The sequence below is a fragment of the Curtobacterium poinsettiae genome (assembly GCF_025677645.1).
In the GTDB taxonomy this organism is placed as follows: Bacteria; Actinomycetota; Actinomycetes; order Actinomycetales; family Microbacteriaceae; genus Curtobacterium; species Curtobacterium poinsettiae_A.
On sequence record NZ_CP106879.1, the window covers coordinates 1,709,021 to 1,822,475 of the forward strand.

Here is a 113,455-nt window from a genome sequence, read left to right on the forward strand (position 1 = left end):
GCGGCGGCCATGACGTCGGCGTCGCCGCTCCGGCCGCCCAGGGGTCGCACGAAGAAGTCGATGACGCCGACGACGATCGCGCCGATCATCGAGAACATCGCCCACCCGACGAACAGCCCGGCGGTGCCGCGGCCGTCGGCGGGCGCGAGCAGGACGCTCGCGGCGTAGAAACCGACCGTCAGCACGAGGAACACGACGACGACGGTGATGAGGACGCGGTGCCAGGTGATGCGCGGGTTCATCCGATCAGGATACGCGTCAGCGGTCGGCGTGCTTGCCGTGCTGCGCCGCCGCCGGTCGCGGTTCCTTCCGGTTCGCGGGGCGCTGCACGGCGATGCGGCCGGTCGGTGTCGCGTCCGGCTCGAGGCCGTCGCGCCCGCCGGTGAAGACGTCCCCGCCGGTGCGGTCGTCCTCCCAGTCGTCGTCCCGCAGCACGCTCAGGGTGCCGGTCTCGGTGGAGGTCAGGCCGTGGCGCTCGAGCTCGGCGTCGCGCTGCCGGCCGAGGAACTCGCGGTTGGCGGTGTTGGCGTCCTGGAACATCGTGGTCCGGCCGGTGACGATCGCTCGGATCCGTCGGCGCTCCCACCACTTCTTGCCGAAGTACATCAGCACCAGGCCTGCCGTGGCGTAGCACGCCATCGTGATCAGGCCGCGGGCCGGGCCGGGGCCGACGCCGTAGACCTGGTGCTTGATCATGTCGACCATGCTCGAGCCGACGACGACGTTGTTCAGCCAGGCGAAGGGCTCGGGCATGAACCACTTCGGGTAGGCACCGCCGGACGACGGCATGGACAGGAAGACGAAGCAGATCATCGCGGGTGCGGCGATGAACCGGCCGACGAAGTAGCTCAGGCCGTTCACCGCCAGGCCGATCGCCACGATCCAGCCCCAGGCGATGAGCACGAGCTGGATCCAGTGCCCGTGGATGGCGCCGAGCACCGGTCCGGCGAGGGTGTTCGTGATGAGCGAGATGACGAGGCCGCCGACCACGATGACCGTCATCCGGGTGCGGTGCCGGAGCGGGCCGCCCATGATGCCGATGAACATTGCGACCATGTAGCCGCCGATGCACCACGCGAGCATGACGTACATCGCCACGGTGCCGTACTCGTCCCAGGCAGGCAGGGGTGCGAGCTCGGTGACCTTCGGGGTCGCGACGCCCAGGCCGGTCAGCACCGCGGTGAGGGTGGCCGGGACGAGGCTCGCGACCTGGAACTGGTGCGCGCTCGCCGTGAAGAACTCGTTCGCAGCGGGGTCGTACGCGACCGCCATCGAGCCACCCACCACGTCGCGCTTCGCCTGCGCGAGCGAGTCGTACGTGTGGAACACGAACTCGCCGGGCAACGCCCGCTGCACCGCCTGCACGAACGTCGGATCGCTGCCGACCAGGGCGATCGGGACGTCGTGCGGGTGCGGGGCGTGGAACGCGAAGACGTAGCACAGGCAGAACCCGACGATGAAGAACAGCGGCATCCAGAGCTGCAGGCCGATCAGCTGCAGCGACGGGTGCAGGGTCGAGTACCACCGGCGGTAGGCGCCGTGCTGCTGGGGCGCCGGCACCGGCGCCTGTCGCCGGGGTGCCGAACGCGTGTGCCCGGCGACCTTGCCGCCACGGCGCGGCTTGGTCCCACGTGCCGAGGGACGGGTCCCGCGCGGCTTCGGCGGCGTCGGTCGGGAACCACCGGGGCGCTCCGGTCCGTCGTCGTTCCTGGGGACGTCGTTCCGCGGCGTGCTCACTCGGCGCTCTGCTCCTGCTCTCGATCGGAGCGCCAGGATACGCCCGGGGTGCTCAGGAGCGACTGCGCGACGCCTGCGCCGAGTCCATCGCGAGTTCTTCGGCGTCGAGGGTCACGAGCACGCGGCGCATGACCTCCTCGTCGAGGTTCCCCTTCTCCCGCTCCTCGAGCACGATCTCGCGGCGGCGGTCGAGGAGTTCGCGCCGGATGTCCTGGATCTGCGAGCCACGCAGGCGCAGTGCGACGTTTCGCCCCTCGTCCTCTTCTTCCTCGGCGTCCTGACGGAACGTCTCGGCCTGACGCTCGAGTCGCGCCTTCAGCCGGTTGACCACCGAGTCGACGGCTTCCGAGCCGTACTGCTTCGCCCAAGCCGGACGCCGCTTCTCGAGCAGCTCGATCGCGGCTTCCGTGGTGCGCTGGTTGAGCCGCATCTCGCTGCGCACGTCCTCCTCGCCCTCGGCCGGGTCCTGCACCTTGAGCGCGCGGATGACGAACGGCAGGGTGAGTCCCTGCAGCAGCAGGGTGCCGACGGTGACGAAGAAGGCGATGATGAAGATCGTGTCCTGCGCCGGGATGTGCGTCGGGTTCGCGACGACCGACACGGCTGCGGCCAGGGTCACCACGCCGCGCATGCCCGTCCACGAGATGACGGTGAGCTCCCGCCAGTTGAGCTTCGGCTCAGCGGAGCCGCGTATCCACCGGAGCGAGGGATGCCCGCGGGACAGCTTGATCCGCAGGGGCCGGAGCCACTTCCCGTTGAACCGGTTGCGCGCGTAGGACTCGAAGACGAACAGCGGTCGGACCAGGATCACCACCGCGAGCACGACGGCCGCGGCGGTGAGCGTCTGCCCGAGGCTCCGCTCGCTCTCGACCAGGTCCTGCACGACGGTGTTGAGCTGCAGGCCGATGAGCGCGAACACGAAGCCCTCGAGGATGACGTCGATGCTCGTCCAGAGCGGGCGCTCCTGCAGGCGGGTGGCGTACCCCTCCTTCGGCGAGTTGTAGCCGATGTACAGGCCGGCCGTGACGACCGCGATGACCCCGGAGCCGGACAGGTCCTCGGCGACGATGTAGGCGACGAAGGGCAGCAGGATGCTCATGATCGTCTCGACCACGGGATCGTTGATGCGCATGCGGATCCAGTGCACGACGACGCCGAGCACGATGCCGACGGCCAGGCCGACGCCGATCGCCAGGCCGAAGATGCCGAGGTCCTGCCAGATCGTCAGCGACGTGCCCGCGATGATGAGCGTGAACACCCGCACCAGGGTCAGCGAGGCCGCGTCGTTGATCAGGCTCTCGCCGGACAGCACGGTCATGACGCGGCGGGGGAGTCCGAGCTTCCGGCCGATCGCGGCGGCGGACACCGCGTCCGGCGGGGCGACGATCGCGCCGAGCAGGATCGCCGCCGGCAGCGTCATGTCCGGGATGAGCAGGTACGCCACTCCGCCGACGACCAGGGCGGTGACGATCACCAGGAAGATGCCGAGCCGTCGGATCTGCTTGATCGAGCCGCGGAAGCTCTGCCACGACACGTCGAGGGCCGCCGAGTAGAGCAGCGGCGGCAGGATCACCGTGAGGATGACCTCGGAGTCGATCTCCATCGGCGGCAGCCCGGGCAGGAACGAGGCGGCGAGGGCGACCGCCGTGACGAGCAGTGGAGCGGGGAGTCCCTTGGCCCGGGCGAACCCCGTCACCGCGAGCGATCCGATCAGCAGGATGAGGAGCTCGGCGGTGTCCATGGGTGCATTCTCCCATCGGCATGGTTCCGAAGCTGAACGAGTGTGAAGCTGCGGTGAACAACAGGTTGCCGATCAGGTTTGCTCGAAGGGCCGACGCCTGGGACACTTGCCCGCGGTGGACATCACACTCATAGTCGTCCTGGTCATCGCGTTGGCCCTCTTCTTCGACTTCACAAACGGTTTTCACGACACCGCCAACGCGATGGCGACCCCGATCGCGACCGGCGCCATGAAGCCCAAGGTGGCGGTCACCGTCGCTGCGGTGCTCAACCTGGTCGGTGCGTTCCTCAGCACCGCCGTGGCGACGTCGATCTCGCACGGGTTGATCAACGAGGGGCCCGGTGGCGTCGCCATCAGCCCCGAGATGATCTTCGCGGGCCTGATCGGGGCAGTCGTCTGGAACATGATCACGTGGCTCCGCGGGCTGCCGTCGTCGTCGTCGCACGCGTTGTTCGGCGGGCTGATCGGTGCCGCGATCGTCGGCGCCGGGTTCCAGTCGGTCAACTACGTCGCACTGCTGACGGTGGTGATCATCCCGGCGTTCGCCTCGCCCGTGATCGCCGCGCTCGTGTCGTTCCTGTCGACGCGCATCGCGTACCGGATCACGAAGCGTCCGGTGTTCCCGAACGAGCGCGGCGGGTTCCGCATCGGGCAGGTCTTCACCAGCTCGATGGTGTCCCTGGCACACGGCACCAACGATGCGCAGAAGACGATGGGTGTCATCACGCTGACCCTCATCGCCTCGGGCGCGCAGTCGTCGGACCAGGGCGTGCAGTTCTGGGTCGTCGTCGCGTGTGCCCTCGCGATCGCCCTCGGTACCTACACGGGCGGTTGGCGGATCATCCGCACGCTCGGCTCGGGCATCACCGAGATCCGTGCGACGCAGGGCTTCGCCGCCGAGGCCTCGACCGCCGCGACGATCCTCGCCTCCAGCCACCTCGGCTTCGCGCTGTCGACCACGCAGGTGTCCTCGGGCTCCATCATCGGTGCCGGTCTGGGCCGCCGCGGCTCGAAGATCCAGTGGTCGACCGCCGGCAAGATCGTGATCGCCTGGTTCATCACCCTGCCCGCGGCCGCCGCGGTCGGTGCGGTCGCCTCGGGCATCGCCCGCCTCGGCGTGGTCGGGCTCGTGCTCGACGCCGTGATCGGTGCCGTCGTGATCCTCGGCCTGTACCTGTGGTCGCTCCGCAAGCCGCACGAGCAGGCCTCCGCGATCGAGGTCGACGTCGCCGCGAACGCGGTCCTGACCCGCAAGGAGCTGCGTGACATGCAGCGCAAGAAGCGTGCCGACGCGGTCGCCCAGCGTCGCGCCGAACTGAGCCGCGAGCGCACGCTCCGTCGCATGGCGGCCCGCAAGGGAGGCCGTCGCTGATGGGCATCGACTGGTTCGCGTTCCTCACCGTGGCGCTCGTCGCCGTGGTCTCGTCGTGCTTCGTCGTCGCCGTGTACTCGGTCGGCCTCCGTCTCTGGAGCGCCGCCGACACCCGCGAGGGCAAGTTCACCGTGAAGGACGACGGCACGATCGGCCCGGCCACCGCCGGTTTCCCGAACCCGGCCGGAGTCTCGGCGGCCGCACGTGCGCTCCGTGCGGCGGCCATCGCGTGCTTCGTCGTGTGCGGCGCCGTCGTGCTCTACGGCGTCTACCTCATCGTCCCGCAGTTCCACTGACGGGCATGTTCACCGAATGAGCAGCAGACGCCGGGTCGCCCCTCGCGACCCGGCGTCTTCTGCTCACGAAGTGCCTTCGCCGGGTGCGCCGCGTGCGCTGCGCGAGCGGGCGAAATGCCCGCGTCTCCGCGCGCGGGAACCACGCCGTTTCGCCCGCTCGCGTTCCGGGCGTGCCCGCGGGGCGGACGGGAGGCCCGTGGCGGCCTGGCGCCGCGCCTCCGGGCCGTCGTGGGCGAGCGGGCGGAATGCCGGCGTGCGTTGCTGGGACGACCGCGCCATTCCGCCCGCTCGCGCGGGCGGCGCATTCGGTGAGCAGAAGATGTCGGGTCGCGGTGCGGGACCCGACATCTTCTGCTCACGAAGCGACGGGAGGCCCGTGGCGGCCTGGCGCCGCGCCTCCGGGCCGTCGCGGGCGAGCGGGCGGAATGCCGGCGTGCGTTGCTGGGACGACCGCGCCATTTCGCCCGCTCGCGCGGGCGGCGCGCTTGGTGAGCAGAAGATGTCGCGTCGCGGTCTGGGACCCGACATCTTCTGCTCACGAAGCGACGGGAGGCCCGTGGCGGCCTGGCGCCGCGCCTCCGGGCCGTCGCGGGCGAGCGGGCGGAATGCCAGCGTGCGTCGCGGAGGCCGCCGTGGCATTTCGCCCGCTCGCGCAGGGACGCCGCCGGTCACACAAGCCCGGCGCGTTCCCGGACCGGCCGGACGGACGGGACTAGCCTCGACGAGTGACCGGCAACGAGGAGGCACCTGTGACGACGACGACGCGGACCGAGAGCGACTCGCTGGGATCACGCGAGGTCCCGAACGACGCGTACTGGGGCATCAACACGTTGCGGGCGCTCGAGAACTTCCCGATCACCTCCGTGCCGATCGCCGTGTACCCGGACCTCATCGAGGCGCTCGTCACGGTGAAGCAGGCTGCGGCGCGGGCGAACCGGGCGATCGGCGTCCTCGACGAGGAGCGCGCCGACGCGATCGATCGTGCGGCGCAGGAAGTCCGCGACGGGGCGCTCCGCGAGCAGTTCGTCGTCGATGTCGTGCAGGGCGGCGCGGGGACGAGCACGAACATGAACACGAACGAGGTGCTCGCGAACCGGGCCCTGGAACTCCTCGGGCGGGAGCGGGGCGACTACGGGTACCTGCACCCGATCGACCACGTGAACCGCAGCCAGTCGACGAACGACACGTACCCGACGAGCATCAAGATCGCGATGATCTTCGGGGTCCGACGACTCATCGAGCAGCTCGAGGAGCTCTCCGCGGCGTTCGCCGAGCGGGGCCGAGCCTTCGCCGACGTGCTGAAGGTGGGCCGGACGCAGCTGCAGGACGCCGTGCCGATGACCCTCGGGCAGGAGTTCACCGGGTTCTCGCACACGATCCAGGAGGATGCAGACCTGCTCCGCAAGGTGATGCCGCTGCTCGCCGAGATGAACCTCGGCGCGACGGCGATCGGCACCGGGATCACCGCGGACCCGCTCTACCGCGACGAGGTCCGCCGGCAGCTGCAGGAGGCGAGCGGCATCGACGTCGTCACCGCCCCCGACCTCATCGAGGCGACGAGCGACGCCGGTGCGTTCATGACCCTGTCCGGCACGGTGAAGCGCAGCGCCGCGAAGCTCTCGAAGATCTGCAACGACCTGCGGCTGCTGTCGTCCGGTCCGCAGGCGGGTCTCGGTGAGATCACCCTGCCCGCTCGCCAGGCCGGCTCGTCGATCATGCCGGGCAAGGTCAACCCGGTGATCCCCGAGGTCGTGAACCAGATCGCCTACGCGGTCGCCGGAGCGGACACCACCGTGACGATGGCGGCGGAGAGCGGGCAGCTGCAGCTCAACGCCTTCGAGCCGATCATCGCCCACTCGATCCTGCAGTCGCTGCAGTGGATGTCCCGTGGCTGCGCGACCCTGCGTGAGCACTGCGTCGTCGGCATCGAGGCGAACGAGGCGAAGCTCGCCGCCCAGGTCGACACGAACGTCGGCGTCGTCACCGCGCTCACGCCGTACATCGGGTACGCGGCCGCGGCGTCGATCGCGCACACGGCGCTGACCACCTCGACGCCGATCTCGACGCTCGTGGTGGCTGCGGGGCTGATGGAGGAGGACCAGGTCATGCGGGTGCTCAGCCCGGCCCGGCTGTCGGGCATCGAGCTGGCGACGGGTGCGATCCCGGTCATCACCGAGGAGATGCTGGACGCCGAGGCACGAAAGCGCTGACGCCGGGCAAGCGCGCGCACGCCCGGACGCGGCACGGTCGCACGACCCGCACCCGCGCACACACCGTCAGGGCAGCGGCCGCTCGCCCACCCGCACCTGCTGCGCCATCGCCCGCAGGTGCTCCTCGCCCGGGGTCGACTCGGCGTCCTCGTCCTCGGCCACCCGCGCGGCCTCGGTCCGGACGTGCTGCGCGGCCGCGATGTCCTGGTCTCGCCACCGCGCGAGCGTGAAGTTCCGCGTGACGTCCCGCAGCGGCAGCCGGATCGACTCGTCCGCCTCGATGCCGGCGAGCAGCTGCCGCATCCGGATCACCTCGGAGTCGAGCTCTCCGCCGACCACGAGCACGAAGTTCGAGATGTACAGGTACACGAGCAGCAGGATCGCGCCACCGAGCCACCCGTAGGCGCGGTTCCCGCCGCCGAGGGTCTCCACGTAGAGCGCGAACCCCACCGTGGCGATGGCCCAGGTCACGATCGCGAACGCGGCACCGGCCGACACCCACCGCAGCTGCGGGGTCTTCACGTTCGGCGTCGCGTAGTAGAGCACCGCCACCATGACGACGAGGTCGGCCGCGAGCACCGGCCACTTCACGACGTTCCACACGTCGTCGATCCACGGCGCCCACCCGAGCTGTCGGATGACGGCCTCGGAGATCGTCGGCGTGCCGAGCAGGATGACGATGGCGACGGCGCCGCCGACCATGACGAGCAGCGTGACGAGGAGCATCATGCTGCGGAACTTCCAGATCCGTCGGCCCTCCTCGACCTCGTAGGCGGTGTTCATCGCCCGTCCGAAGGCCGTCGCGTAGCCGGACAGCGACCAGAGCGTCAGCGCGACACCGATCGTGAACCCGAGCCACGGGTTGTCCAGGGTCAGCAGCTGCCGGAGCGGCCCCTCGAGGTGCTCGGCGGTCTCCGGCCGGACGATGAACCCGAGGACCTCCACGATGTCGGTCAGGCTGTCCCCCTTGCGGTCGACGATGGACAGCGCCGACACGACCGCCAGCGCGGTCGGGAACACCGTCAGCAGCGCGAAGAACGTCAGCGACGCGGCCGCGTCGACGACGCGGTGCCGGATGACCGAGTGGTAGGTGCGCCGGACGACGGCGCGGACTCCCGTCCGCTGGAGGTCGCGCGATGCGCTGTCCGGCATGTCCCGTACGGTACCCGACACGTGACGGCCTGGAGGCCCGTGGCCGGCCCGCCCCGCGCCTCCCGTCCGCCCCTTGGTCGCGTCGCGATCCCCTGCAAGACACCGGTGTTCACGCTCCGCACCGCGGAACGCGGGTGTTCCACGCGCGAACACCGGTGTCTTGCGGGCACGCTCGCGCCGCCGCCGTCAGTCGGCGTGGGGGTGCAGGGCGTCGTAGCGGCGGAAGGACGGGACCATCCGGAGGAGCAGCGCGACGAGGCCGATGATGAGCACGCCGCCGATGACCGGCGGGTACGCGATGCCGGCCGCGACGACCAGGCCGGCGTACAGGTCACCGAGCCGCGGGCCGCCCGTGACCACGACGATGAAGATGCCCTGCAGCCGACCGCGCATGCCGTCCGGCGACGCCGCCTGCAGGATCGTGTTCCGGAACACCGAACTGACGTTGTCCGCACCGCCGGCCATCGCCAGGAACAGCGCCGCGAGCCCGAGTGCCGGCAGGATCTCGACCCCGAACGCCTCGCCTGAGCGGCCGCCGAGCACGTGCGCCAGCGCAATGACCACGCCGAACGCCGCGATCGCGCCGCCGTACGCCGTGATGGCCCAGCCGACGGCCTCACCCTGGCGTCGGACGTGCCCGAGCGGCCCGGAGAACACGCTCGACAGCAGCGCCCCGATCGCGTACGCGGCGGTCAGGGTGCCGACGGTGATCGACCCACCGCCGATGACGAGCGCGCCGATCGCGGGGAACAGCACGCGCGGCTGCCCGAAGGTCATCGCGATGATGTCGAGCACGAACGTCATCGTGATGTTGCGCGACCGCCGCAGGAACTTCGCACCCTCGATGAGCGAGCCGAGCCCGGGCCGCAGCGCGTCGTGGTCGGCGGCCATCCGCGGCAGTGTGAACACCCCGAGGAACGCGAACGTGAACAGCACGACGTCGATCGTGTAGGTCGGCGCGAACCCGACGCTCGCGATGAGCACGCCGGCGATCGCCGGACCGACGGTGACCTGGAACCCGGACGCGATCCCGCCCAGGGCGCTCGCCGCGGGCAGCAGGTCGGTGCCGACGAGTCGCGGGACGATGGCCGAGCGGGAAGCGTTGCTGACGGTGGCGGCCACGGCGTTCACCGTCGCGAGCACGTACAGCAGTGCGACGCTGTGCAGGTCGAGCCAGGCGTGCGTGGCGATCAGAGCCACGGCGACCCACGCGACGATCGACGAGACGAGCGCGACGAGGCGTCGGTCGAAGGCGTCCGCGAGCATCCCGCCGTACAGGCCGGCGACGATCATCGGCACGAGCGCGATGACACCGACCAGGGCCACGGCGAAGGTCGAGCGGGTGATCTCGTAGACCTCGAGACCGACGGCGACGGTGGTCATCTGGGTGCCGATGCCGGCGATCGCGGTGCCGGCCCAGAGTCGGGCGAAGGCGGGGGAGCGGCGGAGCGGGGTGAGGTCGGCGAGCAGGCGGCGGCGCGGCGGTGCGGGAGTCGATGGTGTCACGGTGGAACCATTCTGCGGGCTGGACGCTCGTTGCGCGTGCCCGGTGCGCGCTCTGGTTGACTGATCGGCATGACTGACCTGAACAGCAAGCCCGAGTTCGACGCCCCCGAGGGCCCCGCCCCCACCGAGCTCGTCGTCACCGACATCGTCGAGGGTTCCGGCGATGAAGCGTCCGCCGGCTCGACCGTCAAGGTCCACTACGCCGGCGTCGAGTACGAGACCGGCGAGGAGTTCGACAGCTCCTGGAACCGCGGCGAGCCCATCGACTTCCCGCTCGCGGCCCTGGTGCGCGGCTGGCAGGAGGGCATCCCCGGCATGAAGGTCGGCGGTCGTCGCAAGCTCGTCGTCCCGCCGGAGCTCGCCTACGGCCCCGCCGGTGGTGGCCACTTCCTGTCGGGCAAGACCCTCATCTTCGTGATCGACCTGCTCGGGGTCCGCTGATGCAGGTCGGTGCCCCGACGATCGAGCTGAACGACGGCCACCGCTTCCCGGAGCTCGGCCTCGGCACCTACGGCCTGAACGGCGACGAGGGCGCTGCGGCGGTCGGCACCGCGATCGCGAGCGGCTACCGGCTGCTCGACACGGCGCTGAACTACGGCAACGAGGACGCCGTCGGCAAGGCCGTCCGCGAGTCCGAGGTGGCGCGCGAGGACCTCGTCGTCACGTCGAAGCTGCCCGGCCGGCACCACGGCTACGACGAGGCGCACCGCTCGATCGACGAGACCCTCGGCAACCTGGGGCTCGACCACGTCGACCTGTACCTGATCCACTGGCCGAACCCGTCGGTGGACAAGTTCGTCGACACCTGGAAGGCGTTCGTCGACCTCCGCGACAGCGGCAAGGTCCGCTCGATCGGCGTCTCGAACTTCACACCGGAACACCTGCGCCGCATCGTCGACGCCACCGGGGTCGCCCCGGCCGTCAACCAGGTGGAGCTGCACCCGTACTTCCCCCAGGCGGAACTGCGGAAGGTGCACCAGGAGCTCGGCATCGTGACCGAGAGCTGGAGCCCGCTCGCGAAGCGGTCGGAACTGCTCACCGAGCGGCCGATCGCCGACGCCGCCGCGGCACACGGTGTGGCCCCCGGCCAGGTCGTGCTGCGCTGGCACGTCCAGCTCGGTGCCGTGCCGGTGCCGAAGTCGGGCGACGCCGCCCGCCAGAAGGAGAACCTCGACGTCTTCGGCTTCGAGCTGACCGACGACGAGGTGCAGGCGATCTCCGCGCTCGAGCGCGGCCGCCTGTGGGACGGCGACCCGGACACGCACGAAGAGATGTGACCCGGACGCGACCCTTCGGGGACAGCGGGGCTCCCGGTGGGCAGTACACTGGTTCCCCCTCTTCCCGAAGGGTTGCGTGTGTCCGAACCGACCGAGATCGACCGTGAACGCGGCTACGTCGACGGCCTCTTCCGTCGTCTCGACGAGCTGACCGCCGAGGCCGAACAGCGCCTCGCCGAGACCCGCCGACAGGCGGTCGGCGGGAACCACCAGAGCCGCAGCGAGCGCGACGCGTACGCGCGGCTCTACGAGGACACCGTCGCGACGCTCGAACGGGTGGGGGACCGTCTGGTCTTCGGCCGGCTCGAGGTCGCCGAGCCCGACGACGCCGACGACACCTTCCGGTACATCGGCCGCGTGGGGCTGCGCGACGCCGAGCACCGCCCGCTGCTGCTCGACTGGCGCGTCCCCGGTGCCAGTGCCTTCTACCAGGCCACCGCGGCGCACCCGATGGGCATGCGGTCCCGCCGGCACCTGTCCCTGCAGGGTCGTCGGGTGGTCGGTGTCGAGGACGAGGTCTTCGACGCCTCACTCTACGACGACGAGCGCACCCACCTGCAGGGCGAGGGGGCGCTGCTCGCCGCGGTCACCGCCGAACGCACCGGCCGGATGACCGACATCGTCGCGACGATCCAGGGCGAGCAGGACCGCATCATCCGCTCCCCGCTCGAGGGCGTGCTCATCGTGCAGGGCGGCCCCGGCACCGGCAAGACCGCCGTGGCGCTGCACCGGGCCGCCTACCTGCTCTACTCGTACCGCGAGCGCCTGCGCGGATCCGGCGTGCTCATGGTCGGCCCGTCCCCGGCGTTCCTGACGTACATCGAGCAGGTGCTCCCGTCGCTCGGCGAGACCGGTGTCGTGATGGCGTCGCTCGGGTCGCTCTACCCGACCGTGCACGCGACGACCCACGACACCCGCAACGTCGCCGCCGTGAAGGGTGCCGCGCAGATGGCCGCACTCCTTCGGCGGGCCGTGCGCTCGCGCCAGGTCGTGCCGACCGAGTCGGTCACGCTCGACGTCGAGGGCGAGCGGCTCGTCGTCCCGCCGCAGCTCGTCGCCGACGCCATGAAGCGTGCGCAGGACCGCGGCAAGCCGCACAACGTCGCCCGCGTCACGTTCAACAAGATCGCCCTCGACGCGATGACCCGACTGCTCGCCGAGCAGCTGCGGGAGCGCGGCACCGCGGTGGACGAGGCCGACGAGAAGGTCCTGCGCGAGGACATCCGGAGCTCGTACGACGCCCGCGTGCTGCTCAACACCGCGTGGTTGCCGCTGCCGCCCGAGAAGTTCCTCGAGGACCTGTACGCCCGGCCGAACTGGCTCGCCTCGCTCACCCCCGACTGGACCGCCGAGCGCCGCGCACTGCTGCAGCGTGCGCGCGGTACGGCCTGGACCGTCGAGGACGTCCCCCTGCTCGACGAGGCCGCCGAACTGCTCGGCCCGTTCGACCCGACCGGCGGTGCCGCCAAGCGCGCGGCGAAGGCCAGCCGGAACCGCGACATCGAGAACGCCCGACAGGCCATCGAGAACATGGGTGTCGAGGGCATCGTCAGCGCCGAGCAGGTCGCCGGCTCGTTCGCCGAGGGCGGCGACCCCCGCTCCACGGCCGAGCGTGCCGCCGACGACCGCGAGTGGACCTACGGACACATCGTCGTCGACGAGGCGCAGGAGCTCTCGCCGATGCAGTGGCGCGTGCTCGCCCGCCGCAACCCGCTGCGCTCGTTCACGATCGTCGGCGACATGGCGCAGGGTTCCTCGCCGGGTGCCGCACGCACCTGGGACGACGTCATCGGGGCGCTCGCGCGTCGTCGACGCGGCCGTGCCCCGCAGGTGCCGCTCGACCACCGCATCGAGCAGCTCACGGTCAACTACCGCACCCCGCGATCCATCGTCGAGGCGGCCGGGGCCTTCGCCGACAGCGCGGGCCTCACGGTCACCCGCAACGAGGCAGTGCGCGACGGCGACCCCGTCGAGCGCGTCCGCGTCGCCCGGGCCGACCTGCTCGACACCGTCGTGGCGGTCGCCGACGCCGAGCGTGCGCGGATCGGGTCCGGCACCATCGGCGTCATCGTCCCCGAGGCCCAGGTCGACACGATCCGGCAGCGGCTCGCCCGCACCGAAGCCGACGTCCGGGGCCTCGCCTCGCCGAACGCCGGCTCGCTCACGGTGCTGACGGGTGCGGACGCCAAGGGCCTGGAGTTCGACGGTGTGCTGCTCGTCGACCCGGACGGCGTCGGCGCCGACGCCGCCCGTGCCGCCGCCGCGGTGTACGTGGCGATGACGCGTCCGACCCGTCGTCTGACGGTCGTCGACGTCGACTGACGGTCGCGTCCCCGCGCACTTCGTGAGCAGGAACGGACGGGTCCGTCGGTCCCACGCGACCGTTCCTGCGCACGGCGGTGGGCGGTGGCGTCACCGCGGGGCGGACGGGAGGCCCGGTGCGCGCCCGCCACGGGCCTCCCGGCTCAGGTCGGGTCGCCCTCGGACCGCACCCGCGCGACCAGGTCCGCCCACGGCCCATCGAGGCGGCGACCCGGGATCGTCACGGTGGTGCGTTCGACGGTGATCGTCCAGCTGAAGTCGTCGGGGACGGGCGCTGCCGTCGGCGCCGGGGTGCGCTGCAGCGCGTCGAGGACGTCGGACCACGCCGTGGGGTCGCTGCTCGTGTCGGTGTCGACCCGCCAGCGCCGTGTGGTGCCGGCGAAGCCCCCGGAGCGGCGGACCTCGATGCGCATGCCCTCGACGCTACGCCCGGGTGGCGCGATCAGTCGAGCACGCCCACCCGCTGCCAGGCCTGACGGACCGCGGTCTGCTCGGCGGATCCGTCCCCGAATCGTCGCCCGGCCGCGTCGACGGTGACGGTCGCGAAGCCCGCGAAGTCGATCGAGGCGGTCACCTCGGGCGACGTCAGGGCGTCCCACCACACGGCGCCGGCGCCCAGCCACGCGGGGCCGCCGATGGCCGTGGCGGCCAGGAAGAAGGCGTGGTTCGGGATGCCGGAGTTCGTGTGGACCCCGCCGGCGTCGTCGGTGGTGACGACGAAGCCGGCCATGGTCGCCGGCTGCGGGTCCTTCCCGAGCACCGGGTCGTCGTACGCGGTGCCGGGAGCCCGCATCGACCGCAGCGCGTCGCCCTGCACGGCGTCGGTGAACAGCCCCTCGCCGATGAGCCAGCTCGCCTGCTCCGCCGTCTGACCGGCGGCGTACTGGGCGACCAGGGAGCCGAAGACGTCGCTGATCGACTCGTTGAGGGCGCCCGACTGGCCCTGGTAGGTCAGGTCGGCGGTGTACTGCGTGACGCCGTGCGCGAGCTCGTGGCCGATGACGTCGAGCGCGACGGTGAAGCGGCGGAAGACCTCGTCGTCACCGTCGCCGAACACCATCCGGCTGCCGTCCCAGTAGGCGTTGTCGTACTCCTGGCCGTAGTGCACGGTCGCGTCGAGGGGGAGGCCGGCGCCGTCGATCGACACCCGGTCGAACACCTGGAGCCAGAAGGCGTGCGTGGCGCCGAGGCCCGCGTAGGCCTCGTCGACCGCGGCGTCGCCGGAGTCGGCGTCGCCCTCGCGACGGACGACGGTGCCGGGCAGCGTCGTGGTGCCGTGCGCGTCGGTGATCGTCCGCTGCGGGGAGCGGTCCACGGCACCGCTGACGCCGCGCGGTGCGACCAGGTGCTCGTGCTTCGGCGCCTGCACGGCGTCGAGCGAGGCCAGCGCGGTGCGTGCCGCGGAGGCCGCCCGAGGGAACGCCTGGGCATCGGCGACGGCGCGGAGCAGGTAGGGCGGGACGACGGAGCGGATGCGGTCGGTCGCGGTCATGCGGACATGCAACCACCGGGCACCGACACGGCCCCGCGTGGGCTGTCGGCCGGCGGTCGTCAGTCGCGCTTGCGGTGCTCGACGAGGGCCAGCGCGTACGACTCCCACCACTGGCCGGCCGCGGGGCCGCCGTTGCAGGTGCCGTCGCTGAGCCCGGGTGTCTTCACCCAGAGCAGCGCGTCGAGCCGGGTGGTGCCGCCGGTGACGTGCGGCTCCTGGCCGAGGCCGGCGCCCTCGGGGTTGCACCAGGTTCCCCGCCACCCCTGCCCGTTGCGGGAGACGTCGATGACGAAGTGCGGGTCGCCGCCGATCGCGTCGGCGAGCTCGTCGGCGTACGCGCGCTCCTGGTCGACGCGGTAGAAGTTCGAGACGTTCGTGAAGAACCCCTGCACCTCGTCGACGCCGGCCTGCCGCAGCCAGTCCGCCATGGTGGCGGTCGGCACACGGTTCTCGTTGCCGCCGTCCAGGTACACGGTGAGCCCGTGGCCGGTCAGCGCGTCGACGGCCTTCCGCAGCAGGGGCAGGCGTTCGTCGCGCAGCCGCTCGCAGTTCTGGATCTGGGCGATCGAGTCGGGTTCGACGAGCACGACGGCGTGCGAACCGGCCATCGCTCGGACGGCGGAACGGACCCACGGCAGGTAGGCGTCGTCCTCGGTGCCGCCCTTCGAGTAGCTGCCGCAGTCGCGGTCCGGGATGTTGTAGAGGACGAACACGGGGGTGGCGCCGCGTTCTTCGGCCGTGCCGACCACCGACCGGATCGTCGAGCGGGTCTCGGCCCGCGAGGTGTTCGTCAGCCAGGTCGCGATCGGCTGGTCCGCGATCACGGCGATCTGCTCGGCGGTCCGGGTGTCACCGTCGGCTCGGGCCTGGCGCTCGCGGATGCCGGCCTGGTTCACCGCGGTCGGCTGGCGCGCGAGCCCGCCCGGGAACGCCTCGGCCACGGACTTCCGCTCGGCGACGGGACGCCCGCTCGGGGTGCCCTCGCCGTCCGGCCGGCCGCCGTTCCACGGGCCGACGACGACGAGCGTCGTGACGACCGCGGCGACGACGACGGCCCCAGCGGCGATCCACCCCCACTGCCGCAGGCCGCTCGCGCGGGGACGGCGTCCGGTGCTGGGTGCCTCGTGCTCCGGCATGCTGCGGTGCTCCTGATCTGCCCGTGCGGTGTCGGGGGGGTGCGGACGCCGAGCGCGCCCGGACCCATGCTGACAGGTGCGGGGGAGTCCTGACCAGGGCCGGTCCGTGATCACCCAGGCGTCGTGCCGGTGGCTGACAGGAGCGCTCCAGCGACCGCGCAGGACCGTGCAGCACACTGTGCGGATGTTCCGTCGACTCCTCCTCCTCGCCCTGACCGCGGGCTACGCCTGGGTGATCTGGCGGATGACGCTGACCCCGCAGGTCTTCACCTCGGCCCAGAACTCGCTCGTGCTGCACGCGATCGCCTGGGTGCAGCAGCTGCCGCACGGAGCCTGGTTCACGTACGAGCGCACCGAGTTCCTCGCGAACATCGCGATGTTCGTGCCCGTGGGGATGCTCGCTGCGCTGTGGCTGCCCCGGCGCTGGTGGATCCTCGGCGCGCTCGTCGCGGTCGCGCTGTCCACTGGCATCGAGTTCGCGCAGGCCACCTACCTGCCGTACCGGGTCGCGGACCCGCGCGACGTGCTGTCGAACGGCCTCGGTGGACTGCTCGGTGCGACGCTGGTCGGACTCGTCCGCAGTTTGCTGCCGGAGCGTCGCCGCCGACGCCGTCTGCACCCCAGGACCGCCTAGGACTCTGGTAGTCTTGTGCGGTTGCCGTCGAACGGCCGCGGACAAAGAGCGCTCGTGCATCAGGCACGGGCACCGCGCAACGGACAGGAAGGGGATCACCATGGCACTTGACGCACAGGTCAAGCAGGAGATCATCGAAGAGTACGCGACCCACCCGGGCGACACCGGATCCCCCGAGGTCCAGGTCGCCGTTCTGACGCGTCGTATCAACGACCTGAACGAGCACCTCAAGGAGCACAAGCACGACCACCACTCGCGTCGTGGCCTGCTCCTCATGGTCGGTCAGCGTCGCCGTCTCCTCGGCTACCTCTCCGACGTCGACATCGCCCGCTACCGCACGCTCATCGAGCGCCTCGGCCTGCGTCGCTAGTCGACCGACACACGCTTGACCGAACGCCCCGGACCTCCTCGTGAGGACCGGGGCGTTCTTCGTTCCAGGTGCGGGCCGTGGGGACGGGAATGGTTGCGAGCAGAACCGGGTTGGATGCTATGTTCATGCAAACGCATCGAAAGTCGGGAAGCATCATGACCACCATCGCCGTCGTCTCCGCCGGGCTCTCCGAGCCCAGCTCCACCCGCCTGCTCGCCGACCGTCTGGGGGAGGCCGCCGTGGCGTCGCTCGTCGCCGAGGGCACCCCGGCACACGTCGTGCACGTCGAGCTCCGGCCGCTCGCGCACGAGATCACCGACGCGATGCTCACCGGTTTCGCTGCCCCGGCGCTCTCCGCAGCGATGGCCGCCGTGGTCGAGGCAGACGCCGTCGTGTTCGTCACGCCGATCTTCACCGCCGGCGTCAGCGGACTGGCCAAGTCGTTCCTGGACGTGCTCGACAAGGACTCGATGGCCGACATGCCCGTCCTGCTCGGTGCCACCGGCGGGACCTCGCGGCACTCCCTCGCGATCGACCACGCCGTACGGCCGGTCTTCGCGTACCTGCGCGCAGCGATCGTGCCCACCGGGGTCTTCGCCGCGACCGACGACTGGGGGACCGACGGTGACGCGGCCGCCCTGGACGGTCGCATCCGCCGGGCCGGAGCCGACCTGGCCTGGGCGATCCGGGCCTCCAGGCGGGCGCCGCGGGAAGCCGACGCGCTCCCCGCGACCCCGGACTTCGCGAGCCTGCTCGGCGACCTCGGCCACTGACCCGGGGGCTCGTCGCCGCCGCCGTCGCCGGGGGCGCGTGCTCTTAGGCGGACCACAGGGTTCGTACGGTCGGTGCGCGGCGGGTGCGCGGCTCGCTCATCGGTGCCCTCGGGAACCTCGTCATGACGACGAGGAGGACCGATGGACACCAGAGGCAGCGGCAGGCGATCCGCACGGATCACGAGTGCACTCGTCAGCACGGGCGGGCTCGTGGTGGCGATGGTCACCGGTGCGGGGCTCTGGCTCGGGCACGAGCAGGCGAGCACGAGCAGTGACACGAGTACGAGCAGCTCCAGCAGCAGTGAGTCCAGCAGCAGCGCCGACACGAGCACGAACACCGACTCGTCGAGCCAGCCGACCGACCCCGCGACCGATTCGACGACCGACTCCGGAACGACCGACTCCGGTACGACGGACTCGGACACGACCGACTCGGACACCGGCGTCTCGCAGGGCACCACCGGCGGGACCTCCGACACCACGACGACGGGGTCGTGACCGTGCGCGCCACCACCGAGTGGGACCTCTGGACCACGACCGCCCGGGTCGTCCTCGACCACCGGGACCGTCGGCACCTCGCCGCCGCGGAGTCCTGCGTCCGGCGGGTCACCTCCGCCGTCGACGCCGCGTGCAGCCGATTCCGCGACGACTCCGAACTCACCGCACGCGCCGACGATCTGGTGCGTGGCACCGAGGTGTCGCCGCTCCTCGCCGCACTCGTGCACCAGGCGCTCGACGCAGCGCGGCTCTCCGACGGCGACGTCGATCCGACCCTCGGGCGCCGGATGGTGTCCCTCGGGTACGACGCTGCCTTCGCCGACGCCCGGCCGGTCCAGTCGCCCGAGGCCCTGTCGCGTGCACTCGACGACCGTCCGGCGTGGCAGCGCATCCTGCTGTCGGGCACGTTCCTGCGCATCCCCGAGGGCGTCACGCTCGACCTCGGTGCCACGGCGAAGGCCGCTGCCGCCGACATGGCTGCGGCGAGCATCACCGCGCGGCTCGGCATCGGTGCGCTGGTGTCGCTCGGCGGCGACGTCGCGACCGCCGGCCCGGATCCGTCCGGCGGCTGGCAGGTGCGGGTGCAGGACCTCGAGGGTGACCCGGTCGACCACGTCCGGATCGCCTCGGGGTGGTCCGTCGCGACCTCGAGCACGCAGAAGCGCCGCTGGGAGCAGGAGGGCACCACCCGGCACCACATCCTCGACCCACGGTGGGGTCTGCCCGCCGAGCCGGTCTGGCGCACGGTGACCGTCGTCGCCCCGTCGTGCACCACCGCCAACACGATGACGACCGCCGCCGTCGTGCGCGGTCGCACCGCCGCCGAGTGGCTCCGGCGGAGCGGACGCGCCGCCCGGCTCGTCGCCGCCGACGGCACGGTCGTGCGGCTCGGCGGCTGGCCCGACGACCAGGGCACGGACGACCAGCACGCCGACGAGCAGCCCGACGAGCGGCCCGACGACGACCGATCGGCGGTCGCCTGATGGACACCGCGCTCTGGGTGGTCGGCCGGGGCACCGGCGTCACCGCCGTCCTGCTCCTCACCCTCACCGTGCTCCTCGGCATCGTCACCAGGGGTGGACGACCGCTGCCCGGACTGCCCCGGTTCGCCGTGCAGCTCGTGCACCGGGACGTCGCCCTCGCCGCCACCGTGTTCGTCGCGGTGCACGTGGGGTCGCTGCTGCTCGACACCGAGGCCGAGCTCCGCCCGCTCGACACGGTCGTGCCGTTCGTCGGCGCGTACCGGTGGTTCTGGCTGGGGCTCGGCACCCTGGCCGTCGACCTGCTCGTCGTGCTCGTCGTCACCGCACTGCTCCGTCGTGCGATCGGCCCGCGGGTCTTCCGCGCCGTGCACCGGGCGGCCTACGCCATGTGGCCGATCGCCCTGGCCCACGCGGTCGGCACGGGGACCGACGGCACCTCCGTGTGGTTCCTCGTGCTCGCCGGCGGCTGCACCGCGGCCGTCGTCGCCGCCGTCGTCTGGCGCTGCACCGCCCGTGTCACCGAGTTCCGTTCCGCGAAGCTGGAGGTCGTCCGATGACCCTGACCCACCCCCGCACCGTCGTCCCGCCCACGGGCACCCGACGGCTCCTGGCCGCACCCGGTCCGGCGCGCATCGACCACGAGGACGCCTTCGGCCCGATGCCGCAACTCGGCCCGTGGGTGGTCGACGAACTCGGACGCGCCGGCGTCGACGGTCGCGGCGGAGCCGGTTTCCCGCTCGCCCGGAAGCTCGCCGCAGTGACCGCCCGCGGCCGCCGTCGGGGCCGGGGTGCGCCCCTCGTGGTCGCGAACGGCGCCGAGGGGGAACCCGCCAGCCGCAAGGACGCCGTCCTGCTCGAGCGCGCACCGCACCTGGTGCTCGACGGCATCGTCGTCGCGGCCGCCGCGATCGGGGCGTCCGAGGCCGTCCTCGCCACCAGCGACCGACTCGCCGGTCCTGTCCGTCGGGCCTTGGCGGAACGCGCCGACCGCGGCGCCGGCCCGGTCCCGATCAGCGTGCGGGTCCTGCCCCACGCGTCCTTCGTCTCCGGGGAGGCCAGCGCCCTCGCGTCGGCCGTCGCCGGTGGGCGGGGTCTGCCCGAGGACCGCGTGGTGCGGCTCGCCGAACGGGGGCCGAGCGGGCGACCGACCCTGGTGTCGAACGTCGAGACCCTGGCCCAGGCGGCACTCGTCGTGCGCTTCGGTGCGGCGTGGGCGCGGGGCGTCGGCAGCACGAGTGCACCAGGCACCCGGCTCGTCACGGTGAGCGACGTGACGGACCCGACCACCGCGGTGGTGCTGGAGACCGCCGGGGGTGCGCCGCTCGGGGAACTGCTGCGGGCCTCCCGGCTGCCGGTGACCGATCCGGCGCACGCACGCGCCGTGCTGGTCGGCGGATGGGGCGGGACGTGGCTGCCCGCCGCGGCCCTGGACGCGTCGTTCGACCCCGAGGGGCTGGCTCGGTGGGGTGCGGTGCCCGGGGTCGGCGTGCTCGCCGTGCTCGATGACCGGACCTGCCCGATCGCGGTGACGGCACGGCTGGCGACGGCGCTCGCCGGAGCGTCGGCCGGACGGTGCGGACCGTGCGTGAACGGGCTGCCGCGGATCGCCGACGTCGTCGGGGACCTGGCGTCGGGACGAGCCGGCGTCGGGAGCGTCGCCTCCGGGCGAGCAGCCGGGGACCTGGCGGGCGAGGTGCGTCGGGTCGCCGCGCTGGTCGACGGTCGAGGGGCGTGTCACCACCCGGACGGGGTGGCGCGGATGGTGCGGAGCGCACTCGACGTGTTCCACGACGACGTGCAGGCGCACCTCGGCGGCGGGTGCCTGCTGCAGCGCGGGGGTGCGCGGTGAGCGGGGGTGCGGCCGCGGGCGACGTCTCGCTGCACGTCGACTGGACGCGCTGTCGGGGCCGGGGACTCTGCACCGAACTGTTCGCCGAACGGCTCGAGCGCGACGAGTGGGGCTACCCGATCGCCCGGGCCGGCGGTCCCGGTGCCCGCGCCGGCAGCCCGGGCGACCCCGGTGCCTCCGGCGCCGGCACCCGCGACGTCCCGGTCCGTCCGCACGAGCGGGCCGCTGCGGCCGACGCCGTCGCGATGTGCCCCCTGCAGGCGCTCAGACTGGTGGAGCGGTGAGCGGCCGGAGACCGGCGCCCGGCCGGCCCGGCGCTCAGTACCAGTGGGGGTTGACGCTCATCTCGTGGCCCCACGCCGCGCAGGGTGAGCCGTAGGCGCTCTTGATGTACGCGAGCCCCCAGTCGATCTGCGTGTTCGCGTTGGTGCGCCAGTCGGCTCCGGCGACCGCCATCTTCTCGGCCGGCAGCGACTGCGGGATGCCGTAGGCGCCGCTCGAGGCGTTCAGGGCGTTCGCCCGCCACCCGGACTCCTGCGTCCAGAGCGACACCAGGCACGAGAACTGGTCGGAGCCCCACCCGTACGACCCGAGCGCGCTCCGTGCGTAGGCCTGTGCGGCTGCGGGGTCCACGGCGACGCCCCCGGTGCTCGGGTAGGACGAGCCGGTGCCGCCGCTCGTGGCACCGCCGCTGGAGGCGCTGCTGCCGGCGTTCGCCGCGGCTGCGTTCGCCGCCGCCTCGGCCGCCGCCGCTGCGGCCCGCTTGCGCTGCTGCTCCGCCTTCTGCGCGGCGACCCGCTGGCCGAGCTCGTACCCGGCCTCCTGCTTCGCGGTGCTGTCCTTGAGCGACGCGAGCTGTGCGTACAGCTCGTCGCTGTGCTGCTCCGTCGACTCGACGGCGGCGTCCGCCGCCTGTTCCGCCGACTTCGCCGCGGCCGAGCGTTCCTCGGCCGCCTGCGCGCGCGTCGCGCGCTCCGTCTCGGCCCGCTCGGCCTGCTCGTGCAGCGACGACGCCGTGCCGGCCGCGACGGACGCCTCGTCCATGACGCCGGACCAGGTCTCCGACAGCTGGTCGAGGGCGCCGAGCTGGTACAGCAGCTGGTCCGGGTCCTTCGCGGTCGCGATCCGGGTCGTCATCTGGTTCGTGCTGCCGTCGCGGTACAGGTTCGCGGCCAGTTGGCCGGCCCGCTGCTGGGCCCGGTCCGCCGTCTCGCTCGCGTGCTGCGCCTGGGCCTGGAGGCTCGTGGCGGCCTGGGTGGCCGACGCCAACTCCGCCTCGGCGGCGTCCGCCTTCGACGAGGCCACCAGGGCGGCCTGCGACTTCGCGGCCGCTTCGTCCTGCGCCGACTGCAGTGCCGCCTGCACCTTCTGCACCTCGGCGCGCTTCGCGGTCTCGTTGCCCTTGGCGCGTTGGACGTCCTGCCACGTGGGGTACTCGGTGGCGTTCGCGGGGGCAGCGGTCAGGGCCGGGGCGACGAGCGCGCCGACGACCACGGCGGCCGCGACGAGCACGCCCCGCGAGGGGGTGAGGCGCATGCCGGCAGGCTACCGATGTTCACCAGGAGTCCTGCGAGCCGCGCCGCTGACAGCCTGTGGACTGGTAAAGTCCATCGTGTCCGAGGACTCATTCCCCGGACGTCACACACAACACTGCGCAGGCCGGGCACGGAGCTGGTCATCGGTGGTGGCTCGCGGGCCGGAACGGTTTCCCGAGTGCTTCTACTGCTGGCCAGACATGCGTCCGGAACGATCGGCGCGCACGCACCATCGAGTGCCGTCGCCACGGCCTGCCGAACACACATCAAGGAGGCGCCCTTTTGGAGGGTCCCGAGATCAAGTTCGCCGAAGCCGTCATCGACAACGGCAAGTACGGCAAGCGCACCGTCCGGTTCGAGACCGGTCGGCTCGCGCAGCAGGCCCAGGGCGCGGTCGCCGCGTACCTGGACGAGGAAACGATGCTCCTCTCGGCCACCAGCGCCGGCAAGCACCCGCGTGAAGGATTCGACTTCTTCCCGCTGACCGTCGACGTCGAGGAGCGTTCCTACGCCGCCGGCAAGATCCCCGGTTCGTTCTTCCGTCGCGAAGGCCGCCCGTCGACCGAGGCCATCCTCGTCTGCCGTCTGATCGACCGGCCGCTGCGTCCGTCCTTCGTCGACGGCCTCCGCAACGAGGTGCAGATCGTCATCACCGTCCTGAGCATCGCTCCGGACGAGTTCTACGACGCGCTGGCGATCAACGCCGCGTCCGCGTCGACGCAGATCTCCGGTCTGCCGTTCTCCGGCCCGATCGCCGGTGTGCGCCTCGCGCTCATCCCGGGGTCCAACGGCACCGACCAGTGGGTCGCGTTCCCGAAGGCCTCGCAGCTCGCCGATGCCGTGTTCGACCTGACCGTCGCCGGTCGTGTCGTCACCGACGAAGCGGGCAACGAGGACGTCGCGATCATGATGGTCGAGGCGGAAGCCACCGAGCACGCCTGGGACCTCATCCAGGGCGGCGCCACCAAGCCCGACGAGGCCATCGTCGCCCAGGGTCTCGAGGCGGCGAAGCCGTTCCTCAAGGTCCTCGTCGAGGCGCAGGCCAAGATGGCGGCGCAGTCGGCCAAGGAGATCCAGGACTACCCGGTCTTCCCGCCGTACGCGCCCGAGGTCTACGACGCCGTCGAGGCCATCGCGCTCGACGAGCTCAAGGACGTCTACCAGATCGCCGGCAAGCTCGAGCGTCAGGACAAGGACGACGCCCTGAAGGCTCGCGTGAAGGAGGCCATCGCGGCCAAGGTCGAGGCCGGCGAGCTGCCGGAGAGCGCCAACGGCCAGGTCAGCGGTGCGTACAAGTCGGTCACGAAGAAGGTCGTCCGCGGTCGCATCCTGACCGAGCAGGTCCGCATGGACGGCCGCGGCCTCGCCGACATCCGTCCGCTCGACGCCGAGGTCGCCGTGATCCCGCGCGTCCACGGTTCGGCGATCTTCCAGCGCGGCGAGACGCAGATCCTCGGCGTCACCACGCTGAACATGCTCAAGATGGAGCAGCAGATCGACTCGCTGTCGCCCGTCACGAAGAAGCGCTACCTGCACCACTACAACTTCCCGCCCTACTCGACCGGTGAGACCGGCCGCGTGGGTTCGCCGAAGCGTCGCGAGATCGGGCACGGCTTCCTCGCCGAGCGCGCCCTCGTTCCGGTGCTGCCGTCGCGCGACGAGTTCCCCTACGCGATCCGTCAGGTCTCCGAGGCCCTCGGCTCGAACGGCTCCACGTCGATGGGTTCCGTCTGCGCCTCGACCCTCTCGCTGCTCAACGCCGGTGTGCCCCTCAAGGCCCCGGTCGCGGGCATCGCGATGGGCCTCGTCTCCGACACCGTCGACGGCCAGACCCGCTACGCGGCGCTGACCGACATCCTCGGTGCCGAGGACGCCCTCGGCGACATGGACTTCAAGGTCGCCGGCACCTCGGACTTCGTCACGGCCATCCAGCTGGACACGAAGCTCGACGGCATCCCCTCGTCCGTCCTCGACGCCGCGCTCAAGCAGGCCAAGGAGGCCCGCTCGGCCATCCTCGGTGTACTGAACGAGGCCATCGACGCCCCCGACGAGATGGCGGACACCGCTCCTCGCGTCATCTCGGTGCAGATCCCCGTCGACAAGATCGGCGAGCTGATCGGCCCGAAGGGCAAGACGATCAACGGCATCCAGGACACCACCGGTGCCGACATCTCGATCGAGGACAACGGCACCGTCTACATCGGCGCCGTCGACGGTCCGTCGGCCGAGGCCGCTCGTGCCCAGGTCAACGCGATCGCGAACCCGACCAACCCGGAGATCGGGGACCAGTTCCTCGGCACCGTCGTGAAGATCGCCACCTTCGGCGCCTTCGTGTCGTTGCTCCCGGGCCGCGACGGTCTGCTCCACGTCTCCGAGGTCCGCAAGCTCGCCGGTGGCAAGCGTGTGGAGAACGTCGAAGACGTGCTCGGCGTCGGTCAGAAGGTCCTCGTCGAGGTCACCAAGGTGGACGACCGCGGCAAGCTGTCGCTCGCGCCGGTCGTGACCGACGAGACCGAGGGTGACTCCACCTCGGCCGAGACGGTCCGCGCCCACGCCGAGGACCCGGCCGAGGGCTGATCCTCTCCGCGTCCTGACGCACGAACGGCCGCCGTCCCTTCCGGGGCGGCGGCCGTTCGGCGTTGCGGGGGCGTGCGTGGGTGCCTCGTGCCGGTCAGGCCGCGGGGGTCTCCTGCGTGCCCATGAGCTGCGCGCGCCCGAGCAGGTGCCCGCGGAGCATGAAGCCCACGACCGCGGGGGTCGCGTCGGCGGGGACCTCGAGCACGGGGACGTCGAGGGCGCTCAGCGTGAAGAAGTAGCGGTGCACACCGTGGCCCGCGGGCGGAGCGGCTCCGAGGAACGTGTCCGTCCCGAACTCGTTGCGGCGGCGGAGCGCCTCGGCGGGCAGCAGGGCATCGTCGGTGCCGGCGCCTGCGGGGAGCGAGGTCGTCGAGCCCGGAATGTCGGTCAGGCTCCAGTGCCAGAAGCCGGAACCGGTCGGGGCATCGGGGTCGTAGACGGTCAGGACGAAGCTCTTCGTGCCCTCGGGTGCGTCCGACCACTCGAGTGCGGGGGAGCGGTCCTCGCCGCCGACGTCGGAGCCGCGTGCCGAGGTGGGCAGCTCGCCTCCGTCGGTGAAGTCGGGGCTCGTCAGGGTGAAGGACGGGACGTCGGGCAGGTTCCAGTTGGGGTCGTTGGCCATGCCCCAAGCCAACACCCGCCGGCTCGGGCCGCGCTCGGTGCGCGCTCGGGGCTGTGGGGGTTCGCACACGACGGTCTGGAGGCACGGTACGGGCCCGCCACGGGCCTCCCGTCCGCCTGCGGTCGCCTCGACCGCCCCGCGGAAGCGACAGATCCGCGTCGCGAGGGCGCGTCGGTGCCGCGACGGCGACAGGATGCCGCGAACTGTTCGCGGTGATCTGTCGCTCCCGCGAGGGTGACAGCCGAACGCGACAGCAACAGCGACAGCGACGAGGCGGCGTCAGCCCGCGAGCACCCGGTCGACCACGCGGTTGAGCGCAGCCGTGGCGGCGATCGCGTCACCGGCGTACGCGCCGGCCATCGCACCGTCGCGCGCGAGCATGAGCTCGTCGGCACCGTCGCCGGGAAGGGGGTGTCCGGCCTCCTGCAGCAGGGTCGCGAGTCGCTCGGTGTACCAGTCGCGGTGCACGGCGACGACCTGGCGGACCGGGTCGCGCGGGTCGTGGTACTCGGCGGCGGCGTGCAGGAACGCGCAGCCGCGGAAGGCGGGGTCGTTGACGTCGTCGGCCAGTGCGGCGACCCACGCACGGACGGCCCGCTCGGGGGAGCCGGCGTCGGCGATGAGATGCTCCATCCGCTCCTGCGCACGCTCGTGCTGGGTGCGGATGTAGGCCAGGATCAGGTTGTCCTTCGACCCGTAGTGCTTGTAGAACGTCGCCTTCGTGACGCTCGCCTCGGAGATGAGACGGTCGACGCCGACGCTTTGGATGCCCTCTTCGTAGAAGAGTCGCGTGGCGGTCTCGAGGACACGGACCTTCGCGCCGCCGGAGCGGGGAGTCGGGGGGACGCTCGACCCGTCCGGCGACGCGAGGTTCGTGCTCGGGCCGGGGAGACGCTGGACGGCCGGTTGGGGGGAATCGACCGTCACAGCGTGTACTCCTCGGACTCATCGGCTCCGCGACCGGAGTGGGGGGACTCGGTGGTCGCGCAGGACTGATGTCCCGAGCCGCCGGATCGGAACTTAGGGGGGCTTTCGATCCGGCGTGGCCAACAGTAGCACAAGGAGGACAGACAGACGAGTCGGTCTGTCCACATTTCTTGTACCCCACTTCGAGTGGCACGCGTCCCGGACCGGGAAACTGGGCGGCGGGCATCGCCGGATCAGTAGGCTCGTCTGCGATGAACCAGCCAGTGCCACTGCCGCTCGGGGCCCCGGACACGTCGTTCCTGACGTCCGGCGGGGCCTTCGTCCGTCGCACCGTGCTGCCCTCGGGTGTCCGTGTGCTGACCGAGGCGGTGCCGGGTGCCGCGTCGACGAGCATCGGGTTCTGGGTCGGCGTCGGTTCGCGCGACGAGCGCGACGGGCAGTTCGGGTCGACCCACTTCCTCGAACACCTGCTCTTCAAGGGCACCGAGACCCGGTCGGCGCTCGACATCGCCATCGCGTTCGACTCGGTCGGCGGTGAGCACAACGCTGCGACCGCCAAGGAGTACACCTGCTACTACGCACGGGTCCGGGACACCGACGTCCCGATGGCCGTGAACGTCATCGGTGACATGGTCACCGGTTCGGTGCTCGAACCGGACGCCTTCGCCGTCGAGCGCGGGGTCATCCTCGAAGAGCTCGCGATGGCCGCCGACGACCCGGCCGACGTCGCGGGCGAGGCGTTCTTCGCCGCGGCCTTCGGCGGGCACCCCCTCGGCCGTCCGATCGGCGGCACCCCGGACAGCATCCGTGCGGTCCAGCGCGACGAGGTGCTGGCCCACTACCGAGAGCACTACGCGCCGAACGGCATCGTCGTCACCGCCGCCGGTGCCGTCGACCACGACCGGTTCTGCGAGCTCGTCGCCGGCGTCTTCGACGACGCCCCCGACGCCGAGCCGCTGCCGCGCCGCACCCCCGAGACCGTCGCCGACCCGGTCGAGGCGAAGCTGACCGTGGTGCACCGCCCGACCGAGCAGGTCAGCATGCTCCGCGGCTCGCAGGGCCTCGACCTGCGCGACGACCGCCGTCCCTCGCTCAGTGTCCTGAACGCCGTGCTCGGTGGGGGCATGAGTTCGCGGCTGTTCCAGGAGGTGCGTGAGCGCCGCGGTCTGGCCTACGCGGTGTCGTCGTTCGCCCCCGCGTACCTGGACAACGGTGCCTTCGGTGTCTACGCGGGCTGCGCCCCGGACAACGTCGCGGGTGTCATCGACATCATCGACGCCGAGTTCCGCCGGATGGTCGACCACGGCATCACCGACGACGAGCTCCGACGTGCCAAGGGCCAGATCGAGGGGGCGCTGACGCTCTCGCTCGAGGACTCCGACGCCCGCATGACCCGGCTCGGCCGTTCCGAGCTCGGCACCGGCGAGTACACCGACTTGTCCACGGCGCTCGAGCGTGTCGACGGTGTCACGACCGGCGGGGTGCTCGAACTCGCGCGCGACCTGCTCACCCGGCCGACGATCACCTCGGTGGTCGGTGCCGTGCAGCAGGACGAGCACGCCGCGGCGACCGGGATCGGCAGCTGAGCACGGACATGTCGCACTACCTGTACCTCGTCCGGCACGGCGAACACCAGGACGCCGAACACGGCCTGCGGGACGGCAAGCTCTCCGAACGCGGCAAGCGTCAGGCGACCCTGATCGCGGACCGTCTCGGCGGCGTGCCCTTCGACGGCGTGTACCACTCGCCGCTCGAGGCCCCGAGCGAGACCGCCGCGTTCCTGTCGCAGCGCCTGCCGTCGATCCAGCCCGAGCCCTCGACACTGCTGTTCGACTGCATCCCGTCGGGCCCGACCCCGGACATGCCGCACGCCTACCAGGGCTGGTACGGCGGCATCACCGAAGAGGAGATCGTCGCCGGGCAGGCCCAGATGGGCGACGCCGTGTCGGAGTGGTTCACCCCGGCGCGGGAGGACCGGCACGACCTGCTGATCACCCACAACGCGGTGATCGGCTGGTTCGTGCGCGAGGCGTTCCAGGCCCCCGAGTGGCGGTGGATGGGCACCAACGTCGCGCACACCGCCCTCACGATCATCCGGATCCGCTCGGCGAAGCCCGCCGAGGTGGTCACGCTGAACGACCTGGCCCACCTTCCGGTGGAGCTGCGCACCGGTCTGCCGGTCGACCAGCCGGTCTAGCGGCTGCCCGTCCTGTCGTGCGACGGCGCGGCCGGGAGGCCCGTGGCGGCTCAGACGATCGGCTTGCGGTACCAGGCGGTCGCGTTCGGGTTCTCGTTGAACGGCTCGACCCGCTGGTACCCGCGGCCGCGGTACATCGCGCCGGCCGCCACCAGCGAGTCGTTCGTGTCGAGGACGATGCTCGTCGCACCGAGGCCGGCGCCGGCCCGCTCGAGCAGGTCCATCACGGCCGTCGCGACGCCCTGGCCGCGCCCGGGTGGCGCCACGAAGACGTGCTTGACCTCGAACCGGACGTCGACGGCACCGGACGTGTCGACCCCGTCCGCGATCCGGCGGAGGCCGCCACAGCCGACCGCGACGCCGTCGTCGTACGCCACCGCGAACACCCCGTTCGGCGGCGTGAACTCGGCCGCGGGGGTGCGCTTCCGCGAGTACGTGCCCTGCGCGCTCGGGAACGTCGCCTCGCGCTCGTCCAGGTACGCGTCGAGCAGCGCGTCGACCTCGGGCAGATCGGCCGGCACGATCCTGACCTCGACTGACATGCGTCGATCCTAGGATGGACCGCATGGTCACTCCCGTCGCCGTCGTCGGCGCCACCGGTCGTCTCGGGGGCCTCGTCGCGTCCGTCGTCGAGGAACTCCCGGAGTTCGAGCTCGTCGCCCGTCTGTCGTCGAAGGACGACGCGCACGAGGCGCCGCCGTCGGTCTTCGGCGGCGCGGCCCTGGTGGTCGACGTGACGGTGCCGTCGCTCAGCCCGGCGATCGTGGAGAACGCGCTGTCGAGCGGCGCGAACGTGCTCGTCGGCACCTCCGGCTGGTCGCTCGACCGGCTCGCGAAGCTCCGCACCGCGCTGCAGGAACGTCCGGACCAGGGGGTGCTCGTGGTCCCGAACTTCTCGATCGGCTCCGTGCTCGGCACCCACCTGGCGACGATCGCGGCTCCGTGGTTCCCCGCCGCCGAGATCGTCGAGACCCACCACGCCGGCAAGATCGACTCGCCCTCGGGCACCGCGGTGCGCACCGCCGAGCTGATGGCCGACGCCCGGCGCGAGGTCGGTCCCGTCGACGCCCCGCACGTCGACCAGCGCGCCCGCGGCCAGCAGGTCGCCAGCGTGCCCGTCCACTCGCTCCGCCTGCCCGGGGTGAAGGCCGTGCAGGACGTCGTGCTGAGCGGCCCCGGCGAGACGCTGACGATCCGACACGACACCAACGACGACGTCGCCTACGTCGCGGGCATCCGTGCGGCGCTGGCGGACGTGGTGTCGGCGCGGGGCCTCACCGTGGGCCTCGGCAGCGTCCTCGGCATCGGCTGAGGCATCATGAGTCGGATGGAGCGGGCCGGACGCACGATCCGCTCGCCGTTCTGGGGCGCGGCGCTCATGGCGGTGCTGCTCGCCCTGTACATCGTGCTGGTCGGCCAGCGCGCCGTCGCCTTCATCGCGACCGGCATCCCGATCGGCATCGGCATCGGTGTCGCATTGTTCGTCGTCGCCGCGATCGGAGCGCTCCTGCTCGTGCTGGAGTTCCGCTTCGGCATCCGCATCACCCGGCTCGGCGCGCGGCTCGAGGCCGAGGGCGGCACCCCGGACGACGTCGTCCCGGTGCGGCCGTCGGGCCGGCCGATCCGCGATGCCGCCGACGAGCTGTTCCCGCGGTACCGCGACGCGGTCGAGCAGGACCCGGCCGACTGGCGTGCCTGGTACCGGCTCGGCGTGGTCTACGACGCCGCCGGTGACCGCAAGCGTGCACGATCGGCGATGCGCACCGCCCTGGCGCGCGCCGCCGACCGCTGACCCCGGGGCCGGCGTCGGATCAGAAGACGGCGTCGATCGCGTCCGCGGCCTGCGTGTACCGGAACGTGTAGCCGGACTCGAGCAGCTTCGTGGGGACCATCCGCTGGCTCGACAGGAGCATGTCGTCGGCGGCGTCCCGCAGTGCCAGGCGCAGGGCGAACTCGGGGATCCGAAAGAGGTACGGGCGGTGCAGGACCTCGGCGACGTGCTTCGTGATGCGGTCGGCGACGACGGGCTCAGGGCCCGCCAGGTTCACCGGCCCGGAGACGTCGGGCGCCGCGGTCGCCAGGTGCACGATCGCGCCCACCTCGTCCTCGAGCGCGATCCACGGCCAGTGCTGGCCACCGGTGCCCAGCCGGCTGCCGACGCCGAGCTTCGTCAGCGGGACGAGCGGCGCGAGTGCACCGCCGCCCTTGCCGATGACGATGCCGGTGCGGAGCGTGACGACGCGGACCCCGGCGGGAGCGGCGTTCGCGGCGGCTTCCCACGCGGTGCAGACGTCGGCGAGGAACCCCGTGCCCGGGGCGGCGTCGTCCTGCAGCACGTCGGCCGGGCGGTCGCCGTACACGCCCGAGGCCGAGCCCGACAGGAACAGCGCCGGGGGAGTGGCGGCGTGCCGCATCGCCTCGACCAGGGTGTCGGTGGCGTCGATGCGCGAGCTGCGGATCTCCCCGCGGTAGGCGTCCGTCCACGGCAGCTTGCCGATGTTCGCGCCCGCCAGGTTGATCACCACGTCGGCTCCGTCGAGGATCGCCGGGTCGAGCGGACGCCGCCCCGGCGCCCAGCGGAACTCGGTCGCGGTGCGCGCTTCGCGGCGGACGAGCGTGGTGACGTGGTGCCCCGCCGCGCGCAGGGCGCGGACGAGGGGCGTTCCGATGAACCCGGACGAGCCGGCCACCAGGATCGAGAGCGGTTGTTCCGTCGTGTCGGGCATGCCCGCAACGCTACTCACACCGACGTAGGCTTCTGTGTGTGACCGACAGCGAGACCGTACAGCCCGACGCCTCCGTCCCGACCCCTTACGAAGACCTGCTCCGCCGGGTCCTGACCAAGGGAACGCCGAAGGGCGACCGCACCGGCACCGGCACCCGCAGCCTGTTCGGCGCGCAGCTCCGCTACGACCTGTCGAAGGGGTTCCCCCTCGTCAGCACGAAGCGCGTGCACTTCAAGTCGGTCGCGTACGAGCTCCTCTGGTTCCTCCGCGGCGAGGGCAACGCCACCTGGCTGCAGGAGCACGGTGTCCGGATCTGGAACGAGTGGGCGGACGCCGACGGCGACCTCGGTCCGGTGTACGGCGTGCAGTGGCGTTCGTGGCCCACCCCCTCGGGTGAGCACGTCGACCAGATCGCCCAGGTCATCGACCAGATCAGGACGAACCCGGACAGCCGCCGGCTCATCGTCTCGGCGTGGAACGTCGCCGACGTGCCGGACATGGCGCTCGCCCCGTGCCACGCGTTCTTCCAGTTCTACGTCAACGACGGCAAGCTCTCGTGCCAGCTCTACCAGCGGAGCGCCGACATGTTCCTCGGCGTCCCGTTCAACATCGCCTCGTACGCGCTGCTGACCCACATGATCGCGGCGCAGACCGGGCTCGAGGTCGGCGACTTCGTCTGGACCGGCGGCGACTGCCACATCTACGACAACCACGTCGAACAGGTCGAGGAGCAGCTGTCCCGCACGGCGTACCCGATGCCGACGCTCGAACTCGCTGCGCGCGACTCGATCGACGACTACGAGTACGAGGACTTCACCGTCGTCGGCTACGAGCACCACCCGGCGATCAAGGCCGCGGTCGCCGTCTGATGATCGGCATGGTCTGGGCCCGTTCGACCACCGGTGTCATCGGTGCCGACGGCGGCATGCCCTGGCACGTGCCCGAAGATCTGGCGCACTTCAAGCAGGTCACCGGCGACGCGACCGTGCTGATGGGCCGGCGCACCTGGGAGTCCCTGCCCGAGCGCTTCCGGCCGCTGCCCGGTCGGCGCAACGTCGTGCTCACCCGCGACACGACGTGGACCGCCGACGGCGCCGAGGCCGTGCACGACCTGCAGGCCGCGCTCGAGGGTGCCGACGGCGCCGACGAGACCGTGTGGGTGATCGGGGGCGGTCAGGTCTACGCCGCCGCACTCGACGCGGCCGACCACGTCTCCGAGACCCTCATCGACGTCGACGTGCCCGGCGACACCGTCGCACCGGTGCTCGGCGAGGCGGCCGGCTGGAAGCTCACCGACGAGGGCCCGTGGCAGGAATCCCGGAACGGCGGCACCCGCTACCGGTTCCTGGAGTGGCAGCGCCGCGCCTGAGCGCGCGCACGGGCCGGGCGTGACCGGCGTGACGGACGTGATCCGGGCCTCCCGGTCGCGCCGCAGGCGGTCCACCGTCCACACGGACGGCGGTCCTCGCGCGCATCCCCGGTACGCTGGTGCCCGTGTCCCCGCGTGAGAATCCCTTCGGTCAGGTCCTCGTCGCCCTCGTGACCCCGTTCACGGCCGACGGCGAGGTCGACTGGCCCGGCGTCGAGCAGCACATCGACGACTGCATCACCGCCGGCGCCGACGGCATCGTCGTCACCGGCACGACCGGCGAGACGTCGACGCTGACCGACCCGGAGAAGCTCCGTCTGGTCGAGGTCGGCAAGTCCGTCGCGGCCGGCCGCGCGAAGATCATCACGGGCGGTGGCTCGAACGAGACCGCACACGCGATCCACCTGTACAAGCAGAGCGAGCAGGCCGGCGCGGACGGCGTGATGATCGTCACGCCGTACTACAACAAGCCGACGCAGTCGGGTGTCCTCACCCACTTCCGGATGATCGCGGACGCCACCGACCTGCCGGTGATCCTGTACGACATCCCGGGCCGCACCGGCATCCCGATCACGTACGACACGATCCTGCGTGCGTCGAAGCACCCGAACATCCTCGCCGTGAAGGACGCCAAGGGCGACTTCGCCGAGGTCTCGCGGGTGCTGAACAACACCGACCTCATGTACTTCTCCGGCGACGACACGAACGTGCTCCCGCACCTGTCGATCGGCGCCACCGGCCTGATCGGCGTGACCGCGAACATCACGAGCGCGCCGTACCGCACCATCGTCGACGCCGTGAACCGGGGCGACCTGGCCACCGCGACGGCCGAGCACAAGCGACTCGAGCCGCTCGTCCGCGCCGTGATGACGCACGTTCCCGGTACCGTGGCCGCGAAGTACATCCTGCACGGGCTCGGCCGCATCGGCAGTCCGCGCGTCCGACTGCCGCTCGTCGGCCCGGAGGACTCCGAGGCGTACGCCATCGAGACCTCCCTCGAAGCCGTGCGCGACGTGCCCGGCGCCGACTTCTCGAACTTCCGCCCCGACCGCAACGCGGCGGCCGGCGGTGCACTACCGAAGGTGCCAGGCACCACCCGCTAGCGAACACCGCGGCGCGCAGCACGCGCGTCGCCCGAATCCGTAGGACCGAATGCCCACACAAGTCTCCGAACCGCAGCCGCTCGAAGCCGGCACCCTCCGCGTCGTCCCCATCGGGGGCCTCGGCGAGATCGGTCGCAACATGACCGTCTACGAGTACGAGGGCAAGCTGCTCATCGTCGACGCCGGCGTGCTGTTCCCCGAGGAGCACCAGCCCGGTGTCGACCTGATCCTGCCGGACTTCTCGCCGATCCGTGACCGCCTCGACGACGTCCTCGGTGTCGTGCTCACGCACGGCCACGAGGACCACATCGGCGCCGTCCCGTACCTGCTCAAGCTCCGCGACGACATCCCGCTGATCGGCTCCACGCTGACCCTCGCGCTCGTCGAGGCGAAGCTCAAGGAACACCGGACCAAGCCGTACACGCTCGTCGTGGCCGAGGACCAGACCGAGCAGATCGGCCCGTTCCACCTCGAGTTCGTCGCCGTGAACCACTCCATCCCGGACGCCCTGGCCGTCGCGATCACGACCCCCGCCGGTCGTGTGCTGCACACGGGTGACTTCAAGATGGACCAGCTCCCGCTGGACGACCGCATCACCGACCTCCGTGCGTTCGCCCGTCTGGGCGAGGCCGGCGTGGACCTGTTCCTGCCGGACTCCACGAACGCCGACGTGCCGGGCTTCACCGCTCCGGAGCGCGACATCGGCCCGGTGCTCGAGAACATCATCATGCGCGCCCGCAAGAAGGTCGTCGTCGCGAGCTTCTCGTCGCACGTGCACCGCGTGCAGCAGGTCCTCGACGCCGCCGCGGCAGCGAACCGCAAGGTCGCGTTCATGGGGCGCTCGATGATCCGCAACATGACGATCGCCGCCGACCTCGGGTACCTGCGGGTGCCGGAGAACGTGCTCATCGACACGAAGAAGGCGAAGAACGTCCCCGACGACCAGATCGTCTACATGTCGACCGGGTCGCAGGGCGAGCCGATGGCCGTCCTGGCGCGCATGGCGAACCTCGAGCACCAGATCGAGATCGGCGAGGGCGACACCGTCATCCTCGCGTCGTCGCTCATCCCGGGCAACGAGAACGCCGTGTACCGCGTCATCGACGGGCTGACCAAGCTCGGCGCGAAGGTCGTGCACAAGGGCAACGCGAAGGTGCACGTCTCCGGACACGCTTCTGCCGGCGAGCTGCTCTACTGCTACAACATCCTGCGGCCGCGCAACGTGCTCCCCGTCCACGGCGAGCACCGCCACCTGTACGCGAACGCCGACCTGGCGATCCAGACGGGTGTCCCGCCGCGCAACGTGATCCTCGGGCAGGACGGCATCGTCGTCGACCTGAAGGACGGCGTCGCGACGGTCGCCGGCCAGCTCGACATCGGCTACGTCTACGTCGACGGCTCCACCGTCGGCGAGATCACCGACGCGGACCTGAAGGACCGCCGCGTCCTGTCGGAAGAGGGCTTCATCTCGATCTTCTGTGCGGTGGACTTCACCACCGGGCAGTGCGTGATCGGTCCGGAGATCCAGTCGCGCGGCTTCGCCGAGGACGACTCCGTGTTCGACGACGTCCGCCCGCAGATCGCCAAGGCGATCTCCGAGGCCGCCGCCAACGGCACGCGCGACTCGCACGCCTTCGCGCAGGTCGTCCGTCGCACGGTCGGTCGCTGGGTGAACACGAAGCACCGTCGTCGTCCGATGATCGTCCCGGTGGTCATCGAGGCGTAGCGCCCGTTCACGGGCACGCTCGCGTTCGCGTCCGTCCGGCCCGGGAGGCCCGTCCAGCGTCCGTCACGGACGCTGCGGCGGGCCTTCCTGCGTTTGTCCTGAGCGGGCGTTAGGGTTCTGCCCATGGCCGGAGGCACCAAGTCGACCACGCGCTCGCGCGCGTCCACGTCGTCCCGTGGCAACGGGACGCGCGGTTCGTCGCGCACCCAGGCCACGACGAAGAAGCTGCCGCAGGCCGCACCCACGCCGGTGTTCCGCGAGCAGAACCCGCTCGTGACCTTCTGGCTCGCGATGGCGCACGGCGTCGGCGCGATGTTCCGGCTGCTCGGCAAGGAGACCCTCGAGAAGGACCAGCGGCGCGACGGGTTCCCGTTCCTGCTGTTCCTGCTGGCCATCGCCGGCGGGGTCGTCGAGTGGCTCAACCCGACCAACAGCGTCTCCGTCGCACTCGACGCGTACACGTTCGGCGGGTTGTTCGGCCGCTTGGCGTTCGCCCTGCCCGTCATCATGATCGTGTTCGCCGGGTGGCTGTTCCGGCACCCGGCCTCGGTGCACGACAACACCCGGATCGGCATCGGCCTGGGCATCCTGATCGTGTCGATCGCCTCGCTCTGCCACGTCTTCGGTGGCCGACCGAGCGCGGCCGACGGCATGCCCGCGCTGGCCGCCGCCGGTGGGGTGCTGGGCTGGGTGGTCATCGGCTGGCTCGTGACGATCGCGACCGCCTGGGTGGCCGTCCCCGTGGCGATCGTGCTGCTCGTGCTCTCGCTCTTCATCATCACCAAGACGCCGCCGAACAAGCTCGGGCGACGCCTGCACGAGCTCTACGCCTACCTGTTCGGCGCCCCGGCCCCCGCAGCAGAACCCGAGGCCGACGCCGCCGCCGTGGCGGAGCCCGCCGCCCGCGCCCGCACGTCGAAGCGCGGCAAGAAGGGCGACACCGACTTCCAGCTGTTCGACGACCTCGGGTTCGGTGACGAGCCGGCCGCTGCCGACGCCGAGGCCGGGGGCGACAACGTGCCGTGGTGGCGCCGGAACAAGTCCGGCCGCGAAGAGGACCCGGCGTACGACAGCCCCGTGCTGCCCCCGGCCACCGGGGTCGCCCCGGCTGCCGCTGCGGTCGCACCAGCTGCGCCCGTCGTGCCCGCTGCGCCCGCCGTGAGCCCGAACGCCGGTGCAGCCGCCGGGCTCGTCGACCTCACGCCGGCCGAGCCCGCGTCGGTCAACCTCAACGACTCCGTCGAGCAGGACCTGCAGGACGCCGAGCAGGCCCTCCGCGCGTTCGGCACCGACGTCCCCGCGCGGCCGGAGCCGACCGCCGACATCCGTCCCGCGGTGCCCGAGGTGCTGGCCGAGCCCGAGATCGTCGACGAGCCAGAGGACATCGACGCCGCCGCCGAGCTCAGCGCGGCCGCCGCCGGTGCCGACGACGATCCGTCGAAGCCCTACCGACTGCCCGCCGCCACGACGCTGAGCTCCGGAACGCCCTCGGTCGCGCGGAGCCAGGCGAACGACGACATCGTCGCCGCGATCACCGGGGTGCTCACCGAGTTCAAGGTCGACGCGAAGGTCACCGGGTTCTCCCGCGGGCCGACGGTGACCCGGTACGAGATCGAGCTCGGCCCCGGCGTCAAGGTCGAGCGCGTCACGGCCCTGTCGAAGAACCTGTCCTACGCGGTCGCCTCGAACGAGGTCCGCATACTGTCGCCGATCCCGGGCAAGAGCGCCATCGGCGTCGAGATCCCGAACACCGACCGTGAGATCGTCTCGCTCGGCGACGTGCTGCGTTCGAACGCCGCCCGGAAGTCGAAGCACCCGATGACGATCGGCGTCGGCAAGGACGTCGAGGGCGGCTTCGTCGTCGCGAACCTGGCGAAGATGCCGCACCTGCTCGTCGCCGGCTCCACCGGTTCCGGCAAGTCAGTGTTCATCAACTCGATGATCACGTCGCTGCTGATGCGCGCGAAGCCGTCCGAGGTCCGCATGGTCCTGGTCGACCCGAAGCGCGTCGAGCTCTCGATCTACGCCGGTGTCCCGCACCTGATCACGCCCATCATCACGAACCCGAAGAAGGCGGCCGAAGCGCTGCAGTGGGTCGTGAAGGAGATGGACATGCGGTACGACGACCTCGCGTCGTTCGGGTTCCGCCACGTCGACGACTTCAACAAGGCGATCGAGAACAACGAGATCGTCCTGCCGGCGGGCAGTGAGCGGAAGCTCAAGCCGTACCCGTACCTGCTCGTCGTCGTCGACGAGCTCGCCGACCTCATGCTCGTGGCGCCACGTGACGTCGAGGAGTCGATCGTCCGCATCACCCAGCTCGCCCGCGCCGCCGGCATCCACCTGGTGCTCGCGACGCAGCGCCCCTCGGTCGACGTCATCACCGGCCTGATCAAGGCGAACGTGCCGTCGCGCATCGCCTTCGCGGTGACGAGCGTCACGGACTCCCGCGTCATCCTCGACCAGCCGGGCGCCGACAAGCTCATCGGTCAGGGCGACGCGCTCTTCCTGCCGATGGGCTCGTCCAAGTCGCTCCGCGTGCAGGGCGCCTGGGTGCAGGAGGGTGAGGTCGCCGAGGTCGTCCAGCACGTAACGCGGCAGGCGCAGCCCGAGTACCGCCAGGACGTCCAGGCCGTGGTCGAGCGCAAGGAGATCGACGCCGACATCGGTGACGACCTCGAACTGCTGCTCGCGGCCGTCGAGCAGGTCGTGTCGACCCAGTTCGGCTCGACGTCGATGCTGCAGCGCAAGCTCCGCGTCGGTTTCGCCAAGGCCGGTCGCCTGATGGACCTGATGGAGTCGCGCGGCATCGTCGGGCCGTCCGAAGGGTCGAAGGCCCGCGACGTCCTGGTGACCGCCGACCAGCTGCCCGCGGTGCTCGCGAAGCTCCGCGGCGAGGAGCCGCCCGCCGCGGCCGCTCCGGCAGCGCCGGCCCCGACGCCGTCCGGCGACGGCGACCGCTACGGAGCAGACCCCGTCGGGGACATGACCCGCGGGTACGATGAAGTCCACGACGAGCCCGATGAGGACGCGTGGGGACTGACGGGCAGGGAGTGACGGCGATGACCGCCTCGGACAGCACGAACACCACGCACGGCGCACGGTTCCCGTGGCGCGGGCGGCTGCTGCGCAAGGGCCCCGGCCCCGCGTCGACCGCGAACGTCGCGAACATCATCACGGTGGTGCGCATCCTCATGGCGCCGCTGTTCTTCGTCCTGCTGCTCACGGACGCCGGCAACGACGGGCCGCTGCGCATCTGGGCCGCGGTCGTCTTCGTCGTGGCCATCGTCACGGACAGCGCCGACGGCATCATCGCCCGTCGGCAGAACCTGGTCACGGACTTCGGCAAGCTCGTCGACCCGATCGCCGACAAGGTGCTCATCGGTGGTGCGCTCGTCGCGCTGTCGATCCTGGCCGAGCTGCCCTGGTACGTGACGGTGCTGATCATGGTGCGCGAGATCGGCATCACGGTCTTCCGGTTCGCGGTGCTCTCCGACCGGGTGATCCCGGCCAGCCGCGGCGGCAAGATCAAGACCGTACTGCAGGCCGTCGCCCTGACGGCCGCGCTGTTCCCGTGGTGGAACCTGGTGGGCGACTGGGCGCACTGGGTCAACGGCATCCTGATGACGGCCGCGTTCCTGGCAACGATCCTGAGCGGGATCGACTACCTCTGGCAGGCATGGAAGCACAACCGCACCACCGCATGACCGGGCCCGACCGCTCGACGCAGGCCGCGCCTCCCGTCCCGGTCGCACCGGGGCTCATCGCCGAACTGACGGCGCGGGGCGAGACCCTCGCCGTGGCGGAGTCGCTGACCGGGGGCCTCGTCGTCGCGACGCTCGTCGACGTGCCGGGCGCGAGCGCCGTCGTCCGGGGCGGCGTCGTGGCCTACGCGACGCCCGTGAAGCACTCCGTGCTCGGGGTCTCGGCGGAGCTGCTCGAGGCCGAGGGCGCCGTGCACCCGGAGGTCGCCCGGCAGATGGCCGCCGGTGTCCGGATCGCGCTGTCCGTCGACGGGGAACCCGCGACGTGGGGGATCAGCACGACGGGCGTCGCCGGCCCGGACCCGCAGGACGGCAAGCCCGTCGGCACCGTGTACGTGGGGATCGCCTCCGCCGCGGGGGCTGAGGCCTTCGAGCTGCACCTCGACGGCGACCGGGGAGCAATCCGGCACGCCACCGTCTCCGAACTCCTTGCACGGATGTCGTCCGAGGTCCGGGGCCGGGAATAGGTCCCGTTTCCACTGGGTTACATCTCACGAAATCTCCAGCAGTACGGCAGCCAGCCTGGCTAACATGCTGCAACCGGCAACGCTATTGTTGCTGAACCCGAACTCGATCCACCGGACCGAGCGGGCGCGGAGACGACAGAGAGGAGGAGTTCTCATGGTTCTCGTTCGTCAGGAAATCGGCGATGTGCTCCGGGACTTCCGCTTGCAGAAGGGCCGGACCCTCCGTCAGGTCGCGTCCAAGGCCAGTGTCGCGCTCGGGTACCTCAGTGAGGTCGAGCGCGGGCAGAAGGAAGCCAGCTCGGAGATCCTCGCGTCCGTCGCGGATGCGCTGGACACGCCCATCTCGACCATCATGCGCGAAGTGGGTGACCGCCTCGCGATCGTCGAGGGGCTGACCCCCGTCCCCGACACGCTCCCGGACGACCTCGTCGCCGAGTTCGACAACGACCTCGCGGTGCGCTGAGCGCACCCCACCGAACGCCCTCGCCGGTCCTTCCCGGCGGGGGCGTTCTGCGTTCCGGCCCACGACCGCGCGCCTAGGCTGGTCGGATGCGCGTGAGTGAGTTCTGGCGAGCCGTCGACCAGGTGTTCGGAGAGGCCTACGGTTCCGTGGTCACCCGTGACGTCGTGCTCGAGGGGCTGGGCGGTCGCTCTGCCGTGGACGCCCTCGCCGCCGGCATCGAGGCCCGCCGGGTGTGGGACGCACTGTGCGACTCACAGGACGTCCCGATGGACCGGCGGCACGGCAAGGGCCTCGCCGAACCCCGGGACTGAGCGGGTTCCGCGGGGCGGCGCACCCGAAACTGTGTTCGGCGTGTTGCTCGAACGCGTGTTCGATCGGTGGTAGCTTCCTCCACAGCGGCGTCGCCCGGATGTTCCATCCACAGATCGCGTGACCGTCGGCAGTGATGTCGGTGGCTCGCCATAGGTTGATGGACATCGGGAACAGCCCGAAGCCTTGTCGCAGAACCATCGGCCTTGCACCATCGGCCGGCGTGGACGCGACAGCCTACAGGCGGCCGAACACGAGCACGAAGGAGCACCCCATGCCATCACCGGCAGACCGCGAGAAGGCCCTCGAGACCGCACTCGCACAGATCGACAGGCAGTTCGGCAAGGGTGCGATCATGCGCCTCGGTTCGGACGAACGCGCGCCCGTCAACGTCATCCAGACCGGGTCGGTGGCGCTGGACGTCGCGCTCGGCATCGGTGGCCTGCCCCGCGGCCGGATCGTCGAGATCTACGGCCCGGAGTCGTCGGGTAAGACGACCCTCACCATCCACGCCATCGCCAACGCCCAGCGCGCCGGTGGCATCGCGGCCTTCATCGACGCCGAGCACGCGCTCGACCCCGAGTACGCCAAGAAGCTCGGCGTCGACATCGACGCCCTCCTCGTGTCGCAGCCCGACACCGCCGAGCAGGCGCTCGAGATCGCGGACATGCTGGTCCGCTCCGGCTCCATCGACCTGATCGTCATCGACTCCGTCGCGGCCCTCGTGCCCCGTGCCGAGATCGAGGGCGAGATGGGTGACTCGCACGTCGGTCTGCAGGCCCGCCTCATGTCCCAGGCGCTGCGAAAGCTCGCCGGTGGCCTGAACCAGACGCAGACCACGATGATCTTCATCAACCAGCTGCGCGAGAAGATCGGCGTGTTCTTCGGTTCTCCGGAGACCACCTCGGGCGGTAAGGCGCTGAAGTTCTACGCGTCCGTCCGCCTCGACATCCGTCGCATCGAGACGCTCAAGAGCGGCACCGACGCGGTGGGCAACCGCACGCGTGTCAAGGTCGTCAAGAACAAGATGGCGCCGCCGTTCAAGCAGGCGGAGTTCGACATCCTGTACGGCGTCGGCATCTCGCGCGAAGGCTCGCTGCTCGACTTCGGTGTCGACCACGGCATCGTGAAGAAGTCGGGTGCCTGGTACACGTACGACGGCGACCAGCTCGGGCAGGGCAAGGAGAACTCGCGTTCCTTCCTGATCCAGAACCCCGAGATCGCTGCCGACATCGAAGGCAAGATCCTCGCCAAGCTCGGGGTCGGCGGCGCCAAGGCCGAAGACGCCCCGGTCGAGTCGATCGCGCCGAAGCTCGCGGAGCGCAAGGGCGCGTGAGCACCGACCACGACGACGACGGCCTCGCACCGGTCACCGACCTGTTCGGTGCGAGGTCGCGTCGTCGCGCTCCTGCCACGCCGCTGACGCCCGCGATCCCCGAGCCTCCGGTCTCACCGGACGAGCCGCGCGACACCGACGGCTGGACGCTGCCCGAGTCGGACGAAGGCCGGGCGGACGCGTTCCCCGCATCGTTCGACGCCGATTCGCCGGTGCCCCTGCACGGTGCCCGGGGGCCGGCAGCGTGGGTGTCGCCCGTCATCGGTGACGGCAGCGGGCGCTCGGGCCGTGCCGAGCAAGACGGCTACGACTCCGAGACCGCTGACGCGACCACCGCGTCGGTGTTCTCCATCGCCGGCGGTGCGGAGATCGACCCGGCCGACGCACCGCGTCCGCTCGACGAACAGCGTGCCGACGCCGAACGGATCAGCCTGCGCGCGCTCGGCCGCAAGGGCGTGAGCGAGTCCGAGATGCGAACCCTGCTGCTGCAGCAGGACCTCGACCCCGACGTGGTCGAGCACGAGATCGAACGGTTGACGCGTGTCGGGCTCCTCGACGACGTCGCCCTCGCCACCGACCTGGTCGATCGACTGCACGCCCGCAAGGGCCTCGGTCGACAGGGTGTCGTGACGGAGCTCCGTCGCCGGGGCATCGACCAGGTGGCGATCGACACCGCACTCGACGAAGCCGCCGATGACGAGGACGACGAGTTCATCCGTGCGCAGGAGCTCGCCGACAAGCGTGCACCGCAGATGCGCGGGCTCGACCGGGCCACCGCGGAACGCAGGCTGTCCGGCTTCCTGATGCGCAAGGGCTACAGCTCCGGCGTCGTCCGGATCGCTGTTGCACGTGCGCTCGACGGCGGTGGGAGACGGCCGCAACCCGGCCGCGGGACCGTCCGGTTCGAGTAGTCGCTCCGACCTACACTGGAACGACCATGGCCACCGTCGCAGCGCGCCCCCGCACCTACGAAGTCCGCACCTACGGGTGTCAGATGAACGTGCACGACTCCGAGCGGTTGAGCGGGTCGCTGCAGGCCGCGGGCTACACCGCCGCGGACGGCGAGCAGGCAGACGTCGTGGTCATCAACACCTGCGCGGTGCGCGAGAACGCGGACAACCGTCTCTACGGCAACCTCGGGCAGCTCGCGGGGATCAAGCGCGAGCACCCCGGCATGCAGATCGCCGTCGGCGGGTGCCTTGCGCAGAAGGACAAGAACGTCATCCTCGAGAAGGCGCCGTGGGTCGACGTCGTCTTCGGCACGCACAACATGGGGTCACTGCCGACCCTGCTCGAGCGGGCGCGGCACAACGACGAGGCGCAGATCGAGATCCTCGAGGCACTCGACGTCTTCCCGTCGACGCTGCCCACCAAGCGCGACTCGACGCACAGCGGCTGGGTCTCCATCTCGGTCGGCTGCAACAACACCTGCACGTTCTGCATCGTCCCCTCGCTCCGCGGCAAGGAGAAGGACCGCCGTCCCGGTGACGTCCTGGCCGAGATCCAGGCGCTCGTCGACGACGGCGCGATCGAGGTCACGCTGCTCGGGCAGAACGTGAACTCCTACGGGGTCGAGTTCGGGGACCGACGGGCGTTCGGCAAGCTGCTCCGGGCAGCCGGTGCCATCGAGGGGCTCGAGCGTGTCCGCTTCACGAGCCCGCACCCGGCGGCCTTCACCGACGACGTCATCGACGCGATGGCCGAGACCCCGAACGTGATGCCCCAGCTGCACATGCCGCTGCAGTCGGGTTCCGACCGGGTCCTCAAGGCCATGCGCCGGAGCTACCGCAGCGAGCGGTTCCTCGGGATCCTCGACCGCGTCCGCGCGAAGATCCCGTACGCGGCGATCTCCACCGACATCATCGTCGGGTTCCCCGGCGAGACCGACGCCGACTTCGAGGACACCCTGCGCGTCGTCGAGCAGGCACGATTCGCCTCGGCGTTCACGTTCCAGTACTCCATCCGCCCGGGCACCCCCGCGGCGACGATGGACGACCAGCTGCCGAAGCAGGTCGTGCAGCAGCGCTACGAGCGACTCGTCGCCCTGCAGGAACGCATCACCGCGGAAGAGAACGCGCTGCAGGTCGGCCGGAGCGTCGAGGTACTCGTCGCCTCCGGTGAGGGCCGCAAGGACGACGCCACCCGCCGGCTCTCCGGTCGCGCAGAGGACTCCCGGCTCGTGCACTTCACCGTTCCCGCCGGGTCCGAGGTCCCGCGCCCCGGCGACGTGGTCACGGTCGACATCACCCGTGCCGCACCGCACTTCCTGCTCGCGGACGACGACGCTCCGCTGCGCATCCGTCGCACCCGGGCCGGTGACGCCTGGGACCGAGCGCAGGCGGAGAGCTGCGGCGTGCCCGCGCCCGCTGCCGCTGCGGGCGACGGGCCCCGTCCGGTCTCGCTCGGGCTGCCGACGCTCCGTGTCGGGCGCTGAGCTCCCCGGGGCTGCGCCGACGAGCGACGCGTTGCTCGCATCCGGTGACGCCGCGGACCTGATCGCAGTCGTCGGGGCGACCGGCACCGGCAAGTCCGACCTCGGCATCGCGATCGCGGCACGGCTGCGTGCCGCTGGCCGTCATGCGGAGATCGTCAACGCGGACGCCATGCAGCTGTACCGGGGCATGGACATCGGCACCGCGAAGCTCCCGCCGGCCGAGCGGCACGGCATCCCGCACCACCAGCTCGACGTGCTCGACGTCACCGACGAGGCGAGTGTCGCCGCTTACCAGGTCGCCGCCCGCGCCGACGTCGACCGGATCCAAGCCGACGGTGGCGTGGCCGTCCTCGTCGGCGGCAGCGGCCTGTACGTCTCCGCGGTGCTGTTCGACCTCGCGTTCCCGGGCACCGATCCCGCGCTCCGCGCGCAGCTCGAGCGCGAGCACGAGGAGCTCGGCCCGGGCATCCTGCTCGAGCGACTCCGCGCCCTCGACCCGGCGGCCGCCGCGACGATCGACGCGCGCAACCCACGGCGGTTGATCCGTGCACTCGAGATCGCGAGCCGATCCGAGGTCGTGACCCCGAGCCTCCCGGCCGCGCCCAGCGCCTGGCGACCGTCCCTGATCCTGCACCTGCGGCGTGACCGCGAGCAGCTCGTGTCGGCGCTGCACGAGCGGGCCGCGCGGATGTTCGAGGCCGGACTCGTCGACGAGGTCGCGGCCCTCCGCGAGCAGGGACTCGAGCAGGGCAAGACCGCGCGGGGCGCCATCGGGTACTCGCAGGCGCTCGAGGTGCTCGCCGGCACGGCGACCCGCGAACAGGCGGTCGAGGCGACCGGCATCGCGACCCGGAAGTACGCCCGGCGGCAGGTGTCGTGGTTCCGCCGGTACGCCGATGCCGAGACGCTCGACGTCACGGGGGCGGACCGCGGCGACCTGTCGGAACTGGCCCGTAGGATCGTGCCGTGACCGAGCTGCACTTCACCAAGGGCCAGGGGACCGGCAACGACTTCGTCCTGTTCGCCGACCCCGACGCCACCGTCGACCTGACCCCCGAGCGGATCCGCGCCATCGCGGACCGGCGCTTCGGCGTGGGCGGCGACGGCGTGATCCGCGCCGTGCGGTCCGAGGCGATCCCCGAGGGGCGTGCGCTCGTCGCCGTCGAGCCCGAGGCGACGTGGTTCATGGACTACCACAACGCCGACGGCACGGTCGCGGAGATGTGCGGCAACGGCATCCGTGTGTTCGCCCGGTACCTGACCGAGTCCGGCCTGGTCGAGCTCGCTCCTGGCGAGACGCTCACCGTCGGCAGCCGCAAGGGGCTCGTCGACATCCAGCGCACCACGAACGGGTTCGCCGCCGACCTCGGCCGCTGGGGTCTGGGCATCGAGGGCGGTGGCTCCGACGACGTGCTCGTGCGGGCCAAGAACCTCGACGGGGCGCGGCCCGGTATCGGCATCGACGTGGGCAACCCGCACGTGGTCGTCGCCGTCGAGACCGAGGACGAACTGGCCGACCTCGACCTGACCTTCCTGCCGGTGCTCGATCCGGCACCGGACCACGGCGCGAACGTCGAGTTCGTGCTGCCCGGCGATCCGCTCATCAAGGACGGCGTCGGTGAGATCACGATGCGGGTGCACGAACGGGGGAGCGGGGAGACGCTCTCGTGCGGCACCGGGGCAGTCGCGGCCGCCCTCGCCACGCGCTACTGGGTGGGCGCGGGCGCGCCGGACACCTGGCGCGTGCGGGTGCCGGGCGGGCTGCTGACGGTGCGGATGACGGCGACCGAGGACGGCGAGCACGTGTCGCTGTCCGGTCCCGCCGAGCTGGTGTTCTCGGGCGACCTGACGGTCTGACGCGGGGTGGTCGCGGAGCGGCTGCGCGCGGTCGCGGGGAGCGGGGCGCCCCGTTGCGCTTCGTGAGCAGAAATGGTCGGGTGCCCAGCGGCGACCCGACCATTTCTGCTCACGATGTGCGCGCTCGCGCTCGCGCTCGCGCTCGCGCTGGCGCTGGCGCCCTACGCGCTGCGGCGCACCCGGATGACTCGGAACCCCTTCGCCGTCGACTCCCGGGTGACCGCGAACTCCGAGCCGAGCGACTCGACGAGCCACTTCTGCAGCGAGTCACCCCCGAGGTCCTTCGACACGACGAGCCAGGCGTCGCCCCCGACCTCGAGCCGGGGCAGCCACGTCAGCAGGATCTGGTGCAGCTCGTCCTTGCCGACACGGATCGGCGGGTTCGACCAGATCGTGCGGAAGCGCAGGTCAGCCGGCACGTCGTCGGGCAGGGCGATCGTGACGTTCGACGCCCCCGCAGCAGCCGCGTTGGCGCGCGCGAGCCCGAGCACCCGCTCGTTGACGTCGACGCCCCACACGTGGGCGTCGGGGGACTGCAGGGCCATCGTGATCGCGATCGGCCCCCAGCCGCAGCCGATGTCGAGCAGTGCTCCGTCGGCAGCGGGTGCCGGCACCGAGCCGAGCAGGACCTTCGTGCCGCGGTCGATCCCGTCGGGGCTGAAGACGCCCGCCGCGGTCGACAGGGTGAGGGGCTGACCGGCGAGCGTGACGTGCACCTGGCGCTGGCGGACCTCCGACGACGGAGTGGCCGAGAAGTAGTGGTCGTTCGCCATGGATGAACCGTACCGGCAACCGAGTGTGTCGGAGGGCCTCCGGAGGTAGCCTGTGCACAGGATGACGGATACCCATCAGCAGAACCACCAGACCAACGACGACAGCGCAGACGGTGTCGTCGAGAGGGTGTTGCGCAACGCAGACCACCGCGCAGCATCGTCCATCTTCGCACCCGCCCAGGCCATCCAGACGCAGTCGGTCGACGACCGCAGCTGGACCGGCGACGGCGACCAGTACGACCGTGAGGACCGTGCGGCGCTGCGCCGTGTCGCCGGCCTCTCCACCGAACTCGAGGACGTCACCGAGGTCGAGTACCGCCAGCTGCGGCTCGAGCAGGTCGTCCTGATCGGCGTGTACCCCCAGGGCGACGCCTCGGACGCCGAGAACTCCCTCCGCGAGCTCGCGGCACTCGCCGAGACCGCGGGCGCCGTGGTGCTCGACGGGCTCCTCCAGCGTCGGCCGAACCCGGACCCGGCAACCTACCTGGGCAAGGGCAAAGCCCAGGAGCTCGCGATGGTCGTCAAGGCCACCGGTGCCGACACGGTCATCGCCGACACCGAACTCGCACCCTCGCAGCGTCGTGCGCTCGAGGACGTCGTGAAGGTGAAGGTCATCGACCGCACGGCCGTGATCCTCGACATCTTCAGCCAGCACGCGAAGACCCGCGAGGGGAAGGCGCAGGTCGAACTCGCTCAGCTGCAGTACCTGCTGCCTCGACTGCGCGGTTGGGGTGACTCGATGTCCCGGCAGGCCGGTGGCCAGGTCTCCGGAGGCGCTGGTATGGGCTCTCGTGGCCCCGGTGAGACGAAGATGGAGCTCGACCGCCGCAAGATCCACACGCGGATGGCGAAGCTCCGCCGGCAGATCGCCGGGTTCACCCCGGCCCGTGAGGCCAAGCGCGCCGAGCGCAACCGCAACGAGGTGCCGAGCGTCGCGATCGCGGGCTACACCAACGCCGGCAAGTCGTCGCTGTTGAACCGGCTCACGAGCGCGGGTGTGCTCGTGCAGAACCAGCTGTTCGCGACGCTGGACGCCACGGTCCGTCGGACCGAGAGCGCCAAGGGCCGGGAGTTCACGTTCGTCGACACGGTCGGCTTCGTACGCAACCTGCCGCACCAGCTCGTCGAGGCCTTCCGCTCCACCCTCGAAGAGGTCGGCGACGCCGACGTCATCGTGCACGTGGTCGACGGCTCGCACCCCGACCCCGGGGCGCAGCTGTCCACCGTGCGCGAGGTCATCGGCGACGTCGGTGCGGGTGACATCCCGGAGATCGTCGTCTTCAACAAGGCAGACCTGATCGACGACGCGCAGCGCCTGGTGCTCATCGGGCTCGTGCCGGACGCGGTGTTCGTGTCGGCGCGCACGGGCGAGGGCATCCCGGAGCTCCTCGGCGTCATCGAGGACCGCCTGCCGGAGCCCGACGCCGACCTGACGATCGTGGTGCCGTACGACCGCGGCGACCTGGTGTCGTCGCTCCACGACACCGGTTCGGTCGAGTCCGTCGACTACGTCGAGGACGGCACGCGCCTGCGGGTGCGCGTCTTCCAGCGGCAGGTCGCCGAGCTCGAGCCCTACGTGGTCACGCCGGTCCCGACCGTCTGAGGGTCGCCTCCGGCGGGCGCTGCCGCGCGGCCTGGAGGCCCGTCACCGGCCCGCCGACGTCGTCACGTTGCCGGGACGCTCCGGAACACACGGAACGCCGCCGGCTCCCGGCGGCGTTCCGTCGTGCAGGTCAGAGGGAGCGGAGGACGGCGACGACCTTGCCGAGCACCGAGGCCGCGTCGCCGAGGATCGGCTCGAAGGCGGAGTTGCGCGGCAGCAGCCACGTGTGCCCGTCGCGCTGACGGAAGACCTTGACCGTCGCCTCCTCGTCGAGCATGGCCGCGACGATGTCTCCGTTCTCGGCGGTCTGCTGCGACCGGACGACGACCCAGTCGCCGTCGCAGATCGCGGCGTCGATCATCGACTCACCGACGACCTTGAGCATGAAGAGCTCGCCGGTGCCGACGAGCTGGCGGGGGAGCGGGATGATCTCGTCGACGTGCTGCTCGGCGGTGATCGGCACACCGGCGGCGATCCGGCCGACGAGCGGCACGAGCGTGGTGGCGTCGATGTCCGGGCCGCCGACGTCGGACGCCGGCTCGTCCACCAGCACCTCGAGTGCACGGGGGCGGTTCGGGTCGCGGCGGATCCAGCCCCCGAGCTCGAGCTGGCCGAGCTGGTGGGAGACGCTGGAGAGTGAGGAGAGCCCGGCGGCGTCGCCGATCTCGCGCATGCTCGGCGGGTAGCCCCGTGAGGCGATCGACGCACGGATCGCGTCGAGGATCGCCTGCTGCTTCGGCGTCAGCGGCTTCTGGCCCCGCAGTTCGTCCACCACGTCGTCTCGCTTTCGTCGGTGCCGGTCCGGCCGCGGCGGGAATGTCGGTGGTCCCCGTCAGGCTTGTCCCAGTCGATCGAAACAGTATCCGACCAGCCATGGCCGGACAAACACCTGTTCGAGCGTGTCGCAAGAAAACCCCGCAGAAATCCTCTCCCAGGACTTGTGCGTCGTCTGATTCGAAACTATGTTCGGTACACGACTTCGGTTCCACCGAACGGGAAGGCAACAACGACATGAGCACCATCGCCATCGCTGACATCCAGCGCACCGCGGCGCCCGCCGTGCGTACCCGCCTGCGTCTGACGCGTCGCGGCCGCATCGTCTTCACGACGCTCGCCGCGCTCCCGCTCCTCATCGTCGTCGCCCTCGGCGTGCTGAACGGTGGGCAGGCTTCCGCCGGTGACGCCACCGCCGGCGGCGCCCGCACCCAGTTCGAGACCGTGACGATCCAGCCGGGCGAGACACTCTGGCAGCTCGCCGAGCAGACGGCGCCGAACTCGGACCCGCGCGACTTCGTGCAGGACGTCGTGAGCTTCAACGCCCTCGACGGCTCCGCGCTGCAGGCCGGCGAAGAGATCGCCATCCCCACCAAGTACACCGACGGCGAGTAGCCACTCGGGCAGCGCCGTCCGGACGGCTGGTCGTCGCACGGTGGCTGCGGCCTACGATGGATCGGTGGCATTCACGCTCGAAGACCTCCCGATCCGAGACGACCTGCGCGGGCAGAGCCCGTACGGCGCTCCGCAGAAGCACGTCCGCGTGCAGCTCAACGTCAACGAGAACACGCATCCCGTTCCGGACGACGTCGCTGCCGACATCGTCGAATCGATCCGGCAGGCCCTGCTGACGGTCAACCGGTATCCGGACCGCGAGTTCACCGAGCTCCGGCAGTCCCTCGCGGCCTACCTCGGGCACGACCTGACCGCCGAACAGCTCTGGGCGGCCAACGGGTCGAACGAGGTGTTGCAGCAGCTCCTCCAGGCGTTCGGTGGGCCCGGTCGCTCGGTGCTCGGGTTCCCGCCCACGTACTCCATGCACTCGATCCTCGCGTCGGGTACCGGCACCACGTGGATCCCGGCCCAGCGGGACGACGCGTTCCGCATCTCGCCCGAGACCGTCGTCGCGGCCATCCGCGAGCACCAGCCGGACATCGTGTTCCTGTGCGGGCCGAACAACCCGACGGGCACCCCGCTCGAGATCGAGACCATCGCGGCCGCCTACGACGCCACCGACGGGATCGTGATGGTGGACGAGGCCTACGCCGAGTTCATGCCGTCCGACGCCCCGAGCGCCCTCACGCTGCTGCCCGGTCGTGAGCGCCTCGTGGTCTCCCGCACGATGAGCAAGGCGTTCGCGTTCGCGGGCGCCCGGGTCGGGTACATGGCCGCGCACTCCGCCGTCGTCGACGCGGTCCGGCTGGTCCGGCTGCCGTACCACCTGTCCGCGCTCACCCAGGCGGCGGCGATCGCGGCACTCCGGCACGCCCCCGAGATGCTGGCGATGGTGGACGACATCAAGGGGCAGCGCGACCGCATGGTCACCGAGCTCCAGGCCATGGGGTACCGCACCTACGAGACCTGGTCGAACTTCGTCCTGTTCGGTGGTGTCGCCGACCCGCACGCCGCGTTCGAGGCGCTGCTCGAGCGCGACGTCATCGTGCGCGACCTCGGCATCCCGAACCACCTGCGGGTGAGTGCGGGGACCGAGGCCGAGACGACCGCGTTCCTCGACGCCATGCGGCAGGTCGCCGCCGAGCAGCCGCCGGTTAGGGTTGAGGCATGACCGCCCGCACCGCCTCGATCAGCCGTTCGACGAGCGAATCGAGTGTCGAACTCGAGCTCGACCTGGACGGCACCGGGACCTCGTCGATCTCGACCTCCGTCCCGTTCTTCGACCACATGCTGACCGCGTTCAGCAAGCACTCCCTGATCGACCTGCGGGTGCGCTCCACGGGCGACACCGACATCGACGTGCACCACACGGTCGAGGACACCGGCATCGTGCTCGGGCAGGCGATCAAGCAGGCCCTCGGGGACCGCTCCGGCATCGGCCGGTACGGCGACGCCCTGGTCCCGCTCGACGAAGCGCTGGCCCAGGCCGTCGTCGACGTCTCCGGGCGTCCGTTCCTCGTGCACTCCGGCGAGCCCGCGGGCTTCGAGTTCCACCGGATCGGTGGCCACTTCACCGGCTCGATGGTCCGCCACGTGTTCGAGGCGATCACGTTCAACGCAGGCATCACCGTCCACGTCCGCGTGCTCGAGGGCCGCGACCCCCACCACATCGCCGAAGCCGAGTTCAAGGCGTTCGCCCGGGCCGTGCGCAAGGCGGTCGAACCGGACCCGCGCGTCGACGGCATCCCCTCCACGAAGGGCGCCCTGTGACCGCCGCCAAGCCGAACGTCGTCGTCCTCGACTACGGATCGGGCAACGTCCACTCCGCCGCCAAGGCGCTCGAGCGCGCCGGGGCTGACGTCACCCTGACCTCGGACAAGCAGGCGGCGCTCAAGGCGGACGGCCTGCTCGTCCCCGGTGTCGGGGCGTTCGCCGCCGTGATCGACCAGCTCGAGGGCGTGCAAGGCGGCGAGATCGTCGACCACCGCCTGGCGGGCGGGCGACCCGTGCTCGGCATCTGCGTCGGCATGCAGGTCCTGTTCTCGCGGGGCATCGAGCGTGGTGCCGACGTCGAAGGGCTCGGCCAGTGGCCCGGCACCGTGCAGGAGATCCAGGCCGAGGTGCTGCCGCACATGGGCTGGAACACCGTGCAGGCCCCGGAGGACTCCGTGCTGTTCGACGGGCTGCACGACGAGCGTTTCTACTTCGTGCACTCCTACGGCGTGACCGACTTCCCGCTCGAGGCCTACGGGCCGTTCCGTGCGCCCCGTCTGACCTGGGCCGAGCACGGGCAGAAGTTCATCGCCGCGGTCGAGAACGGGCCGCTCACCGCCACGCAGTTCCACCCCGAGAAGTCCGGCGAGCCGGGCATCCGCCTGCTCTCCAACTGGGTGCGTTCGCTCTGAACCCGGCCGACGGCCGTGCCGGACGCGCACCGGGCCTCCCGGCCGTCCGCAGCCCCTTCTCCACCGCAACGAAACCGACAGGACCATGACCGACCTCACCGACACCCCGCCCCTCGTCCTGCTGCCGGCCGTCGACGTCGTCGACGGACAGGCCGTGCGACTCACCCAGGGCGAGGCGGGGAGCGAGACCGGCTACGGCGACCCCGTCGCCGCTGCCCGGACCTGGCGTGACCAGGGTGCCGAGTGGATCCACCTCGTCGACCTGGACGCAGCCTTCGGCCGTGGCGACAACCGCCGGGTCATCGCGCACGCCGTCCGCGAGGTCGAGGGCGTCTCCGTCGAGCTGTCCGGCGGCATCCGCGACGACGCCTCGCTCGAAGCGGCACTGGCGACCGGGGCGGCGCGCGTGAACCTCGGCACCGCGGCGCTCGAGAACCCCGACTGGGCCGCGCGTGTGATCGGTGAGTACGGCGAGCAGATCGCCGTCGGGCTGGACGTCCGCGGGACCACGCTGTCGAGCCGCGGCTGGACCGAGGACGCCGGTGACCTGTGGGAGGTGCTCGACCGGCTGGAAGCCGCCGGGTGCGCCCGCTACGTGGTGACCGACGTCACGAAGGACGGCACGCTGCAGGGGCCGAACGTCGAGCTGCTCCGCCAGGTGTGCGACCGGACCGACCAGCCCGTGGTGGCCTCGGGCGGGATCTCGACGCTCGACGACCTCCGTGCGCTCCGCGAACTCGTGCCGTACGGGCTCGAGGGCGCGATCATCGGCAAGGCGCTGTACTCCGGGGCGTTCACGCTGCCGGCCGCACTCGACATCGCCTCGGAGTAACGCCGTGGCGGGCATCTCGAACGGCCGCGGCACCGGGCCGGACGCCGACGACGCGCACACCCCCGGTGGGGCGGCGGACTCGGCGGGCTTCTCGTGGGAAGGTCGCACGTTCGACCACCACGACACCGCGTTCGCCGACGACGACGGACTCGCCGATCCCGCGGTGGTCGCAGCGATCGGCTCGCTCGCCGGCGGTGCGTCCCAGGCGACGATCGTCGAGTCCCTCCGCACCGCGCGCCTGCTCATCCCGCTCATCGCCGAGGCCGGTGACGTGGGGGAGACCGACGAGGGCAAGCTCGTCGACAAGACCCAGGAACTCTCGATCGTGACGGTCGCTGGTCCGGACGGTCGCAGCGTGATGCCGGCGTTCACCTCGGTCGACGCCATGCACGCGTGGGACCCGGATGCGCGCCCGGTGCCGGTGGAGTCCCGCCGTGTGGCGATGGCCGCGGCGAGCGAGGACACCCAGCTCGTCGTGCTCGACCCGAAGTCGCCCACCGAGTTCGTGCTGCGTCGTCCGGCGGTGTGGGCGCTCGGGCAGGACCTGCCGTGGACCCCGTGCTTCGAGGACCCCGAGGTGGCCCGCGCCTTCGCCGCCTCGGTCGAGGGGGAGCCCAGCGTCGCCCGCGTCGAACTCGCTCCGGGCGACCCGGTCGGCCGGTTCGCCGGGCCGGAGCTGACGGTGGGCCTGGCGCTGCACCCGGGGCTCGACCGCGAGCAGGTCGGCGAGCTCGTCGGCCGGCTACAGCAGCGGTGGTCGACCGACCCCGTGATCGCCGAGCGGGTCGACAGCATGCGCGTCGCCCTGCGCGCTGCCTGACGAGCAGCAGCAACGCCGCAGCAGCGGCAGCGGCCAGACCGTCACCCAGCAGCGCGCCCGCGCGGCGGTGCGACCCGGTCCAGCCCGAGGTCGCCGGTACGATGACGGGGTGAGCCCGAACCCGACGACCAACCCCACCGGCGCGACCACCCACGGTCCGACGGGGCGTCCCGTCCGGGACTTCCCCGTGCCCGAGGAGCTCGACAGCACCGGACCCGCCCGCATCATCGCGCTCTGCAACCAGAAGGGCGGCGTCGGCAAGACGACGACCGCCATCAACCTGGGCGCGGCGCTCGCGGAGTACGGCCGCAAGGTCCTCGCCGTCGACTTCGACCCGCAGGGTGCGCTGTCCGCGGGCCTCGGTGTCCGGACGCACGACATCCACACCGTCTACGACCTGCTGATGGGTGCCGTGAAGGACCCGAACCAGGTCATCCAGCCGACGAACACCCCCGGCCTCGACGTCATCCCGGCGAACATCGACCTGTCCGCGGCCGAGGTGCACCTGGTCAACGAGGTCGCCCGTGAGCAGATCCTGGCGAGCGTGCTGCGCAAGGTCGCGAACGACTACGACGTGATCCTGGTCGACTGCCAGCCGTCGCTCGGCCTGCTGACCGTGAACGCCCTGACCGCGGCGCACGGCGTCCTCATCCCGCTCGAGTGCGAGTTCTTCGCGCTGCGCGGTGTCGCCCTGCTCATCGAGACGATCGACAAGGTGCGCGACCGCCTCAACCCGGCGCTCAAGCTCGACGGCATCCTGGCGACCATGTACGACTCGCGCACGCTGCACTCCCGCGAGGTCATGGAGCGGGTCGTCGACACCTTCGACGACCGCGTGCTCGACACCGTCATCGGCCGCACCGTGAAGTTCCCGGACGCCACGGTGTCCGCTCGCCCGATCACGCAGACCGCGCCGGACCACCCTGCCGCCCACGCCTACCGGCAGCTCGCACGAGAGCTCGTCCAGCGTGGCGCCGTCGCCTGACGCGGGGTTCCGGGTCCGGCTCGCCAACTTCGACGGACCGTTCGACCTCCTGCTGTCGCTCATCACGAAGCACGAGCTCGACATCACCGAGGTGTCGCTCGGTGCCGTGACGGGGGAGTTCATCCAGTACGTCCGGCAGGCCGAGTCCGCCGACGAACTCGACGAGGCCAGCGAGTTCCTGGTCGTCGCGGCGACCCTGCTCGACCTGAAGATCGTCGGGCTGCTGCCCCAGGGTGAGCTCGTGGACGCCGAGGACGTGGCCCTGCTCGAGGCCCGGGACCTGCTGTTCGCCCGACTCCTGCAGTACCGGGCGTTCAAGCAGGCCGCCGACTGGTTCGGGGAGCGCTGGGGCGTCGAGTCGCGCCGGCACGGCCGCAGCGTCCGGCTCGAGGAGCGGTTCCGCGCGCGGACGCCGGAGCTCGTCTGGACCCTGTCGGTGCAGGACTTCGCCGCACTGGCCGCGCTGGCCTTCGCCCCACGGGAGATCCCGACGGTCGGCCTCGACCACCTGCACGCCCCGCTCATCAGCATCCGAGAGCAGGCCGCGATCGTCGTCTCGATCCTCCGCACCCGCGACGGTGCAGGGGTCTCGTTCCGCGAACTGGTCGCGGGCGTCGACCAGACGGGTATCGTGGTGGCTCGCTTCCTCGCGATCCTCGAGCTGTACCGGAACGCGTCGATCTCGTTCGAGCAGCTCGAGCCGCTCGGGGAGCTGACACTGCGGTGGACCGCCGAGGACTGGTCCGACGAGAGCCTCGCGAACCTGGGAGCCGACTATGACGGATGACGCGCACGACACGTCCAGCGCCGAACCCGGCGGCGCCGACGAGATGGCCGACGCCCGCGCCATCGAACGCGAGATCCACGAACGCGCCGCGTCACAGGCCCACCCCGCCATCCCCATCGACCGTCAGCTCGAGGCGATCCTGATGATCGCCGACCAGCCGCAGTCACTCGTCGCCCTCGGCGCGGCCGTCGGGTCGCCCGTCCCCGCCGTCCGCCAGGCGATCGAACGCCTGGTCGCGGACTTCGACGGCGTCGACGGCACGATCCGCCGCGGCTTCGAACTGCGCGAGGTCGGCGGCGGCTGGCGCTTCTACGTCCGCGCCGACCTGGACCCCGTGGTCGAGCAGTTCGTCGAGGCCGAGCGCCCCTCGCGGCTGTCGCAGGCCGCGCTCGAGACCCTGGCGGTCGTCGCCTACAAGCAGCCGATCACCCGCTCGCAGATCGCTGCGATCCGCGCCGTCAACGTCGACGGCGTCGTCCGGACCCTGGTGGCACGCGGCCTCATCGAGGAGTCGTTCACCGACGCCGAGACCGGCGCCATCAACTACGTCACGTCCGACCTGCTCCTGCAGCAGCTCGGCATCAACTCGCTCGACGAGCTGCCGCTCATCTCGCCCCTCCTGGACGACGGTGCGGACGGCTTCGAGCAGAACGAAGGGATCTCCGATGGCAGGGTTTGACGACCGGGGGCGCGGCGCGCCCCGAGACCGAGACGACCGCAACGGACGCTCGGGAGGCCCGGATCGCTCCGGCCGCCCGGCCGGCGGACGCGGCGGGGCCGGTTCCAGTGCCGGTGGCCGCTCCGGCGGGTACGGTCGCGACGACCGCGGGGGCGCACGCCCGCCGCGTGACGACGACCGTCGTGGCGGGTACCCGTCGCGCGACGACCGCGGCGGCGACCGTGGTGGGTACCGCGGGGCTTCGGCTCCGCGTGACGACCGTGGCGGGTACCGCGGGAGCTCCGCTCCCCGTGACGACCGTGGTGGGTACCGCGAGAGCTCCGCTTCCCGTGACGACCGTGGTGGGTACCGCGGCCGCGACGACCGTGGTGGATCCGCTCCGCGCGACGACCGTGGTGGGTACCGCGGCCGGGACGACCGTGCCGGTGGTGGCGACCGCGGCGGCTACCGCGGGAGCTCCGCTCCGCGTGACGACCGCGGCGGGTACCGGGGGAGCTCCGCTCCGCGTGACGACCGCGGCGGGTACCGGGGGAGCTCCGCTCCGCGTGACGACCGCGGCGGGTACCGGGGTCGTGACGACCGCGGGAACTCCGCTCCGCGTGACGACCGTGGTGGATACCGGGGCTCGGCTCCGCGTGACGACCGTGGTGGGTACCGGGGTCGTGACGACCGCGGGAGCTCCGCACCGCGCGACGACCGCGGTGGGTACCGCGGCCGTGACGACCGTGGGGCTTCGGCTCCGCGCGACGACCGTGGCGGCTACCGGGGTCGCGATGACCGATCCGGTGGCGGCGACCGTGGTGGCTACCGAGGCAACTCCGCTCCGCGCGACGACCGCGGTGGGTACCGGGGCCGTGACGACCGTGGTGCTTCGGCGCCGCGCGATGACCGTGGTGGCTACCGGGGTCGCGACGACCGCGGCGGCTCCGCTCCCCGCGGCGACCGGCGCGACGACCGCGGCCGTGACGACCGCCGCAGCCCCGACGGCCAGCAGAGCCGCGTCTGGCACAACGGCCGCCGCTACGTCGGCGGCACCACGAGCGTCCGCAACAGCGACCGCACCACGCCGAAGCCGAGCGGGCAGCGCGACGACCGGGGCAACCCGGCCGAGGGCACGCCCGAACGGCCGATCATCGAGGACTGGGACGCGGCGGACGGAACGGCGCCTGCCGGGGCCGAGCCGGGCCTCCAGGCAGAGGGCGAGCGCCTGCAGAAGGTGATCGCCGCTGCCGGCGTGGCATCCCGCCGGGTCGCGGAGAACCTGATCGTCGAGGGCCGTGTGACGGTCAACGGCGAGGTCGTGGACGCCCTCGGGCGTCGCGTCGACCCCGAGAAGGACGCGATCAGCGTCGACGGCGTGCCCGTGCAGATCGACTCGTCACGGCGCTACATCGTGCTGAACAAGCCGACCGGCGTCGTCTCGAGCCTGCAGGACGAGCGTGGTCGCCGCGACCTGACCGAGTTCGTGGACCGCTACGAGGAGCGCCTGTTCAACGTCGGCCGTCTCGACGCCGAGACCTCCGGGCTGCTCGTCCTGACGAACGACGGCGACCTGGCACACGTGCTGGCGCACCCGTCGTTCGGCGTGCAGAAGACCTACATCGCGAAGGTCCACGGCAACGTGAACCCCGCCGTGGTGCAGCGCCTGACCGAGGGCGTCGAGCTCGAGGACGGCCCGATCAAGGCCGACAAGGTACGACTGCTCGAGTCCTCGCGGGGTGAGTCGCTCGTCGAGATCACGCTGCACTCCGGGCGCAACCGCATCGTCCGTCGCATGCTCGAGGCGGTCGACCACCCGGTCCTCGAACTCGTCCGCCGGTCGTTCGGACCGCTGCACCTGGGCAGCCTGCCGCCGGGCAAGATGCGCGAGCTCGGCACGGTCGAGGTCGGCAAGCTGCTCAGCACCGTCCGTGACGCGAAGCCGTCCGCTCGTGACGACCGCGACGTCGCGCTCGACCAGGACGACGACGAGTACGAGGACGAGTCGGCGGACTGACCGAACCCGAGGCTCGGGCATCGACCGATGCCCGAGCCTCGATCGGTAGGCTTGCCCGGTGACCGACCTGACCCCGACCGACATCGACCGCCGTCTGCGCGGCCCGGTCCGGGTCGTCGGTGCCGGCCTGCTCGGCGCCTCGATCGGCCTGGCCCTGCGCGAGAAGGGTGTGGACGTCGTCCTCGACGACGTCTCGCCAGCCACGCTGGCGCTCGCCGTGGACTACGGCGCCGGGCGTCGACCGGCTGCCGGCGACCAGCCGGAGCTCGTCGTCGTCGCGGTGCCGCCGGACGTCGTCGCGATGGTGGTCGAATGTGAGCTCGCCGCCCACCCCGACGCCGTGGTGACGGACGTCGCCAGCGTGAAGTCCGGGCCGCTCGCCGCCCTGGTGGCGGCCGGGGCCGACGTCTCCCGCTACATCGGGTCGCACCCGATGGCCGGACGCGAGCGCAGCGGTCCGACCGCCGCACGCGCCGACCTGTTCGTCGGTCGCCCCTGGGTGATCGCCGGCCACGACGGCATCACGTACCAGCGTGCCGCGGTGGTCGAGGACCTCGCGCTCGACGTCGGCGCGACCGTCGTGCCGATGGACCCCGAGTCGCACGACCTCGCCGTCGCGTACGTCTCGCACGCGCCGCAGCTCGTGTCGACGCTCATGGCCTCGCGTCTGCGGGACGCCCCCGACGGGTCGCTCGGCCTGGCCGGTGGCGGCGTGCGCGACGTCACCCGGATCGCCGCGAGCGACCCGGGGCTCTGGGTGCAGATCATCGGGGCGAACGCCGGCCACATCCGGCCGGTGCTCACCGACCTGCGCGACGACCTGTCCCGCGTGATCGACGCGCTCGGTGACCCGGACGGTGCCGGATCGCCGCGCACCATCGCCGAGACGATCGCCGACGGCAACCGCGGGGTCGAACGGCTGCCGGGCAAGCACGGCACCACCAAGCGCTTCGCCCAGGTGGTCGTCCTGGTCGACGACACCCCCGGGCAGATCGCCGCACTCCTGACGTTCATCGGGGAGATCGGCATCAACCTCGAGGACATGCGCCTCGAGCACTCACCGGGCGCACAGATCGGCATCGTCGAGGTGTCGGTGCTGCCCGAGCAGGAACAGCGACTCGTCGAGGAACTCGAGGGGCGCGGATGGAGGATCGCAGCAGCATGGGCCTGAACGACGACACGAACGACTCCGGCGTGACGAGTGGACGCGCTCCGGCCGGTGGGACCGACGGGCCCGACTCGGGCCTGCCCGCGCCTGGTACCGGCGGCGCCGGCGGCCCGCTCGGTAGCCCGGGTGACGGCTCCGGCGGCGACGGCGGTCCGCTCGGCGGTCCCGCCGGCGGCCTCGGCGAACCCGGCGGGGAGCCCGGTTCGACCAGCGCCCCGATGCCGTCCGGCCTGGCCGACGGCGCCTACGTCGCGAAGTTCGTCATCGCGGTCGACGGCCCCGCCGGCAGCGGCAAGTCGAGCGTCTCCCGCGCAGCTGCCCGCGCCCTGGGCTACGGCTACCAGGACACCGGCGCCGCCTACCGCGCACTCGCGTGGCACGCCCTGCAGCAGCAGGTCGACCTCGACGACGCCGCGGCGATCCTGGCGAGCTGGGACACCTTCGACTACGCCATCGGCACCGACCCCGACGACTACTACGTCAGGGTGGGGGAGACCGACGTGACCGAGGCGATCCGCACGCCCGACGTCACCGGCGCGGTCGCCCACATCGCGAAGCTCCCGGACGTCCGGAAGCGCCTGGTCCAGCTCTTCCGGAACGTCATGCGGAAGACCGACGCCCCGGGCATCATCACCGAGGGCCGGGACATCACCACGGTCGTCGCACCCGACGCCGAGGTCCGGATCCTGCTGACGGCCGACGAGTCCGTTAGAATGGCCCGACGCTCGGCAGAGGTCACGACCCAGTCGGCCGCCGAGACCTCCGCAGCACTCGCTCGTCGCGATGCGGCGGACGCGAAGGTCGTCGACTTCATGAACGCCGCCGACGGCGTCACGACGCTCGACTCCACCGACCTCGACTTCGACCAGACCGTGCAGGCGGTCGTCGACCTGGCCCGCGCGGCCACGCACTGACGCACGACCGGACGGCCTCGGCCGCCTGGTCACCCCACGGCCGGACCCCCGGCCCCGGCCGGCAACGGCCACCGACACCGCGGCCCCGGCCGCTCGCGAGGAACCCAAGATGGCTCAGCTGGACAACCCGGACAACGACGACTTCCCCCGGTACGACGACGCCCTCGGCGAGCGGCTCGCCGGACTCGACGAGGCCGAGGCCGAGCAGCGCGCGACCGCGCTCCGCGCCGGACTCGAGGAGTACGACCTCGAGGACGAAGACCTCGCCCTGCTCGAGGCCGGTCAGGTCGGCGAGGACGGCGTCCACTACCTGCCCGCCTACCCGGTGCTCGCGATCGTCGGCCGCCCCAACGTCGGCAAGTCCGCGCTCGTGAACCGCATCCTCGGTCGTCGTGAGGCCGTCGTGCAGGACGTCCCCGGCGTCACCCGCGACCGTGTCAGCTACAAGGCCGACTGGAACGACAAGCGCTTCACGCTCGTCGACACCGGCGGCTGGGAGCCCGGCGCCGAGGGCATCAACGCCTCCGTCGCCGCGCAGGCCGAGGTCGCCATCGACCTCGCCGACGCCGTGCTGTTCGTCGTGGACGTCACGGTCGGGATCACCGCCACCGACGAGCACGTCGTCAAGATGCTCCGCGGCACCGACCGCCCCGTCATCGTCGTCGCGAACAAGGCCGACGACGAGCGCCGTGAACTCGACGCCTACGAACTCTGGAACCTGGGGCTCGGCGAGCCGCACCCGGTGTCGGCCCTGCACGGCCGTGGCGTCGCGGACCTGCTCGACCTGATCATCAAGACGCTGCCCGACACCTCGGCCGTCGCCAAGCAGGAGGTCGGCGGCCCCCGCCGCGTCGCCATCCTCGGCCGCCCGAACGTCGGCAAGAGCTCACTGCTCAACAAGGCCGCCGGTGAAGAGCGGGTCGTCGTGAACGACATCGCCGGCACCACCCGCGACCCGGTGGACGAGCAGATCGAGCTCGGCGGCAAGGTGTGGCGCTTCGTCGACACCGCCGGCATCCGGAAGCGCGTGCACATGCAGCAGGGCGCCGACTTCTACGCCTCGCTCCGCACCACGGCCGCGCTCGAGAAGGCCGAGGTCGCCGTCGTCGTCCTCGACGTCACCGAGCCGGTGTCCGTGCAGGACCTCCGCATCATCGACCTCGTCCTCGAGTCCGGCCGTGCCCTCGTGCTGGCTTACAACAAGTGGGACCTGCTCGACGACGAGCGACGCCGGTACCTGGAGCGCGAGATCGAGCAGGACCTGGCGCACGTCGCCTGGGCCCCGCGCGTGAACATCTCGGCCCGTACCGGCCGCCACCTCGAGAAGCTCGTGCCGGCGCTCGAGACGGCACTCGAGTCGTGGGACACCCGCATCCCGACCGGCAAGGTCAACGCCTTCATCGCCGAGCTCGTGCAGGAACACCCCCACCCCGTGCGCGGCGGCAAGCAGCCTCGCATCCTGTTCGGGACCCAGGCGTCGAGCCAGCCGCCGACCTTCGTGCTCTTCACGTCGGCGTTCCTCGACCCGCAGTACCGACGCTTCATCACGCGTCGTCTCCGCGAGGTCTGGGGCTTCTCCGGCACGCCGATCAACGTCAACATGCGGGTGCGCGAGCGCCGGAAGCGCTGAGCCCACCCCCGTCACGCAGAACGCGCCCCGATCCGTCGGGGCGCGTTCTGCGTCCGGGGGCCCGGTCATCGCTGGTCGGCGTTCGGCCTGGAGGCCCGCGGGCGGTCCGGCGCGCCGGTGCGGCATCATGGGGACGTGCGTACCAGGCCGTGGGCAGCGGACCGACGTCGGTCCGCCCTGGTGGGCGTCGTCGTCGGTGTGGTCGTCGTGGGCTCGGTGTCCCTGCGGACGATCGCGCACGCACCGGACGACGGCGACTCGGTCACCCGTGCCGACCCCGTGCCCTCCGAGCCGGCGCGGTCGCCCGACGTCCGACTGCCGCCGTCCAACGGCCTCGAGGAACCGATCGAGCCCCAACCCGTCCGTCCGGTCGACGGTTCGCCCATCGATCCGTGGTGGCGCCGCGTCCCACCGGTCTCCGGCGACATCGTCGGCATCGGGGCCGCGGCCTCCGGGCACGTCCGGATCGCCGGGAACACGGGCGACGAGACCCTCGCTGTGGAGATCGACCACCTGGAGACCGGCGGGGACGGCCCGGTCGACGTCGTACTGTCCGCGGGGACGGTGCGCGGCGGCGCGAAGCCGGTGTGGACGCCCGCCGGCGAGTCCTACGACCTGTTCCAGGCCGCCGGGGTCGAACAGGGGCTGACCGTCGTGCTCGGCGAACCGTGGTCACTGCCCGACGAGGTCCGGTCCCTGGTCCTGCTCGACGCCGACACCGGCACCGTGCTGGGTGGCGCGGCACTCGTCCCGTCGGACTGAGCCGTCCCCGCCCGGGGCCACGTCCGCTGCCGGCCTCGGGATGGGGCACGATGTACTGGTGACGCAGCAGAACGACGGACTCGGTGTGCTCGCCGACCGCGTGTGGTGCCGCCTGCGGCTCGACCGGTTGGCCGGAGGTCGGCAGTCCGGGTACGTGATCCGCGAGGACATGCTCGAACACCCTGACACGGTGCGCTCGTTCCGGTGGATCCGGTGGCTGCTCGTCGCGGAGACCGTCGTCGGCCTCACCGCCATCGTGGTCGCCGTGCTGCTGACCAACGCGGGGGAGTCCCTGTCGTGGGCGGTGTGGTTCCGGTCCACCGTGGTGCTGCTCATCACCCTGACGCTCTACGTGTTCGCCTGGCGGGCACAGCTCGGGTACTACTGGGCGTACCAGCGGCTGCGGTTGTTCAGCCGGATCTTCCCGATCGTGACGCTGATCGTCGCGGCGATCCCCGGTCTCTACCCGTTCTGGATGGTCATCGAGCAGATCCTGTTCTCGGTGCTCATGGTCGGGATCGGCGACGTGCTGACGAGCGACCACATGCGGACCACGTTCCCGAAGCCCGCGCGGCGGTAGCGCTCGCGCGGTCGGCCCGGGTCTGCGACAACCCACGCGTCGATCGACACGTGGACTGTCGCAGGAGTGGTGCGAGGTCGATGCGACCCGGCCTACGCGACCGTGGCCAGGGCGAACGGGAGCACGGCGGACGCACCGGCGCGCCGGAGCTCCCGGCCGGCGACGGTCATCGTCCACCGGCTGTCGACCAGGTCGTCGACGAGCAGCACCGGGCCCTCGTGCGCCTGCAGGGCGGCGGCGAGCGACGGATCGACCACGAAGGTGTCCCACACGCCGGACAACCGGTAGGCGCTGTTCGTCGCACCGTCCCCGCGGGGAGTCCCGCCGTTCCGCCCGAGCGTGCCGAGGAACTGCAGCCGCCCGATGGTGGACAGCGCCTGGGCGAGGGACCCCACGAGCTCGGGCCGTGACCGCGATGACATCGCGACGACGCCGGTCGGCCGGGTCTCCCACGGCCAGTCCTTGAGTGCCCGGACACAACCGTCGACGAGCTCGCGCGAGATCGGGGCATCGGGGGTGGACGGCGAGAACAGCGCACGCAGGGGGCCACCCCAGCCGAGGTCGGTCAGACGCGCCACCGCACGTCCGGGTTGCACGAGCTCGTCCGGGCCGATCTTGCCCCGTACCGAGACCCCGAGCGACGACATCCCCGAGGGCCACTGGGCACGCGGGGCGATCTCGACGCCGACCTTGTCGAGCGCGGCCGCGGCTCCGGACGAGTCGGTGTCGGAGACGGCGGTCGGGAACCAGGCACCGGCGCAGTTGTCGCACCGGCCGCAGGGCTCTGCCGAGGGGTCGTCGAGGTCCTGCTGCAGCAGCTGCATGCGGCAGGCCGAGGTGGACTCGTAGTCGAGCATCGACGCGGCCTCGGCAGCGCGGGCCGCGGCGACCCGCTCGTACCGGGGCGCGTCGTACTCCCACGGCTGCCCGGTCGACACCCAGCCGCCGGTGACGCGGCGGACGGCGCCGTCGACGTCGAGCACCTTGAGCAGGAGTTCGAGGGTGGAGCGCTTGATGTCGACCAGGCCCTCGAGCGCCACGGTCGACATCGCGGTGTCGGTGGACAGGGCGCCGAGCACGGCGGCGGCGCGGGCCTCGGTCGGCATCGAGGCGCTGGCGAAGTACTGCCAGATCTCGCGGTCCTCCCGCCCGGGCAGGAGCAGGACGTCGGCGTTGTCGGTCGCACGACCGGCACGACCGATCTGCTGGTAGTAGGCGACGGGCGACGATGGAGCCCCGACGTGCACGACGAACCCGAGGTCGGGCTTGTCGAACCCCATGCCGAGCGCACTCGTGGCGACCAGGGCCTTGAGCTCGTTGCCCTTGAGCTGCTGTTCGAGCTGTTCGCGCTCGTCGGTGTCGGTGCGCCCCGTGTAGGCGCGGACGGCGTACCCGTTGTCGCGCAGCAGCCGGGCGATGTCCTCGGCCGCCGAAACGGTGAGCGTGTAGATGATGCCGCTGCCGGGCAGGTCGCCGAGGTGGGCGAGGAGCCACCCGAGCCGCTGCCGGGCATCGGGCAGCGTGAGCACGCCGAGGCGCAGGGACTTGCGGGCCAGGGACCCGCGGATCGTGAACACCGGGTCGGCCGGGCCGGCGGTGAGCTGTTCGGCGACGTCCTCGACCACGCGCTCGTTCGCCGTCGCGGTGGTCGCCAGGACGGGGACGCCGTGGGGGAGCGACCGGATGAGCTCGGCCAGTCGGCGGTAGTCCGGCCGGAAGTCGTGGCCCCAGTCCGAGATGCAGTGCGCTTCGTCGACCACGAGCATGCCCATCCGGGCGATCAGGGTCGGCATCTGCTCGTCGCGGAACTTCGGGTTGTTCAGGCGCTCGGGGGAGACGAGGAGCACGTCGACCTCGTCACGGGCGAGGGCTGCCTGGGTCTCGCCCCACTCGTGGGCGTTCGCGGAGTTGATCGACACTGCACGGACACCGGCCCTCGCGGCGGCGGCGACCTGGTCGCGCATCAGGGCGAGCAGCGGCGAGACGAGCACCGTCGGACCGCCCCCGCGTCGGCGCAGCAGCAGCGTCGCGAGGAAGTACACCGCGGACTTGCCCCACCCGGTGCGCTGCACGACCAGGGCGCGCTGCCGGTGCTCGACCAGCGCGGAGATGGCCTCGAGCTGGCCGGGGTGGAACACCGCGTCGGGGCGACCCGTGAGCGCTGCGAGCGCCTGCTGCGCCTCGGCGGCGATGTCCGCAGAAGGCGAGACGACGGACGGAGCGGCGGTGGGGGTGTCCATGCCCCCATGCTGTCAGCACCGACCGACGAAACCCGACCCGAGCCTCCGATCTGTGGAGAACGCGACGGGGCGCGCCTACTGGTACGTGACCAACGACGGCGTCGGCTGCACGTCCTGCATGGTCTGCGCGGGTGTCAGCATGGGCGTGTCCTCGTCGTAGAAGTTCTTCCAGCCCCAGTGCAGCCCCTCCGGTGCGCCCTGGTGCAGCGCCTTCCAGGTCGCCTGCTTGTCGGGCTGCGATCCCTGCCCGTCGACGTGCACGAGCATGTCGAGTTCCGGGTGGGTCTTGAGCGCGGCACGGTCCTGGATCATCGACAGCCGGAACTGGTGCAGTACCAGGGCCTTCGGCGGCAGCCCTTCCTCGCGCACGAGCGAGGCCAGCCACGAGGACACCTCGTTCACCTCGGACGCCGACACGCTGCCGATCTGCTCGAGGGGCACCTGGTCCTTCGTCAGCCGCCACTCCGGGTCGAGCGCCAGCCAGACGCCGGGCTTCTTCAGCAGTGACTCGTACTGCTTGGCCTGCGACAGGAAGTCCGACCGCCCCGGCTGCAGGTCGATGATGACCGGCATGTCCGCCTCGTGCGCGGCGTCGACGTAGGGTTCGAGGGTCGAGACCGGCAACTCGGTCGAGTAGTCGCCGTCAGCGCCGGCGTCCCCGGCGGCGACGGTCGCGATGACCTCCATCGCGGGCGTCACGAGCTCGTCGGACTCGGCCCGGTACGGCTTCGCGACCTGCTCGGCCCGCTGCACGGTCTCCTTCGGCCCCTGCTCGCCGAGCACGCCCAGCGCCGGCGCCCCGGGAGCCCCGTACAGCGCCACGTACCGGTGCCCGTCGAACGGCCGCTGCCCGCCGTTCCGCAGCTGGAAGCCGCCCTCGGCCGCCCGGACCGTCCACTCCGGATCCGGCAGGGCGTCGAACGCCGCGCCGACCAGGACGGTCGGGTGCTCCGCCCGCTCGTGCAGCGCCGTCACCACGTCGGGTGCGGCAGCCGGATCGGTCACGCCCTCCGGCATGGTGACGACCTTCGCGCCGGCGGCCTTCGCCGTCGCCACGGCAGCAGCGTCCGCACTCGCGTCCGCCACCACCACGGTCGCCTGCCGGGAGGCCCGGGTCGACTCCGGCGCGTCACCGCCGTCCGGCGCCTGCCGCTGTTCGACGTCCGTGTCGACCGACACATCGCCCTCGGCCTGGTACCAGTCGGCACCGAGCCGGTCGAGCTCGCGGGCGACGGCAGCGCTCGTGTTCTTCGCGGTCAGCAGCACCGGGACGTGGGCGCTCGCCGCAGCCTCGGCCGCATCGCGGATCCCGTCGGTGTCGCCGGCCCGGGCGACGACCGCTCCCGGAGCACGCGCGAACAGGGCCTTGCTGACGCGGACGGACCGGGCTGCGGCGTCCGCAGCGTCGGCAACCGTGACGGTGGCGGCCGAGGCCTTCGCCAGGGTCGGGCGGCTCGTGTCCGGTCCGCTCGACGTGCACCCGGCGGCTCCGAGCAGCAGCCCGGAGACCGCGATCGCGACCAGGAGACGAGGGGTGGAACGAGAACGCATCGAGCCACCATACGAGCCAGACGGAGAGGTCCCTGGGAATCCGACGGGTGTCGTCTCGTAGAAGGGAGGCATGCCCCACCACCCCGACGACCGCCCGCTCATCGGACCGGTCCGGTCGCCCGAGGTGCACTGCATGACGCTCAACGTGCGTCGCCGCGTACCGCGACCGCCCACGCACCTGGACGCCTGGGAGCGTCGCCGAGAGGCCGTGCTCGCGCTCGTCACGTCCGAAGCGCCCACCGTCCTCGCCGTCCAGGAGGCCCTCCCCGCGCAGGCCGACGACCTGACGTCCGGCCTCGGGTCGGGTTGGGAGCCCGTCCTGGCCGGACGGGGAGCGCGCGGCGGAGGCGAACAGGTCGGGCTCTTCCTGGACCGCTCCCGGCTCGACGTCGTCGAGCGCCGCACCTGGGCGCTCTCCCGCACGCCCCACCGCCCCGGCTCGCGATCGTGGGTCACGTCCTTCCCTCGGCACGCCGTCGGTGCCGTCGTCGACGACCGCGCGACCGGCGTCCGGTTCCTGGCCATCGCCACGCACCTCGACGTCGCCTCGCCGTGGGCCCGACTCCGGTCCGCCGAACTGCTCGGCCGGATCGTCCGGCAGCGCGGCCTGCCCGCCGTGGTCATGGCCGACTGGAACAGCCCCGCCGGTTCCGCACCATGGCGAGCCCTGGCGGAGGCGGGGGTCGAGGACAGCTGGGGGCGGGCCTCCAGGCGGGTGGGCGAGCCCTACGGGACGTACCCGCACTACGGGAGTCCGCGCGTCGGTGGCCGACGGATCGACGGGGTGCTCGTGACGTCCGAGGCAGAGGTGGACCGCGTCGCGGTCGACGTGCGGCGGCCGGGCGGCGTGTGGCCGTCCGACCACGCCGCCGTGCACGCGGTCGTGCGGTGGGCGTCGTGATCGCCACGCTCGGGCCGACGTTCCTGCGGCCACGGTTCCTCGTGGCCGACGTGGTGCGGGCCGTGACGCTCGTGAGCGTCGTCGTGGCAAGCGTCGGGTGGGGCGGAACGGCGTTCCCGGTGATGGCGCTGGCGCTGCTCGGGGTCGTCGTGCCGCGGATGCTCGGGCTGCGGCCGGCGTTCGACGTGGCGGTGTGCGTGCTCGTGCTCCTCGCCGGGTGGTCGAGCGTGCTCGAGTGGTACACGACGGTCTTCCTGTGGGACAAGTTCATGCACGTCGTGCTGACGGGGCTGCTCGCGGCGGTGCTCTACGTCATCGGTGCCGACCTGCGGGCGGTGCCGGCGCCGCACGCCGAGCGCCGGGTGGTCGTCGCGGTGCTCGCGCTGTGTGCGGGACTCGCGGTCGGGGCCGTCTGGGAGATGGGGGAGTGGCTCGGGCACAACTTCGTCGACTCGAAGATCTTCGTCGGGTACGACGACACGATCGGGGACCTGGCGGCCGATGGGTCCGGTGGGTTGCTCGTCGGGCTCGGGTTGCCGTGGTTGGGGGCGCGGCGCGAGGTGGTGCGGCCGGGCTGAGCGCGCATGCGCGTTCGCCTTCTCCGCTCGTTCGGTGCTCGTTCGGTGCGACTCGCCGTGGCACGGAGGGGGTCTGACGTCCGCTATGCTGGACCGGTCGCTCGCGCTCCGGTCGGACGTGGGCGAGGATCCTCCGGGATCCTGAGTTCTCCGGAACTCGCGGGCTGTGGCGCAGCTTGGTAGCGCACTTGACTGGGGGTCAAGGGGTCGCAGGTTCAAATCCTGTCAGCCCGACCGAAGCGTGTCGGACACCACGACGGATGCCCACCGAGGATATCGGTGGGCTTCTTCGTTCCCGTGGCTGTCGTTGGGTCGTGCGTACAGGGCTGCCTCACTGCGACGTTCAGCGGACCACCTGTGTGCGACACGAGTCATCTGACCGTTGCGGCCCGGTGGAGTCGGACACAGCGTTCCGGGACGGGCCCGGCTAACGGACGCCGGTGGCGGACCTCTAACCGGCTGTCCGGTTCGGCTCGTCGTCATCGACGAGGCGCACCGGGAGTTGGGTCCGGGGTCGCTCGAGGACGGTTTCGGCCCTCCGGAGCACGGTTGCTCGCGAGCGTCCACATCGTAAGCCCTCGCGGGTGTCGTGCATTCGGCACACGCAGACCGTGCCGTCGTCGAGCGAACGGTGCTGCACGCCGACCCGTCCGTCCTCGAAGCGGCCGGTGACGCGCGAGAAGCGTCCGAGGAGGTCAGCGTCATCCAGGACACGGCCGCGTTCGCAGCGTTCGAGCGAGATGTGCTGCCCGGTCTTCGCGGCTCCGACGACGGGGTCGCACTCCGGGACCACTACCCAAGAGGAACCTTCGTCGTCCTGGACGCCGCCGGACACAACCTGCACCTCGAGCAACCCGAAGTCACCGCCGCGTTGGTCCGCGATCGGTTCGCACGCATCGACCGGTAGCCCATCACCTATCGGACGCCGCCACTCCGTCACTTCTCGTCAAGCCCGTTGGATGGCGTCGAAGATGAGCATGCGAGCTCGATCTCGGGTCGAGTAGACCCGCTTGTCCGTTCCACTGGTGGGCACGATCGTCTTCGTTCTCACCCTCCCTGGGCGAGGCCGGTGATCAAGTTGATGGCGACTGCGACGACGAAGGTTCCGAAGAAGTAGGACAGCAGCGCGTGGCCCAGGGCGACCCTGCGGGACGGAGTGGATGACTGGGTGATGTTGCCCGCGTTGTAGGCCATCCCGATCGAGAAGGCCGTGTAGGCGAAGTCACTGTAGGACGGGTCCTCGTCCTGGTCGAAGTCGAAACGGTGGCGGTCGTCGATGTAGTACATGCGCGCGTACTTGAAGGCGTACACGGTGTTCATGACCGCCCATGCCGCCACGACGCCGACGACCGCCAGGATCGCGGCCGCGGACCCGACGGGGTCCTTCTGCTGGCTGCGGATGAGCGCGAAGATCACGAGGACGAGGCTGAGGAACGTGGCGGCGATGACGAGCACGTCGACCAGCTTCCGCGATCGCTCCTCGTGGCGGGCGAGGGATCTGGTCCGTTCGGGATCGGCCGGCCAGGCCTCGGACCACGCCCAGAAGAGGAACACTCCTGATGCGATGGCCCAGCCCAACAGCGGTGAGAGATCGGGGACGCCGAGGAGCGCGGCGATCGCCGCGACCGCTCCGCCGATGATCACGGCAACGCCTGCCTTCATGGAAAGGTGGGACATGACTCTTCCTTCCTGAACGGTGGTTCTTCGTTCTGTCGCGCATGCGCTTCGATGCCACCGCGCGGCCCTCACCCGGGCCGGGTTTGCGAGAGGGGGAGGTAGAGACCGGCGCGCTCGGCGCGCACGGCGGCGAGCGTGCGCGACGTGGCGTCCAACTTGGCCAGGATGTGCTCCAGGTGCGCAGCGACCGTGCGGGGTGCGATCGCCAGCGCCCGGGCGATCTCCAGATTGGAGCATCCCTCGATGACGTGGCCCAGCACCTCGAGTTCCCGCGGCGTCAGGCCTCTCAGGTGCCCCGCGGGTGAGAGCATGACGACCCCGCAGGCCACCGCGATGAGATCTCGCTCGAAGGCCAGCACCGTCGCCCGCATGTAACCGTCCGGCGACTGCCGGCTCCCACGCGGCCACAGGAACGTGGCGTAGCTGTGCCCCTCGTCGATGGCGTCCCTGGCCGCGGTGATGAGTGCGGAATCGGTGGCGAGGAGCGCGTCATCGGACAGGCCCGGAATGCGGGCGACCCCGTACCCGGGAAGCAGCACCACACCGGACCCGGCTCCGCTGACGAAGGCTGCCGATGCTGCCAGCGATCGGACCGGGTCGATAGCCGATGCGAGATTCGGCATGAGTCGAGCGAGTCGTCGGCGAAGCGTCTGCGACGGCGGAGCCGCGCTCCGGAACAGCACTGTCATGAAACCCACGTGCCGACCTCCGTCCTCGAACAGCGCGACGGACAATGCTTCGTGGAACCCCGCGGGGAGGAGGCACTCCGCCCAGGTCTGCAGGTCTGCGGACGAGTAGGGCAGATCGGACAGGCTGGTGGGAGGCCGCGCGCGATCGGCACCGGTCCTTTCGATGTCGCGCGCCATCTCGGGACCGCTCAGATAGCGGACGCTGGACTCGTCGAGGTCCGTGCTCGCGATCGCGCTGTACCCCGTGCCTCCCCGCTCTGTCAGCGCCATCCATGCACCGTCGAAGGGGATGTGGTGGTGCAGCTCGTCCAGCAGAGCCTGGGCCCGATCGCGAACGGGACCCGGGCGCGCTGCGATCTCGGTGAACCGCAGTGCAGCAGTGCGTGTCACGGTTCGATCACCTCACGATCATCGGCAGCGGGCATCGAAGGAGTTGTCCAAAAACCGTCTGTCGCCGGTGTAGCACGGTGACGCGGCACACGGGTCCAGACCGCGTTAACCCGTATGGGCGTGTCTGCCGATGGTGCCCCCGCTCCGGGGGGCGTGGCATGGAGGTGTCGCGTGGCCGACCGGCTCGCGGCGCATACCAGGGCACGTTCCGCACGGGAGGAGACGAACATGAAAGCCGTTGTCTACGAGGGGCCGCACAAGGTCACGGTGCAGGACGTCCCGGATGCGCGCATCGAGCACCCCACCGACGTGCTGGTGCGCGTCACCACGACCAACATCTGCGGATCCGACCTCCACATGTACGAGGGGCGCACCAGCTTCGAGACCGGGCGCTGGTTCGGGCACGAGAACATGGGCGAGGTGGTCGAGGTCGGCGACGGCGTCGACAAGGTCAAGATCGGGGACCACGTCGTCCTGCCGTTCAACGTGGCGTGCGGGCACTGCAAGAACTGCGAGCGGGGGCTGACCAACTACTGCCTCACCGCGCAACCCGTCCCGGAGTGGGCCGGTGCTGCCTACGGGTTCGCCGACATGGGGCCATGGGCGGGCGGCCAGGCCGAGCTGCTGCGGGTGCCATGGGGCGACTTCAACTGCCTCCGACTGGGAGAGGACGCCGAGGAGAAGTCAGCCGACTACGTGATGCTCGCCGACATCTTCCCGACCGGCTACCACGCCACCGAGATGGCAGGAGTGCAACCGGGAGACCAGACCGTCATCTACGGCGCCGGCCCGGTCGGCCTGATGGCCGCCCTGTCGGCCACCATCCGCGGAGCGAGCAAGGTCATGGTCGTCGATCGGCATCCGGACCGACTCCGGCTGGCGGAATCCATCGGTGCGATCGCGATCGACGACTCGAAGGTGGATCCGGTGCAGGCCGTCCTGGAGCAGACCATGGGTCTCGGCGCCGACAACGGCTGCGAATGCGTCGGCTACCAGGCGCACGACCCCAGCGGGGACGAGCAGCCGAACCTCACGCTCAACCGCCTCGTCCAGTCCGTGCGGTTCACCGGCCGGATCGGCACCGTCGGTGTCTTCGTGCCGCAGGACCCCGGCGGCCCCGGCGAACTCGCGAAGCAGGGGCAGATCGCCTTCGACATGGGACTGCACTGGTTCAAGGGCCAGACCATGGGCACCGGACAGGCACCGGTCAAGAAGTACAACCGCCGGCTCCGGGACCTCATCGCCGCGGGCAAGGCAACGCCGTCGTTCATCGTCAGCCACGAGCTGCCACTCGACCAGGCACCCGAGGCGTACGAGCACTTCGACAGCCGCGACGACGGGTGGACCAAGGTCGTCCTCAAGCCGGGGAAGGCGGGCTGATCATGGCTGGGAGAGCGGCTGCCGCAGTCGGACTCGGCGTCGCAGGTGTCGCGGCGGGCCTCGTCGCACGCTCCCTCGTCAAGAAGGAGCGCGAGTCGGACGGCGACGGCGCACACCCCGAAGGGTGGAAAGCTGTCACCGTCCTCGGCGACGCCTCTGACTTCGCGCGCGATGGATACCCCGAACCGTTGCAGCGTCTGGCGGGATCGCTCGAGATCCGGATCGACCCGGCTCCCGGAGTCGAGGGCTTCGAGGTCCACGCCCGAGTCCGCAAGGGGGTCGACGTCGACGTCGACGGCGACCCGAACGCTGCGTTGCGTGCAGCGCTGCGCGATGCGAAGCAGGTCTTCGAGACCGGCGAGATCCTCCGTGCGACACCGAGACCGCACGGAAAACGCCCGCGCACCCTGCTGGGCGCTGCGGTCGACACGGCAGAAGACGATGCGAAGGGCGAGGGTGTGCTGTGAAGGCGCTGTGCTGGACCGGAGTGAACGAACTCTCTGTGGAGAACGTCGACGATCCGGAGATCCTCAACGCTCAGGACGCCATCATCAAGGTGACGTTGAGCACGACCTGCGGGTCCGACCTCCACCTCCTCGGCGGGTACGTCCCGACCATGCGGGCAGGCGACGTGCTCGGTCACGAGTTCATCGGCGAGGTCGTCGAAGTCGGATCGGCCGTCACCAAGCACAAGGTCGGAGATCGCGTCGTCGTCTGCTCGTTCATCAGCTGCGGGAAGTGCTGGTACTGCCGGAACGAGCTCTACTCGCTCTGCGACAACGGCAACCCGAACGCTGGCATCCCCGAGATGCTCTGGGGTCAGGCACCCGGCGGCTGCTACGGCTACTCCCACGCGTTGGGCGGCTGGGCCGGTAGCCACGCCGAGTACATCCGTGTGCCGTACGCCGACCAGGGCGCCTTTGCCGTTCCCGAGGGGGTCAGCGACGAGCGGGCGCTCTTCGCCTCCGATGCCGCCCCGACCGGATGGATGGGCGCGGACCTCGGCGGTGTCCGGCCGGGCGACGTCGTCGCTGTGTGGGGCGCGGGTGGGGTCGGCCAGATGGCGGCGCGTGCCTCGCTGCTGCTCGGCGCCGAACGGGTGATCGTGATCGACCGCTTCCAAGAGCGGCTGACGCAGGTCGAGCAGGTCATCGGCGCGGAGACCATGAACTACGAGACCAGCGAGGTGACGGCGGAGCTCCGCGAACTCACGGGCGGCCGTGGCCCCGACGTGTGCATCGAGGCGGTCGGGATGGAGGCACACCACGACGGACCCGACTTCGCGTACGACCAGCTGAAGCAGCAGCTGCGACTGCAGACCGACAGACCCACCGCCGTCCGTGAGGCGATCTTCGCCGCGCGCAAGGGCGGGAGCCTCTTCGTCCTCGGAGTGTTCGGGGGCTTCGTCGACAAGTTCCCCCTGGGGGCGGTGATGAACAAGGGCCTCACGATCCGGTCCGCGCAGCAGCACGGACAGCGGTACATCCCGATGCTCCTGGAGCGGATGGCCCGCGGCGAGATCGTCACCGAGCACCTCGCGACGCACGTGATGCCGCTCGACGACGGACCGACGGGGTACGCCATGTTCAAGGAGAAGACCGACGGGTGTGTGCGGGCGGTCTTCCAGCCTTGACCGACCTCGAACCGCCTTGCTCGTGATCGGTCCCAGTCGATGGGGAGACCGATCCCCTCGCGCAGGCGCACGTCGTCGCTGCGATGACGACGGCCCGCTGACTCGAAGCAGGCTCGATCTTGGGTGCTGACCCGAGAAGGGCGGCTCCGACGTCGACGTCGAGACGATCCTGCCGAGGCCGACTTCTGGTCGTCAGTCGATTGCTCAGACGGGAGGGGCGGGGGTACCCGATCCCGTCCCTCCCGTCTGAGCTTGCACCCCGCGCCGTGCGGCGCGGCATGCTCCACCAGACCCGAACCTGGTGGAGGTCTCAGCGCCGGTACAGGGCGTTGCGTGCCAGGACCGCGAAGTCGCGCAGGAGGTCGAGCTCCACGGCGTCCTCCCCGCGCGGGGAAGGGTCGAACACGCAGACCGCCCCGACCCTCGTCCCGTCCAGGTCCTCCAGCGGATGGCCCGCGTAGAAGCGGATCCGTCCCCGCCGTGCGACCTGTGGGCGGTTCCGGTCCCAGGCGTCCTCGATGACCGTCGGTCCCGAGTGCAGCACGGTCGAACGGCAGAAGGAGTCCTGCAGCGCTCCCGTCCCGCGTGGGAACCACACACTCGCCGCGGACCACTGCCGTCCCAGCGGCAGGAACGTGATCGCAGCCCCCCTCGTGCGGAAGAGTTCCGTCATCTGCTGCACCATCCGGTCGAGGGCTGCGTCGGCCGGCGCGTCGACGACACCCAGGCGACGGATCGCGTCGTACCGGTCCTGCACACGCTGCGGCGTCGACCGGATCCACTGCGGGCTCCCGGCGCGGGCCCGTTGCTGCTCGAGCAGCAGGTGCACGACCTCGAGGAACAGCGGTGGGGTGCACGTGACCACGTCGGTGTCCACGCCGAGCACGACCAGATCTCGTCGCGCCTGCTGCAGTGCGTGCACGAGCGCGGACTGGTCCTCCTCGTGCGCCAACGCGAGCACGATTTCCGTGGTCGGCGCGAGGAGCGGTCGGAGCTGATCGACCAGGACGAGCGCTTCCTCGGCGGCACCGACGACCGCGGTGGTCGTCGTGCGGCTGTGGACGACGCTGCCGGACAGGCAGACCACCACCACGTCGTAGTTGGCGGCGTGGATCCCGCTCCCGGCCGAGAGCAGCGTCTGGCCGGACCAGCTCGACCACGGCACCGCTGTGACGTCCACACCACGTCCGGACCGTGCAGCCACGTTCTCCGCCATCGTCCGCGCGGCGTCGGGCAGCGACACTCCGGGCGCGAAGACCGCATCGCCGAACACGAGGATCCGGTCCGAGTCCGCGCCGCTCGCCGACGCGGTGACGATGCGCGGCGCGGACGAACGGTCGGGCAGTCGTGGGGCTTCCAGCATGGTCATCGTCAACCTCCTTGTTCGACGCGGCTGCTCCTGGACTGCTCTGGTTTCCGGGAGCCCGACGGGTGCGCGCCGGCTGGACACGACCGTAGACAGGGCGGAAGAGCACACGCCATCCGTTGCGCGCGGAGTCACCGTCGTTCAGCGCGGGATCGTGTCCGGTGGACGTGGACGTGGACGCGGCCGGTAGAGTCGCGCCATGACCGGGGCAGCGACGGAGATGTTCGCCTCGCATCGACTCGCCGCCAGCACGACCGTGGACGAGGCCGCGGCCGTGCTCAGTGAGGTGTTCCTCCCGGTGCAGGTCACCCCGTCCGAACCCGTCCCGGGTCTGCGCATGCACTTGAACGCGCTCACGGCCGGTCGGATCACGTTCGGCTACATGCGCTTCCGCGAGGCCGTCCGGATACACACCGCGGAGCCCGTCAACTACCACCTCGACATCCCCGTTCAGTCCCACACGACCATGCGCGCCGCCCGGGGACCGCGGTTCCGCGGGACCGAGCAGACCGCCGGGGTCTTCATGCCGGGTCGATCGGTCGAGCTCGACTGCAGCGACTGGTTCGCGCAGGTCGCCATCATGATCACGCGCAGCGATCTGGAGACCGAGCTGGAGCTCTTGCTGGACGCACCGGCCTCGACGCCGCTCGAGTTCGAGCCCCAGTTCGACCTCACGACCGACGGTGGCCGGGCCGTGTCGCAGGCCGTCCGGCTCGTCGACGAGGGGTCCCGGCGGACGCCTGGCCTCCTCGCGCATCCACTCGCGGTGCGCAGCCTCGAGCAGGTGTTCCTGCACAGCCTGCTGCTCGGGCAGCCGCACAACTACTCGAACGCGCTCGACATGCCCCGGGGAGGATCCGGGGCCCGATCGGTCTCACGCGCTGTCGAGCTCCTTCGCCAGGACCCGGCGCGGTCGTGGACGGTCGGAGAGCTCGCGTCCGCCGTCTCGACGAGCGTCCGCAGCCTCCAGGAGGCCTTCCGACGGGCCCTCGACACCACGCCGATGGCGTACCTGCGCCGGCTCCGGTTGGAGCGAGCCCGTGAGGACCTCATCATCGCCCCCTCGGGCAGCGTCACCGTGTCGGAGGTCGCCGCCCGCTGGGGCTTCCTGCACGTCAGCCGGTTCGCCGGCTCGTACGCGGAACGCTTCGGCGAGCTGCCATCCGCCACGCTGCGGCACACAAAACGTCCTTGAGTCGATCTGGCGCAGACGCGGGGGTCCAGCGGCCGACGTCCCCCACAGCTCGAGGGCGATGATGACATGCTGTCGGCCGGGGCATGCCTCGAACACCTCGCCCAGCGGCCGTGAACGATCGAGCGCGAGCTGACGTGCACAGAAGGCCGGGTTGCCAATCGGCTGTCGGGACATCCTTCGGATGCCGTTACGGTCGAAGCATGGCGAGCATCACCTACCCAGCGTCGCTCCGACCAGGCGGGCGGGTCGAGGTTCCTGCGCCGTCGATGGGTGTCCCCGTGCATCTCCTCGAGCGATTGCAGGCTGCGGTCGACGCGCTCACGTCACTCGGGTTCGAGATCCATGTGCGCCCGCACGCGTCCACGGCTGGTCTGACCCCTGCGTCTGCCGCTGCCCGCGCCGAGGACCTGCACGCTGCGTTCGAGTCAGCCGACGTGGTCCTTCCACCGTGGGGCGGGAAGCTTGCTGTCGAATTGATCGAGAAGATCGACTGGGATGCCCTCGCCGAAGCTCGCCGGTGGTTCGTGGGGTGGTCGGACATCTCGACACTGCTGCTACCCCTGACAACGCGGACCGGCCTCGCAACAATCCACGGCGCGAACCTCATGGACGAGCCATACGAGCTGCCTGACGAGTTCGAGCGGTGGACCGAGGTCGCGGCGCTCCCGTCAGGAGGTTCCTTCGAGCAGCACAGTGCGCCTCGCCGGCGCAGCCGCCCGTGGGGAGCGTGGGCCGATGAGCCGTTGGATCGCGAGCACGCGTACGAAGCCCCAACGAGATGGCGGTCGCTCGACGGAACGCATGACGTGACGATGCGCGGCCGCCTGGTCGGTGGCTGCCTTGAAACCGTGTCGCTGCTCGCCGGAACGCCCTACGGCGACGTACCCGGATTCGCGCGGAAGTACGCCCCGGAGGGCACGATCGTCTACCTCGAAGCGGCCGAGTCCAACGCGATCGCAGTCCTTCGGATGCTCACCTCGCTGCGCCTCGCGGGCTGGTTCGACGATGCGAACGGTGTTCTCATCGGCCGCACCGACGGCCCGGCTGTGCCCGAACTGGCCCAGGACGAAGCAGTGCGTCGTGCGCTCGGCGACCTCCACGTGCCGGTACTCCTCGATTTCGACACCGGACACCAGCCGCCGCAAATGCCACTCGTGAACGGCGCCCTGGCAGAAGTCCGACTCAACGGAGCGGACAGCTCGATCGTGCAGCACCTCGTCCCGTAGATCGACCGGTCAGGGATCGTCTGTCGGACGGTGGTCGTCTCAGCCGGTTACGTCGAGCCGGTGAGTTGCCAACGCGCAAGCGCATAAGCGGACCTGGGCGTGCGGCCGGACGTCGCTCTGCAGGTACCCGGCTCTTCGAAGTCCGATGGCGCGGGTCTCAGCGCCGTCGAACGGCGTCCCGACTCGTTCGGTGAGGGCACGCCAGTGGACGACTGCTTTCGCCGTTCTCTCACGTCCGCCCGCAGCACGCACCGACCTGACCTCGCGCTGGCCGCGACCGGACGGCGCACGCGTGACCGGGGATCTGGAGCGCAACCACTGACGGACTGGAGGCCCGGTGCCAGCTGGCACTTTCGCTCCAGGCTCGGCCGTCACCCCGCTGGCGCGGTGTGCCGGTACCGGCTGGTGGGGCCCACCTCCAGGCTCCATCACGGGCCGTGCGCGATGAGTTGCTCGTGTTGGAGCTGGAGTCGTCGTCCACACCGCTGTGCAACCCGCTCACTGTGGGTGACGATCACGAACGTGGTCCCTGCTTGCTGCAGCCGGTCGAAGAGGGCGAGCACGTCGTCCTCGGTCGTCTCGTCCAGTGCTCCGGTGGGCTCATCGGCGAGGACGACGGCTGGGCGCTTCGCGATGGCTCGGGCGATTCCGACGCGCTGCGCTTCTCCTCCTGACAGTCGTCGTGGGCGCTTGGCGGCAAGGTGACTGATGCCGACCGCCTCGAGGGCCTCATGTGCTCGGGCGGCCGAATCAGTGCGAGCAGGAACTCCGAGCCGGACGTTGTCGAGCACGTTGCGGTCGCCGAGGAGGCTGTGGTCCTGGGTGACGATGCCGATGTGTCGCAGTCGGTGCTCCGCCATTCTGGACGCGTTGCGCTCGAGCACGTGCCCGTCGTGCTCGTAGGTCCCGCCGAAGTCGGTGTCGACGCCGGCGAGGATCCGGAGCAGCGTGCTCTTGCCGGATCCGCTCCGCCCGGTGATGGCTACTGACCGATCGTCGTCGCGAAGGTCAAAGTCGAGTCGGTCGAACAGTGTTCGGGTCGATCCGTCGGGCTCGGTGATCGTCTTCGAGACGTCGCGCAGCGCGATCATCGTGGGGTACCTCTTCGGCGTTGGGTGGTCAGTTCGATGCGGACGGCTCGTCGGCTGAGTACGCCGTCCGCCACACACCAGAGGAGCAGGGCTGTGACGGCTCCGAGTCGAGCCATCGCACTGTCGTTGGGGAGCAGCGCGGTGGACGCGAGGAACAGCCCGAGCGCGGCGGTGTACTCGATCAGGCGGCTTGTGCGGAACAGCCGGTTCGTGGCACCTGGACTCCTCCCGAGGAGATGGTGCACCCGCGCGACTGGCGCTCGACGGTGATGCAGGAGCCGGTTGAGGAACGCCGTGATGATGCCCACGCCCGCGGTTATCGAGACGAGCAGCGCGGTGACGAGCACCAGGTTGTCCTGCATGAGCTGGCGGACGAAGGAGAGCTGCACGAGGTAGCTCGGGACTCCGAGCAATGTGTACGACCGGAAGCCGGTGTCGTCTCCGATCGCGTCGAGACGCGCGACGACGCCTCCGAAATCGAGGCTGTGATCGACGGCGAGATCGGCGTTGAGCACCTGGAACACCAGACGGTCGAACAGCTCGGGATCCAACCGGTCGAGTGCTGCTCGGTCGAGTCCGGCGAGTGTCGGCGGGTAGGGCACGATGACGGTGTCGTCGAGGTAGTGGTTGGCTGCACCACGGAAGTACATGGCGCTGTCCGGCTCGAGGAATCCGACGACTTCGAGCTCCTGCTCTTGCAGGATGACCGCTCCGGTGAGTCGCTCGCCGAGCTCGTACACGCCGCGGTACTCGTTGCCGAGCAGCACCGGGACCCGGCCGGATCCCCAGTCGACGCCGTCCCACTCGATCGGCTCGCCGTCCTGCACGGAGAGCCCCGCGAACTCGTACGCGGTCTCGCTGAGCTGGATGGACTTGATGTCCTGAACGGTCCTGCCGGACTCGTCCCGGTACTTCCCCTTGAGCGTGTACTCGGTGCCGTACCCGACGTCGAAGCGGTCGTCGCCGCGGAAGTCCTGGACGGTGACGGGCTGGTCGTACGAGGAGATGAAGTCGAATCCGGGCTCGTCGTCGATGCGGTCGACGAACGAGGCGACTGCGTCGAGCGCGTGCTGGTCCCGACGGATCGCTTCGAAAGCGTCCGGGTCGAGATCGTCGATCACCGTGTAGAGGTCGACGTCGGCATCGGCGGACAGGCCCTGGGCCACTGCCTGCGAGGTGGACTGGGTGAACGACGCCACGTTGTACCAGCAGAGCGCGAGCAGCACGAGCAGGCCGATCTTGGCGACGATGATCGCCCAGTTGGACCGGAGGTCGTTCAGCAGTTCCATCGTCGGGTTCCCTGCCAGAACGAAGCGACGGCGACGGCAAGCACGACGGTTCCGACCGCGACGACTGCCGTGGTGACGTCGAGGTCGAGGATGGTGGTCTGCCTCACGACTGCCGCGCCCGCGAGCGCGGTCGTACTGGCGGCGATGCTGATCACGCCGACTCGGATGGCAGCGCTGCGAAGGGTGGTCAGTGGACGAATCCCCGTGGTGAAGCGCACGGCGGCGGTGCGGAGTTCCCATCGCCCGGCCTGAAGACCGGCAACCACGGCGATGAGCACGACGACGAGGGAACCGAGCGCGACCAGGATGGGCGACACGGCGTCGACGTTCGTCCTGCGGTTCGTGCCGTCGTCGATTACCTCGACGCTTCGGCCGGGGAACTGTGCGCCGTAGTGGCGGACACTGCTCGGGCCGTCCAGGAGCAGCCGTTGCGGTGACGCCGAGAACTGCGCCGGATCGGCGAGGACCACGTCATCGGACAGCAGGCTGTCGGTCCGCACACCGAGACGCCCCACCACCTCGTACGTCGTGCCACCGACGGTGATGTCCTCGTCGCGGACGTCGACAGCAGCGCCGACGAGGGCCTCACCGGGACGCCCGGTCAGAGCGTGCCCGTCGTGCAGCGGAACGTCTGTCCACTGTCCGGACAGGACCACGACGGCGCGGACGTCACCGTCCAGCCCCACGAACACCTTCGTCCCCGGTTCGAACGCGCTCCGAGCACGCATGAGTTCGTCGATCGTCGCGGTCACCCACGCGCTCTGGCCCGTGCGGAGGTCATTGCCCTCCGCGGCGACGACACGTCGACGCTCGTCGAACGCCCCGATCAGCACCGTCAGGAGCATGGCCAGCAGGAGCAGGCCCGCGGTCGCCGTGAGCTGTCGATGCGTCACCTGCCGTAGTAGGTCTTCGCAGTGCCGACCCCGTTGCCGGGCTGGTTCGGCCGGTACGGCTTCCACACGGTCACCGCTTCGGTGCCGGACCTGCCCCACTTCCGCCCAGAGTCCGCGATGACCCTGCTGCCGTGCTCGAGCCGCGCACGCGTGTAGTGCTGCACGCCGACCCAGGTCGTCCAACCATGCGCGCGCTTGTGCGTCGTCCCGTTGATCGTCTTCCTTTCCGCTGCGCCGCGGTGGTTCACCGCGAACACCGACATCCCGGTTGCTGCGCCATTGACGGTCCCGGTGCTCTCGGACCATCCGCCGACGACTCCCAGTTTCTGGGCATCGCCCTGCGCATGCGCGGGGATCGCGCCGAGGAACACCGTGCCGCCGACCGCTAGTGCGGCGACCCCTGCGGTGATGCGCCGGGCCTGTTGACCGATCTTGCTCATCGCCTACTCCTTCTCTTGACTCTGACGTCCAGCCGTTAACATGTCAGACGTAGAACTTTTTGTCTAGGAAGTGTGTCTCCGGCCGCAACCCTCCTCCGGACGCGTGACGGGGGGGGGGGGGCAGCGCGACCACGAACGGACTGGGAGGCCCGGTGCCAGCCGGCACCGGGCCTCCCGTCCGTCCGTCAACTGCCCCTGACAGGTGACCGCTCAGGCGGGCTCAGCCACGCGTCCGGCGTCGCCGGCTCCGCAGCGTCCACACGAGTCCACCGGCCGCGAGCAGTGCCGCCGCCACCAGCCCGAGGGGGAGCAGGTTCGCGCCCGTCCAGGCCAGTGCGCCTCCTGGGTCGCTGCCCGCATCCGCGCCACCGTTGCCCGGCGCTGCCGCGCCAGGTGTACCGGATCCGCTGTCACCCGGCGTCGGAGCGCCGCTGCCCGGCGTGCCCGCACTCGGCGACGCGGTGGGCACCGGGGCAGCCGCAGCCACGACGGTGAAGGCGGCCCGAGCCAGGGCTGCACCGTCGCCCGACGCGGTGACCGTCACTCGACCAGACGCCGTGCTCGGCACCCGCAGGTCGGCCGAGAATGCACCACGGGCGTCGGTGTGCGCGGTGGCACCACCGATGCGTGGCGTGGTCGTCAGCGCCACGTCGGTGTCGGCCGGGAACCCGGCGCCGGTCACGGTCTGCGTGTCGCCCGCGTCCACCCGAGGCGACTCGACCCGCAGGACCGGGGTCGCCGCCGCCTTGCTGCTGAAGGCGACGACGGTTCGCTTCGTCACGGACCGTTCGTCGACCGGCACGCTGATGGTGCGGGTGTCGGCGTCGTAGGTCCAGGCGCTCGTCGCGATCGGGCGGCCGTCGATGGTGACGGTGCGCGGCCGGTCGGCGTTCGTGAAGGTCGCCGTCCACGAGCGGTCCTGCACCTGGCCGGCGAAGGAGCCGTCGGCGGGGGCGATGGCGAGCGAGCCGCCGGTCGCCTGCTGCGTGTAGCGGACGGCGGTGGAGGCGCTGCCCGCCGTGGCCTTCGCGGACGCTGTGGCCGTGGTCATCGCGCTCGACTTCGCGGCGCCGTCCGCGGCGCTGTCCTCGCCGGCGTCCTCGTGCAGGTCGAACGAACCGTTCGCGCCGGTCGCCACCGTCAGGGTGACGGCGTCGAGCGGTGCGGCGTCGTTCTTGACCTGCTCCGTGCGGGTGGGGACGATGCCGCCGCTCTTCACGAACACCGGCATGCTGTTCAGGTCGGTCGTCACGTCGGCGGTGGTGCCTCCGGCGTACGTCTTGCCGGTGAACCAGTCCGTCCACGAGCTGCCGGCCGGGAACCAGACGGAGCGGGTCGCCTTGCCGGAGTCGTCGTTCGCGGTGGTGACCGGGGCGACGAGGACGTCCGGGCCGTACAGGTACTCCGAGCCGGCCTGGGCGTAGGACTCCTGCGCCTCGGGGTACTGCAGGTAGAGCGGCTGCAGGATCGGGGTGCCCGTCTCGGTCGCCTGGGCGGCGAGCGTGTAGGTCAGGGGGACCAGGGCCTCGCGGAGGTTCAGGAACCGCTTCGCCGATGCCTCGGCAGCGGCCGGGTACTGCCACGGCAGTCGGTCGCTGTGGTTGCTGTGCAGGCGGTCGATCGGCTGGAAGGTGCCGAGCTGCACCCAGCGGGCGTAGAGGTCCTCGGGCAGCTGGGTCGTGCCCTCCTCGGCGCCCTCGATGCCGTACTGCGCACCGTTGTGGCCACCGATGTCGTGGCTGACCGAGGCCAGGCCGGTCGCGGCGGACTCACCGGGGGTGTAGCCGACCTCGGCGAGCAGCATGTCCCACGACGACGTGGTGTCGCCGGTGAAGTGCACGGTCGTGCGCTTGTCCGCCCACGGGCCGGTCGGGACCGCCTGCGGATTGCCGTAGCCACCGGCCGTCAGCGAGCCGTACGCCCGCGAGAACGCGAGCCCCCGGCCGCCGAGCGCTTCGTCGGTGTACTTCGCGTACTGCTGGTTGATGAACGCGTCGGGGGTGACGCCGTTCGCGGAGTACTTCGAGTTCTCGCTGCAGCACCAGTCGAGCCACCACATGTCGACGCCCTTCGGTTGCAGCGACGTGTGCAGGTCGAAGTAGGCCTTGAGCTGGTCGGGGTCGGACCAGTCGAACAGGTACCGGTCGCCGTCGCCCTTGGTGAGCCTGCCCTTCGCGGTGGCCTGCGCCTCGGCGAACTTCGGGTCCTGGCTCGAGATCGACGGGTGGATGTTGAGGGTGTTGTGGATGCCCTGGGCGTGCCAATCGGCGAGCAGGCCGGTCATGTCCGGGATCCGGGACGGGTCGACGGACCAGCCGTTCCACTTGCTGTCGCCCTGGTTGTTGGGGCTGCCGACCTTGTAGTCGGTGTCGATCGCCATGACGTCGACGGGCACGTTCTCGTCCCGGAACTGCTTCGCGATGGCCAGGTAGTCGGCCTGCGAGCGGTCGTAGTACTCGGAGTACCAGACGCCGTACGCCCAGCGGGGGAGCAGCTTCGTCGGACCGGTCAGGACGGCGAGCTCCTGCAGGGCATGGCGGTAGTCGCTGCCGTACCCGAAGACGTAGCCGTCCTGGTAGCGCTCGCCGCCGTGGTCGCCAGCGGGGGTGACGGTGTCGGTCGCTGGGTCGTACAGCGCCGAGGCGCTGTCGTCGAGGAGCGACCAACCGTCCTGGTAGAGCAGGCCCGGGTTCGTCTTGACGGACCCGTTCGCGGTGTCGAGGTCGCGGCGGTACCCGCCGAGCGGAGCGTGTGCGGCGAGGACCGGCGACGCGGTGCCGACCACGGCGACGGTGTCGAAGTTCACGTTGCAGTTGTTCGCCACGGTCGGGCACCCGATCACGACGTCGTTCGTGCCAGCGGCCAGGTGTACCGGCACGGTGGCGGTGTTCCAGTAGTCCCAGCCGCTCGTGCGGGGGAGCTGGGTGGTGGTGGCCTGCTGGCCGGTCGGGGCCGCTGTGAGCGTCGGCGTCCCGGCGGAGCCGTTGGCGTAGCGGACCTGCAGGGCGTAGTCGCCCGCGGCCGGCACCCCGGTGACGTGGGTCGTCAGCTGCGCGCCGGCACGCTCGAACCCGGCGACGAAGCCGTCCCCGGCGAAGCCGTTGTGGTTGGTGGCGGTCGTCGCCGGAGCGGTGCGTGCCGAGTCCTCGGCCTGGCACACGGTGCCGAACGCGCAGTCCTCGCCGGTGACCGTGGTCGACGGTGCCGGGTAGGCGGCACCCTCGCTGACCAGGGCCAGGCTGTCGACGTTCACCCGGCCGGAGTCGTCCGCGGCGCGTTCGATGCGCACGCGGTGCTCGCCCGCCGTCAGGTCGAGCGTCGTGGCAGCGGTGGTCTTCCAGTCGTCCCAGTTCGCGCCGGGAGCGAGCCGGATCGTCTTCGCGGCACCGCCGTCGACGGTCACGCTGAGGGTGCGGGTGGCGACCTGGCCGTCGCCACCCTGCGAGTTCGCGTAACGCAGGGCGAGGTCGTACGAGCCGGCCTGGTCCGCCGTGGTCGTGAAGGTCATCGCGTTGCCGACGGACTCGAAGCCCGCGGCGAACCCTGCTCCGGTGAAGCCCGCGTGGTCCGTGGCGAGCGACAGGCCGGTGAGCCCGAGCGTCTCGGCCTCGCACAGGGTGCCGATCGTGCACGAGGGGGTGGGCGTCGACGCCCACGGCGTGCCGGTGACCCGTTGGCCGGACGCCGTGGTCACGGTGGTCTGCAGGGTGTCCTGCGTAAAGGCCCCCGAGCCCTCCTTGTACCGGACGGTCATCGCGCCCGTGTCGAGGGTCAGCCAGCCGTCCCGCTCGGTCTTCGTGAACGTCGTCGGTGCGAAGTCGTCGCGGCCGATGACGTTGAAGGTGCTGCCGTCGGTGAACTGCGAGTCGCCGGCGTACTCGGTGCGGATCAGGGTGGGGGAGAGCACCTCGAACCGGGCCTGGCCCGAGACGACGGTGCGGTCGGCTGCCGGGTCCGCGGCGGCCGGGATCGCGGCGATCCCGAGCATGCCGAGGGCGGTCGCAGCGACGATGCCCGACGACAGCGCACGGCGCAGCCCTCGGGATCGGAAGGAGATGGGGCGCAAGTGGGTGCTCCTCGTGGACGTCGTCGTCCATCGGGCCGTGCAACGGCCGTGACCTGCGAGCCGTCCCTGCGGCGGCCCGTTTACAACGCTGTAAACCATACGACCAGGACGGCTCCCGAGGAAGGGGCAGCCGGGGGTCGGCTCGTTTCGCGGCTCGCGCCGCGATGGTGAGCGGCGTGGTCGCGTCGTGCGCGGCACTGGACGGGTCACGCTGACGGACTGGAGGCACGGTGCCGGCTGGCACCGTGCCTCCAGTCCGGCCGTCAGCCCGCTGGCGCGGTGCGCCGGTACCGGCTGGTCATCTCGAGAAGTCGCGGATCTGCGCCGGGCTCATTCGGTGGGTCGCGGGCGACGCCGGCGACGCAGCACCAGCGTCCCGGCACCGGCCAGGAGGAGCAGTGTCGCGAGCAACGCCGGTCCGACAGGTGACTCCGCTCCGGTCGCGGCCAGCGTGTCCGTCGCCGTCGCCGGGGTCGTCGGCGTCGCCGTCGCCGGGGTCGTCGGTGCGCCGGCGCCCTGCGCCGCTGGTGCCACGGTCGGCGTCGGCGTGGGCTCCGCGGTGGGCGTCGCGGTCGGTCCTGGCACGGCTGCAGCGATCAGCGGGCTCTCGGTCATCGCCGTGCCGGTGAGGCAGTGCTTGAGCTCGGTCTCCTTGACCCAGTGCGAGCCTGCGGCGACCGCACGGCACCCCGAGGCGAACGCGATCTCCCGCTCGTTGTCGAGCATGCGCACGAGCGGTGTGTAGGCCGCTCCGGTAGCGGGGTCGATGCCTGCACGCGACACGACGTCCCACTGCACGTTCGCCGCCATCGGCGTCACCTCCGAGCCTCGCCACGGGTTGGTGGCGTCGTCGTAGACGTCGGCGTCCGAGACCGGAGCAGCGTTGTCGGGCGCGGCGACGGTGGATCCCGGCAGACGCAGCAGCGCAGCGAACGGGATGATCGTCTCGGCGTGCGCGAAGCGGAAGGTCGCGACCACGTTGCCGCCGGCGACGCGGGCGTCGATCGTGGCGAAGAAGTCGTCGAGCAGGGGCTCGGCGATCGAGTAGGTCTCGTCGTGCCCGGCGAGGCTCGGGCCCTTCTCGTAGAAGTCCTCGGCGTCGAGCAGGTACGCGAACCACTCGGCATCCGCCGGCCGGCCAGCGAAGTACTGCGCGAAGTCGAAGGCGTGCGGAGCGACGTTCTCCTCTTGCATGTCCGCCGCGATGATGTACAGGTTGTACAGCGCCATCGCCGCATCGACGGTGCTCTTGATCGACTTCTTCGGATCGCCGCAGGCATCGGGATCGGCCGTCGTGTCAGCGCCGGGTGCGCACGTCACCGCGCCGCCCTTGGAACCGTCGGCGGTGTTGTACCAGGTGTGTGCCTTGTCCGTGCCGATTGCGGCGATGAACGCGGGCGTGAAGATGCCGGAGAGCAGGTCGTTCGCCGCTTCGACGGATCGCGGCTTCGCCTCGATGTACTGCAAGGCCGCCGCGATCGTGCCGCCGTCACCGGTCTGTGCGGCGACGTAGTCCTGGTACGCCTGGGCGCGCTGGCGCTCGGGCGACCCTTCGGCCTTCTCGGTGCCGTCCGGGTTCTCGACCTCGTGGAAGTAGAGCAGGTCAGGGCGCGGCTCGAGCTTGACGCCCGTGGCCCCGAAGGCCCGCAAGAAGTTCTCGCCCGACTCCGTCGCGCGAGACTCACCCGATGTCTCGGCGACGACACGCCCGCCCGTCTTCGCCGCAGCTGCGAACAGCTGCTTGTTGCGCTGCGCGGCTCGTGCTCCGATGCCCTGGTGCTGGGCGGCGCCCTGACCGGTGAGCATGCCGTAGCCGTTCGCGACGTTCGCCGCGGTGATGGCATCGAGGTTCGCGGAGAACTCCTTCCCGATCTCCGGCGTCAGGAACCCGTCCTCGGCCTGCGCGGTCGCGGCGAGACGGTGCAGCAGCGCGTCGTACTTGTACGCGGAGAGTCCCCGCGATCCGTGTCGGGCGACGGACTCCGTGGCGACGGGTGCGTAGCCCGTCGGCGCCGGCGAGTAGGCGTCGATGTCCGACTGGCTGGGGGCGATGTAGGGCTGCTTGCTGCTGGTGAAGCTGGCCTCGTCGGCGTGTGCCGGCACCGCGAACACCAGCGAGGCGAGGGCAGCGACGGCAACGCAGGAAAGTGCGGTGCGGGTGTTCATGGGTCCTCCGGTATCGGGACCCTCGGGCAGCGGTCCGACAAGCAGAGGTAGCGGCAGCGGGTGAACAGCCCTTGACCTGGGGGTGACCGGATGGTGCTGCCGAGCACGGCGGCGCGCGTGGGACGCGACGACAGGAGCGCAGGCCCTGGACACGTGCCGCTGATGGACTGGAGGCCCGGTGCCAGCTGGCACCGGGCCTCCAGTCCGTCAGTTGCGGGCCACCGAGACCTGCCTAGCTGTGCCCGGATCGTCGGGTCAGCTTCGAGCTGACGACGCCGTAGAGCAGCCAGGCGACGACAACGACGAGTGCGACCGTGCCGTACATCGACGGCAGGGCGCCCTGCACCAAGAACGGCACGAGCAAGAGACTGACCAGGCCGAGGACGGCCAAGGTGATCTTGTAGCTGCGAGGAGACATCAGACCTTCCTTCCTTGCACTGGCTGGCGCCCTTGTCGAGGACGAACGGGTTCCACCCCGAGAGCGTTCCGGCGCCGCTCGTTGATAGTTGGATGGAAGCATGTTCTCTCGCATTCCGCCTCGTGTGTTCGGCCTTGCGTTCGGCCTCGGAGCTCTGGTCGCGGGGCTCGTGATGGCGCTCCTCGGTGCGGGCGTCCAGTACATCGGGCTCGTGGCCGGAGGGCTGGTCATCGCGGCGATGGGATTGCTGGCTGCGGTCGTCGGTGCGATCGGCTTCGCACTCCACGGGTCCGCGCGATCCGAGCGTGACCGGTCGAAGCGAACCTGAGTCGCTGGCAGGCTCGTTCGGCGGTCGATCGTTGTGCGAGACAATGTGTTCGCCATTACGTTGAGCTGGTGAAGCCGCCGAAGTATCCGCGCCCGTTTGCGTGGTTCATGGTGATCGCAGCCAGTCTTCTGCTCGCGCTCGGACTGCTGAACATCATCATCAACACCACCCAACCCGGGTCGTGGCTCCTGTTGATCGTGCTCATGCCGTGGCCGCTGTACGGGGGCTTGAAAAGCCTGCGGGACGGCGAAGACCGCTAGCGGATCGGCTACCGGGAGCTCTGCTTGTCGCTTCGTCGTCGCCACTCCCCGCCGGCATAGGCGAGCGTGTACAGCCCCACGACGCTGAGTGGTGAGATAGCCAGGAAGACCAACATCGAGTCGACGAGGACCAACAGCGACGCGGCGACGCCGAGAAGAACGACACCGACGAGGACCAGCGTCCACAGCGGCAGGCGTCGGCCCAGCCATTCGTGAGTCGTCATGATGCTCAAGCTACCCGTGGAACTACCCGACCGACGCCCCGATGGGCGATCGGCTACCGGCACGAGGGTCTGCGCTAGTTTTGTGGTGTGACTGTCAGTGCTGCACAGGCGTCGTCGTTCTTTCGTGAGATCGGCAGCAACGGGCCGGTGTGGACGGTCGAAGACAACAACGGTGTGCCCGCACCGAAGGCAGCCGATGGCCGCCGGGCAATGCCGTTCTGGTCTCGGCGGTCTCGCGCGGAGCGCGTCATCGCACAGGTTCCGGCGTACAAGGGCTTTCGACCCCTGGAGATCTCGCGCGTTGACTTCGAGAGCCGATGGCTTCCGGGAATCGAGAAGGACGGACTGAACGCAGGTCTGAACTGGTCGGGACCTCGTGCGACGGGCTACGACCTGACGCCAGAAGAGCTCCGAGCCCAACTGACCGCCTAGCGATCCCGTACGCGGCAATCCTCCGGCTCTCAGCGCCTGAGGAACTCGGCGACGAACGTCCCAGCTGCGATGACGCCTCCGAGAACAAATCCACAGCCAACGAATCGTGTGAGTTCCGGAGTGAACTGCCCTCCCCAGAACTCCCCCTGCACTTTCCGCGCGAAGCGGGCGATCGGCCTCGGGAAGATTATGAGAACACAGCCCCATGTGACGCCGACCATTGCCAGCCCAACCAACAACATGCCCACTGCAACAGGTGCCTGCAGCGGAGCTGGAGCACCACGCCGCGTTCATCCGCCGCATGGTCGGTGCCGCGACGGACGCCGCGGACCGGCTCCGCAGGTAGCGGCCGTCGATTACGGGGAGCCGCGTGGTTCGGTCGGTGTCGCCGTGCTCAACGCCCTCGTGCAGTGCCGTCCCCGCGAGGCGTTGACCAGGATCCTTCTGGCCGGGCAGCTCACGTTCCTTGCTGCAGCATTCGCTTCCATCGTCGTCGCGATCCCGCTCGGGTGGTACGTCGTGCAGCACCCGTCAACGGACCCGGCATGGGAGCCGGAGCCCCTCGCCTCCTGAGCTCGGGTGCCAGCGCTGTTCTTTCCGCTCAGGACCCGACCGGGGGCTGGCGCCAGGGTCGTCGTCATCGATCTCGGGCGTCACCGTCACCGTCGAAGACCTGCCGGTTGCCGGCGATCACCTGCTGGTGTTCCCGCACCCAGTCGGCGAGGGCGAGGGCCACGTACTGCAGCGACCGTCCGAGATCGGTGAGCTCGTACTCGACGCGCGGCGGCACCTCGGCGTGGACCGTCCGCGAGACGAGCCCGTCGCGCTCGAGTGCGCGCAGCGTCACGGTCAGCATCCGGCGTGAGATGCCGGGGATGACCTCGGAGAGCTCGGTGAACCGCCGCCGCTCGTCACCGAGCACCCCGATCACCAACAGCGTCCACTTGTCGCCCATCCGGGACAGCAGCGACCGGAAGAGTTCCGGGTCCTCACTCGTGCACAGCTCGGCCATCGTGGGCATCGACTGGTGGAGCCGGGCCTGCAACTGGTCCAGCGCGGTCTGGTCCGTCATGGGGTCTCCCGTGGTTACTGCCGGGTAACAGGGGATCGTTTGCGGTAACGGGAACCCGGCGGGCAGGGTTACTCATCGTAACCGAAGCCCGGGTCGTCGACTCGGGAACGATCGAAGGAGTGTCATGACCCTGTTCCGCCTGGACGCCAGCATCCGCACCGACGGCTCCACCAGCCGAGCACTCGGCGACATCGTCGAAACCGAGTGGAGTGCCGTGCATGCGGGCTCCGAGGTGACCCGCCGTCACGTCGGCACCGACCCCGTGCCCGCCGACAGCTGGGCCGACGCCGTCGCTGCATCCGCGACGCCCGACTCCGAGCGCACGGCGGGCCAGGCCGCCGCGGTCGCCCTGGCCGCCCAGCTGACCGACGAGCTCGCCGGTGCCGACGCGCTGCTGTTCGCCGTGCCGCTCTACAACTTCGGCGTCTCGCAGCACTTCAAGTCCTACGTCGACCTCGTGCTGACCGACCCACGCATGGCACCCGGCGCCGTGCCCGCGACCGTGGGCAAGCCGGCCGTCCTCGTCACGGTGCAGGGCGGCAACTACTCCGTGGGCACACCCAGGGAGGGCTGGGACCACGCCACGGCCTGGATGCGCCGAATCCTGGAGGACGTCTGGCAGCTCGACCTCGAGGTGGTCACGCGTGAGTTCACGCTCGTCGGGGTGAACCCCGCCCTCGACCAGTTCGCGGAGCTGGCCGACGAACTGCGGGTCCGTGCTGAAAAGCAGGCAGCACGACACGGCCGCACGCTGGCGGCCGTGCCGAAGGCTGCGTGAAGCGGGCGCTTACGACGCGAGCATCTGCTTGATCAAGGCATCGCGCCGGAGTCCCGCTCGTCCGCGAATGCCGCCGCCGCCTGAGCACCCCGACTAGCTGGCGGCGGGCCTGCTGAACAGGTTGACGACGTTGCCGTCCGGGTCGCGGACCAGTGCGGAGCGGTTGCCCCACGGCATCGTGGTCGGCTCCAGGACGACGTCGTCGCTGCTGCACCGCAGTCCGGCGAAGTCGCCGTCGACGTCGGCGACCTCGAACTCGATGAGCACGGAACGGTTCGTCGCCGGCGTCAGCGCGCCGCCGAGCATGGCGACCGTGGCGGTGCTGGCGATCGCGAGGGTCCCACCCGCGCCCGTGAACTGCGCGAAGACCGGTGCGGGGCGCTCGGCCTGCTGGCCGGTGACACGTTCGTAGAAGGCGACCATGCCCTCGAGGTCGTCGGTGATGATGCGGACGGATGCGAACGACATGGGGTTCCTCACGGTGGTGCTGCTGACTCGGAGAGGCCAGCTTCACCGGCCGGCGCGACACCGTCCTGTCGGTGTTTCCGGAAAACGACGGCGCAGCTAGTCGTCGAGGACCGGCCGGAGTCGTCCGTACTGGATCGCGAGGTCCTCGGATCGCAGGACACGTTGTGCGGGCCGCTCGTCGGTGACCTCGACCGACAGCATCCGGTCGCCGCGGAACGCCCGCACCCCGTCGCGGGTCCGGCACCAGGCGATCAGGTACCACTGACCGTCCTTCCCGATCGACCCCAGCGGTTCGACGTCGCGGACGGACTCCGCTCCGCCAGCGTCCCGGTACCGGAGTCGCACGACCCGATCCGCGCGCAGGGCCGCCGCGAACTCGGCCGGGACGGCCGTGTCCTCGTCGTCCTCCAGGAAGTGCACCCGGGATGCCAGTGCGCTGGCTCGTGCGGCGTCCCCGGCGGGCATCACCGCGAGCGTCTTCCTGGCCGCGGTCTGCGCCGCCTGCCGGAACGGACTACGCCCCAGCGAGCCGAGCCCGATCAGCACCGCGAGGGCCTCGTCCGGCGTGAAACCCGCCGGGCCGAGCGTCGCGGAGGCGTCGATGACGTACCCGCCGGTCCGGCCGGGCTCCGCCCAGATGGGCAGACCCGACTGCTGCAGCGCGGAGATGTCCCGTTCGATCGTCCGCACAGACACCTCGAACCGCTCCGCGAGACGACGCGCGCTCCGCGGTTGCGGGGAGACGGCGCGCAACTCCTCCACGAGGCCGTAGAGCCGATCGGTGCGATTCACCTCGCCATCTTCGCTGTCGTGCCGACGTTCCGTCAGATCCACGCCGTCTCGTCTGCCACGTGCTCGTGGGGCTCGCGTCCGTCGGCCTAGGCTGCGAGGGTGTCCGCAGCCCTGACCGTCGAACTCCTCCGGACGTTCGGTGTTGCTCTCGAACCCGGCTTGACGGAACGGGAACTGGCGCGGGCCGAGCGTCGGTACGGCGTCCGGTTCGGCGCGGACCACCGGGCCCTGCTCTCCCTCGCGCTGCCGAGCGGGGACGGGTGGTTCGACTGGCGCGCTCGGAACGACGAGCGACTGCGGCGAGCGATCCGGTGGCCGGTCGAGGGTGCCCTGTTCGACGTCCGTCACGACGCCTTCTGGCCCGGGTCGTGGGGCGAGCGACCCGGCGACGAGTCGCAGCGTCTCGAGGTGGCTGCGCGGCACCTGCGGCAGTGGCCACAGCTGGTGCCGTTGTACTCGCACCGCTACCTGCCTGCCGCGCCGGTCGGCAGCGGGGCGCCCGTCTTCTCGGTGCACCAGACGGACGTCGTCATCTACGGCGATGATCTCGTCGACTACGTCAAGCGGGAGTTCCGGCCGGATGGTATCGAGCGGGAGACCAGCGTCGGGATGCACGACCTGGAGCCGTGGACGCTGCTCGCCTTCGGCGAGGACGTGCCCTGAACGCAACGAGCGGATCGGACTGCCGGCGGTCCTGAACGCAACGGCGGACGGACTGGAGGCACGGTGCCAGCTGGCACCGTGCCTCCAGTCCGTCCTGGGGTCGCGCCCAGGGCATGTCAGGACTCCGACAGGAATCCGGCGCGCAGCGTGAGGGCTCCGTCAGGGAAGCGCTCGCGCCGTCGGCGGTCCGGCATGATCGGCAGGTTGCCCGCACGCACACGGAACCAGGAGGACACCGGTGGCCCTCATCGACAACGGCATCTACGTCAACGGAACCCGAACGGAGTCGCCGCAGGACCTCAGCCTGACCGACGAGGCGCTCAACGCCGCGGGGAGCGGTGCGATGGCCTGGATCGGGCTGTTCCGACCGACGGCCACCGAGCTGGCCTCGGTCGCGGACGAGTTCGGGCTGCACCCGCTCGCGGTCGAGGACGCGCACAAGGGGCACCAACGCGCGAAGCTCGAGCGCTACGGCGACACCCTGTTCGTGGTGCTGCGACCCGCCTGGTACGACGAGGACGAGGAGACCGTCGAGTTCGGTGAGGTGCACCTGTTCACCGGGCGCGACTTCGTCGTCACCGTCCGGCACGCGGAGCAGCCGAACCTGGCGGACGTGCGGAAGCGACTCGAAGCCGATCCGGACGCCCTGAGGCGCGGATCCGAGGCGGTGCTCTGCGCGGTCCTCGACGAGGTCATCGACAGCTACGCCCCGGTCGTCGCCGGGCTGCAGGACGACATCGACGACATCGAGGACGACCTGTTCGACGGTGACGTCGACCCGGCGTCCTCGCGGCGGATCTACCAGCTGCTCAGCGAGGTCATCGGGTTCCAGCGCGCCATCGGCCCGCTGCCCGGGATGCTCAACGCGTTGCTGCGCGGCGCCGAGAAGTACGGCACGGACACCGAGGTGCAGAACCAGCTGCGGAACGTGCTCGACCACGCGATCCGCGTGACCGAGCGGGTCGACACGTTCCGGACGCTGCTCGAGAACGCCCTCACCCTGCACTCGACCCTGGTGACGCAGGAGCAGAACGACGCGATGCGACGGATGACCAGCGCGAGCCTGGCACAGGGGGAGGAGAGCCGGCGGCTGGCGCGGGCGTCGATGGAGCAGGGCGAAGAGGTGAAGAAGATCTCGTCGTGGGCGGCGATCCTGTTCGCTCCCACGTTGGTCGCGTCGATCTACGGCATGAACTTCGAGCACATGCCCGAGCTGCGGTGGGTGTGGGGGTACCCGGCGGCGATCGTCGCGATGGTCCTGCTGGCGGTCGTGCTGTGGGCGGTGTTCAAGCGGCGGCACTGGCTCTGAGCGTGCGTGACGACGGACTGGAGGCGCGGGGCCAGCTGGCACCGTGCCTCCAGCCCATCGATCAGTCCGTCCAGGTCTGCTGGACGAGCGCTTTCAGGAGACCGTCGGTCGGGATGTTCGACTGCGTGACCGCGATCCAGGTGTCGCCGCGCACGAAGAACGTGTGCGTCGTGTCCACCCGGTCCGAGTAGTACATCGACGTCTCGGTGTGCTGGCAGGAACGGCCGCCGAGTGTGTCGGTGCAGGTCCAGCCCTTGCCTGCGAGGGACTGGAGCCGGGCCTGGAGGACACCTCGGTCGACGGTGCCCATCCCGAGGAACAGGTTGTCGACGTCCTCGGTGCTGCCGCTCGGCGACCAGTGGCAGACCAGCGTCGCGTCCGCGGTGAACGGTTCCTCGGGGTCGACGTAGTAGTCGGTCTTCCCCCCGGGAACCGCGGGTCGGAGCTGGTCGAGGACCAGTGAACCGAACAGGCGCGGAGCATCAGCTGCCGGAACGGCGTCCGTGCACGCCGCGGGGATGGTCCCCGTCGTGTCGGCCGTCGGGGTCGGCGTCGGCGTGATGCGCGCCGCTGACGGTGACGGCGACCCGGACGGTGCCGGGGCCGGCGCCGCAGAGGTCGCAGCCGGTGTCGGCGCGGCGGCGAAGGGCGTCGGGACCAGGCCGAGCGCCACCGAACCGCTCGCGGTACCGATGCCGAGCACGGCGATCAACGCCACGATGAGGCCGACTCGACGGTGCTTGGCGGCCGGGCGGGGCTCGTCGTGCATGCCCCGGACGACCTGCTGCCGCATGCCGGCGAGCATCCGCTGCATCTCGTCGCCACCGGGCGGCTCGTTGCTCATCGGGGACCCGTGGTCGGTTCGTCGTTCATCGTTCATCGTTCGTCACCGCCTTCTTGATCCGTGCACGGGACCGCCACACGCGCTGGGTGACGGCGCCGACGCTCATGCCGAGCAGGTCGGCGGCCTCGGCGTAGGAGCGGCCCTCGATGAGGCAGAGCTCGCACACCTGGCGATCGAGTGGTGCGAGTGCGTCGATCTCGGCGCGGACCCACCGCAGTCGCTCGCGGGCGTCGTCGTCCGGCTCGGGCGCGGCGAGCTCGTCGGGCAGGTCGACACCCTCGTGCCGTCGCTGCTGTCGCCGCAGGTTCGCGGCGTGGTTCCGGCACACGACGAGCAGCCACGGCAGGAGTGACTCCCCGGGGACCTCCACGGTGTCGGCTTTCTGCCACAGGGTCAGGAACGCGTCCTGCACGATCTCCTCGACGTCCATGCGCCGCGTGACCAGTGCCCACGTGTACCGGGTCATGGTCTCGGCATGACGGTCGAACAACGCGGTGACCGCACTGCGGTCGCCGCGCGCCGCTGCCGCCACGAGCGCGCTGTCCGGCTCGGCTGATCGGTTCATGTCCACCCCCTTCACTTGCGCAGTGTGCACGGAGGGGACATCCTCACAGATCGGTCGCCGCCGGGCGTGTCGCGGTCGGGGCCGCCATTGCGCGGATCGTCCTGGAGGCGCGGTGCCAGCTGGCACTGTTCCTCCAGACCGTCCGCTGGTCGCGGCGCGCGACCGACGCCGGCTTGTTCACCCGCCCGACGCATGCGCGTGGCAGGGTGGTTCGGGGCATCGTCGCCCGCAGCCCAGCCAGCCGCCAGCGGAGCACGATGCCAACACCCGACCTGATGATCGTCACGGACCTCGACGGGACGTTCCTCGACCACCACGACTACTCGTTCGACGCGGCCCTGCCGATGCTGGAACAGCTGCGGGCGGACGACGTCCCCGTGGTGTTCTGCAGCAGCAAGACGCGTGCCGAGATCACGGCACTGCAGGCGCGCACCGGGCTCGACGGGCACGCGTTCGTGGCGGAGAACGGCGCGCTCGTGGTCGGACCGGCGGGCGACGTGCTGGTCGGACCGGTCGACGGCGACCTCGAGCGGCTGCACGCGGAACTCGCCCGCGTCCGCCAGTCACTGGAGTTGCAGTTCGAGACCTTCGGCGACGTGACCGACGCGGTCGTCGCCGCGTGGACGGGGCTCGACCTCGAAGCGGCTGGACGAGCGCAGCAGCGCGAGGCGTCCGAGGTCCTGCTCTGGCACGCCGAGGACGACGACCGGGCGGACGCGTTCCGCGCGGCGCTCGCCGCGGTCGGCCTCGACCTGGTGCGCGGCGGTCGGTTCTGGCACGTGTTGCTGGCGGGCCGCGACAAGGGCGCGGCGGTCCGGACACTGATCGCCGACCACGAGCGTCGGACGGGGACGGTCCCGCGCACGATCGGACTCGGTGACGGCCCGAACGACACGGCGTTGCTCGACGCGGTCGACTTCGCCGTCGTGGTCCGCGGGCACGGCCCGGCACCCGGACCACTCGCCGACGACCGCCCCGAGCGCGTCCACCGCACGACCGCCCCCGGCCCGCAAGGCTGGACCGAGGGCCTCACCCGGTTCACCACCCCGTCCGTCAGGAGCCACCGATGAGCGACTTCCACCAGAACGGCGTCATCACGACGTTCCACGACCTCGGTCGCCGCAGCACCGCGAGCCTCGAGGAGGACCTGCGGGGCTTCGCCGAGAAACGCCCGATGAGCCTTATCCTGCCGGCGCTGTACTCCGAGCTCGAGCGTCCAGCCCTGTCGCGGATCGTCGACGAGCTGGCCGAGGCCGACTGGCTCAGCGAGATCGTGATCGGGCTCGACCGGGCCGACCGCTCGCAGTTCGAGCACGCCCGCGAGTTCTTCTCGCGGCTGCCGCAGCGGCACCGGATCCTGTGGAACGACGGGCCGCGACTGCGCGAGCTCGACGCCGAACTGGAGCGTGCGGGCCTGGCACCGGGGGAGCCCGGCAAGGGCCGGAACGTCTGGTACTGCACCGGGTACGCGCTGGCGTCGGAGCGGGCGGACTGCATCGCCCTGCACGACTGCGACATCACCACCTACGAGCGGGGCATGCTCGCGAGGTTGTTCTACCCGGTCGCGAACCCCGCGTTCGACTACGAGTTCTCGAAGGGCTACTACGCCCGCGTCGCCGACGGTCGGATCAACGGCCGCGCCGCGCGGCTGCTCGTCGGGCCCCTGCTCCGCTCGCTCCGCCAGGTCTACGGGGAGTCCGAGTACCTGGAGTACCTGAGCAGCTTCCGGTACCCGCTGTCCGGCGAGTTCGCGATGCGTGCCCACGTGCTGAACGGCCTGAAGATCCCCGGCGACTGGGGACTCGAGATCGGCATGCTGTCCGAGGTGTACCGCGACTACGCGACCCGGCAGGTGTGCCAGGTGGAGATCGCCGACGCGTACGACCACAAGCACCAGCCCCTCGCCGAGGCCGACGGCACCGGCGGCCTCGCCCGGATGGGCAACGACATCGTGCAGTCGCTGCTCCGGAAGCTCGCGACCATGGGCGTCCCGCTCACGTCCGACTCGTTCCGCGTGCTCAAGGCGACGTACTACCGGAACGCGCTCGACATCGTCGAGGTGTACCGGCACGAAGCCGAGATGAGCGGGCTCGCGTTCGACCAGCACGCCGAGGAAGCCGCGGTGGAGCTCTTCACCAAGGCGATCCTCGATGCCGGCGGCGCCTTCACGGCGCGGCCGAACGACAAGCCGTTCATCCCGAGCTGGAGCCGGGTGCGCTCAGCGGTGCCGGACGTGCTCGACCGGCTGCGGGACGCGGTGGAGGCGGACCAGCAGGACTGACGAGGTCACTCGACCCGGTGACGGCATCGAGGATGCCGTCACCGACCGGACCGGCGCAGGGCGTCCAGGGGGACCCACCCTGGCTGCGAGCGTTGCCATGATCGGAAACGGTCGATGCGACCCTGCGCGGCCGCCACGGCAGGCCGAGCCCGTCGGATCACTCGGCCCCGCAGGACGAGGAAGCCCGAGCCCACGAGGACGAAGAAGCCCGCCAGAGCCAGCCCCGTCAGGCGGATCGGGCCGACTACTGACCAGCCGATCGAGACGCCGCCGAGCGCACACAGCACGCACCCCCAGAACAACAGTCGGCTCGCGGTGTGCCGGAAGGTCCGGATGAGCCGTTCATCGTGTTCGATCGTCGGCGTGCTGCCGGGCTCTGACTCTGCGAACCCCACCCGGAGCCGCATCACGAGCCCCAGATGACGTACGCGACGACCCCGAGGACGACCACACCGCCGATGGGGACGAAGAAGATCCAGTCGTTCCGGATCGGCGCGCTACCCGGTCGATGGTCTCGCTGGAACGGGGCGACCGGGTTGCCGCTGACCCCGGGGAGGAAGTCGGTCGAGTGCTGTCGGACCGGTTCTTCGGGACGCTGGTCGTGCATGTGACCCCCCAGAGTCGACGGGTGCTGATGACCCTCGCGTTGATCTTGCCCGACATCGAGTGCCGTGACCACCACCGGTGCAATCGGCCGACTCGTCATCCGTGCTGCGGGTCCCACCCGTCGGATCTCGGCGCCCAGCCGAGTTCCGGACCCAGCCGCTCGGCGATGTCCGTGATGATCTGGGCGTAGTCGTCGGGCTCGAACGAGAACGGGAGCGCGAAGGCGACCTCGGTGACCGCCTGGTAGCCGACGTCGGCACGGAGCCGGTCCGCGATCTCGGCCGACGTGCCCACCAGGTCGGCGGCGAAGAGCATTCCGGCGGGGCCCTGCGGCACGCCGACGCGACCCGAGCGGCTGTCGACGTAGGCGCGGTAGCGGGCCTCTTGCTCGGCGGTCGCGGTGTCGGTCGGGATGACGACCAGGCCCTGCGAGACGCGGGCGGCAGCGGGGTCGGAGTGGACGTCGAGGTAGGCGTCGATCTGAGCGCGCTGGTTCGTGGCGAAGTCGGTGCCGTTCTCACTGCGGGTGACGCTCGAGGTGAGCAGGTGGAAGCCGTTCTCACCCGCCCACACGGCCGACTTCGTGCTGCCGGTGCCGTACCAGATCCGTTCGGCCAGGCCGGCGCTGTGCGGCTGGACGGTGCTCGCGAACTCCTCGATGCCGCGGCGTTCGACGGTCTCGGTGGCCGTCACCGGGTCACCGCGCACCATGGCACGGAAGCGCAGGAGCCGGTCGTTGCCGAGGTCCTCGTGCTCCAGGGTGTCGGGGTAGATCGCGTCGCGGTACAGGTCGAAGTTCATCGGGGTGCCGACCGAGAACCCCGGGTTCAGGCGGCCGCCGAGCAGGACGTCGACCGTGCTGAGGTCCTCCGCGAGGCGGAACGGGTTCTCCGCGCCGATCGGGGTGACGGCGGTGCCCAGGTCGATGCGCGAGGTGCGCTGCGAGGCGGCGGCCAGCAGCGCGACGGGGGAGGAGATGCCGTGCTGCAGGTGCCGGTGGCGCAGCCAGGCGCTGTCGAAGCCCAGGGCCTCGGCGCGCTCGATCACGCGCAGGGTGTCCTCGTGGCCCGCGGACGGTCGTGCGGGGTCGAACGACCCGATCGTCAGGAAGCCGAGCCGGTGCAGGGGAGTTCCGTCGAGGGGCATGGGTCGATCGTGCCAGATGCGTCGTGCCGTTCGTCCGTTGATGACTGTTGTGCAGCCGCCGGTTCAGTCACCGGTCTCCTTGACCAGGGCCTCGACGTTGTTGCCGTCCGGGTCGGACACGAACGCGGTGTACGCGTGGTACTCCGGCCAGTAGCGCGGCTCGTGCCGTGACACCCCGCCGGCGGCGACGGCTTCGCGGTGGAAGGCGTCGACCTCGCTCCGTGACCCGGCCTCGAACGCCAGGTGGAGTCCGCGCGTCGTCGCCTCGGGGGGCCGGGCGGTCTCGAGCGAGACGCTCGGGGTGTCGTCCCCGTGCTGCCAGAACTCGGCGACGGCGTCCGTGCGGTAGCCCGCTCCGATGCCGAGGGGCGCGAGGGCTGCGGTGTAGAACGCGTCGCTCGCGGCGAAGTCGCTGGCGAAGACGCCCAGGTGGTGGATGAGGTGACGACCCGGCATGGGACGACCCTAGGCCGCCGTCACGGCATCCGTCCGGGCAGCATCCCGGTCCCGCTGGCAGGCTGGACCCGTGCACATCACCCTGGACTCCGCGACCGACATCGTCATCTCCGGCATCCGTTTCCCGGAGGGGAACCGCTGGCACGACGGGCGGCTCTGGTACTCGGACATGCACACCGGCGAGGTGTTCTCGGTCGACCCGTCCTCGACCGACGGCCCCCGGCTCGAGGCGACGGTCGACGGGCAGTCGTCGGGGCTCGGGTGGCTCGCCGACGGGCGGTTGATCGTCAGTTCGATGGAGTCCCGCACGGTCGTCGTCGTCGACCCGGACGGCAGCACCTCGGTGTTCGCCGACCTGTCCACGATCGAGTCGTCGCTCGTGAACGACCTGGTCGTCGACGCCCAGACCGGCCGGACCTACATCGGTGCCTTCGGCTACGACCTGTACGCGGGCGAGGAACTGCGCCCCGGCCCGCTCTACGTGATCGACCCTGACGGCTTGGTCCGCCTCGCCGCCGAGGGCCTGGTGTTCCCGAACAGCGCCAACATCCTGCCCGGCACCCGGACCCTGGTGGTCAGCGAGACGTGGGGTGGCCGCCTCACCGCCTTCGACATCGAGGACGACGGCTCACTGACCGGGCGGCGCGAGTGGGCAGCCCTGCCCGGCGGTGTGACCCCGGACGGCAGCACCGTCGACCGTGACGGCGCGATCTGGGTCTGCTCGGTCGACACAGGGGAGTTCCTGCGGGTCGTCGAGGGCGGCGAGGTGACGGACCGCATCGACGCGCCCGGGGACTGCGCGATCGACTGTGCGCTCGGTGGCGAGGACGGTCGCACCCTCTACCTGGCGACCGCCGACAGCTACGACCCGGCCGTGACTGCGAAGACACGCGCCGGTCGGATCAGTTCGGTCCGGGTTCAGGTGCCGGGGTGGTGAGCCCGAGTGACCTCGTCGAGGCGACGCGTCGCGCCAACCACCTGGTCGAGCACGGACCGACGGCGGTCGTGTTGTCGCAGCAGGCGGGGTTCGCCGGCATGTCGATCCTGTGGGCGTTCATCAGCGTTCCCTCCGTGCTCCGCACCGACTCGGTGATCTGGTTCTTGTTCGCCCTGGCCGGAGCGGTCGTGAACGTGACCGCCTGGGTCCGTGCTCGACGCCACCGCAGACTGCTGCCGTACCTCGTCGAGGCGCCGGAGCAGCCGCTCGGCGCGCTCACCCCGGCGGACCGCAAGTCCGTCACCCGACAGATCAGCGGACGGGCACCGGTGACGCCCGAGACCGTGCCGCTCGTGCGGGCGATGCTCGCGTGGCAGCGACGCTTCACCCGGGCCTCGGCCCCGACCCTGATCGGCACGGGGCTGAGCCTGGTGGGACTCGGAGGTGCCTCGGCCACGACGTTCGGATGGGGTTGGGCGTTCCTGGTGTTCATCGCCGTCGTCGTGGTGTTCGTCACGGTCGCGACGGCGATCGGCGTGCGTCGAAGCCGCCGAGTCCTGGCCGAGCTCGATCGGGTCGGCGCGCCCGTCTCCTGACCTCGCGCGTGCTGCCTCCACCGCGCGTTAGCGTGGTGCGGGGAGGCCGAGATGGACAGTCCGGGTTGGTGGGCCGCGATCGGCTGCGCCGTGCTCCTGCTCATCGTCGACGCGGCGATCTGGGGCATCGTGTCGATCGCTGCAGACGGCCTGGGACGGAACCGCGCAGCGGGCATCCGGCTGCCGTCACTCATGCGGAGCGACGTGGCCTGGCGCGCTGGGCACCTCGCCGCGCACCGGGTCATGCGGCCGTTGCTGATCACGTCCGCAATCGTGGCGATCGTCTCCGTCCCGGCGCAGCTCACCCCGGTTCTCTACGTTGTGCTGCTCGGCCTGTCACTGGTGAGCACGCTGGCCGCGCTCGTCGCCGGTGCGGTGTCGGCGTCACGCGCTGCGAACAGCGTTCCTCGCGACGGGTGATCGGAGGGGTCATGCTGGTCTCGTGCAGCGAATCGGTCTGAAGGACCCTGAAGGCGTTCGGTTCGTCCCGCCCGTCCGATCTGGGACCGGCGTCCTGGTGCTCGCTGGGTCGAGCGGGCGGGTCGATGAGGACCGCGCGCGGGTCTTCGCCGGACTCGGGCACGTCGCGGAGTCGATCCGGTGGTTCGGAGGAGCCGGCCAGCAACCGGGACCGTGGGCCGTCCCGCTCGAACTCTTCCTCGCCCGCATCGACGAACTCGAGCGGAGCTGCGACCGTGTCTGGCTCGTCGGGACCTCCCTCGGCGCCGAGGCCGCGCTGGTCCTCGGCGCGCACCGCCCCTCGGTCGCGGGCGTCATCGCGTTCGCACCCACCGACGTGGTGTGGCCCTGGCCGGACGGCGGGGGCGTGGAACGATCGCACTGGACCCTCGACGGATCGCCACTGCCGCACGTGCCGTTGGCGTGGGACACCTGGCGGCGGGGAGAACCACCGCGCTTCCGATCGCTCTACGAGCGTTCCTACGAGGCCGCCCCGGACCGGGTTCGGGCAGCGGCGGTACCCGTCGAGCGGATACAGCAGCTCGTCCTGATCGCCGGTGAGGACGACCAGGTCTGGCCGAGCGCCCAGAGCGCTCGCCGCATCGCAGCTCGGCGGGCCGCGGCCGGGCACACCACGACCGTGGTGGTCCATCGGGATGCAGGGCACCGGGTGGTCCTGCCGACCGAGCCAGTCGTGGTCGGTGGGACCGAGATGGCGCGCGGCGGTACCGCAGCCGCCGACGCTGCGCTCGGGGCGATGGCACTCGAGGCGATCCGGGCCGCCTTGGCCCACGACTGCATCAGTCCCTCAAGCTGACCCGGGGGCCGCCCGCTGCCGCTCGGTGCGAGGTTGCACTCCTGGTGCGAGGCATCGAGGGTCGCACCAGGTGCGCAACCTCGCACCAGACGACACGGACGCCAGACGACACGGACGCCAGACGACACACGCACCACGCGACACGGCGCCCCACGCGCACCCGCGTCACCCGCACCCCTCCGGGTACGGCAGACTGCTCGGACAAGCATCCAGGAGTGATCGTCATGTTCGTCGCCGCCATCGTCTTCCTCGTCATCGCGCTCGTCGCGCTCTACTTCCGAACACGCACCTACTCCACCCCCGCACGCCCGGCCACACCCGGTCGCGAGGCACGCCCCGCCGTCCCGACCCGCCGCCCGAACCTCATCGCCGCGTGGACCGCGGCCGCAGCCGGCGTCCTGTTCGTCGGGCTCACGCTGGGCAGCACGCTCTACGCGCAGGACACGGGCGAGTCGAAGGTCCAGGTGGACATCTCCGGCAACATCGTCGGGCAGACCACGGACTCCGGGTTCCACTTCAAGGCGCCGTGGGCCACGCTCCACACGTTCAACATCCGCAACCAGACCGTCACCTACATCAACGCGGTGAACGGCTCGGACTCGGACAACAACGGCAACGTGCGCTCCGGCCCGTACGTCACGGTGCAGGACCAGGACGGCGTCTCGTCGAACGTCAGCCTGAACCTGCAGTACAGCATCGACGCGAAGTCGGTCACCGACATCTACCGGTCGTACAAGACCGAGGAGAACTTCAAGACGCAGTTCATCGGCAACTCGGTGCGCAGCGTCGTCCGCCAGGTGCCGAACGACTTCACCACGATCGAGCTCATCACCAAGCGCGGCACGGTGGAGAAATCGATGATCCAGGCGCTCGAGACGCGGTGGAAGGGCTCCGGCGTGCACGTCGACAACTTCGCGCTGCAGGAGATCACCCCGCCGAAGTCCGTCACCGAGGCGTACGCCACGGCACAGCAGGCGCAGATCCAGGTCACGAAGGAGCGCGCACTGTTGGACGCCAAGAAGGTGCAGGCACAGCAGCAGGTCGCCGAAGCGCAGGGTCAGGCCGACGCCAACGAGGTCCTCAACGAGCACCCGCTCTCGGACGCCGCGCTCAAGCAGCGCGAGATCGAGGCCCTCAAGAGCGCTGGCGACAACGGCTCTCTGATCGTCGTGCCGCAGGGTACCGACAACATCCTCAGCCTGCCGGGAACCTCGGGTTCGAAGAGCAAGTAGCGCGCCCTGGGACGCCGGCGTCTCCCGGATCGGAGACGCGCGCCGAGACGGACGGGAGGCACGGTGCCAGCTGGCACCGCGCCTCCCGTCCGTCGGCGTGGCGGGGTCCAGGGCCCCGCTCAGGCCGCGCCGTGACTGGCGCGGCTGCGCCGCGAGAGCGAGTCGATGATGACGGCCAGCAGCAGGACCGCGCCGGTGATCATGTAGCGGATCGACGAGTCGAGGCTCAGCAGGGTGAGCCCGTTCGAGATCGACTGGATCACGATGATGCCGAGCAGCGCCGACCAGGCGCTGCCACGGCCACCGAAGAGACTCGTCCCGCCGATGACGGCTGCGGCGATCGCGTTGAGGTTGGTGTCGCCGGCGCCGGAGGACAGGCTCGCCGAGTTCAGGCGGGCGGCGGCGAGGATGCCGCCGACGGTGGCGAAGAGCGAGGTCAGCATGAACACCGAGATGTAGATGCGGTTCACCCGGATGCCGGAGCGCCGTGCGGCTTCGACGTTGCCGCCGACCGCGAAGACCGAGCGCCCCCAGCGGGTGCGCTTCAGCACGAAGTTCATCAGCACGACCAGCACGACGAAGAACACGAACGAGGTGCCGGTGCCGAAGTCGCGCGACAGGTACCAGACCATCAGCGCGAGGCCGAGGAACAGGGCGACGGCCTTCACGATGGTCAGGGACATCGCCCCGGTCGACAGCCCGGCACGGCGGCGGCGGGCAGCGCGACGGACCTCGGTGAAGAACAGGCCGCCGGCTGCCAGCACAGCGAGCAGGTAGGCGAGCCACGGCGGCAGGTACGAGGCCGAGGCGAACTGCACGATCGGTGAGTCGTACGGCAGGTTGATCGAGCCGTTCGGGCCGAGGATCAACAGCTGCAGCCCGAGGAACCCGAGCAGACCGGCGAGCGTGATGACGAAGCTCGGCACCCCGAAGCGGGTGAACAGCAGGCCGTAGAGCAGACCGGCGGCGGCGCCGACGGCCAGCGCGACGGTGAGCACGAGCCACAGCGGCCAGCCGAGTGTGGTCAGGCCCTGGCCGAGGATCGCGGCGGACAGCCCGCTGACGCTGCCGACGGACAGGTCGATCTCGCCGAGCAGCAGCACGAGCACGATGCCGATCGCGATGGTGCCGACCGCGGCGCACTGCAGGGCGAGGTTGACCAGGTTGCCCGGGGACAGGAAGTCGGGGGAGAGCGCCTGGAACACCGCCCAGATGACGATGAGCCCGACGACCACCGGCAGCGAGCCGATGTCGCCGCCACGGACCCGTCGGACGAACGCCTTCGCCGCGCCGCCGAGCCCCGCGTCACGCAGGAGCCGCTCGTCCTGCAGGTCCGCGGCCGAGGGCGTCGGGGTCGCTGCGGTGAGGGTCTCGTCGGTCTTGCTCATGCGCTGGTCTCCTGCTCGGTCCGGGCGGCGGCGCGACGGGTGACGGCGTTGTCGGTGGCGCCGGTGATGGCCGCGATGATCTCCTCGTAGGAGACGTCGTCGATGCGGAACGTGCCGTTGTTGCGGCCGAGTCGCAGGACCGCGACCCGGTCGGCGACGGCCTGCACGTCCGCGAGGTTGTGGCTGATGAGCACGACGCCGAGGCCGCGCTCGCGCAGGCGTTCGACGAGGTTCAGGACCTCGGCGGTCTGCGCGACGCCGAGTGCGGCGGTGGGCTCGTCGAGCACGACCACCTGCGGGTCGCCGATCAGCGAGCGAGCGATCGCCACGGTCTGCCGCTGCCCACCGGACAGCGACGCGATCGGGATCCGCACCGACGGGATCCGCGCGGCGAGCTGCTGCAGGAGCTCCCACGAGCGGCGCTCCATCTCCTCTTCGTCGAGGAACGGGTGCGCGATCTCGCGACCGAGGAACAGGTTCGAGACCACGTCGAGGTTGTCGGCGAGGGCGAGGTCCTGGAACACCGTGGCGATGCCGAGGGTCTGGGCCGCCGCGGGGTTCGGGACGCTGACCTCGTCGCCGCCGAAGGTGATCGTGCCGCCGTCGGGCGTGTAGACCCCGGCGAGGATCTTCACGAACGTCGACTTGCCGGCGCCGTTGTCGCCGACGATGGCGACCACCTCGCCCGGGTAGACGTCGAAGTCGATGTCGCTGAGGGCCTGGACGGCGCCGAACCGCTTGGTGATCCCGCGTAGGGACATCACCGGGTCGGCGGAGGGGTGTGCTGCTGGTGACGCGTTGCTCACGGGTGTCGTGCTCACGGGTGTCGTCCTCGATCGGTGAGGCCCGCCCGGTCCGCAGTCGGACCGGGCGGGCAGAGGGGGTCGGACCTACTTGATGCCGGCGCTGTCGCAGGCCGACTCGTACTGCGCGGTGCAGATCTTCGACACCTCGTACAGGCCGTCCTTGACCACCGTCGACTGGACGTTGTCCGTGGTGACGGCGACCGGGTCGAGCAGCGTCGACTGGACGCTGGCGCCGCCGGCGGTGTCGACGGTGGTGTCGCCCTTCGGGGTCTCACCCTTGGCGAACTGGATCGCCAGGTCGGCGGCCTTCGACGCCTCGGGCTTGAAGGCCTTGTAGACGGTCATGTACTGCTCGCCGGCGAGGATCCGCTGGATGCCCGCGAGCGAGGCGTCCTGCCCGGTGACGGGCGGGAGCTCGGTGACGCCGGCCGACTTCAGGGCCGCGATCACGCCGCCGCCGGTGTCGTCGTTCGCCGCGTAGACGCCGGTGATCTTGTCCTTGCCGAGCTTGCTGATCTGGCCGGCTGCCCAGTCCTGCGCCTTGGCGGGGTCCCATCCGGGGGTGTCGTACTCGGCGAGCACCTTGTAGCCGCTGTCGTCGATGACCGAGTGCGCGCCCTTCTTGAACTGCGAGGCGTTGTTGTCGGTGGGGGAGCCGTTCACCATGATGATGCCCGAGCCCTCCGGGACCTTCTTCGCCTTGAGTGCGTCGACCAGAGCCTGGCCCTGCAGCTCACCGACCTTCTCGTTGTCGAACGAGATGTAGTAGCTCAGGTCGGGGCTGTTGATGAGCCGGTCGTAGGAGATCACCGGCACCTTCTTCGCCTTCGCCTGCTGGACGATGGACGCTGCGGCCTCGCCGTCGAACGGGTCGAGGACCAGGACCTTGACGCCCTGCGTGAGCATCGACTGGGCCTGCTGCAGCTGCTTCGACGCGTCGCCGTCGGCGTTCGCGTAGACGACCGAGCAGCCGCTGCACTGCTTCTTCACCTCGGCGGTGAAGAGCGGGCGGTCGGCGCTGGCGTAGCGGGCGGTGACGGAGTCGGGCAGGAGCAGGCCGATCTTGGCCTTCGACGCGTCCCCGCCGCCTCCGCCGGAACCGGTTCCGGCGTCCGCGCCGTTGGAACAGCCCGCCAGGGTGGTGATCGCGAGCAGCAGGGCGCTGACGCCCAGCATCGCTCGTGTGGTGGATTTCTTCATTGAAACGTCCTCCAACAGTGGACCGCCCCCATCGGCGGTGCCCTGAGTGTGACAGTGAGCGTTCTTGGCTGCAAGAGTTGAACGCAACGACCGCGCGCCGTGACGAAAACGTTACCCGGAGGGCGCGGAGCGGCACGGCCGGTGCAGCACGGAGCGGCACGGCCGGTGCAGCACGGAGCGCCCGGTCGGCACGGCCCGGCGCGGGTCCTCCTAGCGTGCGCGGGTGACGTCCACGGCCTCGATCGCCAGGGCCAGCGCGCCGGTCACCGCGGCCTTCTCGCCGAGCTGCCCCTGCACCACGTCCGGGGTGCCGTCCACGTCGACGATCAACGACGACTCGAGGGCGTGCCGCATCGGGCCGAGCAGGAGTTCACCGGCCCGCGCGAACTCGCCCGTGACCACCACCCGCTCCGGGTCGAGGACGTTGCAGAGCCCCACCGCCGCCGAACCGATCGCGCGCCCGGCGTCGGCCACGGCGCGCATGCAGACCTGGTCGCCGCCCATCGCGCGCAGGATCAGGTCCGCCAGCTTCAGGGTGCCGACCTCGTCGCGGACACCCTCGAGCACGGCGGGCGCGCCGGCGATCGCCTCCAGGCAGCCGCGGTTGCCGCACCGGCACAGGGGCCCGTTCGGCAGGACGGGCGTGTGTCCGAACTCGCCGGCGATGCCGTGGTGCCCGCGGAACAGGTGCCCGCCGAGCACGAGTCCCGCACCGATGCCGTTGCCGACGTCGAGCGTCACCACGGTGTCGCGGCCACGGGCCGCCCCGCTCCGGTGCTCGGCCAGTGCGGCGAGGTTGGCCGAGTTGTCGACCTGCACGGGCTTGTCCATCCGCCGGGCGAGCGACTGCCCGAGCGCGACGCCGTCCCAGCCGCGCAGGATCCCACCGCGCGCCGTCATCCCGGTGCGCGCGTCGATCGGGGCGGCCACGGCGAGGCCGACGGCGAGCACCTCGTCCATCGACGACTCGATGGACTCCACCATGTCCAGCACGAGCAGCGCGGTCTTGTCGAGCTCGGCGTCGGCACGGTGGTCACGGGCCAGGGGCATGTGCCGCTCGGCCAGGACGGCGCCGTTCAGGTCCGACAGTGCCAGCCGCAGGTGCCGCGGTGAGGCGTGCACCCCGGCGACCAACCCGAGGCCGTGCGGCAGCGTCACGCGGAGCGCCCGACGGCCGCTCGAGGTGCTCGGCGTCGCGTGCAGGGCGCCGGTCGCGACGAGTTCCTTGACGATGTTCGAGACGGTCGCGGGGGACAGTCCCGTCACCCCGGCGAGCTCGACCTGCGTCAGCCCGCCGTGCCGTTTCACCGCGCTGACGACCCGACCCCGGTTGGCTTCACGCAGTGAAGCTTGGTTCCCCGGACTGCGGCGCGGCTCTGACACGGGGACAGCGTAACGGGCGGGTCCGGAGCGCTCGCCGTGACGGCCTGGAGGCACGGTGCCAGCTGGCGCCGTGCCTCCCGTCCGGCGTCAGCGCAGGTTCCGGAACGTCGCCCGGACGTCGTCGACGAGCAGCGCCGGCTGTTCGAGCATCGCGAAGTGCCCGCCGCGCGCGACCTCGTTGAAGAACACCAGGTCTGTGTAGCGGCGCTCCGCCCAGCGGCGCGACCGGCGGACGTACTCGCCGGGCATGATGCTCAGTCCGACGGGCAGGGTCAGCGGTTCCTCGACGGTGCCCGGGGTGGCCCAGCCGGTCCGGGTGGCTTCCCAGTACATCCGCGCCGAGGACGCAGCGGTGTTCGGCAGCCAGTACAGCATGACGTCGTCGATGATCTCGTCGAGCGGGAAGATCCGCTCGGCGTCGCCGTGTTCGTCGTGCGAGCCGCCGACGTCCTGGAACATCGCGTAGATCCACGACGCCAGTCCGACGGGGGAGTCGGCCAACGAGTACCCGATGGTCTGCGGGTGGGTCGACATCTGCTGCGAGTAGGCCGACAGCTCCTGCCAGTAGTGACCGCTCTCCTGCAGCATGACCTGCTCGTCAGGGGAGGCGTTCCGGGCTTCGTCGTCGGTCGGCATGAACAGCGCCATGTTGAGGTGGATGCCGGCGAGCCCGATGTCCCCCGCGGCCTGCAGGGCTGCGAGCTCCGCGGTGACGGTGGCGCCGAGGTCACCGCCCTGGGCGAACCAGTCCGTGTAGCCGAGCCGGGACATCAGCACCGACCAGGCCCTGGCCGTCCGAGCGGTGTTCCACCCGGTCGTCGTCGGTCTGCCGGAGAACCCGAACCCGGGCAGGCTCGGGATCACGACGTGGAACGCGTCCTCCGCGTCGCCGCCGTGCGCAACCGGGTCGGTGAGCGGACCGATGGCGTGGCGGAACTCCAGGACGGATCCGGGCCAGCCGTGGGTGAGCAGGAGCGCGCGGGCACCGGGGACGGCAGACCGGACGTGCAGGAAGTGGACCTCGAGTCCGTCGATGTGGGTGGTGTGCTGACCCCAGCCGTTCAGGAGCGCCTCGGTCCGACGCCAGTCGTACTCCGTCGTCCAGTGCTCGACGAGGGCGCGGACCTTCTCGAGTCGGGGTCCCTGCGAGGTGTCCTCGACCGTCTCGGCGTCGGGCCAGCGGGTTCCCGACAGGCGACCGCGCAGGTCGTCGAGCTCCGCCTGGGGGACGTCGAGGGTGAACGGGGTGATGACTGTGGTGTCCGGCATGGGTCCTCGGCTGCTCGGTTGGTGACGGCTGTCCGTCTTGATTGCAGATGATCTTTGCACAAGACGATCTTGACCGGCTACGATCTCTGACATGGACAGTCCGACGTCGGCAGGAGCGCTCCCCGAGATCGACTGGGGTGCCGAGGGGATCGAATCCGAGCTCGGGTGGGCGCTGCCGCTGGCGCTCCAGGGCTTCACACGGATGGGCAGCGAGGCGGTCGACGACGTGCCGGGCGGGCCCCGCGGGTACCAGGTGCTCGTCGCGATCACCACCGAGGAACCGTCGTCGCAACTCGGACTCGCGCAGCGGCTCGGGATCGACAAGACCCAGATGACCTACATCGTCGACGCGCTCGAGTCGGGTGGGTTCGTCGAACGCCGCCCGGCCCCGACGGACCGGCGGGTACGGCAGGTCCACCCCACCGACGCCGGCCGTACCCTGCTCGCCCGGACCCGGTCCGCCCTGCGCGGCGCCGAGGGCGTGCTCATGCGACACCTGGACGACGACGAACAGACGACGCTGCGTCGGCTCCTGGCCCGCGTCGCGCTCACCGCCGGGCTCAGCACCGCCGGACCGGACCAGGCAGACCCCACGTTCCAACACCCCCTCGCCGTCCCGGAGCGATCCCGACGGCGCACCGCGACGACCACGTCGACCACCACTGCAGTGAGGCCCAGCCCATGACCACCACCATCCTCGTCGCCGGCGCCACCGGCGACCTCGGGCACCGCATCGTCCGCGAGCTCACCCAGCACGACGTGCGGGTCCGGGTCCTCACCCGGCCCGGCAGCAGGACCGCCGAAGAGCGCTTCGGCGGCGACCCACGCGTCGACGTCGTCGCCGCCGAGTACGGCGACCACGACGCCCTGACCCGGGCCGTCAGCGGGTCCGACGTGGTGGTCTCCGCCGTGAGCGGGACCCGCCCGGTGATCGTCGACGCACAGCGTGCGCTCCTCGCGGCGACCGTGGCGGCGGGCGTCCGGCGGTTCATCCCGTCCGACTACTCGGCCGACTACCGGCGGATCGCACCGGGCACCAACCGCAACTTCGAGCTGCGGCGTGAGTTCGCCGCCGACCTCGACGCGGCCCCGGTGCAGGCGACCTCGATCCTGACCGGCATGTTCACCGACCTGCTGACCGGCGAGGCCCCGATGATCCTGTTCGGCCGTCGGCTCGTGCTGTTCTGGTCGTCGGCGGACCAGGTGCTCGACTTCACCACGAAGGACGACGTCGCCCGGGTCACCGCGCTCGCCGCCCTGGACGACGACGCTCCGCGGGTGATCGAGATGGCGGGCGACCAGGTCACCGCCCGTGACGTCGCACGCACCGTGAGCGAGCTGACGGGGGAGCGCTTCCGGCTGCAGTGGGCCGGCACCACCGGGACCCTGTCCGCGATGAGCGCCGTGGGCAAGCGCCTGTCGAAGGACCCCGACGAGACGTTCCCGGCGTGGCAGGGGATGCAGTACTTCGTGAGCATGTTCAGCGGGCAGGCGCAGCTGCACCACGTCGACAACGACCGCTACGGCGTGCAGTCGTGGACGAGTGTCCGCGACGTGCTCCGTGCGCACCTCAGCGGGCAGGGCCACCCGGCGACGGACTGACGGGCGCGGTGTGCGGTCGTCGGCGACGGAGCAGGAACGTGAGACCGACGACGACGACCGGCACCAGCGCGAGCGCGGCGAGCCAGACGAGGACGTCCCACTCGGGCGAGAGCGGCACGCCGAGCGCACTCGACGAGGTCCGCCAGACCTGGTCGCCGGGGCCCTCGTGCTCGTCCATCCCGGTGACCGGGAACAGCAGCGCCGTCACGACCGCCCAGCCAACCAGCACCACGACGGCGATCAGTGTCCACGGCTGCGGACTCACCGCAG

The 113,455-nt window shown here is 70.9% G+C and carries 114 protein-coding genes and 1 tRNA gene (1 of these 115 only partly in view); 73 read left to right on the forward strand and 42 right to left on the reverse strand.

Translation table 11 applies throughout. The features are described from left to right. The 3 genes in view from OE229_RS08300 to OE229_RS08310 are tightly spaced (at most 52 nt apart) and all read right to left on the reverse strand, a layout consistent with a single transcriptional unit that may run on beyond the window. Positions 1–242, reverse strand: partial view of a hypothetical protein gene (locus OE229_RS08300; RefSeq protein WP_111023185.1) — the 5' portion only. It extends 46 nt beyond the left edge of the window; 242 of the gene's 288 nt are visible here — the first part of the coding sequence; it begins with the start codon at positions 240–242; the stop codon falls past the left edge of the window. A gap of 16 nt (positions 243–258) precedes the next feature. Beyond that, the gene (locus OE229_RS08305; RefSeq protein ID WP_262137390.1) at positions 259–1,737 is read right to left on the reverse strand and encodes an ABC transporter permease; all 1,479 of its coding nucleotides are present in this window, start codon (positions 1,735–1,737) and stop codon (positions 259–261) included. A 52-nt stretch (positions 1,738–1,789) separates the two neighbouring features. After that, a complete protein-coding gene (locus OE229_RS08310; RefSeq protein WP_262137392.1) occupies positions 1,790–3,478 on the reverse strand; it encodes a cation:proton antiporter in 1,689 nt (562 codons plus the stop codon). 115 nt (positions 3,479–3,593) lie between these two features. Here OE229_RS08310 and OE229_RS08315 point away from each other — a divergent pair, with 115 nt between their 5' ends. The 3 genes from OE229_RS08315 to OE229_RS08325 all read left to right on the forward strand — a co-directional run bounded on the left by OE229_RS08315 (position 3,594) and on the right by OE229_RS08325 (position 7,356). Further along, the gene (locus tag OE229_RS08315; protein ID WP_209133400.1) at positions 3,594–4,850 is read left to right on the forward strand and encodes an inorganic phosphate transporter; all 1,257 of its coding nucleotides are present in this window, start codon (positions 3,594–3,596) and stop codon (positions 4,848–4,850) included. Next, a complete protein-coding gene (locus OE229_RS08320; RefSeq protein ID WP_209133398.1) occupies positions 4,850–5,146 on the forward strand; it encodes a hypothetical protein in 297 nt (98 codons plus the stop codon). Before OE229_RS08315 ends, OE229_RS08320 begins: the two co-directional genes overlap by 1 nt. A gap of 749 nt (positions 5,147–5,895) precedes the next feature. Further along, positions 5,896–7,356 carry an aspartate ammonia-lyase gene (locus tag OE229_RS08325; RefSeq protein WP_259581081.1) on the forward strand — a complete coding sequence of 487 codons (1,461 nt, stop codon included), beginning with the start codon at positions 5,896–5,898 and terminating at the stop codon, positions 7,354–7,356. A 66-nt stretch (positions 7,357–7,422) separates the two neighbouring features. On the opposite strand, the gene OE229_RS08330 is transcribed toward OE229_RS08325, so the two are convergent. Further along, positions 7,423–8,508 (reverse strand): YihY/virulence factor BrkB family protein, encoded by a 1,086-nt coding sequence (locus OE229_RS08330; protein WP_259581083.1) that lies wholly within the window; start codon positions 8,506–8,508, stop codon positions 7,423–7,425. A gap of 186 nt (positions 8,509–8,694) precedes the next feature. After that, complete coding sequence (locus OE229_RS08335) at positions 8,695–10,014, reverse strand: MFS transporter (RefSeq protein ID WP_182066717.1); 1,320 nt, start codon at positions 10,012–10,014, stop codon at positions 8,695–8,697. Between the two features lie 69 nt (positions 10,015–10,083). Here OE229_RS08335 and OE229_RS08340 point away from each other — a divergent pair, with 69 nt between their 5' ends. From OE229_RS08340 to OE229_RS08350, 3 genes are all read left to right on the forward strand, one after another. Beyond that, entirely contained in the window at positions 10,084–10,455 is a 372-nt protein-coding gene (locus OE229_RS08340; RefSeq protein ID WP_182066716.1) for an FKBP-type peptidyl-prolyl cis-trans isomerase, read from the forward strand. Next, positions 10,455–11,291, forward strand: coding sequence for an aldo/keto reductase (locus OE229_RS08345; protein WP_182066715.1), 837 nt, complete (start codon positions 10,455–10,457; stop codon positions 11,289–11,291). The genes OE229_RS08340 and OE229_RS08345 overlap by 1 nt, the downstream gene beginning before the upstream one ends. Before the next feature lie 78 nt (positions 11,292–11,369). Next, a complete protein-coding gene (locus tag OE229_RS08350; RefSeq protein ID WP_263345236.1) occupies positions 11,370–13,613 on the forward strand; it encodes a HelD family protein in 2,244 nt (747 codons plus the stop codon). Positions 13,614–13,756: 143 nt separating this feature from the next. Here the strand turns inward: OE229_RS08350 and OE229_RS08355 are convergent, their stop codons facing one another. From OE229_RS08355 to OE229_RS08365, 3 genes are read right to left on the reverse strand one after another with little or no spacing between them, the layout of a single operon-like run. Further along, positions 13,757–14,026, reverse strand: coding sequence for a protealysin inhibitor emfourin (locus tag OE229_RS08355; RefSeq protein ID WP_182066713.1), 270 nt, complete (start codon positions 14,024–14,026; stop codon positions 13,757–13,759). Positions 14,027–14,055: 29 nt separating this feature from the next. After that, positions 14,056–15,105, reverse strand: coding sequence for a M4 family metallopeptidase (locus OE229_RS08360; RefSeq protein ID WP_259581091.1), 1,050 nt, complete (start codon positions 15,103–15,105; stop codon positions 14,056–14,058). A 59-nt stretch (positions 15,106–15,164) separates the two neighbouring features. Further along, positions 15,165–16,241 (reverse strand): glycoside hydrolase family 6 protein, encoded by a 1,077-nt coding sequence (locus OE229_RS08365; protein ID WP_262137396.1) that lies wholly within the window; start codon positions 16,239–16,241, stop codon positions 15,165–15,167. A 184-nt stretch (positions 16,242–16,425) separates the two neighbouring features. Here OE229_RS08365 and OE229_RS08370 point away from each other — a divergent pair, with 184 nt between their 5' ends. The 8 genes from OE229_RS08370 to OE229_RS08405 all read left to right on the forward strand — a co-directional run bounded on the left by OE229_RS08370 (position 16,426) and on the right by OE229_RS08405 (position 21,632). Then, on the forward strand, positions 16,426–16,875 hold the full coding sequence (locus OE229_RS08370) for a VanZ family protein (protein ID WP_084741173.1): 450 nt from the start codon (positions 16,426–16,428) through the stop codon (positions 16,873–16,875). Between the two features lie 100 nt (positions 16,876–16,975). Beyond that, positions 16,976–17,245, forward strand: a complete 270-nt coding sequence (gene rpsO / locus OE229_RS08375; RefSeq protein ID WP_017885935.1) for a 30S ribosomal protein S15 — start codon at positions 16,976–16,978, stop codon at positions 17,243–17,245. 155 nt (positions 17,246–17,400) lie between these two features. After that, a complete protein-coding gene (locus OE229_RS08380) occupies positions 17,401–18,018 on the forward strand; it encodes a CE1759 family FMN reductase (RefSeq protein ID WP_262137398.1) in 618 nt (205 codons plus the stop codon). 141 nt (positions 18,019–18,159) lie between these two features. Continuing rightward, positions 18,160–18,516 carry a hypothetical protein gene (locus OE229_RS08385; protein WP_262137399.1) on the forward strand — a complete coding sequence of 119 codons (357 nt, stop codon included), beginning with the start codon at positions 18,160–18,162 and terminating at the stop codon, positions 18,514–18,516. After that, on the forward strand, positions 18,513–19,499 hold the full coding sequence (locus OE229_RS08390) for an FAD:protein FMN transferase (protein WP_262137401.1): 987 nt from the start codon (positions 18,513–18,515) through the stop codon (positions 19,497–19,499). The genes OE229_RS08385 and OE229_RS08390 overlap by 4 nt, the downstream gene beginning before the upstream one ends. After that, complete coding sequence (locus tag OE229_RS08395) at positions 19,499–20,056, forward strand: ferric reductase-like transmembrane domain-containing protein (protein ID WP_262137403.1); 558 nt, start codon at positions 19,499–19,501, stop codon at positions 20,054–20,056. Before OE229_RS08390 ends, OE229_RS08395 begins: the two co-directional genes overlap by 1 nt. Beyond that, entirely contained in the window at positions 20,053–21,348 is a 1,296-nt protein-coding gene (locus OE229_RS08400) for an NADH-ubiquinone oxidoreductase-F iron-sulfur binding region domain-containing protein (RefSeq protein WP_262137404.1), read from the forward strand. The genes OE229_RS08395 and OE229_RS08400 overlap by 4 nt, the downstream gene beginning before the upstream one ends. Further along, a complete protein-coding gene (locus OE229_RS08405) occupies positions 21,345–21,632 on the forward strand; it encodes a ferredoxin (RefSeq protein ID WP_262137405.1) in 288 nt (95 codons plus the stop codon). Before OE229_RS08400 ends, OE229_RS08405 begins: the two co-directional genes overlap by 4 nt. 34 nt (positions 21,633–21,666) lie before the next feature. Here the strand turns inward: OE229_RS08405 and OE229_RS08410 are convergent, their stop codons facing one another. Further along, entirely contained in the window at positions 21,667–22,884 is a 1,218-nt protein-coding gene (locus OE229_RS08410; protein ID WP_262137407.1) for a coiled-coil domain-containing protein, read from the reverse strand. 281 nt (positions 22,885–23,165) lie between these two features. On the opposite strand from OE229_RS08410, the gene OE229_RS08415 reads away from it, so the two are divergent. Continuing rightward, positions 23,166–25,460: a polyribonucleotide nucleotidyltransferase gene (locus tag OE229_RS08415; RefSeq protein WP_209133385.1), complete on the forward strand. Its 2,295-nt coding sequence runs from the start codon at positions 23,166–23,168 to the stop codon at positions 25,458–25,460. A gap of 94 nt (positions 25,461–25,554) precedes the next feature. On the opposite strand, the gene OE229_RS08420 is transcribed toward OE229_RS08415, so the two are convergent. Next, entirely contained in the window at positions 25,555–26,082 is a 528-nt protein-coding gene (locus OE229_RS08420; RefSeq protein WP_209133383.1) for a YbhB/YbcL family Raf kinase inhibitor-like protein, read from the reverse strand. Positions 26,083–26,361: 279 nt separating this feature from the next. Then, positions 26,362–27,009 (reverse strand): TetR/AcrR family transcriptional regulator, encoded by a 648-nt coding sequence (locus OE229_RS08425; RefSeq protein ID WP_262137409.1) that lies wholly within the window; start codon positions 27,007–27,009, stop codon positions 26,362–26,364. A 251-nt stretch (positions 27,010–27,260) separates the two neighbouring features. On the opposite strand from OE229_RS08425, the gene OE229_RS08430 reads away from it, so the two are divergent. Both OE229_RS08430 and OE229_RS08435 read left to right on the forward strand, forming a co-directional pair. After that, positions 27,261–28,595: a M16 family metallopeptidase gene (locus OE229_RS08430; RefSeq protein ID WP_262137411.1), complete on the forward strand. Its 1,335-nt coding sequence runs from the start codon at positions 27,261–27,263 to the stop codon at positions 28,593–28,595. Between the two features lie 8 nt (positions 28,596–28,603). Continuing rightward, entirely contained in the window at positions 28,604–29,206 is a 603-nt protein-coding gene (locus OE229_RS08435; RefSeq protein ID WP_027464756.1) for a histidine phosphatase family protein, read from the forward strand. A 50-nt stretch (positions 29,207–29,256) separates the two neighbouring features. Here OE229_RS08435 and OE229_RS08440 read toward each other — a convergent pair whose 3' ends face one another. Further along, entirely contained in the window at positions 29,257–29,748 is a 492-nt protein-coding gene (locus OE229_RS08440) for a GNAT family N-acetyltransferase (RefSeq protein WP_262137412.1), read from the reverse strand. A 23-nt stretch (positions 29,749–29,771) separates the two neighbouring features. On the opposite strand from OE229_RS08440, the gene OE229_RS08445 reads away from it, so the two are divergent. Both OE229_RS08445 and OE229_RS08450 read left to right on the forward strand, forming a co-directional pair. After that, entirely contained in the window at positions 29,772–30,518 is a 747-nt protein-coding gene (locus OE229_RS08445) for a 4-hydroxy-tetrahydrodipicolinate reductase (RefSeq protein ID WP_262137414.1), read from the forward strand. A 15-nt stretch (positions 30,519–30,533) separates the two neighbouring features. Beyond that, positions 30,534–30,998: a tetratricopeptide repeat protein gene (locus OE229_RS08450; RefSeq protein ID WP_017885925.1), complete on the forward strand. Its 465-nt coding sequence runs from the start codon at positions 30,534–30,536 to the stop codon at positions 30,996–30,998. A gap of 19 nt (positions 30,999–31,017) precedes the next feature. Here the strand turns inward: OE229_RS08450 and OE229_RS08455 are convergent, their stop codons facing one another. Then, positions 31,018–31,932 carry a TIGR01777 family oxidoreductase gene (locus tag OE229_RS08455; RefSeq protein WP_263345244.1) on the reverse strand — a complete coding sequence of 305 codons (915 nt, stop codon included), beginning with the start codon at positions 31,930–31,932 and terminating at the stop codon, positions 31,018–31,020. A gap of 38 nt (positions 31,933–31,970) precedes the next feature. On the opposite strand from OE229_RS08455, the gene OE229_RS08460 reads away from it, so the two are divergent. The 14 genes from OE229_RS08460 to dapF all read left to right on the forward strand — a co-directional run bounded on the left by OE229_RS08460 (position 31,971) and on the right by dapF (position 46,760). Beyond that, positions 31,971–32,801 carry a thymidylate synthase gene (locus OE229_RS08460; RefSeq protein WP_262137415.1) on the forward strand — a complete coding sequence of 277 codons (831 nt, stop codon included), beginning with the start codon at positions 31,971–31,973 and terminating at the stop codon, positions 32,799–32,801. Continuing rightward, positions 32,801–33,301, forward strand: a complete 501-nt coding sequence (locus tag OE229_RS08465) for a dihydrofolate reductase (RefSeq protein ID WP_262137417.1) — start codon at positions 32,801–32,803, stop codon at positions 33,299–33,301. The genes OE229_RS08460 and OE229_RS08465 overlap by 1 nt, the downstream gene beginning before the upstream one ends. A 125-nt stretch (positions 33,302–33,426) precedes the next feature. Continuing rightward, on the forward strand, positions 33,427–34,404 hold the full coding sequence (dapA, locus tag OE229_RS08470) for a 4-hydroxy-tetrahydrodipicolinate synthase (protein ID WP_182066693.1): 978 nt from the start codon (positions 33,427–33,429) through the stop codon (positions 34,402–34,404). Positions 34,405–34,453: 49 nt separating this feature from the next. Next, complete coding sequence (locus tag OE229_RS08475; protein ID WP_262137418.1) at positions 34,454–36,130, forward strand: ribonuclease J; 1,677 nt, start codon at positions 34,454–34,456, stop codon at positions 36,128–36,130. 123 nt (positions 36,131–36,253) lie between these two features. Beyond that, positions 36,254–39,187 (forward strand): FtsK/SpoIIIE family DNA translocase, encoded by a 2,934-nt coding sequence (locus OE229_RS08480; protein WP_262137420.1) that lies wholly within the window; start codon positions 36,254–36,256, stop codon positions 39,185–39,187. Between the two features lie 5 nt (positions 39,188–39,192). Continuing rightward, positions 39,193–39,837 carry a CDP-diacylglycerol--glycerol-3-phosphate 3-phosphatidyltransferase gene (gene pgsA / locus OE229_RS08485; RefSeq protein WP_164941245.1) on the forward strand — a complete coding sequence of 215 codons (645 nt, stop codon included), beginning with the start codon at positions 39,193–39,195 and terminating at the stop codon, positions 39,835–39,837. Beyond that, positions 39,834–40,361 (forward strand): CinA family protein, encoded by a 528-nt coding sequence (locus OE229_RS08490; RefSeq protein ID WP_110864739.1) that lies wholly within the window; start codon positions 39,834–39,836, stop codon positions 40,359–40,361. Before pgsA ends, OE229_RS08490 begins: the two co-directional genes overlap by 4 nt. Before the next feature lie 154 nt (positions 40,362–40,515). Further along, positions 40,516–40,824, forward strand: coding sequence for a helix-turn-helix domain-containing protein (locus tag OE229_RS08495; RefSeq protein WP_027464765.1), 309 nt, complete (start codon positions 40,516–40,518; stop codon positions 40,822–40,824). 86 nt (positions 40,825–40,910) lie between these two features. Then, positions 40,911–41,135, forward strand: coding sequence for a DUF3046 domain-containing protein (locus OE229_RS08500; protein ID WP_259581135.1), 225 nt, complete (start codon positions 40,911–40,913; stop codon positions 41,133–41,135). A 272-nt stretch (positions 41,136–41,407) separates the two neighbouring features. Then, positions 41,408–42,469, forward strand: coding sequence for a recombinase RecA (gene recA, locus OE229_RS08505; RefSeq protein ID WP_027464767.1), 1,062 nt, complete (start codon positions 41,408–41,410; stop codon positions 42,467–42,469). Beyond that, positions 42,466–43,380, forward strand: coding sequence for a regulatory protein RecX (locus OE229_RS08510; protein ID WP_262137421.1), 915 nt, complete (start codon positions 42,466–42,468; stop codon positions 43,378–43,380). Before recA ends, OE229_RS08510 begins: the two co-directional genes overlap by 4 nt. A gap of 26 nt (positions 43,381–43,406) precedes the next feature. Continuing rightward, entirely contained in the window at positions 43,407–44,903 is a 1,497-nt protein-coding gene (gene miaB / locus OE229_RS08515; protein WP_262137422.1) for a tRNA (N6-isopentenyl adenosine(37)-C2)-methylthiotransferase MiaB, read from the forward strand. A gap of 31 nt (positions 44,904–44,934) precedes the next feature. Beyond that, on the forward strand, positions 44,935–45,873 hold the full coding sequence (gene miaA, locus OE229_RS08520; protein ID WP_262140120.1) for a tRNA (adenosine(37)-N6)-dimethylallyltransferase MiaA: 939 nt from the start codon (positions 44,935–44,937) through the stop codon (positions 45,871–45,873). Beyond that, entirely contained in the window at positions 45,870–46,760 is an 891-nt protein-coding gene (gene dapF, locus OE229_RS08525) for a diaminopimelate epimerase (protein ID WP_259581144.1), read from the forward strand. Before miaA ends, dapF begins: the two co-directional genes overlap by 4 nt. 161 nt (positions 46,761–46,921) lie before the next feature. Here the strand turns inward: dapF and OE229_RS08530 are convergent, their stop codons facing one another. Beyond that, positions 46,922–47,533, reverse strand: coding sequence for a class I SAM-dependent methyltransferase (locus OE229_RS08530; protein WP_262137423.1), 612 nt, complete (start codon positions 47,531–47,533; stop codon positions 46,922–46,924). A gap of 61 nt (positions 47,534–47,594) precedes the next feature. Here OE229_RS08530 and hflX point away from each other — a divergent pair, with 61 nt between their 5' ends. Continuing rightward, positions 47,595–49,136: a GTPase HflX gene (hflX, locus tag OE229_RS08535; RefSeq protein WP_182066685.1), complete on the forward strand. Its 1,542-nt coding sequence runs from the start codon at positions 47,595–47,597 to the stop codon at positions 49,134–49,136. 130 nt (positions 49,137–49,266) lie between these two features. On the opposite strand, the gene lexA is transcribed toward hflX, so the two are convergent. Continuing rightward, positions 49,267–49,911 (reverse strand): transcriptional repressor LexA, encoded by a 645-nt coding sequence (gene lexA / locus OE229_RS08540; RefSeq protein WP_182066684.1) that lies wholly within the window; start codon positions 49,909–49,911, stop codon positions 49,267–49,269. A 236-nt stretch (positions 49,912–50,147) separates the two neighbouring features. Between lexA and OE229_RS08545 the strand changes: the two genes are divergently transcribed. The 15 genes from OE229_RS08545 to OE229_RS08615 all read left to right on the forward strand — a co-directional run bounded on the left by OE229_RS08545 (position 50,148) and on the right by OE229_RS08615 (position 64,083). After that, the gene (locus OE229_RS08545; protein WP_262137424.1) at positions 50,148–50,525 is read left to right on the forward strand and encodes a LysM peptidoglycan-binding domain-containing protein; all 378 of its coding nucleotides are present in this window, start codon (positions 50,148–50,150) and stop codon (positions 50,523–50,525) included. 64 nt (positions 50,526–50,589) lie between these two features. After that, the gene (locus OE229_RS08550) at positions 50,590–51,696 is read left to right on the forward strand and encodes a histidinol-phosphate transaminase (protein ID WP_262137426.1); all 1,107 of its coding nucleotides are present in this window, start codon (positions 50,590–50,592) and stop codon (positions 51,694–51,696) included. Beyond that, entirely contained in the window at positions 51,693–52,295 is a 603-nt protein-coding gene (gene hisB, locus OE229_RS08555) for an imidazoleglycerol-phosphate dehydratase HisB (RefSeq protein ID WP_182066682.1), read from the forward strand. The genes OE229_RS08550 and hisB overlap by 4 nt, the downstream gene beginning before the upstream one ends. Then, positions 52,292–52,930, forward strand: a complete 639-nt coding sequence (gene hisH, locus OE229_RS08560; RefSeq protein ID WP_110893151.1) for an imidazole glycerol phosphate synthase subunit HisH — start codon at positions 52,292–52,294, stop codon at positions 52,928–52,930. The genes hisB and hisH overlap by 4 nt, the downstream gene beginning before the upstream one ends. A gap of 85 nt (positions 52,931–53,015) precedes the next feature. Further along, positions 53,016–53,762, forward strand: coding sequence for a bifunctional 1-(5-phosphoribosyl)-5-((5-phosphoribosylamino)methylideneamino)imidazole-4-carboxamide isomerase/phosphoribosylanthranilate isomerase PriA (gene priA, locus OE229_RS08565; RefSeq protein WP_017885902.1), 747 nt, complete (start codon positions 53,016–53,018; stop codon positions 53,760–53,762). Positions 53,763–53,766: 4 nt separating this feature from the next. Continuing rightward, positions 53,767–54,582: an SseB family protein gene (locus tag OE229_RS08570; RefSeq protein ID WP_209133365.1), complete on the forward strand. Its 816-nt coding sequence runs from the start codon at positions 53,767–53,769 to the stop codon at positions 54,580–54,582. 109 nt (positions 54,583–54,691) lie between these two features. Continuing rightward, positions 54,692–55,567: a ParA family protein gene (locus OE229_RS08575; RefSeq protein WP_017885900.1), complete on the forward strand. Its 876-nt coding sequence runs from the start codon at positions 54,692–54,694 to the stop codon at positions 55,565–55,567. Continuing rightward, a complete protein-coding gene (locus OE229_RS08580) occupies positions 55,551–56,354 on the forward strand; it encodes a segregation and condensation protein A (protein WP_182066679.1) in 804 nt (267 codons plus the stop codon). The genes OE229_RS08575 and OE229_RS08580 overlap by 17 nt, the downstream gene beginning before the upstream one ends. After that, a complete protein-coding gene (scpB, locus tag OE229_RS08585; RefSeq protein ID WP_262137430.1) occupies positions 56,344–57,033 on the forward strand; it encodes an SMC-Scp complex subunit ScpB in 690 nt (229 codons plus the stop codon). The genes OE229_RS08580 and scpB overlap by 11 nt, the downstream gene beginning before the upstream one ends. Positions 57,034–58,240: 1,207 nt before the next feature. Continuing rightward, complete coding sequence (locus OE229_RS08590; protein WP_228501111.1) at positions 58,241–59,029, forward strand: pseudouridine synthase; 789 nt, start codon at positions 58,241–58,243, stop codon at positions 59,027–59,029. 58 nt (positions 59,030–59,087) lie between these two features. Then, on the forward strand, positions 59,088–60,200 hold the full coding sequence (locus OE229_RS08595; RefSeq protein ID WP_262137431.1) for a prephenate dehydrogenase: 1,113 nt from the start codon (positions 59,088–59,090) through the stop codon (positions 60,198–60,200). A gap of 215 nt (positions 60,201–60,415) precedes the next feature. Continuing rightward, positions 60,416–61,111 (forward strand): (d)CMP kinase, encoded by a 696-nt coding sequence (gene cmk / locus OE229_RS08600; RefSeq protein WP_262140122.1) that lies wholly within the window; start codon positions 60,416–60,418, stop codon positions 61,109–61,111. A 109-nt stretch (positions 61,112–61,220) separates the two neighbouring features. Continuing rightward, on the forward strand, positions 61,221–62,741 hold the full coding sequence (gene der, locus OE229_RS08605; protein WP_071405612.1) for a ribosome biogenesis GTPase Der: 1,521 nt from the start codon (positions 61,221–61,223) through the stop codon (positions 62,739–62,741). A gap of 135 nt (positions 62,742–62,876) precedes the next feature. Continuing rightward, positions 62,877–63,503, forward strand: coding sequence for a hypothetical protein (locus tag OE229_RS08610; RefSeq protein ID WP_262137432.1), 627 nt, complete (start codon positions 62,877–62,879; stop codon positions 63,501–63,503). A 58-nt stretch (positions 63,504–63,561) separates the two neighbouring features. After that, complete coding sequence (locus tag OE229_RS08615; RefSeq protein WP_259581168.1) at positions 63,562–64,083, forward strand: hypothetical protein; 522 nt, start codon at positions 63,562–63,564, stop codon at positions 64,081–64,083. A 92-nt stretch (positions 64,084–64,175) separates the two neighbouring features. Here the strand turns inward: OE229_RS08615 and OE229_RS08620 are convergent, their stop codons facing one another. Then, entirely contained in the window at positions 64,176–66,323 is a 2,148-nt protein-coding gene (locus OE229_RS08620; RefSeq protein ID WP_262137434.1) for a RecQ family ATP-dependent DNA helicase, read from the reverse strand. A 75-nt stretch (positions 66,324–66,398) separates the two neighbouring features. Beyond that, on the reverse strand, positions 66,399–67,874 hold the full coding sequence (locus tag OE229_RS08625) for a hypothetical protein (protein WP_262137435.1): 1,476 nt from the start codon (positions 67,872–67,874) through the stop codon (positions 66,399–66,401). Positions 67,875–67,944: 70 nt separating this feature from the next. On the opposite strand from OE229_RS08625, the gene OE229_RS08630 reads away from it, so the two are divergent. The 4 genes from OE229_RS08630 to OE229_RS08645 all read left to right on the forward strand — a co-directional run bounded on the left by OE229_RS08630 (position 67,945) and on the right by OE229_RS08645 (position 70,260). Then, on the forward strand, positions 67,945–68,775 hold the full coding sequence (locus OE229_RS08630; protein ID WP_262137437.1) for an endonuclease/exonuclease/phosphatase family protein: 831 nt from the start codon (positions 67,945–67,947) through the stop codon (positions 68,773–68,775). Then, complete coding sequence (locus OE229_RS08635; protein ID WP_262137439.1) at positions 68,772–69,353, forward strand: hypothetical protein; 582 nt, start codon at positions 68,772–68,774, stop codon at positions 69,351–69,353. The genes OE229_RS08630 and OE229_RS08635 overlap by 4 nt, the downstream gene beginning before the upstream one ends. Before the next feature lie 160 nt (positions 69,354–69,513). After that, positions 69,514–69,587 (forward strand) — tRNA-Pro (locus tag OE229_RS08640). Between the two features lie 355 nt (positions 69,588–69,942). Beyond that, positions 69,943–70,260 (forward strand): alpha/beta fold hydrolase, encoded by a 318-nt coding sequence (locus OE229_RS08645; protein ID WP_262137440.1) that lies wholly within the window; start codon positions 69,943–69,945, stop codon positions 70,258–70,260. Positions 70,261–70,400: 140 nt separating this feature from the next. Here OE229_RS08645 and OE229_RS08650 read toward each other — a convergent pair whose 3' ends face one another. Both OE229_RS08650 and OE229_RS08655 read right to left on the reverse strand, forming a co-directional pair. Beyond that, positions 70,401–71,030: a DUF1345 domain-containing protein gene (locus OE229_RS08650; protein ID WP_182065971.1), complete on the reverse strand. Its 630-nt coding sequence runs from the start codon at positions 71,028–71,030 to the stop codon at positions 70,401–70,403. Between the two features lie 68 nt (positions 71,031–71,098). Beyond that, complete coding sequence (locus OE229_RS08655; protein ID WP_262137442.1) at positions 71,099–72,109, reverse strand: helix-turn-helix transcriptional regulator; 1,011 nt, start codon at positions 72,107–72,109, stop codon at positions 71,099–71,101. Between the two features lie 228 nt (positions 72,110–72,337). Between OE229_RS08655 and OE229_RS08660 the strand changes: the two genes are divergently transcribed. From OE229_RS08660 to OE229_RS08670, 3 genes are read left to right on the forward strand one after another with little or no spacing between them, the layout of a single operon-like run. Then, on the forward strand, positions 72,338–73,489 hold the full coding sequence (locus tag OE229_RS08660; RefSeq protein WP_182065973.1) for a glutathione-independent formaldehyde dehydrogenase: 1,152 nt from the start codon (positions 72,338–72,340) through the stop codon (positions 73,487–73,489). Between the two features lie 2 nt (positions 73,490–73,491). Then, positions 73,492–73,956 (forward strand): hypothetical protein, encoded by a 465-nt coding sequence (locus tag OE229_RS08665; RefSeq protein ID WP_182065974.1) that lies wholly within the window; start codon positions 73,492–73,494, stop codon positions 73,954–73,956. Positions 73,957–73,991: 35 nt separating this feature from the next. Further along, positions 73,992–75,122, forward strand: coding sequence for a zinc-dependent alcohol dehydrogenase (locus OE229_RS08670; RefSeq protein WP_369010594.1), 1,131 nt, complete (start codon positions 73,992–73,994; stop codon positions 75,120–75,122). A gap of 310 nt (positions 75,123–75,432) precedes the next feature. Here OE229_RS08670 and OE229_RS08675 read toward each other — a convergent pair whose 3' ends face one another. After that, on the reverse strand, positions 75,433–76,491 hold the full coding sequence (locus OE229_RS08675; RefSeq protein WP_262137443.1) for a GAF domain-containing protein: 1,059 nt from the start codon (positions 76,489–76,491) through the stop codon (positions 75,433–75,435). 196 nt (positions 76,492–76,687) lie between these two features. On the opposite strand from OE229_RS08675, the gene OE229_RS08680 reads away from it, so the two are divergent. Both OE229_RS08680 and OE229_RS08685 read left to right on the forward strand, forming a co-directional pair. After that, complete coding sequence (locus OE229_RS08680) at positions 76,688–77,683, forward strand: AraC family transcriptional regulator (protein ID WP_259581190.1); 996 nt, start codon at positions 76,688–76,690, stop codon at positions 77,681–77,683. A gap of 200 nt (positions 77,684–77,883) precedes the next feature. Beyond that, positions 77,884–78,909 carry a S66 family peptidase gene (locus tag OE229_RS08685; RefSeq protein ID WP_262137445.1) on the forward strand — a complete coding sequence of 342 codons (1,026 nt, stop codon included), beginning with the start codon at positions 77,884–77,886 and terminating at the stop codon, positions 78,907–78,909. 428 nt (positions 78,910–79,337) lie between these two features. Here the strand turns inward: OE229_RS08685 and OE229_RS08690 are convergent, their stop codons facing one another. From OE229_RS08690 to OE229_RS08720, 7 genes are all read right to left on the reverse strand, one after another. Next, a complete protein-coding gene (locus OE229_RS08690; RefSeq protein ID WP_262137447.1) occupies positions 79,338–80,000 on the reverse strand; it encodes an ABC transporter ATP-binding protein in 663 nt (220 codons plus the stop codon). After that, positions 79,997–81,289, reverse strand: a complete 1,293-nt coding sequence (locus OE229_RS08695; RefSeq protein ID WP_262137449.1) for a hypothetical protein — start codon at positions 81,287–81,289, stop codon at positions 79,997–79,999. Before OE229_RS08695 ends, OE229_RS08690 begins: the two co-directional genes overlap by 4 nt. After that, positions 81,277–82,182 carry a hypothetical protein gene (locus tag OE229_RS08700; protein WP_259581200.1) on the reverse strand — a complete coding sequence of 302 codons (906 nt, stop codon included), beginning with the start codon at positions 82,180–82,182 and terminating at the stop codon, positions 81,277–81,279. The genes OE229_RS08695 and OE229_RS08700 overlap by 13 nt, the downstream gene beginning before the upstream one ends. Further along, positions 82,179–82,622: a hypothetical protein gene (locus OE229_RS08705; RefSeq protein WP_262137451.1), complete on the reverse strand. Its 444-nt coding sequence runs from the start codon at positions 82,620–82,622 to the stop codon at positions 82,179–82,181. The genes OE229_RS08700 and OE229_RS08705 overlap by 4 nt, the downstream gene beginning before the upstream one ends. Before the next feature lie 220 nt (positions 82,623–82,842). Next, positions 82,843–86,688 carry a TIM-barrel domain-containing protein gene (locus OE229_RS08710; protein ID WP_262137453.1) on the reverse strand — a complete coding sequence of 1,282 codons (3,846 nt, stop codon included), beginning with the start codon at positions 86,686–86,688 and terminating at the stop codon, positions 82,843–82,845. Positions 86,689–87,018: 330 nt separating this feature from the next. Further along, positions 87,019–88,854 (reverse strand): LPXTG cell wall anchor domain-containing protein, encoded by a 1,836-nt coding sequence (locus OE229_RS08715; protein WP_263345250.1) that lies wholly within the window; start codon positions 88,852–88,854, stop codon positions 87,019–87,021. 232 nt (positions 88,855–89,086) lie between these two features. Next, positions 89,087–89,272, reverse strand: coding sequence for a hypothetical protein (locus OE229_RS08720; RefSeq protein WP_262137456.1), 186 nt, complete (start codon positions 89,270–89,272; stop codon positions 89,087–89,089). A 100-nt stretch (positions 89,273–89,372) separates the two neighbouring features. Here OE229_RS08720 and OE229_RS08725 point away from each other — a divergent pair, with 100 nt between their 5' ends. Then, positions 89,373–89,600 (forward strand): hypothetical protein, encoded by a 228-nt coding sequence (locus OE229_RS08725; RefSeq protein WP_262137457.1) that lies wholly within the window; start codon positions 89,373–89,375, stop codon positions 89,598–89,600. A gap of 68 nt (positions 89,601–89,668) precedes the next feature. After that, positions 89,669–89,860, forward strand: a complete 192-nt coding sequence (locus OE229_RS08730) for a hypothetical protein (protein WP_262137458.1) — start codon at positions 89,669–89,671, stop codon at positions 89,858–89,860. 8 nt (positions 89,861–89,868) lie between these two features. Here the strand turns inward: OE229_RS08730 and OE229_RS08735 are convergent, their stop codons facing one another. After that, positions 89,869–90,084, reverse strand: a complete 216-nt coding sequence (locus OE229_RS08735) for a hypothetical protein (protein WP_111109663.1) — start codon at positions 90,082–90,084, stop codon at positions 89,869–89,871. An 87-nt stretch (positions 90,085–90,171) separates the two neighbouring features. Between OE229_RS08735 and OE229_RS08740 the strand changes: the two genes are divergently transcribed. After that, positions 90,172–90,516 (forward strand): DUF2750 domain-containing protein, encoded by a 345-nt coding sequence (locus tag OE229_RS08740; protein ID WP_111054303.1) that lies wholly within the window; start codon positions 90,172–90,174, stop codon positions 90,514–90,516. A gap of 637 nt (positions 90,517–91,153) precedes the next feature. Here OE229_RS08740 and OE229_RS08745 read toward each other — a convergent pair. Beyond that, positions 91,154–91,588 carry a winged helix-turn-helix transcriptional regulator gene (locus OE229_RS08745; protein WP_308201655.1) on the reverse strand — a complete coding sequence of 145 codons (435 nt, stop codon included), beginning with the start codon at positions 91,586–91,588 and terminating at the stop codon, positions 91,154–91,156. Positions 91,589–91,712: 124 nt separating this feature from the next. Here OE229_RS08745 and OE229_RS08750 point away from each other — a divergent pair, with 124 nt between their 5' ends. After that, on the forward strand, positions 91,713–92,366 hold the full coding sequence (locus OE229_RS08750) for an FMN-dependent NADH-azoreductase (protein WP_262137461.1): 654 nt from the start codon (positions 91,713–91,715) through the stop codon (positions 92,364–92,366). 93 nt (positions 92,367–92,459) lie between these two features. On the opposite strand, the gene OE229_RS08755 is transcribed toward OE229_RS08750, so the two are convergent. Together OE229_RS08755 and OE229_RS08760 are read right to left on the reverse strand one after the other, a co-directional pair. Continuing rightward, positions 92,460–92,834: a VOC family protein gene (locus OE229_RS08755; protein ID WP_262137463.1), complete on the reverse strand. Its 375-nt coding sequence runs from the start codon at positions 92,832–92,834 to the stop codon at positions 92,460–92,462. A 96-nt stretch (positions 92,835–92,930) separates the two neighbouring features. Then, entirely contained in the window at positions 92,931–93,626 is a 696-nt protein-coding gene (locus OE229_RS08760; protein WP_262137465.1) for a helix-turn-helix transcriptional regulator, read from the reverse strand. Positions 93,627–93,725: 99 nt separating this feature from the next. Here OE229_RS08760 and OE229_RS08765 point away from each other — a divergent pair, with 99 nt between their 5' ends. Both OE229_RS08765 and OE229_RS08770 read left to right on the forward strand, forming a co-directional pair. Next, positions 93,726–94,289, forward strand: a complete 564-nt coding sequence (locus OE229_RS08765; protein ID WP_262137468.1) for a hypothetical protein — start codon at positions 93,726–93,728, stop codon at positions 94,287–94,289. 238 nt (positions 94,290–94,527) lie between these two features. Further along, the gene (locus OE229_RS08770; RefSeq protein WP_262137469.1) at positions 94,528–95,598 is read left to right on the forward strand and encodes a magnesium and cobalt transport protein CorA; all 1,071 of its coding nucleotides are present in this window, start codon (positions 94,528–94,530) and stop codon (positions 95,596–95,598) included. Between the two features lie 61 nt (positions 95,599–95,659). On the opposite strand, the gene OE229_RS08775 is transcribed toward OE229_RS08770, so the two are convergent. Further along, positions 95,660–96,442, reverse strand: coding sequence for a hypothetical protein (locus tag OE229_RS08775; RefSeq protein WP_262137470.1), 783 nt, complete (start codon positions 96,440–96,442; stop codon positions 95,660–95,662). A gap of 25 nt (positions 96,443–96,467) precedes the next feature. Then, complete coding sequence (locus tag OE229_RS08780) at positions 96,468–97,007, reverse strand: RNA polymerase sigma factor (protein ID WP_083389453.1); 540 nt, start codon at positions 97,005–97,007, stop codon at positions 96,468–96,470. Positions 97,008–97,264: 257 nt separating this feature from the next. On the opposite strand from OE229_RS08780, the gene OE229_RS08785 reads away from it, so the two are divergent. Both OE229_RS08785 and OE229_RS08790 read left to right on the forward strand, forming a co-directional pair. Then, positions 97,265–98,077 carry an HAD-IIB family hydrolase gene (locus tag OE229_RS08785; RefSeq protein WP_262137472.1) on the forward strand — a complete coding sequence of 271 codons (813 nt, stop codon included), beginning with the start codon at positions 97,265–97,267 and terminating at the stop codon, positions 98,075–98,077. Then, the gene (locus OE229_RS08790) at positions 98,074–99,288 is read left to right on the forward strand and encodes a glycosyltransferase family protein (protein WP_027464806.1); all 1,215 of its coding nucleotides are present in this window, start codon (positions 98,074–98,076) and stop codon (positions 99,286–99,288) included. Before OE229_RS08785 ends, OE229_RS08790 begins: the two co-directional genes overlap by 4 nt. A 406-nt stretch (positions 99,289–99,694) precedes the next feature. Here OE229_RS08790 and OE229_RS08795 read toward each other — a convergent pair whose 3' ends face one another. The 3 genes from OE229_RS08795 to OE229_RS08805 form a co-directional block, all read right to left on the reverse strand. Then, complete coding sequence (locus OE229_RS08795; protein ID WP_111057409.1) at positions 99,695–99,895, reverse strand: hypothetical protein; 201 nt, start codon at positions 99,893–99,895, stop codon at positions 99,695–99,697. A 95-nt stretch (positions 99,896–99,990) separates the two neighbouring features. Then, positions 99,991–101,040: an LLM class flavin-dependent oxidoreductase gene (locus tag OE229_RS08800; RefSeq protein WP_262137490.1), complete on the reverse strand. Its 1,050-nt coding sequence runs from the start codon at positions 101,038–101,040 to the stop codon at positions 99,991–99,993. Positions 101,041–101,103: 63 nt separating this feature from the next. Further along, positions 101,104–101,496: a VOC family protein gene (locus OE229_RS08805; protein ID WP_262137491.1), complete on the reverse strand. Its 393-nt coding sequence runs from the start codon at positions 101,494–101,496 to the stop codon at positions 101,104–101,106. Between the two features lie 70 nt (positions 101,497–101,566). Here OE229_RS08805 and OE229_RS08810 point away from each other — a divergent pair, with 70 nt between their 5' ends. The 5 genes from OE229_RS08810 to OE229_RS08830 all read left to right on the forward strand — a co-directional run bounded on the left by OE229_RS08810 (position 101,567) and on the right by OE229_RS08830 (position 105,537). Beyond that, positions 101,567–102,433 (forward strand): SMP-30/gluconolactonase/LRE family protein, encoded by an 867-nt coding sequence (locus OE229_RS08810; RefSeq protein WP_262137492.1) that lies wholly within the window; start codon positions 101,567–101,569, stop codon positions 102,431–102,433. Next, complete coding sequence (locus OE229_RS08815; protein ID WP_262137493.1) at positions 102,430–103,029, forward strand: hypothetical protein; 600 nt, start codon at positions 102,430–102,432, stop codon at positions 103,027–103,029. The genes OE229_RS08810 and OE229_RS08815 overlap by 4 nt, the downstream gene beginning before the upstream one ends. A gap of 51 nt (positions 103,030–103,080) precedes the next feature. Beyond that, positions 103,081–103,449 carry an SdpI family protein gene (locus tag OE229_RS08820; protein WP_262137494.1) on the forward strand — a complete coding sequence of 123 codons (369 nt, stop codon included), beginning with the start codon at positions 103,081–103,083 and terminating at the stop codon, positions 103,447–103,449. A 22-nt stretch (positions 103,450–103,471) separates the two neighbouring features. Then, positions 103,472–104,305 (forward strand): acyl-CoA thioester hydrolase/BAAT C-terminal domain-containing protein, encoded by an 834-nt coding sequence (locus OE229_RS08825; protein ID WP_262137495.1) that lies wholly within the window; start codon positions 103,472–103,474, stop codon positions 104,303–104,305. A gap of 224 nt (positions 104,306–104,529) precedes the next feature. Further along, complete coding sequence (locus tag OE229_RS08830) at positions 104,530–105,537, forward strand: SPFH domain-containing protein (protein ID WP_247737528.1); 1,008 nt, start codon at positions 104,530–104,532, stop codon at positions 105,535–105,537. A 119-nt stretch (positions 105,538–105,656) separates the two neighbouring features. Here OE229_RS08830 and OE229_RS08835 read toward each other — a convergent pair whose 3' ends face one another. The 5 genes from OE229_RS08835 to OE229_RS08855 all read right to left on the reverse strand — a co-directional run bounded on the left by OE229_RS08835 (position 105,657) and on the right by OE229_RS08855 (position 111,583). Next, positions 105,657–106,925, reverse strand: coding sequence for a sugar ABC transporter permease (locus OE229_RS08835; protein ID WP_138802952.1), 1,269 nt, complete (start codon positions 106,923–106,925; stop codon positions 105,657–105,659). Next, positions 106,922–107,686: an ATP-binding cassette domain-containing protein gene (locus OE229_RS08840; protein ID WP_110864792.1), complete on the reverse strand. Its 765-nt coding sequence runs from the start codon at positions 107,684–107,686 to the stop codon at positions 106,922–106,924. The genes OE229_RS08835 and OE229_RS08840 overlap by 4 nt, the downstream gene beginning before the upstream one ends. 129 nt (positions 107,687–107,815) lie before the next feature. Further along, complete coding sequence (locus OE229_RS08845) at positions 107,816–108,931, reverse strand: sugar ABC transporter substrate-binding protein (RefSeq protein WP_209133318.1); 1,116 nt, start codon at positions 108,929–108,931, stop codon at positions 107,816–107,818. A gap of 210 nt (positions 108,932–109,141) precedes the next feature. Then, the gene (locus tag OE229_RS08850) at positions 109,142–110,314 is read right to left on the reverse strand and encodes an ROK family transcriptional regulator (protein WP_262137496.1); all 1,173 of its coding nucleotides are present in this window, start codon (positions 110,312–110,314) and stop codon (positions 109,142–109,144) included. An 87-nt stretch (positions 110,315–110,401) separates the two neighbouring features. After that, positions 110,402–111,583, reverse strand: a complete 1,182-nt coding sequence (locus OE229_RS08855; protein ID WP_262137497.1) for an epoxide hydrolase family protein — start codon at positions 111,581–111,583, stop codon at positions 110,402–110,404. A gap of 91 nt (positions 111,584–111,674) precedes the next feature. Here OE229_RS08855 and OE229_RS08860 point away from each other — a divergent pair, with 91 nt between their 5' ends. Both OE229_RS08860 and OE229_RS08865 read left to right on the forward strand, forming a co-directional pair. Continuing rightward, on the forward strand, positions 111,675–112,268 hold the full coding sequence (locus tag OE229_RS08860) for a MarR family winged helix-turn-helix transcriptional regulator (protein WP_262137498.1): 594 nt from the start codon (positions 111,675–111,677) through the stop codon (positions 112,266–112,268). After that, positions 112,265–113,185 carry an NmrA family NAD(P)-binding protein gene (locus OE229_RS08865; RefSeq protein ID WP_262137499.1) on the forward strand — a complete coding sequence of 307 codons (921 nt, stop codon included), beginning with the start codon at positions 112,265–112,267 and terminating at the stop codon, positions 113,183–113,185. The genes OE229_RS08860 and OE229_RS08865 overlap by 4 nt, the downstream gene beginning before the upstream one ends. Here the strand turns inward: OE229_RS08865 and OE229_RS08870 are convergent. Further along, a complete protein-coding gene (locus tag OE229_RS08870) occupies positions 113,154–113,450 on the reverse strand; it encodes a hypothetical protein (RefSeq protein ID WP_182065997.1) in 297 nt (98 codons plus the stop codon). The genes OE229_RS08865 and OE229_RS08870 overlap by 32 nt on opposite strands. Positions 113,451–113,455 lie beyond the last annotated feature (5 nt).

Coding starts and splice junctions, on each gene's coding strand:
- OE229_RS08360 (WP_259581091.1), bottom strand. CDS start 15,105: ATGACCGCGACCGACCGCATCCGCTCCGTCGTCCCGCCCTACCTGCTC.
- OE229_RS08630 (WP_262137437.1), top strand. CDS start 67,945: ATGCCCCACCACCCCGACGACCGCCCGCTCATCGGACCGGTCCGGTCG.
- OE229_RS08665 (WP_182065974.1), top strand. CDS start 73,492: ATGGCTGGGAGAGCGGCTGCCGCAGTCGGACTCGGCGTCGCAGGTGTC.
- OE229_RS08860 (WP_262137498.1), top strand. CDS start 111,675: ATGGACAGTCCGACGTCGGCAGGAGCGCTCCCCGAGATCGACTGGGGT.
- OE229_RS08370 (WP_084741173.1), top strand. CDS start 16,426: ATGTTCCGTCGACTCCTCCTCCTCGCCCTGACCGCGGGCTACGCCTGG.
- OE229_RS08545 (WP_262137424.1), top strand. CDS start 50,148: ATGAGCACCATCGCCATCGCTGACATCCAGCGCACCGCGGCGCCCGCC.
- OE229_RS08865 (WP_262137499.1), top strand. CDS start 112,265: ATGACCACCACCATCCTCGTCGCCGGCGCCACCGGCGACCTCGGGCAC.
- OE229_RS08380 (WP_262137398.1), top strand. CDS start 17,401: ATGACCACCATCGCCGTCGTCTCCGCCGGGCTCTCCGAGCCCAGCTCC.
- OE229_RS08310 (WP_262137392.1), bottom strand. CDS start 3,478: ATGGACACCGCCGAGCTCCTCATCCTGCTGATCGGATCGCTCGCGGTG.
- priA (WP_017885902.1), top strand. CDS start 53,016: ATGACCGACCTCACCGACACCCCGCCCCTCGTCCTGCTGCCGGCCGTC.
- OE229_RS08685 (WP_262137445.1), top strand. CDS start 77,884: ATGGCGAGCATCACCTACCCAGCGTCGCTCCGACCAGGCGGGCGGGTC.
- OE229_RS08745 (WP_308201655.1), bottom strand. CDS start 91,588: ATGACGGACCAGACCGCGCTGGACCAGTTGCAGGCCCGGCTCCACCAG.
- OE229_RS08410 (WP_262137407.1), bottom strand. CDS start 22,884: ATGCGCCTCACCCCCTCGCGGGGCGTGCTCGTCGCGGCCGCCGTGGTC.
- OE229_RS08790 (WP_027464806.1), top strand. CDS start 98,074: ATGAGCGACTTCCACCAGAACGGCGTCATCACGACGTTCCACGACCTC.
- OE229_RS08845 (WP_209133318.1), bottom strand. CDS start 108,931: ATGAAGAAATCCACCACACGAGCGATGCTGGGCGTCAGCGCCCTGCTG.
- OE229_RS08855 (WP_262137497.1), bottom strand. CDS start 111,583: ATGCCGGACACCACAGTCATCACCCCGTTCACCCTCGACGTCCCCCAG.
- OE229_RS08480 (WP_262137420.1), top strand. CDS start 36,254: ATGGCCGGAGGCACCAAGTCGACCACGCGCTCGCGCGCGTCCACGTCG.
- OE229_RS08835 (WP_138802952.1), bottom strand. CDS start 106,925: ATGAGCAAGACCGACGAGACCCTCACCGCAGCGACCCCGACGCCCTCG.
- OE229_RS08500 (WP_259581135.1), top strand. CDS start 40,911: ATGCGCGTGAGTGAGTTCTGGCGAGCCGTCGACCAGGTGTTCGGAGAG.
- OE229_RS08715 (WP_263345250.1), bottom strand. CDS start 88,854: ATGAACACCCGCACCGCACTTTCCTGCGTTGCCGTCGCTGCCCTCGCC.
- OE229_RS08320 (WP_209133398.1), top strand. CDS start 4,850: ATGGGCATCGACTGGTTCGCGTTCCTCACCGTGGCGCTCGTCGCCGTG.
- OE229_RS08420 (WP_209133383.1), bottom strand. CDS start 26,082: ATGGCCAACGACCCCAACTGGAACCTGCCCGACGTCCCGTCCTTCACC.
- OE229_RS08780 (WP_083389453.1), bottom strand. CDS start 97,007: ATGAACCGATCAGCCGAGCCGGACAGCGCGCTCGTGGCGGCAGCGGCG.
- OE229_RS08345 (WP_182066715.1), top strand. CDS start 10,455: ATGCAGGTCGGTGCCCCGACGATCGAGCTGAACGACGGCCACCGCTTC.
- OE229_RS08690 (WP_262137447.1), bottom strand. CDS start 80,000: ATGATCGCGCTGCGCGACGTCTCGAAGACGATCACCGAGCCCGACGGA.
- OE229_RS08705 (WP_262137451.1), bottom strand. CDS start 82,622: ATGAGCAAGATCGGTCAACAGGCCCGGCGCATCACCGCAGGGGTCGCC.
- OE229_RS08365 (WP_262137396.1), bottom strand. CDS start 16,241: ATGCCGGAGCACGAGGCACCCAGCACCGGACGCCGTCCCCGCGCGAGC.
- OE229_RS08465 (WP_262137417.1), top strand. CDS start 32,801: ATGATCGGCATGGTCTGGGCCCGTTCGACCACCGGTGTCATCGGTGCC.
- OE229_RS08455 (WP_263345244.1), bottom strand. CDS start 31,932: ATGCCCGACACGACGGAACAACCGCTCTCGATCCTGGTGGCCGGCTCG.
- scpB (WP_262137430.1), top strand. CDS start 56,344: ATGACGGATGACGCGCACGACACGTCCAGCGCCGAACCCGGCGGCGCC.
- hisB (WP_182066682.1), top strand. CDS start 51,693: ATGACCGCCCGCACCGCCTCGATCAGCCGTTCGACGAGCGAATCGAGT.
- der (WP_071405612.1), top strand. CDS start 61,221: ATGGCTCAGCTGGACAACCCGGACAACGACGACTTCCCCCGGTACGAC.
- miaB (WP_262137422.1), top strand. CDS start 43,407: ATGGCCACCGTCGCAGCGCGCCCCCGCACCTACGAAGTCCGCACCTAC.
- OE229_RS08385 (WP_262137399.1), top strand. CDS start 18,160: ATGGACACCAGAGGCAGCGGCAGGCGATCCGCACGGATCACGAGTGCA.
- hflX (WP_182066685.1), top strand. CDS start 47,595: ATGACGGATACCCATCAGCAGAACCACCAGACCAACGACGACAGCGCA.
- OE229_RS08340 (WP_182066716.1), top strand. CDS start 10,084: ATGACTGACCTGAACAGCAAGCCCGAGTTCGACGCCCCCGAGGGCCCC.
- OE229_RS08695 (WP_262137449.1), bottom strand. CDS start 81,289: ATGGAACTGCTGAACGACCTCCGGTCCAACTGGGCGATCATCGTCGCC.
- OE229_RS08830 (WP_247737528.1), top strand. CDS start 104,530: ATGTTCGTCGCCGCCATCGTCTTCCTCGTCATCGCGCTCGTCGCGCTC.
- OE229_RS08530 (WP_262137423.1), bottom strand. CDS start 47,533: ATGGCGAACGACCACTACTTCTCGGCCACTCCGTCGTCGGAGGTCCGC.
- OE229_RS08330 (WP_259581083.1), bottom strand. CDS start 8,508: ATGCCGGACAGCGCATCGCGCGACCTCCAGCGGACGGGAGTCCGCGCC.
- OE229_RS08400 (WP_262137404.1), top strand. CDS start 20,053: ATGACCCTGACCCACCCCCGCACCGTCGTCCCGCCCACGGGCACCCGA.
- OE229_RS08795 (WP_111057409.1), bottom strand. CDS start 99,895: ATGCACGACCAGCGTCCCGAAGAACCGGTCCGACAGCACTCGACCGAC.
- cmk (WP_262140122.1), top strand. CDS start 60,416: ATGCCGTCCGGCCTGGCCGACGGCGCCTACGTCGCGAAGTTCGTCATC.
- OE229_RS08720 (WP_262137456.1), bottom strand. CDS start 89,272: ATGTCTCCTCGCAGCTACAAGATCACCTTGGCCGTCCTCGGCCTGGTC.
- OE229_RS08680 (WP_259581190.1), top strand. CDS start 76,688: ATGACCGGGGCAGCGACGGAGATGTTCGCCTCGCATCGACTCGCCGCC.
- OE229_RS08440 (WP_262137412.1), bottom strand. CDS start 29,748: ATGTCAGTCGAGGTCAGGATCGTGCCGGCCGATCTGCCCGAGGTCGAC.
- OE229_RS08725 (WP_262137457.1), top strand. CDS start 89,373: ATGTTCTCTCGCATTCCGCCTCGTGTGTTCGGCCTTGCGTTCGGCCTC.
- OE229_RS08395 (WP_262137403.1), top strand. CDS start 19,499: ATGGACACCGCGCTCTGGGTGGTCGGCCGGGGCACCGGCGTCACCGCC.
- OE229_RS08620 (WP_262137434.1), bottom strand. CDS start 66,323: ATGGACACCCCCACCGCCGCTCCGTCCGTCGTCTCGCCTTCTGCGGAC.
- OE229_RS08660 (WP_182065973.1), top strand. CDS start 72,338: ATGAAAGCCGTTGTCTACGAGGGGCCGCACAAGGTCACGGTGCAGGAC.
- OE229_RS08840 (WP_110864792.1), bottom strand. CDS start 107,686: ATGTCCCTACGCGGGATCACCAAGCGGTTCGGCGCCGTCCAGGCCCTC.
- recA (WP_027464767.1), top strand. CDS start 41,408: ATGCCATCACCGGCAGACCGCGAGAAGGCCCTCGAGACCGCACTCGCA.
- OE229_RS08430 (WP_262137411.1), top strand. CDS start 27,261: ATGAACCAGCCAGTGCCACTGCCGCTCGGGGCCCCGGACACGTCGTTC.
- OE229_RS08775 (WP_262137470.1), bottom strand. CDS start 96,442: ATGAGCAACGAGCCGCCCGGTGGCGACGAGATGCAGCGGATGCTCGCC.
- OE229_RS08800 (WP_262137490.1), bottom strand. CDS start 101,040: ATGCCCCTCGACGGAACTCCCCTGCACCGGCTCGGCTTCCTGACGATC.
- OE229_RS08785 (WP_262137472.1), top strand. CDS start 97,265: ATGCCAACACCCGACCTGATGATCGTCACGGACCTCGACGGGACGTTC.
- pgsA (WP_164941245.1), top strand. CDS start 39,193: ATGACCGCCTCGGACAGCACGAACACCACGCACGGCGCACGGTTCCCG.
- OE229_RS08650 (WP_182065971.1), bottom strand. CDS start 71,030: ATGTCCCACCTTTCCATGAAGGCAGGCGTTGCCGTGATCATCGGCGGA.
- OE229_RS08735 (WP_111109663.1), bottom strand. CDS start 90,084: ATGACGACTCACGAATGGCTGGGCCGACGCCTGCCGCTGTGGACGCTG.
- OE229_RS08625 (WP_262137435.1), bottom strand. CDS start 67,874: ATGCGTTCTCGTTCCACCCCTCGTCTCCTGGTCGCGATCGCGGTCTCC.
- OE229_RS08805 (WP_262137491.1), bottom strand. CDS start 101,496: ATGCCGGGTCGTCACCTCATCCACCACCTGGGCGTCTTCGCCAGCGAC.
- rpsO (WP_017885935.1), top strand. CDS start 16,976: ATGGCACTTGACGCACAGGTCAAGCAGGAGATCATCGAAGAGTACGCG.
- OE229_RS08495 (WP_027464765.1), top strand. CDS start 40,516: ATGGTTCTCGTTCGTCAGGAAATCGGCGATGTGCTCCGGGACTTCCGC.
- OE229_RS08355 (WP_182066713.1), bottom strand. CDS start 14,026: ATGCGCATCGAGGTCCGCCGCTCCGGGGGCTTCGCCGGCACCACACGG.
- OE229_RS08755 (WP_262137463.1), bottom strand. CDS start 92,834: ATGTCGTTCGCATCCGTCCGCATCATCACCGACGACCTCGAGGGCATG.
- OE229_RS08450 (WP_017885925.1), top strand. CDS start 30,534: ATGGAGCGGGCCGGACGCACGATCCGCTCGCCGTTCTGGGGCGCGGCG.
- OE229_RS08490 (WP_110864739.1), top strand. CDS start 39,834: ATGACCGGGCCCGACCGCTCGACGCAGGCCGCGCCTCCCGTCCCGGTC.
- OE229_RS08435 (WP_027464756.1), top strand. CDS start 28,604: ATGTCGCACTACCTGTACCTCGTCCGGCACGGCGAACACCAGGACGCC.
- OE229_RS08820 (WP_262137494.1), top strand. CDS start 103,081: ATGGACAGTCCGGGTTGGTGGGCCGCGATCGGCTGCGCCGTGCTCCTG.
- OE229_RS08475 (WP_262137418.1), top strand. CDS start 34,454: ATGCCCACACAAGTCTCCGAACCGCAGCCGCTCGAAGCCGGCACCCTC.
- OE229_RS08675 (WP_262137443.1), bottom strand. CDS start 76,491: ATGACCATGCTGGAAGCCCCACGACTGCCCGACCGTTCGTCCGCGCCG.
- OE229_RS08445 (WP_262137414.1), top strand. CDS start 29,772: ATGGTCACTCCCGTCGCCGTCGTCGGCGCCACCGGTCGTCTCGGGGGC.
- OE229_RS08750 (WP_262137461.1), top strand. CDS start 91,713: ATGACCCTGTTCCGCCTGGACGCCAGCATCCGCACCGACGGCTCCACC.